This is a genomic window from Laspinema palackyanum D2c (assembly GCF_025370875.1).
Taxonomy (GTDB): Bacteria; Cyanobacteriota; Cyanobacteriia; order Cyanobacteriales; family Laspinemataceae; genus Laspinema; species Laspinema palackyanum.
Window position 1 is genome coordinate 1 of record NZ_JAMXFD010000027.1, and the last position, 92,437, is coordinate 92,437.

A 92,437-nucleotide genomic window follows, 5' to 3' on the forward strand; every position below is an offset into this window, starting at 1 on the left:
CGGCCTTTTTATCGAAGGGGCCTAAGAGCTATGTCCCTTATCCAGTCTAGTTTGTAGCCGGATTGTCACCCCTTCAGCACTCCCGGGTCATTATCCGTGACTACGACGTTAGACAGACCCACATTGCCGGTATTAGTGACGGTATAGATCCAGTCAATGGCACTACCCTCTTGAATTACCAGACCATCGGCTTGGAGGACACCATTATCAGTCACCTTATCGATCGCAATTCCAGGATCCGCACCAAAGTAATCGCTGGGGTCTTCAGCCGTTGGGGTCGCTTCGTTCCCTAAGTCATCGGTAAAGGAACCTTCGACTCGACCCATGTTGGTATATTCCCCGGCAACCGCTGTCCCTGTTGCTTCGTAGACCCAGGTTTCATTAGTATCCAAGCTACCATCTTCATCGATGTCACCACTCACGAGGTTTGCGATAGTTCCCTCTTTGTCATCCGTCACGCTGACATTAGATAGCGCTACGTTCCCTGTATTGGTCACTGTGTAGGTCCAATTGATCTCAGTACCTGCGAGAATCGTTTGACCATCTGCACCATTGGTTACCTTATCGATCGCAATTCCGGGATCTGCACCAAAGTAATCGCTGGAGTCTTCAGAAGTAACAGGGGTCGTATTGTAGGTTGTGGCCACCTTACCCATGTTACTGTATTCACCGATAATTGCTTGACCACCAAAGAAGTTCAGGCTCTGGGACTGCCCTGCCACAAGTTCAGCAATTGTACCCACAACAAAGTCGTCACTGGTCTGATCAGGAGTCCCGTTGTCATCGGTGACCTGAAGATTCGTCAGGGTGACATTGCCGGTGTTGGTGACCAGGTAAGTCCAAGTGATATCTTCTCCAGCCAAAATCGTTTGACCGTCTGCACCGTTGGTTACCTTGCTGATCGCCACCAATGGTGTTGGCGTCTCGGTGTCCGGTACCCCTTCGAGCTTACTGCTTCCGTCTCGTGTCCCATCATCAAGAACACTCTGTAAGCGCATCCCGATTTTACTGAAATTACTGGTACTCAGCCCTGCTGTGGAAAGATTGAAGGTTACTTCTTGGTAATCGTCCCCTCCTCCTAAACCTCCAGCCCCAATTTGTACCCCCAGAGCATAGTCTCGTTTAATTCCCTGTCCGTTGAGATTGACATTACTGTCTAGATCTCCTTCTCCGTCTATCGTCGAACCGGAATCATCCAGATAGAGGAGTCCTGACCCAGTTGTTGTACCCACTGTTAATAAAGGACCCGGCTTTGAATCAACTGCCGTAATCGTAAAGTTATTATTAACATCCAGGTCGTTAAAGTCTGCAAAAAATCCAACTGCATCCGCTAGGTAACCGGATACAACTTTTAAGCTAACTTGAACTACATCTTCTCCTATGTCGCTTAACGTGACCTCGACTTGAGCATCACTTCCGGTAAATTCATTTAGCACAAAAGAGGTGGTGGTATTCGACACTTGATTTATCTCCTGTAGGTTAGGACAAAGTTTTTTGTTTGAGAGGACTGGCTTACCCAGTCTTAGAAGTTTTAGCTAGATTTAACGCTGTATTGGCGATAATTATCTCGGTTTTTTACCTAAATTTACTTTAGGCTTGTTTCCCGGGAGTTATCCGCTAGTTCCCCATTTCTATCCCATTTCCTTGCTAGATGTCAATAGATATTTTGAAATTTATTTTAATTTTATTTGGGCTTATTTTTAAGCATGATAAAGTTGGAAAGGCTCCTAAAATTTAGGCAAATCAAGTGTTAGCTAGATTTCTTAAAAAAATCTAGCAGCCTAAATTTTAGTCACTTCTTCCCCTGTGACTAGATATTTATAGATATAGAAAATAGGAGGAGATACCTATATTTACTTGCCATCCTGAAGAGAGATGACGTTAGAAATCTATTCCCTAATGTAGCGGTTCAGAAATTTCTAAAAGAAATTGAACCGCTCGGGAACAGACTTTCTGAGACAAGCGTCACGTCTGCCACGTCGATGGAAAGTTGGGTAGGAATTCCTACTCTTTTCCTCGGATTTTAAAAAAGCCCTAAACTTTCGGTTCTGAGGAGTGCTCGAATGCATGAGTCCGTTAGACTCCTCGAAGACATTGCTGGTGTCCTGAACCTCGATCCTACCTTTCCCTGAACACCCTCTAGTGAATCCTACCTTTCCCTGAAAACCCTATAGGGAGTGGAAGGAGATCAACCCTCACTGAGGGACTGATTTGTCTTAAGTTTGATGGCTCAGTGGCGTGATCATCCCTAATGGTCACTGAGCATACCGACTCAAGTCAGTGTCCGGTATTTACTGTAGTGACAGTATTGTTAACCGTTCTGACCCACTTCACTTACGATCCCTTTATATCATTTAAACCATTCCCCTGATATATCTGTCAACCCTGAATCTGAGTTACTTTACCAGATCTTTAAAAATAGACCGTAAATTCACGGAGATTATAAAGATAGGAGAAAGCAGTGGGGTCTGGGGGAAAGGGAAAATAAGGGTTTGAGGGCGGGGGATAAGCAGAAATACTAAAAAAATGATAGCAAAATTGTCAAGATATCCAGATAGAGTATAAGACCCTGGAGGGAGGAACCCTGGACCCATTCCTGACCGATCGCCTGTTGGGGAGGCGGCAAATCCAGAGAATGCTAAGATTGTAGAACTGGGTCCTCGGGGAAGGGTGCGGGAGGAGAACCCGGGATAGCTGGTGCGGCCCCTCCCTCACCCGATGTACCAGGTTAGAGTCGCTCAAGGGAGTTTGTATTCCGTGAATCTACTGAGGGCTGCGTTGGGTGATGTCTGAAGTTCGGCGCGATCGCGGTTCGATCGTATGCGGATCGACTTGATATTGCGCTGCTGCTGCCGACATCGGCAGTTTTAGCAACTCTGGATGTTGCAGAGGCATGGGGACAGAGGGAGAAATCGTTGCTATTCCTAACACCCGGATAATCTCTGTAGCAACGGCTTCGGCTAAGAGTGGGGGAACAGAATTCCCAATTTGGCGGAATCCGTGCCATTTCGTGACATGGAAGCGAAACCAATCCGGGTAAGAGTGTAGACGCGCCGCCTCGCGAACAGTAATACAACGAGGTTCAAATGGATGAATGGGACGAGGGGAAGTATAAGCACCCCGATTGCTGGGAGTTCCTGCTCTTAATGTATTACATAATCCCTGGGGATCTAGCTTGTGGAAGCGACTGATGGGTTCGGATTTGCCGGGAGGGGTGGCTTTGAAGCGATCGATCGCCGGTTGGGTATGCTGGGTGCGATGGTTTCCGGTGAGAATGCTGCGATCGCAGTCCCGGGGATAGGCGTAATGGTGAGAAGGTGTACAGAGTGCCTGCATCTGAATTCCATAAGCACTTGCGGATGGGTATTCGTAGGAAATCCAGTCGCGATCGAGCAATTCTGCATACTGTTCTACCCTCGGCAAATCTTGAATCGCCTCCCAAACCGTTGGCGTTGCTGGTAGATCCGATAAATGGCGTAACTTTTTGCATCCCGGAGGATTGGTAATGGGGGTGGGATAGTTCGGTAAAGACAATCCCTCGCGACATCCGATTAAAAAGAGCCGTTCGCGATTTTGGGGAACGCCATAATAAGCCGAGTTAAGCACTTGATAGGGAGTCAGAACCTGATAACCGCAGTGGTGAAATTTATCGATAACTTCTTCTAAAAGCTGCTTATGGGGACCGATGGTTAATCCCCGAACATTTTCCATTACAAAATACTTCGGTTGGAGTTCAGTCACGATGCGGATGAAGTGAAACACCAGGGAATTGCGCGGGTCATCTAAAGCGCGTTTACCCATCAGGGAAAAGCCTTGACAGGGGGGACCTCCAAAAAGCACATCAATCTCGCGGCTGCCTATTTCCGACTGGGTTCTAATCTCTTCCCCAGTTGCCTCTACCACACTTCTGCACAAAACTTTCCATTTGGGGAAATTATATTCGTGGGTGGCACAATGGATCGGGTCAATTTCCACTGCTGCAAGCACGTCAAAACCCGCCTGTTCAAAACCCAGGGTCATTCCGCCTGCACCGGCAAATAAATCTACAGCGATCGGTCTAGTTTGGGGGTTCATAAATGAGACAGGTCCTGCGGAATCGTAGGCGAATGGGGTGTTATTGTACCATAATTTTGAGCGGTATTTAGGGTGCTTGGGGACCTAAAACCAAGTCGCCTCGGGTCTCTTTTTCCGCAAGTTCTCCATTCAATTGCAACAATTTCTCTAAAATATCATCAGTGGGTTGGAAGTGATAGGCTTCCATGACCTGTTTATCTAATTCTGCATGGAGTTTAGATAATTGACTGGTGGGTTCGTCAAAGAAGTGATTATACAGTTGAGTGATTCCCCATTGTTTTGATTCCATTTGTTGGGTGCGATAGTCATGGAGTTTTTGGGTGATTTCGCGAATGGAAGTTACCCGGTTGAGATCAGGAGTTTGGGGGAAAGGGAACGTTTCAAAGCAGGTGTTGTGAGTGTAACGGGTATCACCTTTCAACGTTGAACTTTGAGCCTTGACCCAGATCCGATGTATCTTGGAGGTTAAAATTCCCAGAATGTAGAAATCATCCGATGCCACAACAACATTGAGATCTCCGGGTAGCCAATTTAAAGTAGCTGGAATAAATATCGCCCATTTCGAGACTCTAGGAACGGTGAAGTAATGGGAGAGAGGGGCGATCGCATTTCTCATTTCAGGGCGATGGCGTAGGAATCTCCACCAGTACGTTCTTGATTTGGCATCTCTATTTTTATCCCGTTCTGGCTTAACAGTTGCTTGAATATGTTGAAACGGGAAAATATAATCGCTGGCATCTTCAACTGTCATATCATTAAAATCAACAATCCAACGGTCTGGTTTACCTTGGGGATTCTTAGCTAAATTTGCCCCCATTGAAAACAGTTTGAGAACATCTTGATTTTTTGGATCCGCTTGAATCCAAGTTTTGACTTGTTGTTCGGTTACAATAAAACCTTTTCCTACGGGAATTATACCTTGAAAGCAGCGATTTTTATTGGCATTTAGTCTGACCGCTTGAGATACATCAAGGGTAGATTTTAGGGAAGAATTAATGGAAGAAACAAGGCTATTATCTAAATAATATTGATTGGGTTCTTCTTTTGCCCAGTTAACCAGACTCACATGGACATTCGCCTCACCGGACCAAGGTTGAGAAGAAACCGCTTCATGAATGTAACCGCCATTTTGGGTAATATAGTCTAAAGTTGCCACTCGGCTTTTTCCCTGACTGACTGAGTTCGTGGCAACTAATCCAGCCCTTCCGTTAGTATCTATACAATCATGGGCTAACCGGAACCAGTAGGCACAAAAATCAACGGAATCTTTAACATTTGGAAAACGAGCAAAGACCCGATCAATATAATCATCACTTAAGTTAATTCTTAAATGTTTTCCTCCTAAAAAGGGTGGATTTCCAATAATGGCATTAACTTTCGGCCATTTGTTAAATAAAGCATCTTGGCAGACGATATTTTTATCTAAGGTATCCAGGGGTAAAGGGTTTTCGGTCAAGCCAAATTTATCGATCGCCACCTTGCGGGCGATCGCCAGGGTCACCCTTGCCAACTCCACCGCAAACGGATTGGTATCCATGCCATAAAACTGCAACGGTGTCACAAACCCGATTTCCAATTGTTCCCGAGGAGACTTGCGACGGCTGGCTATTTTTTCGAGTAATAGCTGTTCGATGCGCTTCAATTCTTGATAGGCAATATAGAGAAAATTTCCTGAACCACAAGCGGGGTCAAGAACGCGATAGCTTTGCAATTCCATCTGTAAGCCATTGAGTTCGGGAATGGTGGTAGCTGCTTCGATTCGTTCCTCCCAATACCGGCTAATCGTCGGGCGGACAATTTTCATAATATCCGCTTCTGAGGTGTAGTGAATTCCGTAAGTATGACGTTCTTTTTCATTCACTGAACCCTCGAAGATATTGCCAAAAATTGCGGGTCTGACTTGACTCCAATCTTCCCGCGCTGAAACATCCAAAAATTGCAACTCTTCCCGGGTTAATTCAATGGAATGAATCACCGAAAACAAGCCGCCATTAAAATAATCTACCCCTTTATATCGTCCGGCACTGGTGATTCCCGGTGCATTCATTTCTCGGAATAAGCCGCCGAGAACATCGTAAGAACTTGCACCATTCAAACAGTCTTGCACACAGGAAATAAATAAATCTCGCGGTAATAGTCCTCGGTCTTCTGCAAACATGGCTAACACACATTGCAGAATAAATCGTTGACCAACGGATTCAGTAAATCCCCGACGGGTTCCGGTTTTTTTGAGTTCTATAAATAACTCTCCTAAGCGTCGGGCGGCACGTTCGGTGACTTCAACTTGATTGTTATTAAAAACCGGGGTTCGGTTCTCCAATTCCATGAAGGTGAACGCCCCGGCCCGTTCCGGTAATTGTTGTAAACTAATGATATCGATGGGAGTATCGAGTTGGATATCAAAATCAAAAATCCAGAACTCATCAAAGTTGCAGAGGAGGACATACCGAGGGCGATCAGGAACTAAGCGAGTCCAATAATCAAACGCTTGGGAATAATGTTTTTGAAGCTTTTCCCCGCGTTTTTTCATTTCAATCAAAACCCGAGGTTTCCAGACCAAATCAGCAAAGCCGGTTTTGCCCGTTTTGCTACCTTTTTTAACTCGTTCCTCATAACTGGCACCGGCTTCTAATGCCCCTTCATGACCAAATGCCCGAAAGAAACGGTCTAAAAAGACTTGTGCCTCTCCCTTCTCATCGCCTTTGATATGTTGCTGACAGTAGGTGATAAAAGTCTGAAGTTTTTCCGGAGAAGTTGACATGATTTAAACCTGGGTGGACGTCAGATAGGGTTTCGGGCTACTCTGTGATAAATTATCTCATAAATTAGACCAAAATACTCGGTGCAGGAAGGCGATCGCCTTCCTGGTTTGACAAGATAAACTTACAAGGGAACAGCATCAGGGTCCAAGGGAGGATAAATCGTAGTATTGATTTTTTCCCGGGAGTCGGTAAGTTGAGAATAGCGGAGGGTTTCCACTTGCTTAATGCCTTCTGCTAGTTGGGTTACTTTAAAGTCTACGCTGAATTCTTCCAGGGGTTGAGGGGAACAGAGTTCCGCGATAATCCCTTCCTCCAGTAGGGTGAAGCGGAAACAGAGGGGAACGGATAAGGTATTTTGAAATCGGAAGTCTTTGTACCCATAAACTACTGTGGCATCGGAACCCAAGGGGGCGAAGCGGGTTTCTTCAGTGTAGATATCTTTAGAATGGGGATGGCGTTCTAGGGCATTTAAACCGGCTTTGAGGATTAAAAGATACAGGAGTCCGGGTAGCTGGCATAAACCGCCGCCAAAATCATATTTCAGTTGATTGTTGACGATCGCCCGACTTTCTAGGTATCCCTTTTGTTGGCTGGGTTCTCCGACTAAATGCCAAAATGAAAAAATTTGACCCGGGTGGATGGGAATATTTTCAATGCAGGCGATCGCTGTGGCTAAATTATGCTTTTTATTTTCTAAATAACTGTTGTTGGGTATAATTTGGCGGATAGTGATTTGAGATTCAAATAATTCTAAGTTTCTGCAAGATAAGGGGGGTAATTTGACCAACTTCCCTAAATTGCCCGTTAGCAAATCAGCCGTATATCGCTGAGTAAGTTTTCCTTTGCGCTTGACCGAAGGGGGAATATTTTCCTTGACATTTTTCAAAAGCCGTGCATTTACTAGGCTAGGGAAAAACTTGAGCAACTTTCCTTTCATTGTTTTATAAACCTAAAAAACATGAGAATAGATAGCGTTAGAAAAAAGAATTTACAACCCAAAAATCAGACTACATCTCTATCTGGGAAAATAACTCCTAAAATCTCCTGGAGAACCCGGATAAAAAAGAGGCAACGCCGAGATTAGGGAAATCTTGACGCCGCCGAATTCTCTGGGATATGCTACTGGATAGGCCAGGGGTCTAAACTCTTCAAGGCTTAATCAAGACTCCCAAAATCGCGAAATGGACTAACAAGTTTTCAGGTCCGGACTGTTGCATTCCCATCGCTTCACCAAGGAAACTCGCACCCGGGGGGTAGAATCGCGACGGAGAATTTTGATTTTAGCCCTGAGTTCTAATTCACTCAGGGCACATTTGACTTGAGTTAACGTTAATCCAGACAATTTAGCCAACTCTTGTGGGGCGATCGCATCTTGTTGCTTCAGGGCTTCAAGTACCGCCCGAATATGTTCAGGTCGGGGTTCTAGGCGAAAATATCCAAACGACGACATTTTCCAACTCCTCGGAATAATGCATTAACGTCGATTCGGGGCTTACCTTCCTCCCGCAATCCGTCCTGACTCAACCCGAAACGAGTGATCAACAGTACAATTTGTACAGCCTCAACGTAAAGAACCGGGAATCGGTAAGCCTCGCCCCTCACACCATCAATCTTTCTGCTTGCCAGCCAACCCCCTCCACCGAGGCGATCGGCAAAACTCCTCAATCTCTAGTTTAGCCTCCGAAAACCCAGTTCAGACCAAAAGTCAACTTCCGCAAGTCGTAGGGTGGGCATTGCCCACCCTACTGCTGGGGATTTAACAACGGTACGGGCGTCCCTGGATGGGGTGAGGGAAGGACAGACCTGGGGTTTTCCCAGCCCCCCGGCAGGAGAGTCTGGCGGACTGAGGTCAAAACCGCTACAGTGCTGACGCAAGATAGAATAAAGTCAGAAAGCAATATCCTGAGTATTGCAACTTAGGGTTAACTCTTATGTCGCCACTGGCTGTGGCGATCGCTTCTTGTAACAAGTTCCAACTAGCCAACCAACCCGAAATCAGTTTAATTGTTAATCCAAGCAGTAAAACACGAGAGGTGGAGACAACAGCATGGGCAAAGTAGTCGGCATTGACCTGGGGACAACAAACTCAGTGGTCGCAGTAATGGAGGGAGGCAAGCCGGTGGTGATTGCCAATGCAGAAGGAACGCGGACAACTCCCTCCGTAGTCGGTTTTAGCAAAGAAGGGGAACTGCTGGTGGGGCAAATGGCCCGTCGGCAAGCGGTGCTCAATCCCCAAAATACCTTTTATGCCATCAAGCGGTTTATGGGACGCCGCTATGCCGAACTTTCCCCGGACTCCAAGCGAGTTCCCTACACCATCCGGCGCGATGACGAGGACAACATCAAAATCAAATGTCCTCGGTTGAAAAAAGACTTCTCCGCCGAAGAAGTCTCGGCAATGATTTTGCGGAAACTGGTAGACGAAGCCAGCCGCTATTTGGGAGAACCTGTAACCGGCGCAGTGATTACGGTTCCGGCTTATTTTAACGATGCTCAAAGACAGGCCACGCGCAACGCGGGACGGATTGCTGGGTTGGATGTGAAGCGAATCATCAATGAACCGACAGCCGCCTCCTTAGCCTATGGCTTTGACCAGTTGGATTATAAAACCATTCTCGTCTTTGACTTGGGGGGTGGCACCTTTGACGTTTCCATCCTGGAAGTCGGGGATGGGGTGTTTGAGGTCAAGTCTACTGCTGGGGATACGCAGTTGGGGGGCAATGATTTTGATAAGAAAATTGTAGACTGGCTGGCGGAGCAATTCCTCGCCGCAGAAGATGTCGATTTGCGACGCGATCGCCAGAGTTTGCAGCGGTTGATTGAAGCAGCGGAAAAAGCCAAAATTGAACTGTCTGGCGTGCAAGTCACCGATGTCAACCTGCCCTTTATCACCGCCACGGCAGAAGGACCCAAACACCTCGAAACCAAACTAACGCGATCGCAATTTGAAGCCCTCTGCGGCGACCTAATTCGCCGACTTCGCATTCCCCTCAAGCGGGCATTCACCGATGCAGGAATGAGTCCCGCCCAAATCGATGAAGTCGTTCTCGTTGGTGGTTCCACCCGCATTCCCCTGGTCAAAGAACTGGTCCGCAGCTTAATCGATCGCGAACCCAATCAAAACGTCAACCCCGATGAAGTCGTTGCCGTCGGTGCAGCCATCCAAGCAGGAATTCTCGCCGGAGAAATCCGCGATGTCCTGCTATTAGACGTCACTCCCCTTTCCGTGGGACTAGAAACCATCGGTGGGGTGATGAAAAAATTAATTCCCCGCAACACCACCATTCCTGTCCGACGTTCTGATATCTTTTCCACATCAGAGAATAATCAGACCGTCGTAGAAATTCATATCGTCCAAGGGGAACGGGAAATGGTGGCCGATAATAAATCCTTGGGACGGTTTAAATTGACCGGAATTCCACCCGCACCTCGGGGAGTTCCCCAAATTCAAGTATCCTTTGATGTGGATGCCAATGGAATTTTGCAGGTGACGGCCTTAGACCGCATGACCGGGCGTGAGCAGAGTGTGGTCATTCAGGGGGCCTCTACCCTCAGCGAATCGGAAGTCGTGCGGATGATTCAGGAGGCCGATGAATATGCCCAAGTCGATCGCGAACGCCGGGAACGAGTCGAAAAACGCAACCGAGTCGAGGCATTAGCCTATCAAGCAGAACGGCAACTCCGAGAGGCGACCTTGGATTATGGCATCCAATTTGTAGCCCCCCATCGCGGACGGATTGAAACTGCCATCCGAGATCTGCGCCAGAGTTTAGAACGGGGGGATGAACGGGGAATCGACTTAGCCCAGTCTGACCTTCAAGATGCAGTCTACGAACTCAACCGGGAAATCTATCGGCGCACTCAAGAGACGGAAGAGGAAGAGAGTATCTTTGGATCAATTCGTCGTGCTTTTACCGACGATCGACCGGAACGAGACTCGGTGAAAGATGATTTCTTTGAGACAGCCTATCGGCAACCGCGAGAAATCTATCCCGGAGACAGTCGCGGACCCCAATCCCGAGACATCTATTCCGGAGACAGTCGCGGACCCCAATCCCGAGACATCTATTCCGGAGACAATCGCGGACCCCAATCCCGAGAAATCTATCCCGGAGACAGTCGCGCCTCCCAACCGCGAGATTTTTATCCCGGAGATAGTCGCGGACCCCGACGCCGGGGACGGTCCTCGGTCCCGGGGACGAGTAGCCCAAACCGTTACAATAATCCCTACCAGGATGAAGATTGGGATGACGATGATGAAGAGTGGTTGTAAAATCAAGCGTGCGCGAACGATTTTGGATTGCGATCGCGCTTTGGTGAGGGGAAGCGGGGTTCGGTAGGGTCCCCTCGCGCCGTGGCAGCGGCAACCCAACCGCAGTCCCCTCCATAACTCCAAGGTCGTCCGTCCATCTAATTGATAACAATCCAAAATCTAACGTCTAAAATCGCGGATATGCAGAACTGGCGCAATTATTACGAAATTCTCGGCTTGACGAAAGAATCCTCTACGGAGTCGATTAAAAAAGCCTACCGGCGACTGGCAAGGCAGTATCACCCAGACCTGAATCCGGGCAATAAAGCCGCCGAGGAAAAATTTAAGGACCTCTCGGAAGCATACGAGGTCCTCTCGGACCCGAACAAACGGGCGCAATATGATGAATTTAGTCGGTTTTTGGGCAAGAAAGGGTTTAAAGGTCGCGCTGCTGTGCGACCCCCAACTTGGAACAGTCGCAGCAACCCGTTTGCGGCAGGGTCGTCCCCGGAACCTCGCAGTTCGAGCAATTTCTCGGAATATGCCAATTTTGACAGTTTTGTAGATGAACTGCTGGGACGTCGGGAAACCCGGACCGCTGGGGTGGGGGTAGGGACCACGACCACCGCCAGCGATCGCGATGCCTTTCAACCCCGTAGTAGCAAAACGGCTTACACCATTCCGGCGCGTCCTAACCCCCGGGATGTGGAAGCGCGGCTGACTTTACCCCTGGAAAAAGCCTATACCGGAGGTCGGGAACGGATTCGCCTGGAAGATGGGCGATCGCTGGAAGTGACGATGCCAACTGGAATGGTGACGGGTCAACGGATTCGCCTACGCGGTCAAGGCATGAATGGGGGGGATTTGTATTTAAAAATCACCGTTGCCCCCCACGGGTTTTTTAAGGTTGAAGGTGCAGATATCTACTGTGTACTCCCGATTTCCCCCTGTGAGGCGGTCCTCGGTGGGCCGGTGGAAGTCCCGACCCTCGATGGGTTGGTGAAAATGACGCTTCCCCCAGGGGTTGGACCGGGTAAACGGTTGCGCCTTGCCAATAAGGGCTATCCCACCGGCGATGGCAAGCGCGGTGACCAACTCGTGGAAATTGTGATTTCGGTCCCGAAACAGGTCACGGACCAGGAACGAGAACTCTACGAAAAATTGCGTCAGATTGAAACGTTTAAGCCGCGTCAGGATTTGCTGATTTAGGGACAAGAGTGGGTGAGTGCGGAGGCATTTCGTTTGATTGCCTCCGCTGAAAATAGTAGCCTTAAATACAATATGAAACGGCCAGAATTTTTTATAGCATCCCTGTGAGATAATTTCCTTCAAATCTCTACAATCTTTTGGGTAAAATAGGATAAGCTAATTAATCAAGGGAAAATTTTAACCCATTAAAACGGCTTCAGTTGGAAAAATGCTAACTTCTACAATCCCCTGAGCTATCAGGACAGAAGAGGCAAATCCCTGGCTGAATTGAAGGGGCCTCAGATCCATCAGGTTTTGCTTTCGTAAAAATAGCTATCCCTGAGTTGTGGGTACTTGAATCAAGAATAAATATGAGAGTGTGATGCGATCGCGATTGTCACCTTACATTGCTGCTGTCTGTTCGGCTGGCCTGGTTATAGCCGGAGTTTGGGCCCTGGCTCAGTCGGAAATTGAACGCAACCGTCAGCAAATTCGCACGGACGTCTTGCTCCAACTCAGTACCAAGCGCGCTAGACTCGAAAGCGCCTTAAACTCCCGACTGTTTATTACTCGGGGTCTGCTTGCCTACGTTTCCAACCATCCCTATGTTACCCCTCAACAATTTGAGCGCCTTGCCCAAGTCATGATCTCCGAGCAAACGGGGATTTTGAATATTCAGTTGGCTAAAGATAATATTATTAGTCATCTTTATCCGTTAGAGGGTCATGAACGCGCCCTGGGCCTCAACCTCCTGGAATATTACACCTCTCAAGACATTGTCCGACAAAGTATCGAGAGTAAAAGTACCCTCGTTGCCGGTCCGACACCGTTAGTTCAGGGGGGTAGGGCATTAATTAGTCGCACTCCCATTTTTCTGAATTCCCCGAATAGTCCCGGTGAGGGTGATTACTGGGGTCTGGTGGCCATTATCATTGATCCGGAGGTCATTTTCACCGATGCTAAACTCCTGCCCATAAACAAGGCGATCGCCACGCCTCCCCGAGGCAAGCGCGGCCTGAGTCCATCTCCCTTCCATACTCCCATTCCCGTCGAGTACGCCATTCGCGGACAAGATGGGTTAGGGTCCGAAGGGGCGGTATTTTTCGGAAATCCAGACCTGTTTAATCACAACCCGGTTCTCCTGGATGTTTCCTTACCCAACGGGTCCTGGCAAATGGCCGCCATCCCCTTGGGCGGATGGCCCGTGAGTAGACCCCTGGGCTGGTTATACTCCCTCGGCGGCTTTTTAGCCTTCTCCTGTGGATTATCTACCTTTATCTGGGTCAGAAAACCTTGGGAAATGCAGTTAGCGGTGGAACGGGCCACCTTTGCCCTCCAGAAGAGTCAGGAACGGTATGCGATCGCCGTTGCCGGGGCTAATGATGGGATATGGGACTGGGATTTGAACACCCAAGAAATCTATTTTTCCCCCCGATGGAAGTCGGCGATCGGGGTTCATCCCGACGAAATCGGGTCCAATCCCGATGAATGGTTCAGTCGCATTCACCCCGATGACTTGGAACGAGTCGAAGCGGATATCAAGGCCCACTTAAAAGGACGGAGCCCTCACTTACAAACGGAATATCGCATCTTGCATAAAAATGGGTCCTACCTCTGGATGCTGGTGCGGGGAATGGCGGTTCGGGATGCTGATGGCAACCCCTATCGGTTTGCCGGGTCCCAAACCGATATTACCGATCGCCAACGGGCGCGAGAGGCCCTGCGCGTCTCTCAGGAAAAGTTTTCTAAAGCCTTTCGCGCCTCTCCCGATGCGATCGCCATTACCACCCTCGCAGAAGGCCGTTATATTGAAGTGAACGATCGCTTCCTAGAAATGTCCGGCTTTGAGTGGGCTGAAGTCATCGGCAAAAACTCGACGGACTTGAATATTTGGGTCTATGAATCCGAACAAAAAGCCTGTATTGATGAATTACAAACCTCCGGTCGAGTCATTGATCGCGAAATCCACTTTAGAATGAAATTCGGGTCCATTCGCATCGGCTTATTCTGTGCCGAATCTATTGTCTTAGAAGGAGTTCCCTGTATCGTTTCCATCACCCGGGATATCACGGAACGCAAAGAGTATGAAGAAAAATTATACCATACAACCTCGGAACTGCAAGCCATTTTTAAAGCCCTGCCCGATTTATACTTTAAACTCGATCACCAGGCCACAATTTTAGATTATCAAGCCGGAAAATTATCTGACCTTTACCGGCCTCCGGAACAATTTCTGGGGCGTACAATTCATGAAGTCCTCCCCTCAGATGTCAGTCAAACCTTTATAGAAGCCCTGGATGAAGTTAAAGCCAATCGCAATTTAGTCTATCGAGAATACGCCTTAACCGTCAACGATCGCCTCAAATACTTTGAAGCCCGACTTCTCCCCCTGCTGGAAAACCAAACCATCGTGATCGTCCGAGACATTACCAGTCGCAAACAAGCGGAACTCATGCTATACCAGGCCAAAGAAGCTGCCGAAGCTGCTAACGAAGCCAAAAGTATGTTTTTGGCCAACATGAGCCATGAACTACGAACCCCGCTCAATGCGATCGTCGGCTATAGTGAAATCCTCGAAGAAGAAGCCGAAGACGTCGGCATCCCCGATTTTATTCCCGACCTCAAAAAGATTCAGTTTGCCGGAAAGCATCTCTTGAGCTTGATTAATGATATTCTCGATCTCTCCAAAATTGAAGCCGGTAAAATGGATATTTACCTCGAAACCTTTGAGATCGCCCCAGTAATCGAGACAGCAGTGGCGACGATTCACCCCTTAGTCCAGAAAAATGGAAATCACCTCCAGGTTGACTATCCCCCGGATCTGGGCCAAATGTATTCCGATTTAAACAAAGTTCGGCAAGTGCTGTTGAATTTATTAAGCAACGCTGCTAAATTTACCGAAAATGGGACCATTACCTTGGAAGTGAGACGGATTCCCCACCGGGGATTTCCCCCCGAACCTCCCTTGGACTGGATTGAGTTTCGCGTGATTGATACTGGAATTGGGATGACATCAGACCAGATCAAGCAGATTTTTAATGCCTTTACTCAGGCTGACCCCAGTACGACCCGCAAGTATGGGGGAACCGGCTTGGGACTGGCGATCGGTCAGCGATTTTGTCAGATGATAGGAGGGGCGATCGCAGTTTCTAGCGAACTCGGTTCGGGCTCGACTTTTACGGTCCGTCTGCCTTACCGCTTTCACTTTCCCGCTAACCTAATGGAGTAACACAACCACCCCAAATCGCTCACGAGTTCAGGCATTGTTTTGAAAAGTATCCAGTGGAGGGAGCGCAGGATGATAGGGTTGAAAACCCAGTTCAGGTTACGAAAAGAAAGTAGGCGTATAGCACTTCCCCTTGCCAAGACGAGCAAGGGGCAGATTGAGGTGACCCGACTGATAATAAATCTGATTGTCAAACACCTACTTGATTTACTTTACACTTTAGCCCGCCTGCGCGGGCTAATTCCGTATAGACCCACCCTTGAGGGTGCGGCTGTTTGCTCTGTAGAACTCCTAGGCTGCAACCCGGTAACCCCAGGGTTCCACTACAGCCGAGTAGTTTCTGGGTCAGTATAGGGAGGACTGCGATCGTGCTTTACCCAGAACAGGACCGGCTTACCCTAGATTCAACCTTAGCAGATTTACCTTCCCATGATTTTCAAGTTCCCGCCTCTACCCTAGGACAGGTGGTCAGCCATGCTTTTCAAACTCACCCGGAGTTACCCGGCGTGATGATTATCTCCGATGAACAACCCCTCGGCATCATTTCCCGCCGAAAATTTTTTGAATGGCTCAGTCGTCCCTACGGATTAGAAATTTATCTCAAACGTCCCATCTCCGTCCTGTGGACCACCATCCAAGCGGTGGAAATCAAATCTGGCATCTATTCCCCGACCCTGCATCTCCCCGCCTCCTGTAAAATCCACCAAGCGGTTGATATTGCCCTAGCCCGTGACCCCCACCAAGCCTACGAACCGATCGCCCTGGTCCTTCCCAATGGACAAGTGCGATTTTTAGATTTGCATATTCTCTTAGTCGCTCACTCTCGCCTCTTCCAACTGGCGAATCAAACCATTGAAGAGAAAAAAGATGCGGCGATCGCCGCCAACCGCGCTAAAAGTCAATTTTTAGCCAACATGAGTCATGAACTGCGGACCCCGCTCAATGCCATCCTCGGTTACAGTGAAATGTTACAAGAAGATGCCGAAGATATGGGTCAAGAAGACTTAAGCTTGGACCTTCAAAAAATTCACGGCGCTGGAAAGCATTTACTCGGGATTATCAATGATATCCTCGACCTGTCTAAAATTGAGGCGGGTCGCATGGAACTGTACTTAGAACCCTTCGATATTGAATCCACTCTCCAGGAAGTGGTCAGTACCATCCAACCCCTAATCGAAAAAAATAGCAATCAGATGGCGGTCCGATTTGCGGCGAAACTTGGCTCAATGTGGGCTGACTTAACCAAAGTTAGACAAAATTTATTTAACCTGCTCTCCAATGCCGCCAAATTTACAGAAAATGGCACGATTTCCCTGGAAGTCACCCGCATCCCCAACCCCCAACCCCAAGATTCCCCCGAGGCGGTCCTCCGTGCAGTCCTCGCACAACCACAGGATTCGGCTTTTGTAACCCCGGGAGTTCCTCTCTCTGAATCCGATTGGATTTGCTTTAAAATCAAGGATACGGGAATTGGCATGACACCGGAGCAAATCAGTCGATTATTTGAGGCGTTTAATCAAGCGGATGCCTCCACCACCCGCAAGTATGGCGGGACGGGTCTCGGGTTGGCGATCGCCAAGCGCTTCTGTGAGATGATGGGGGGTGATGTTATGGTCACCAGTCGTGAGGGGGAAGGCTCTACCTTTACCATGCTCCTTCCGGCACAAGTTAAAACCCTCCCCAATGTAGAACAGGACTCGTCCTCCACTGACTTAGATGCACTCCCAGAGACGGCAAAAACTATTTTGGTGATTGATGATGACCCGACGGTTCATGACCTGATGCAGCGGTTTTTGACTAAAGAAGGCTGGAGGGTGGCAGTCGCCTCCTCGGGCGATCGGGGACTAGAACTCGCCAAGGAACTCCACCCCGATGCGATTACCCTAGATGTGATGATGCCTCATCAAGATGGCTGGTCTGTTCTGTGCGCCCTCAAAGCAGACTCAGAACTCGCGGATATCCCCACCATCGTTCTCACTATGATGGATAATAAGCCAATGGGGATGGCTCTAGGCGCTTCCGATTACATGACTAAACCCATCGATCGCCATCGCTTGATTGCATTATTGCATAAGTATCAGCAACGCCAAGAAGAATCCTCCCCAGACACTCCTCCTGTGGAATCGATACTAATTGTGGAGGATGATCCGGCGACTCGGGAACTCCTCAAGCGTGTCCTAGAACACCAAGGCTGGAAAACCTTTGTGGCAGAGAATGGTCGTCGCGGTTTAGAGGCGATCGCCGCTCATCCCCCGGATTTAATTTTACTCGATTTAATGATGCCAGAAATGGATGGATTTGAGTTTTTAAATGCGTTAAAACAATATCCGCACGGGCGATCGATCCCCGTCGTCGTCATGACCGCCAAAGATATTACTCCCCAAGAGTATCTACAACTCAAAGGCTCAGTCCAAACCATCCTCCAAAAACAAGGATTAAGTTTTGAGCGACTCTGCACCGAAATTCGCACCATGATCGCCGAAGCTTGTCGCCCTCAAAAGGTGGGATGAACCCCTCACTTTTTGGGGTCCGTTCCTCCCCCTAGGCGCGGCCAAAAAAGATAGGTGAGGGGTATTGCCTTTCTTGACTGGGTGCGATATTATATTCATAATGGGATGGTGACTCTAATAATATTTTGGCAAAGCCTCCCATTATAAATATAACTTTATCAAAGTCAATCCCGCTTGTCAACAGATTTCCCCCCTTTTTTAGCAAAAAATCTAAATCTCCGTGAAAATCAGTGAAATCAGTGGTTAAAAATCCAGAATAAATCTACATGACTTCAGAACCGATTGTTTTAAACCTAAAAACCGTCAACCTCAGCGACGACCAATTTTATCAACTCTGCCAAATCAATGAAAATTGGCGACTGGAAGAAACCGCCCAAGGAGAATTACTCATCATGCCACCAGTGGGAGGAATCAGCGGCATTCGAGAGTCTGATTTGAACGCCAATGTCGTAATTTGGAACCGTCAAAGTCAACTAGGAAAAGTCTTTAGTTCATCGACAATATTCATCTTACCCCAGGGAGGTAAAAGGTCCCCGGATGTTGCTTGGGTGGAGAATGCGCGCTGGGAATCTCTCACCCAGGAACAACAGGAAAAATTTGTCCCTATATGTCCCGATTTTGTCATAGAACTGAGGTCTCGTAGCGACTCATTAAAGCAACTGCAAGACAAAATGCAGGAATATCTTAACAGTGGGTTAAAATTAGGCTGGCTAATTAATCCACAAACCCAACAAGTCGAGATTTATCGCCCTACTCAACCCGTAGAAACCGTCCCACTTCCCACTCGCTTATCTGGCGAAAACGTCTTACCAGGATTCACCTTAGACTTGCCGCTATTTTAATGTAAAGGGGGGATTGACTTGCTTGACTTTGTGCAATATTATATTCATAATGGGATGTTGACTTTAATAATATTTTGGCAAAGCCTCCCATTATAAATATAAATTTATCAAAGTCAACCCCGCTTGTCAACAGATTTCCCCCCTTTTTTAGCAAAAAATCTGTGTCTCCGTGAAAATCAGTGAAATCAGTGGTTAAAACTCCATCGCCAATCCTCAAAAAAAAGATGCCTCCCACGAACAGGAGACATCTTTTTTCAACTCAACCCAACGGAAACCCGATTAGCTGGCAACATATTCATTCATATCCGCTTTGCGCTTGCGGAGTTTGGTGAGAGCTTCCCGTTCAATTTGGCGGACACGCTCACGACTAATATTGAGCCGATCGCCTATCTTAGAGAGAGTCATCGCTTGTCCATCTTCCAACCCAAACCGTAAAGCAATCACCTCACGCTGCTGAGTGGTTAACTCCGCCATCAATTTTTCTAAATCAGCTCGCATTGCCGAATGGGTGGCAAAATCTTCCGGAGAGGGTCCGGTATCTTCCAACAACTCACTCAGTTCTGTATCATGATTATCCCCCACCCGCAAATCTAGGGAGAGGGGATGTCTAGCGCGTTCCATATACTCGCGAATTTGCTTCGGAGTGAGTTCTAATTCTGCCGCTAACTCGCCAATCGTGGCAGTGCGTCCGAGTTGCTGAGATAATTCCCGAGATGCTTTCTTGATTTTGTTAAGTTTTTCAGTAATGTGAATGGGGAGGCGAATCGTGCGGCCCTTTTCCGCGATCGCCCGAGTAATGGCCTGACGGATCCACCAATAGGCATAAGTGGAAAAGCGATACCCTTTCGTGGGGTCAAATTTCTCCACCCCACGCTGCATTCCGATGGTTCCTTCCTGGATTAAGTCGAGTAAATCGACATTGCGTTTAATATATTTTTTGGCAACAGACACCACCAGGCGCAAATTCGCTTCCACCATCTTGCGCTTGGCGGTTTCACCTTGTTCGATCGCCTGTTGCAACTCAACTAAAGATAACCCTGCCGCTTGTGACCATTCTACATCCGTCGGTTCATGACCGAACTGTTCGGTGAGGGTCTCTTTCATCTCATGCAACAGGCTCAATTGCTGAACCTGCTTACCCAATATAATCTCCTGCTCGTGGGTCAGCAGGGGAACTCGGCCAATTTCTCGCAGGTAAGTGCGAACTAAGTCTGTAGAAGTTTGAGCAGTCTTCATGGCGCTTCTTCACTCAATGGGTAACGTTCGTTGTCGTGGCTTGTATCCTTGGCTCTCCATCTGAAGAGGGCCCGTTCCCGTAGCCTACCGGAGGCATCTCGCACCGGGGTAACCTCCGGGTGATCTGGATCGGGATAGCCACATCTGATGCAATCAGGGATGATTCGGCAATGCCGGTTTACCCCTGAATTGCTATTTGCTTACTTCTGACGGCTTGGAACCCGAACCGGAACCCGTTCTAGCTGGGATTGGCAAGACAAGGCGATCGCTGTTCTGTATGAATACAGGATTCCCAAAATCATGGCTGCAAGTACGAATGTCGGGGTTGTCATAAAATTTCTTAAATTTCTCAGGTCGTATGTGAATAATTGTAACATTTCTTAACGAAATGTCTAGTCCTGACGCGCAGATTCTGACATTTGGTCCCAGAAGGTCCATCCAGCCCTCAGTTATATAGAGATTACCCAGGAAATAATTTTCAGAATGCATCCTGGAAAACAAAATGAAGAAAATCTGGAGAAAAATCCTGATTTTTATACCCGGGTTTTCAGATAGGGTGTAGGTCAAGGCGTATCAGGTCCCTTCCCAGCCTCAAACCCCTGCCCGGGTCTCGCCCCTACAAAAAAAAGGGGCGATCGCTCCATCATTACCGAGCGTCCACCCCCATGAAACCATCCCGGAGACTGCACCGGAGATGACTGATCAACCCCAATGCAATCGCCGGTTGAATCCATTAATTGAGATAATCCTGAATCGCCTTGACCTCCAAAGGTTCATCCTTGAGGGCGCGAATTGCCGCCACCGTTGCCCTTGCACCGGCGATCGTGGTAATAATCGGCAGTTGATAATCCAAAGCCATGCGGCGAATCATCCGGGCATCAGTTTGGGACTCTTCTCCCGTCGGCGTGTTGATAATAAACTGGATCTGGTCATTCTTAATCCAGTCAATGACATGGGGACGACCTTCATGAACCTTGAACACCAGTTCCACATTCTCCAGACCCTGTTCTTGGAGGACCTTACGGGTGCCATCGGTGGCAATAATCTTAAAGCCCAAATCCATGAACTCTTTAATCACCGGCACCACCAGAGGTTTATCGCGATCGTTCATGGAGACAAACACCGTTCCCTGAAGCGCTAACCGCACCCCAGCCCCTAATTCCGCTTTCGCAAATGCCTTGCCAAAATCGGTGTCAATCCCCATCACTTCCCCAGTCGATCGCATTTCTGGACCTAAGAGGGTATCGCTACCGGGGAACTTGTTGAACGGCAGAACCACCTCTTTCACCGCAATATGTTCGGGAATCTTCTCTTCGGTATAGTTGAGAGATTCTAAGGTTTTGCCCGACATAATCAAGGAAGCCATTTTCGCTAAGGGAATCCCGATCGCCTTGGAAACAAAGGGAACCGTCCGAGAGGCGCGGGGATTGGCTTCTAAGATATAAACCTGTTCCCCTTGCACCGCATACTGAATATTCATCAACCCAATCACCTTGAGTTTTTGGGCCAATTTAACGGTCCATTCCCGAATGGTGGCTAAGGCTTCCGGTTTCAAGGAGATATAAGGAATCGAACAGGCAGAGTCACCGGAGTGAATCCCGGCTTGTTCGATATGTTCCATGATGCCCCCAATCACCACTTGTCCCGTGGCATCGGCAAGAGCATCTACGTCCACCTCGACTGCATTCTCTAGGAATTTATCAATCAAAATGGGGCGATCAGGTTCAACTTCTACGGCAAACTTCATATACCGTTCCAAGTCTGCATCGGAATAGACGATTTCCATCGCCCGTCCCCCGAGAACGTAGGAAGGACGCACCACCACGGGATATCCAACTTTCTGGGCGATCGCCAAGGCATCCTCATAACTCCGGGCAATCCCATTCGCAGGCTGTTTGATATCCAATTCCCAGAGAATCTTCTCAAACCGTTCCCGATCTTCGGCAATGTCGATGGAGTCGGGGGAGGTTCCCCAAATTTTGGTGGTTACTTCTGAGGAGATGATGCGATCGGACCCTTGCGCCATGAGTGCTTCATACAAGGGGATTGCCAATTTCAGCGGGGTTTGTCCGCCAAACTGAATAATCACCCCTTCCGGATTTTCCGCCTCGATGATATTGAGGACATCTTCTTTGGTGAGGGGTTCAAAATAGAGGCGATCGCTGGTGTCGTAATCGGTGGAAACGGTTTCCGGGTTGGAGTTGACCATAATGGTCTCGCATCCTTCTTCCCGCAATGCATAAGAGGCATGACAGCAGCAATAGTCAAATTCAATCCCCTGTCCAATCCGGTTCGGTCCACCCCCTAAAATCATCACCTTACGTTTATTGGAAACGGTCTGTTCTGATTCTTCTTCGTAGGTGGAATAGTAATAAGGGGTGAGCGCTTCAAATTCTGCGGCACAGGTATCGACTAATTTGTACACCGGCTTGACCCCTAAACCGACGCGGTAGGACCGTACTTGGTCCTCGTGGGTTTTGGTGGCAAAGGCAATTTGGCGATCGCTGAATCCTTGACGTTTAATTGCATACATTTTCTCTTTTGTCAAGTCTTCCAGCCGCGATCGCTTGAGGAATTTTTCTGTTTCCAGGAGTTCTTGGAATTTATCTAGGAACCAGACGTCAATGCAGGTGAGTTCGTAGATTTCCTCCACTGTCATCCCCATCAACATCGCATGACGAACGGTAAAAATGCGATCGGGATTGGGGGTGCGTAATCCGGCGCGAATTTGTTCTAAACTCGGGAGCATTTCTGGGCGATCGCATCCCCAACCAGAACGCCCGGTTTCCATTGAGCGCATGGCTTTTTGGAACGATTCGTTAAAGGTCCGCCCGATCGCCATTGCTTCACCCACAGACTTCATCTGAGTCGTCAGAGTCGGTTCCGATCCAGAGAATTTCTCAAAGGCAAAACGGGGAATCTTCGTTACCACATAGTCAATGGTGGGTTCAAAACTCGCCGGAGTCTTGCGGGTAATATCGTTGGGAATTTCATCCAGGGTATAACCCACCGCCAATTTAGCGGCAAACTTGGCGATCGCAAATCCCGTTGCTTTGGATGCCAACGCTGAGGACCGAGAGACCCGAGGGTTCATCTCAATCACAATCAAATCCCCATTCACCGGATTGATGGCAAACTGAATATTTGAGCCGCCGGTTTCCACCCCAATCTCGCGGATAATGGCGATCGAAGCATCCCGCAGGCGTTGATATTCTTTATCCGTCAGGGTTTGTGCCGGTGCGACAGTAATCGAGTCCCCGGTGTGAATCCCCATCGGGTCGATATTTTCAATCGAGCAGATAATCACCACGTTATCTGCTAAATCTCGCATCACTTCTAGTTCATACTCCTTCCAACCGAGCAGAGACTGCTCAATCAGAATTTGAGAGACAGGGGATGCATCAATCCCGCCTGCCGCCATCGTTTCAAATTCTTTTTGGTTGTAGGCGATGCCACCACCCGTTCCCCCGAGGGTATAGGCGGGTCGAATAATTAAGGGATAGCTGCCAATTTGGTGTCCGACAGCTTTGGCTTCGTCCAGGGTTGTAGCAATTCCCGAGGGACAGGTGGCGACCCCAATCCGGGCCATTGCTTCTTTAAACAGTAAGCGGTCTTCAGCTTTTTCGATCGCCTCTAGTTTTGCACCGATTAACTCGACGCCATACTTGTCTAAAACACCACTTTTGGCTAAAGTAACAGCCAAGTTCAGAGCGGTTTGTCCGCCCATAGTCGGTAACAGCGCATCGGGTCGCTCTTTCGCAATCACCTTTTCGAGCACTTCCGGAATCAGTGGCTCGATATAGGTGCGATCGGCGGTTTCGGGGTCGGTCATGATTGTGGCGGGGTTCGAGTTCACCAGCACCACTTCATATCCTTCTTCTCGGAGCGCTTTACAAGCTTGCGTCCCTGAATAGTCAAATTCGCAAGCTTGCCCGATCACAATAGGACCAGAGCCGATGATCAGGATTTTCTGGATGTCGTTGCGACGGGGCATAGGCTTAAACTTTCGACTTGTGGGTTCTGTGTTGTCATTGTCAAGGGTCTGTTGTCAATTGCCAGCTTTCAGTTACAACTGACCACTGACCTTTGACGACTGACCCCGGATCGCATTTTTGCTAAATCCAGTTTATTTTACGAGGTTTCACCCGATCCGTATCACTCGGTTCTGCTAATAACAAGATTTGATGACTTGCTCTACGGATCCTTGCCTGTGGTGACGCCCGCTTGAATCGAAAAACTCCCCGGGTCATTTTTTCAGGGGAACTTGGGTACAGTAAGGGTTAGAAACCGGGTTTCTTCACAACATTTTTGCTAATTAGCAACAAATTAGGCTCAGAAACCCGGTTCCTTGTCCTATTGCTCTTGCTCTAATCATGTTCTGCTCCAGTACCGCTCTTTTGGAGCGATTCTGATAGATTCACCGCCATCCCCGATTTCGGACAAATCCAATCTTCCGAGAGTAAATAGGGCCATCCTTGCTCAAATGCTTCTAGGCAAACTGCATGAAGGGTCAGTTGCGCGTCTAACATTTGAAATTGAGCCGAATCTGCTTGCTTGCTACAAATTTTAGCAATTGAATCACTGGTAAATTCAATCGTCTGATGACACTGAACGCAAACCAGATGATGGTGCGGTTGTGAGGGTTTGTTCAATTCGTAGTGTTTATGCCCTTCGGCTAACTCTAGTTCCCGCAGAATTCCGATCCGCGCCATCAAATTTAGGGTTCGATACACTGTAGATAGACTAATTTTCTCCCCCTGACGCTGCAACAAACTGTAGAGTTCTTCTGCACTTAAATGGTTGCCTTGAGGGATTGTTTGAAAGACGCCGAGGATGGCTTCCCGTTGGGGAGTCAGGCGACAGCCCAATTGTCGCAGTTCGCTTTTGAGTTGAGCCTGGGTATAAAATGGCATGACGACTTACCCAAATTTATGGTCAATGGTTGGTCAGAATTCGGCCCTTTGTCCGGTAGGGTCGCTATGGTGGGCGCGATCGCCTTTCTTAGCTTGGATACTTTTGGCATCCGGCGTCAGGCATCCAGGCGCAAGATTCCCTAACTCATCGAAACATGAGCAGTAAATCGAGTCCCTGTTTCTCCCTGGCTACAACTCCCCTCCATAACTTGACCGCCAAGGGTCTTGACAAAATTATATTTGTCCGGTATTTTATCCCTCTTATTGAAATTAATCCTCAATAACGGAATAAATCTAGTAAGACAGAATTTGGACTTTATTGCAAGTTTTTTCTAAGAAAATTTAACCCCCCATCCTCGTTAACTCCGCCTCCGGTTCCCTCCCCTGTGTCTTGGTCCGGGTTAGGGTGGGGTTCCCTCTTGGCGATCGCACCTCACGAGGCATGGGTGGGTGGAGGGTCCTCGTGGCGATTCCCTACGGGATAGCTCCGCTTACCGCCCTGTTACGAAGAAAGAGGTTTCTCCAGCCTCCATCCCGGCGCTTCAACCTCTCAGAGTGCGGGACGTGCCATCGCCACGTCCGGAGGACCCCACCCTAACCCGGACCTTGCCAAGGTCCGGGGACCGGAAAGGACAAAGGACAAATCACCAATGACAAATGACCCATCCCCCAAAAAAGATGCAGAGAGGGAAAACCCCCCTCTGCCTTAAGCGTTCTCTTCTGTTTAGAATCGATAGGTCGAGTCGGTCAGCTTGGAAAGCTGAACTTCCTTCTACAGTAACGCAGCTTTGAGAAAATCTCTTTATTATTTAGCGGGAAACGACTAAACTATCGTGGGCGAGGAAATGCACCAGATGATAAGCGCGTTCTTCTGTCGCCAGCAGGATTTTCTCGTACAGATAGCGGGTGGCGCGATCGCCCAAACTCTCCGCCTGAGCAGCCTGCCGTCGCAACAATTGAATCATCCCTTGTTCCCCCACTAAGTCATGCTCTACCATCTGACGGCAGCTATAGACCCCATCCGGTTCTGGGGTCCAGCAGCACAATTCAGCTAATTTACTAAAACTCGCGGCGGGAATTCCCCCCAACCCATTCAATCGTTCCCCTAAATCGTGAACGTGTTCTTCTACTGCTTCGTAACTTTCTTGGAAAAACTCATGCAGGGAGTAAAATTCAGCCCCCTCTACCACAAAATGATGTTTTTGATATTGCAAATAAAGCGCTTGAAAGCTTGCTAGGGCTACATTTAAGCCTTCGCAAACCGGCCCGGTCACTGAAGTTTCTAACCCAATCGGATTGTCCGCAATATGCCCAAAGGAACGGACTGCATTCTGCATTTCAGCCATAGTTAGTGTTCTCCTGTTTTTATTGGCAACTTCGATTGCTCAATAGAGGGATTTTAACACAGGCAAATCTAGGAGGTGAGTACATAGAATACACCCTAAATATTTTTAAACCGCCATAAATTATCAATTAGCCCTGTCTTTAACATATTGCAGATTACCAATTTTTATCCTGGGTTTGCGGATTATTCTGAACAAAACTTTAGGACCCTCCATTAGATGCCGTTGACGGTCTCTCCCAATACTTTAGCCGCTTACTACTATGGCTAGTGTGATATCTTCACTTGACCCTAAATATAGGGTTTAATTCGGCTGAATTGAGAAATTCTCTCAGGTTTAAAGGGAAAATCTTGATAAATTGTAAAGTTTTGTTAAAGTCTGTCGGAAAGTAGATGAGAATATTTGTCAGTTGGAGTAATCTAAGGGAAGAGGAAGGCGATCGCCGGGTTCAAAACCCGATCGCGCTTGCTCAGAGCGAGGGGAAAAATCAAGGGGTCCCTCTACCCAACTTACTGAGAATATTTAGCAAGTATTAGGACAATCCCATGGAATCATCGGAGTATAAGACCGATCTAGCACAGTTAGTAGAAGTGAATGGGACCGAACGATGGTCTGTATTTCAGCGGTTGCGCGAACTAGAGATTCCCTGTTGGTGTGAACCTAATCAACCATTGCGGGTGTACCTGAGGGATACCAGAGCCACGGTGCAGTTTTGGAGTGTATCCAGACAACTCCATGCCTCGCGTCAGGAGTTGGTGCTGTGGTTAGAACAGTGCTGGCAGATTCATTAATTCAGGCGATCGCCGGTGAGGGAGTCCCGGATCCTTGTTCTCACCAAAGGGATGGAAAACTGCGATCGCCAGAGTTTAAGCAAACTTTTGTACAAAAAACAACCACCAAAAATAAGACAATGGGTAAATCATATAAACAAACCTCTGAACTCAATCTCGAAGGTCGTTTCTTAGGGTTTGGCATCCCCGGGGGAACCAATCTCAAATACTTTCGATTGGCGACAGGGGAAGGGGAACGGTTCATTAAGCTAGATATGCCGAAAAAGCAGCGTGCTATTTTAGAAACTCAGTTGAGACCCGGAGACTGGGTGAGGGCGATCGGTGAGAAACAACTGAACCTGAAAACCGGATTGTGGAAGCTCAAAGCCTATCATATTCTCCCGGCCCTCAACTCGGTCTCTTCCGAACCTGCGCCGATCGCGACTCCAGTATCTGGTTGTGATCATTTTCGAGACTGTGCGATCGCCGAAACTTGCGCGAGTTCTCCACCTCCCATCCCCACCCTCGAAGCCATAGTTCCCGAAAAAAAGAAAGCAACGATTCTGATTTGTCAAAAGTCCGACTGCCGCAAGAAAGGGGGAGCAGCCGTCTGTAAAGCATTAGAAGAACAGTTACGTCAAAAAGGGTTAGAAGATAACGTCACCATCAAGGGAACCGGCTGTATGAGTCGCTGCAAAGCTGGCCCTAATGTCGTCGTCATGCCGGATAAAGCGCGTTATACCAAAATTCAGCCCGAAGAAATTCCCGAATTGATTGCCAATCATTTTTAGGACAATCCAAACCTTAAAAACTTCCTATTAATAAAAAGAATCGGTAAATTGTAGAATTTACCGATTCTTCCGATGTTCAGCAGAACCAATCGAGTGAATTTAGAAATTAAACTGAGTTCGCACGGTACCAACCCAGATGGTATTGTTGTCCGAATTATGATCAGGATTGGTAATCACGAAAAATCCCGGAGCAATGTTGATTCTATCGGTGATGGGATACTGGAATAAGGCTTCAAAATGCAAGGAAGTATCCGGGTCTTCCCGTCCGGAGACGTCATTACTGATCACTTTCGGCTGTTGTCCGACAATAAAACCGAGTAGGCTGCCTTCTTTGACTAAATCGGGAACCCCGACATTCAGCGCCCAGTTAAATAAGGTGGCAGTGTCGCCGCTGCTGACATCCCCATCACTGCCTTGGGCTTCGGCTAAGGACCAACCGGCCCAACCGGAAACCGTTACGGGAGCGAAGGCGAAGCTGGCTTGTACCCCCAGGTTATTGGAAGAGGTGGCAACATCATTGGTGAAGGGTCGCCTTGCATTGCCCGAACCCGTACTCCCGGAAACGTTGACCTCACCCCCTGGAAAATAGGAGTTCGAGTAAGCCAAGCTGACCTCTAAATTTTCAATGGGAGTGGCAGTGAGCTGGGCAGTTGCGCTATAGGTGCCGTCAAATAACCCATTTTTAGAGGTTGGGGTGCCCGCATTTCCCGCCATATAGGCAGCATACAGTCTAGCCACATTGCCAAATTTGTATTCAAAGCCTGCACCGGCACCACTGGGTTGGCGATAAACAGCAGGGTTGCGACGGCCAAATCGCGAGAGTGCACCGTCCCCACTCCCTTCAAACAGGGGATTGGTGACGGGGAAAATGTGATCGTAGTCCCATCCCGTAGCCCCCAGCCATACTCTCATGTTATCGGTGACGGGGAACCGATACTCTAGGCGTTCTAGGAGGACCTCGTTATCGCTTTCTCCGTCGAATCCCAACCGAGACATGACGGTGCCCGTGGTGTTATCTAAACGTGCCACGTTGACGGCCTGTAGTCGGGCTCGGAGGCGATCTGAGCCGGTCAAGCTAGAGTCAAAGACCATACGCAGTCGATAACCGAAAGAGAGTTCGGTGTCTTCCCCGCCGTTGGTAGTTTCGCCGCGATCGCCAAAGGCATGAATCGGAGCCATGAGAACTTCACCACCCAATTTGGTGGTGGGGGAGAACTGATTGGCTTCTAATTCGGCTGTGCGAACTTCTAAGGCATCCACACGACCGCGCAAGGTGGCGAGTTCGGCGGCAAATTCTTCTTGTAATCGGCGGATTGCGTTCAGTTCGTCTGCGGATAAGACGTTGAAACCTTCGTCGAGGCGCTGTTGAATCTGAATTAAACAGGCGTTTAAGCTCGCAGCAAATTCGTAGCGCGTCATGGCGCGGTTACCGCGATAGGTCCCGTCGCCATAGCCGAGGAGACATTGATGGCGATCGGCGAGGGCGCTGACTGCCTGAAAGGCCCAGTCTGTGGGGCGAACATCGCTGAGTTCCCGGACCGAGTTGACCTGTTCTAAGGGACCTGTTTCTAGGTCGGCCTGGGAGTAGAGATTGATTTGTTCGAGAATATCCAGAGGTTCTGGAGTTGCTGTATCTTGAGCGATCGCCTCCACGGACGGTCCCGGATCCGATTGGGCAATTTCCGCCCTAGGCATTGCCGCGATCCCTGTAGGAATCAATGCCTCGATCACCAAAAGAGCTGGCGATGCCAGCATGACCTTCATCCAATTATGACGCATTCCCTTCTTTCCGTTTTTCTCACACCTAAAAAGCACTTATCCAGCGTTTTTAATGCCAACTGTCTGGAACGGAGTGTTCATCTCAGGGACTTATTACTAATTTTTATGAATAAGTGCCTGAATTGAAATCACTCCATTGCTGAAATCGGTTCTTCAGCCTGTCTCACCTGTTGACCCTCACCGATGAGAGGATTAAGCCGGTTCACTACGGTGTGGTTTGCCAAAAAGCGCGGTTGTTGTCATCCTGAAGGTTTCACGATGCCAGGGGGTCTGTGATCATCCGTAACAGTCTTGACTTAAAATCGCTGAAAATGCATATCAACTTAAGAAATACTTGATTTTTTTGTCCCTGTCAAGTAAACCGGAATACATCGACCCGGGAAAAATATTGGGGAGTTGAAGCGGCTAGATTCCAGTCGGCGCAAGGATTAGAGGATTTTCTTCCTTCGGTTTTATTGGATTGCTGATCATTACTATTGATTTTATTGATGGGTGTGGGATGAGATCTCCCTCTCGGGAGAGGGTCTCCGGAGAATCTGGTCTAAATTCGGTGCGATCGGCCCTCATTCTCAATAATAATGGATCCTTAGTCCGGGGTCCTTTTCCAGAATCGGTTCCGTTCCCTGACTCCTAATCTGGCTCATTTCCAAAATGCTCCAAAACGGTTTAACCTTTAATTTTTGCTATAAATTAAGGTAATTTTTCGAGTGTAATGCCACCTTATTTTTGAACTAAAAAGATTAAATTTCCGGTAGGGTCAAACCTAGGATGCCGATTAGCTGTAAAATCTTAAGTGGCAGTATCGGATTATACCTACCCTCTCCTAATTCATTACTAATAAGTAGCCATTAATTAGGATATCCCCCCTGAACCGAGGATTGAGGCGAGTGAGTCCCGGAACAATCCGGGGTTCAGGCCAGCCCCCGATGAGTTGTAAAGTTTTTTAAGAACCTGTAACAAATTTACCTGAAATGGCGGAAATTTTCTGATTTTTCCCAGGAAAATGGCCTATTAGGCCTAAATCTAAATTGGGTTTACAGTAGGTAAGGGTTCAGAAAGGGGTAATAGGGGTGACAACGGTTATGGGTTTTGGCTTTAAGGCAGTTTGGCCTAGGGGTGGGTCCGCCCAAAATTAAAAATGAGAATTTATTTCATTAAGCTTGACGGAAGTCGTCGAATACCGTAAATTCAGATCTTAAGATTAAAAACACAGCTTCCGCTGGATTGCATTTCTATATTAATTGAGAGTGTTTCTTGATTGAGGGGAAACAATCCTGGAGGTACTTTGGGAGGTGCAAGGAGTGAAACGCAGAAAAATATTAAGCTTATTAGGGTTAGCCTTGGCAAGTGGGGGACTGGCAATTGCCTGTTCTAATGGAACGACACCCACGGCAACAACCCCAGCGGAACCGGCAGCAACAACAGCCACGACTCCCGCCACGGGAGAACAATTGGTTGTTTATTCCGGTCGCAACGAGAACCTAGTGGGTTCCTTGATGGAACAATTCAAGAGTGAAACCGGCATTGATATCCAAGTCCGCTACGGAGACACCGCAGAACTCGCCGCAGCCATTCTCGAAGAAGGCCAAAATACACCAGCAGACGTCTTTTTTGCCCAGGATGCCGGTGCTCTGGGTGCGCTGCAAAAAGCCGATCGCACCGCCAAACTGCCCGAAGATATTCTGAATAAAGTTGAGTCTCGGTATCGATCGCCCGAAGGTGAGTGGGTAGGGATTACAGGTCGGGTTCGCACTGTAGACTACAATACGAACCTAGTCTCACCGGAGGAAGTACCCCAGTCCATCATGGAATTGGCCGATCCGAAGTGGGAAGGAAAAATTGGCTGGGCACCGAGCAATGGGTCATTCCAAGCCTTTGTTACGGCCTTGCGACTCTCTCTTGGAGAGGAACAAACCAAACAATGGTTAGAAGGAGTGCAAGCCAACAATCCGAAAGTATATCCCAAGAATACGGCGATCGTGGAAGCACTTTCTCGGGGGGAAATTGCCGTCGGACTGGTCAATCACTACTATTTAGAAAAATTCAAAGCGGAAAATCCAGAGGCACCCGTTGCTCACAGTTTCCCTAACGATGTGGGATCATTGGTGAATGTAGCGGGTGTGAGTATTTTGGAGAATACAGACAAGCTGGCTGCATCGCAACAGTTTGTTAACTTTATGTTAAGTCCCAAAGCTCAGGAATACTTTACTCAAGAGACTTACGAGTATCCCTTGGTAACAGGTGTAGTGGCAACTAAAACTCTAACCCCCTTATCGGATATAAAGTATCCCGAAATTGATTTGAGTAACCTCAATGATTTAGAGGGAACGCTCAAGCTACTCCAGGAAACTGGCATTTTATAAAGGTAGCTGGAAAAACGGGCAGAGAAATTAAGGGTGATCGCAACAGTTGATGCTGGAGGGTATAGTATCAACTGTTACAACGACTCGCGAGCAACATCAACCGAAACATTAAGAGATTACAAACCATGAACTATCGGAAGAAACTGGCGATCGCGGCGATCGCCATCCTGTTAAGCCTGGGCGGAATTCGTGTGGTTACGGCCCAAGGAAAAACCCTGATTATCTATTCCGGGCGCAATGAAAACTTAATTGCACCCGTTATTGATAAAGCCCGTCAAGAACTCGGACTTGATATAGAAGTTAGATATGGCGATACCGCAGAATTGGCGATCGCCCTACTGGAAGAAGGCCGAAATAGCCGTGCCGACTTGTTTTTCGCCCAAGATGCCGGAGCATTAGGGGCAATGGCCCAAGCTCGCCGCACCATGCCAATTCCCCAACCCTTGCTCAACCAAGTAGACGCTCGCTTTCGGTCTCGCAACGGCCAATGGATGGGAATCAGCGGTCGTGCGCGCGTCCTGGATTACAATACCCGACTGGTGCAGCGCAACCAACTCCCCAAGAATGTCTGGGAATTGACCGACCCCAAATGGCGGGGTAAAATCGGCTGGGCACCCACGAACGGATCATTTCAGTCCTTTATCACCGCCATGCGTTCCACTGCCGGAGATGACCGCACCTTAGAATGGCTGCGCGCCATGAAAGACAATGGAACCGTGGTGTATCCGAACAATAGCACCATTCTCGAAGCGTTAGGTCGAGGAGAAGTTCACCTCGGGTTAACGAATAATTACTATCTCTCGCGGTTTACCAGTGAAAATCCGAATTTTCCTGTTGCCCATCATTATATGGCTGGAGATATCGGGTCCATGATTAATGTGGCCGGGGTTGCCATTATGGATACTACGGACCAAAAAGGGGATGCGGAAAAATTCATTGAGTATCTACTCAAACCCGAATCCCAAGAGTATTTTGCTCAACAAACAAGCGAGTATCCCTTAATCTCTGGGGTAGAACCCCCAGCGAAACAAATTCCCATCTCTCAAATCAATCCGCCCAATATTGACTTGAGCAACTTAGCTGATTTAGCGGGAACAATGTCTTTACTAGAGCAAGCGGGAGTTTTATAAAAAAGTTGAGCGACTTGAGTCAAGATAGAAAATAGGTCATAAGCAATCTAGGGTGGGAAAGGTGTCGAGTTAAGGATGAAATCAACAAAACAGGGAAAGGCGATCGCCCAGATTGGCAAGCGGTTAGAGCAGTGGGTTCGGGCTTCTAAACCCTTGGGACAAGGGTCTGGCCCTCCGGGGTTTTTGGTGGCAGCCGGAAGTATTACCGCTGTAGCGATCGCCCTGCCTTTAATCTATCTGCTCATCCGGGCGGCAGGTGCGGGATTTGAGGAAGTCTGGACCTTACTTTCCCGTCCACGCACCCTAGAAGTCTTAGTTCACAGTGCCGGGTTAGCGGCAGTGGTGACCCTAGTTTCCGCCTTGATTTGCTTACCCCTAGCCTTTTTGACCGAACGGACTGATTTGCCCGGACGACGGTTTTGGGCCGTCGCCACCACCCTGCCGTTAGCGGTTCCTAGCTATGTGGGAAGTTTTGCCTTAATTGCCGCCTTTGGACCCCGAGGCAGTTGGCTACAACTGTTGCTCGAACCGTTGGGAGTGGACAGCTTGCCTTCCATCTATGGCTGGTTCGGGGCAATTCTGGCCCTAACCCTGTTTACCTATCCCTATCTGCTGATTGCCCTGCGATCGGGCTTGCAAGGCATTGATCCGGCGATCGAAGAAGCTTCGCGCACCCTGGGAAACAATGCCTGGTCTACCTTCTGGCAAGTCACCCTCCCCCAGCTACGCCCCTCCTTAGTAGCCGGGGGCTTATTAGTTGCCCTCTATTCCTTGCGCGACTTTGGGACACCCAGCTTGATGCGGTTTGACTCCTTTACTCGGGTGATTTTCATTCAGTACCGGAGTAGCTTTAACCGCAACTCAGCAGCAGTGTTGTCCTTAGTTTTAGTCGCCCTGTTGTTGGTGATTTTGGCGATGGAATATCGAGTGAGAACTGGTGCAGCTTACTACAGCACCAGTTCTAGTGGGAGTCGCACCCCCACGCGCATCCCGTTGGGGGGGTGGAAATGGCCGGCGATCGCCTTTTGTACCATCATCACCACCTTGGGATTAGTCCTCCCCCTTGCCGTCACCCTCTTCTGGTTATGGCGCGGACTTAATGCCGGAAAAATCCCCCCAGATGTCCTCACCACCAGCTTTAATTCCATCCTCGCCTCGGGTCTTTCCGCGATCATTGCCACCCTGTTCGCCCTCCCCGTCGCCATCCTTTCCGTGCGCTTTCCCGGACGAATTACCACCGTCATTGAGCGCTTAACTTACATTGGCTTTGGTCTGCCCGGAATCGTAGTCGCCCTGTCTTTAGTCTTTATTGGTGCTAACTATCTCCCGGCTTTATATCAAACCCTGCCCATGTTAGTGTTTGCCTATTTAGTGTTATTTTTACCCCAATCGGTTGGTACCATTCGCAGTTCCCTCCTGCAAGTCAATCCCCAATTAGAAGAATCCGCTCGTACCTTGGGCCGCACCCCCTGGCAAACCCTGGGGGAAATTACTTTACCTTTAGTCAGTCCTGGAGTATTAGGCGGTGCAGTTCTGGTGTTTCTGACAGCGATTAAAGAACTGCCAGCTACGATGTTACTCGCACCGATTGGATTTAAAACTTTAGCCACCCAGATTTGGCAAGCCACAGAGGATGTGCAGTTTACCGATGCAGCCGCAGCTTCCCTGACCCTGTTGTTAGTTTCTGCCGGTTCTACGTTAGTTTTATTAGGGCGGAAATCCCGTTGAAACATTAATTTGAAGCCATGAGAAATTAAAAGAAAACTTTTACCCACTTTATGGAACAAAAATTTTATCAACAATTAAGAAATTAAATTCATTGTATCAACCCCAAGAGAAATCAACTCCCATGTCAACGCTCATGAATGAACCGGAAATTTTAAGATTAGAAGCCGTTACCAAAACATTCGATGCCACGGGAACACCCGCTGTTAATCGAGTCTCGGTAAATTTGCAGAAAGGGGAAATTCTCACCCTGCTGGGTCCTTCGGGTTGTGGGAAAACGACCCTCTTGCGGTTATTAGCGGGATTTGAAAAACCCGATGCGGGGGAAATTGAAATTGCCGGAAGACAGGTTGCTGGGGGTGGAGTCTGGATTCCGCCAGAACATCGGCAATTAGGGATGGTGTTTCAAGAATATGCGTTGTTTCCTCATTTGACAGTGGCGGAAAATGTAGCATTTGGGTTAAAAAGACAACAGAAACAACGGATCGCGCATCAGGTGACAGAGGCGATCGCCTTGGTGGGATTGGAAGGATTGGAAAAACGCTATCCCCATCAACTGTCGGGGGGTCAACGACAGCGAGTGGCATTAGCGCGGGCGATCGCACCAGCACCGGCGATCGTTTTACTGGATGAACCGTTAAGCAATTTAGATGTCCAGGTGCGGTTGTATTTAAGGGAAGAAATCCGCAAGATTCTCAAGAGTACGAATACCACGGCGATTTTTGTCACCCATGATCAGGAGGAGGCACTGGCGATTAGCGATCGCATTGCGGTGATGAAAAAAGGACGCATCGAACAATTTGGGACCCCGGAAGAGATTTATGAGGAACCTGCCTCGCGGTTTGTAGCGGGATTTGTCACCCAGGCAAATTTTCTGCCTGCGCGCCGGATCGGCAAACTCTGGGAAACGGAGTGCGGATCTTTTGCAGTAGAAGTGCCTGAAGCGGTGATACCAGAACCGAGCGATAATTCTAATGAAGGGGAGTTAATGATCCGAGAGGAAGATTTAATCCTGAAACCCGATGAGACGGGACAGGTGATAATTCGCGATCGGCAGTTTTTAGGACGAGAGCACCGATATTGTTTGATCACCCCCTCAGGACGAGAATTTCATGCGCGCAGTAGTGGGGGGTCTCTGTTGGCAGTCGGGACCCGAGTGCAAGTAGCAGCGATCGAGGAACGGTTGCGAGTTTTTGCCCTCAAGGGAGTGGGGTGAGGATTGGGAGAGAGAGGGGAGATGGGGAAGTTTGTAGTAACGACTTCAGTCGTTCCTCGTGACGACAGCGATCGCGACTCATACCAAATCCGGTTGTTAAAAGTATTAAAAATCGTAGGCCCTTCGACTCCCTTCGACCCTTCGGCAGGCTCAGAGCTCAGGACAGGCTTCGACGGGGCTCAGAGCTCAGAGCTCAGGAGGCAATGCCCACCTCCATTCGGTGGGCATTGCCTACAATTTGCTAATCCCCCTTAAAAACGCATTAAACCCCCCATTTATGAGAAAAAAACTGATTGAAGTTGCCCTTCCCCTGGAAGCGATTAATGCTGAATCTGCCCGAGAAAAGTCGATTCGGCATGGGCATCCTTCAACCCTGCATTTGTGGTGGGCGCGGCGACCTTTAGCGGCTTGTCGAGCAGTTTTGTGGTCTTCTTTGGTAGATGACCCCTCCAGTTGGCCGGATAAATTCCCCACAGAAGAAGACCAAAAGCGAGAACGGGAGCGCTTATTTGATATTTTGGGGCGAATCACCATTGAGACGGATAAAAAAGGGAATCACAAACAAGTTGTCCGGGGTTTAGTCTCGTGGGATGATATCAAAGAACCGGCAATCATTGACGAAGCACAAAAAGAAATTGCCCGATGTTTAGCTTGGGACCGGGGAGAGGAACCGCCCACTCAACCGGATGCGGTGCGGGATTATATTGCTCAATATGCACCTCCGGCTTATGACCCATTTGCCGGGGGTGGGTCGATTCCTTTAGAGGCTCAACGGTTAGGATTAGAAGCTCATGCCAGTGATTTGAATCCGGTTGCGGTATTAATTAATAAAGCCTTAATTGAAATTCCCCCGAAGTTTAAAGATTTGCCGCCGATTAATCCAGCGAATCGGCAGAAAAAGGGGATGAATTTCTGGAAAGCTGCTCAAGGATTAGCAGCAGATGTAGAGTTTTATGGGCAGTGGATGCGTGAGGAAGCATTCCAACGGATAGGGCATTTATATCCCAAGGTGGCATTACCGAAAGAATATGGGGATGATGCTGAGGCGACGGTGATTGCTTGGTTATGGGCGAGAACAGTGAAATGTCCTAACCCGGCTTGTGGTTGTCAGATGCCGTTGGTGAAAAGTTTTCAGCTTTCCACGAAGAAGGGTAAAGAGGCTTGGGTTCAGCCAATGGTGCAGCAGGGTAAGGGGGAAAGTGAGCTTAATGGGGAGATGATGGCAGAGACTGCCGTCCCTCGCATTCGCTTTCAAGTGCAGTCAGGAACGGGAGAAGTGCCAGATGGGACCGTGGGCCGCAAGGGGGCGGTTTGTCTAGCTTGTGGAACCCCTGTGGGGTTGGATTATGTGCGGAGTGAAGGTTGTGGGGGGCGTATGGGGGCGCAGTTGATGGCAATTGTGGCCGAAGGAAACAAGGGGCGGATTTATTTATCGCCGACCCATGAACAAGAACAAATTGCTAATTCTGCTCAACCCAAATGGCAGCCCGAGAGTGAGTTGATATGTAAATCGGGGGTCATTAATGCGCCTTTATATGGCATGACGAAACACGCTGATTTATTCACATCTCGTCAATTAGTTGCCCTAACTACTTTTAGTGATTTAGTGAGTGAAGCGAAAAAAAAGGCGTTTCAAGATGCAGTTTGTGCCCGGTTATCCGATGATGATGTGCCGTTGAATGCGGGCGGTACTGGGGCGAGGGCTTATGGGGAGGCGATCGCCACTTACTTAGCTTTTGCTGTGGATAAAAGCTCGGATTACTGGAGCAATCTATGTACATGGGGCATTAGTGGAGAAACCATGAGTCATGTATTTACAAGACAAGCTATTCCCATGACTTGGGATTTTTGCGAAGCCAATCCCCTCAGTGATTCCACCGGAAATTTTAATGGCGCGATTAATTGGGTTATACAAGTTCTGGAAAATCATGAAAATGGCAATTGTAAATCTCAAGTATTCCAACATGATGCAACTTGGATTCATGAAAATGACTCCCGACCCAAAATAGTATCAACAGACCCGCCCTATTATGATGCTGTACCTTACGCCGATTTATCGGATTTTTTCTATACATGGCTCCGTCCAAGTGTGGGTTCAATTTATCCAGACATTTGTAGTACCCTGTTAGCGCCAAAACATCAAGAAATGGTCGCGGATACCTTTCGCCATGGTAGCAAGCAAAAAGCCAAAGATTTTTTTGAATCCAGCCTAATTAAATTATTTCATCGCATCAATAATCTCAATCATCCTGATTATCCGGTCACGGTTTATTACGCACTTAAACAATCAGAAACCGATGATAATAATAACGTTGCTTCAACAGGTTGGAAAACAATTTTAGAAGGCTTAATGCAGGCTAATTTTAGCATTGGTGGAACCTGGCCATTAAGAACAGAAAGAAGTGCCAGAATGAGAAATCTTGACTCAAACGCCCTCGCTTCCTCTATCGTTCTTATCTGCCGCCCTCGTCCAGAAACCGCCTCCAAAATCACGCGCCGCCAATTCCTCAGCGAATTAAAAAAAGAACTCCCCAAATCCTTAAAAACCCTACAACAGGGTAATATCGCCCCCGTAGACCTTGCCCAAGCCAGTATCGGACCCGGGATGGCCGTCTACTCCCAATACGCTGCCGTCCTCGAAAATGATGGTTCCCCCATGCGAGTTCGCACTGCTTTACAACTGATTAATCAACTCCTCGATGAATACCTCACGGAACAAGAAGGAGAATTTGATAGCGATACCCGGTGGGCGCTGACCTGGTTTGAACAACATCAGTTCAATGAAGGACAATATGGCGATGCCGAAACCCTTTCCAAAGCTAAAAATACCAGTATTCAAGGCTTAGAACAAGCGGGAATTTTAAGTGCCAAAGCAGGAAAAGTCCGCCTCCTGAAACGGTCAGAACTGCAAGGGGATTGGAATCCAGAACAGGATAATCGCGTCCCTCATTGGGAAATCACCCAACACCTGATTCGCGCCCTCGACCAAACCGGAGAAATCGGGGCAGCAGAACTCCTCGCCAAACTCGGAAACCGAGGAGAAACTGCCCGAGATTTAGCCTATCGACTCTATAACCTCTGTGACAGAAAAGGGTGGGCAGCGGAGGGAATTGGCTATAACAGCCTAGTCATTTCTTGGCCCGAAATCAGCCGGTTAGCCAACGAATCAAAAGTTACTCAACCCATCCAAGGCAGTCTGTTTTAACCGATATCTTGCACCTGTTGCAACAAACGGCGGGGGATAAATCCCCCGCCTAACAGCTCAAGTCGTCTAAAGACGACTGAAAACACCAGGGGATATAGACTTGCAGTCGGTTTTTAACCGACTTTAGCTATTAGGCGGGGGATTTATCCCCCGCCGGATATAGACTTGCAGTCGGTTTTTAACCGACTTTAGCTATTAGGCGGGGGATTTATCCCCCGCCGGTTGTTGAGAATGGTGCCTGATGTCAGTTTTAACCGAATTGTTTCTGAGGAGATAATGAAAGGATGTCCATCTTTGCTAGTCCAGAAAACCCGAGTCCCCCTCTCCCCCGGCCCCTCTCCCACCGGGGAGAGGGGAGGATGAGGAGGACGCACCTAACCATAACCCAAAATCATGGTCACCTTACAACTCCAACAAATCGACATCCCCCTGGGTCAACGCTTGTTAATTCATCACTTAAATTGGGAACAATTTGAAGAAATCATCACTGAACTGGGAGAAAGCCGCACAGCTAGAATTGCCTATCATCAAGAAACCTTAGAAATCAGAATGCCCACCCCAGAACATGAAATTGACAAAGAAATTATTAGCGATATTGTCAAAATCTTACTAGAAGAACTAGAAATAGACTGCGAATGTTTTGGGTCAACCACCTTCAAACAAACTGCCATGAAAAGTGGCATTGAACCGGACCAATGCTTTTACATTCAAAACCAGACTCAAATGCGCGGGAAACGCCGCATTGATTTATCCATAGATCCACCCCCCGACCTAGCTATTGAAGTCGATGTCACCTCTAAAACCCAGATGGATGCTTACCTCAGCCTGGGAGTTCCGGAACTCTGGATTTATGCCCGGGGTGAACTCAAGATTTACACCCTAAACTCCGGAGAATATCAACAAGTTTCTACCAGTCCCACCTTCCCCGGTTTTCCCCTATTAGACCCGGTAACAGCAGTTCTGAATCAAACTCTGACCCAGGGCAGAAGTCCTGCCTTAAGAGCCTTCCGCCAGCAAATTCGTACCCTAAACTCTACCCTATAAAATCATTATGGCGATTAGCAATCATGAACGAGTCGGCAGAGCTTTAAACTTACTCCGAGATGGCCTCTATCCATTTATTGAACGAGAGATGAAGGCTATTCATGGAGAACGTTGGATAGTTGCTGCCTCAGCTTGTTTATCAGATAGTTACGTTCGCAATAAACAGCCCCAAGATGTTCTCCAGGAAGATGTTTCAGCCTTGCTGATTGTGATGTGGGAACAATGGAATAATATCTTTCGCAATACCCTGGGACGTTCTGAACGCAGCTTAGTCAGTGAATTGCGCGATATCCGCAACGATTGGGCGCATCGGACCACCTTTTCCACCGATGATGCTTACCGGGCCTTAGATAGTATCACCCGTTTATTATCGGCGATTTCAGCCCCAGAAGAAGCTGCTAAAGTGGAAAAGCAGAAACAAGAACTGTTACGCCTTCGCTTTGAAGACCAGGCCCGACGGGAAACGCGCCGGGTGGCGATCGCCCCGACAGAAGGACAACCCCAACCCGGATTAAAACCCTGGCGCGAAATTACCACCCCTCATCCCGATGTCGCTTCCGGTCGCTACCAACAAGCGGAATTTGCAGCAGACCTCTGGCAAGTTTATCTCGATGAAGGCTCCGATGAATATCGCCTCCCCACAGAATTCTTCCAACGCACCTATCTCACCGAGGGACTGAAACAACTCCTCATCGGGGCACTCCTGCGCTTAAGCGGAACCGGAGGAGATCCGGTTATCGAACTCCAAACCAACTTCGGTGGAGGAAAAACCCATGCGATGTTGGCCCTCTATCACCTGTTTTTTGGGGTTTCCGCTAAAGACTTACCGGGATTAGAACCCCTCTTCCAGGTGGCGGGAATCAATGAACCTCCCGCTAACGTGAATACTGTTGTCCTAGTCGGCAACAAAATTTCCCCGGGACAGATTCATTGCAAAAACGACGGGACTCAAGTGCGGACCTTGTGGGGTGAAATTGCATGGCAACTGGGGGGAAAAGAAGGGTATGACAGACTCCGAGAAGCAGATGAAACCTCTACCAATCCCGGTGATGCCCTCAAAGACTTATTTAATCATTATGCACCCGTGCTAATTTTGATTGATGAGTGGGTGGCCTATGGTCGTCAACTGCACCATAAAAATGACCTACCGGCGGGAGATTTTGATACTCACTTCACCTTTGCCCAAACCCTGAGCGAATCGGCGAAAAACGCCAAACAAACCCTGTTGGTGGTGAGTATTCCCTCTTCAGAGATTGAAATTGGGGGAGACCGGGGGAAAGAGGCCCTAGACCGTCTCAAGAATGCGATCGGGCGGGTAGAGTGTCCCTGGCGACCCGCAAGCGCTGACGAAAGTTTTGAAATTGTCCGGCGTCGGCTATTTCAACCCACCTCAGACCCCAGTCTGTTTGTCCAGCGAGATGCAGTGGTTCGCGCCTTTGCAGAACTCTACCGCACTCAGAGTCAGGAATTTCCGGCAGAATGTAAAGAAGGCGACTATGAACGCCGGATGAAAGAAGCTTATCCGATTCATCCAGAACTGTTTGCACGCCTCTACTCCGATTGGTCCAGTCTGGATAAATTCCAGCGCACTCGCGGGGTTCTGCGTTTGATGGCTAAAATCATTCACTCTCTGTGGGAACGCAATGACCAAAGTCTCCTGATTATGCCAGCTCATGTCCCAATGGACGATTCCCAAGTTCAGACGGAACTGAGTCACTACCTAGAAGATAACTGGATTCCCGTGATTGAAAAAGATGTGGACGGGCCTAATTCGTTGCCCCTGGCCCTGGACCGCCAGAATCCGAATCTAGGCCGCTACTCCGCCTGTCGTCGCGTCACCCGGACAATTTACATGGGTTCGGCCCCCACTCTGCGGGCGGCCAATCGGGGTTTAGAAGACCGGCGCATCAAATTAGGTTGTGTCCAACCCGGGGAAAGTGTGGCAACCTTCGGGGATGCCTTGCGGCGATTATCGGACCAAGGAACTTATTTGTATATTGATGGGAATCGGTACTGGATTTCCACTCAACCCAATGTGAATCGCACCGCCCAAGAACGGGGGAGTCAGTTCTTAGAGGACCGCTATCTCGTCACGGAAGAAATTATTAAACGGTTGAAAGGCGATCGCCAGCGTGGAGAATTCAGTGCCATCCATGTCGCCCCGGAATCTACCTCCGATATTCCTGATGACCCCAATTTAGGAGTCCGCCTGGTTGTTCTGTCTCCAGTCTCTCCCCATACTCGTCTAAGCACAGACAGTCCCGCCCGAAACTATGTAGAAGATGCCCTCAACCACAAAGGGAGCAGTCCTCGCTATTACCGGAACACCCTGCTATTCCTAGCGCCGGACCAATCTAAAATCGAAAATTTAGAGAAAAATGTTGCTCAATATTTGGCCTGGGAATCCATTCTAGCCGATGATAAAAAGAAGACGCTCAACTTAGATAATTTCCAACGTACTCAGGCTGAAACCAAGCGGGATGGGACAAACAAAGATGTTGATAATATTCTATGGGATACCTATCAATGGCTGCTGATTCCCACCCAACCGGATGCTAAAGGGGAGATTGAATGGAAGGAAACGCGATTGTCAGGGCCAGAGTCCCCCATTACGCGGGCCAGTAAAAAGGCAGTCTATGAAGGGGATTTGCTAGATGTTTACGCCGCCACCAACCTGCGCCTTGAAGCCCTGGACCGCTTTCTGTGGCGGGAAACGAACCACATTGACCTCAAACGCCTGTGGGAATATCTCGCCCAATATCTCTATCTGCCGCGATTAAAAAATCAGACGGTTCTTTTAGCTGGGATTAGTGGTGGCGTAACCTCAACGATTTGGGCGGATAGCTTTGCTTATGCTGAGGGATTTGACGAAGAATCGGGGAAATATCTGGGGTTGCGGGCGGGGACAGGGATTAATCCCAGTATTAGTCCTCAAAGTTTGCTAGTCAAACCGGAAATTGCTCAACAGCAGTTTGATTCAGAGGCGAGAGTGAGCCGGATGGAGGCAGAAAAAACCCAGGGTCTCCAGTCGCCAGCTTCTGCTTTGAAGTCTTCTGGAGCAGAATATAGGACATCTTCGATGAATGCGGGGGCGGGCAGTACCAGTGAAGGGTTGGGGGTGGAAGAGATTACGGCGACGGTTCTGCGGCGATTTTATGGAAATGTAGAGATTGACCCAATGCGGGTGAATCGGGATGTCCCGGCGATCGTCCAGGAAGTCATCCAGCATCTGATCTCCCTGAATAAGGCCAAAGTCAAAATCACCTTGGAAATCGAAGCTGAAATTCCAGACGGAGTTCCAGATGATATCGCTCGTACTGTCCTAGAAAACTGCCGGACCCTCAAATTTAACAGTCAATCGTTTGAGTCGGAATAAGCGGGTCATTGGTCATTGGTCATTGGTTGATGGGGAGGTGGGGGAGAGACGGGAAACCCCCAATCGAGAGACGGGAGATAGGGGAGAAAGTAGGGTCCTCGTGACTTGGCTCTGCCGAGTCATGCCTTTTGGAGGCTCTGCCTCCTGTCCCCTACTAGGCGCTTAAGCTCTTAAAAATGCGTGGCAAGGCTTCATTGTCACGATCACAGCAGATCCCTATGAGGCGGCAGAGCCGCGCAGAGTGCATGACTCGGCAGAAGCCCGCTCACGAGGAATCGGGTAAGGTTTAGTCGGATTTATCCGACTTTAGCTATTAGGCGGGGGATTGATCCCCCGCCGGTTGTCGCAACAAACCCCATCCGCCCCCAACCTGGATCCAGAAAATTTCCTATTTCAGATAAATTTATTATTTTTTAAGTTATGTTACCGTCGCGTGATATTATTCATTTTGGCCTGTTAGCGTCCAGGTGTAACGATCTGGGCATAAGTTAACTAAGAGTGAACTTGTCAGACCCTTCTGAAGAACCCACTTCCCAAGAGCGAGAACTCGAACCCAACGAGACTCGTGAACAGCAGGAGAATTCCTCAATGGATGAGTACCAACAGCTTAAACAAAAGCTGTTTGTCTTCACCCTTGTGATTACAGCCGTCGTGTTTGTCTCGGTTTGGTTCTATTATTCGCTCAATATTGCCCTGAATTATTTGATCGGGGCGTGCACGGGTGTGGTTTACTTGAGAATGTTGGCAAGAGATGTTGAGCGTCTCGGCAATCAAAAGCAAAGTCTGAGTAAAGGCAGACTGGCGATGTTCATTGGGTTGATTATAGTAGCAACTCAGTGGGATCAGCTACAGGTGATGCCCATATTTCTGGGTTTCCTGACATATAAAGCCGCGCTCCTCGTCTACGTCCTTCAAACGACCCTTTTGCCGGACTCCAAATAGGATAAGGCATTTTGCAAACCATCCAGTCCCTCTGGAACCCCGCTTAATGGATATGCTAGAGGTTTTAAACGCCTTTAATTCGCTCCCGATCGCCGAATTGGAAGTAGGCAAGCACTTCTATTGGCAAGTTGGCAGTCTCAAGCTTCACGGTCAGGTGGTCATGACTTCCTGGTTTGTGATGGGATTGCTGGTTGTCACCTCCTTGGCAGCTACCCGGAACATCCAACGGATCCCTGGTGGCCTTCAAAACTTTATGGAATATGCCCTGGAGTTTATTAGAGACTTAGCCAAAGGCCAAATCGGAGAGAAAGAATATCGGCCTTGGGTGCCCTTTGTTGGCACATTATTTCTGTTCATCTTTGTGAGCAACTGGTCTGGAGCGTTGGTGCCTTGGAAGCTGATTCACATTCCGGGCGGCGAATTAGCTGCACCGACCAGTGATATCAACACCACTGTCGCACTGGCCTTGCTGACATCTTTGGCTTATTTCTACGCCGGATTACGCAAGCGCGGGTTGGGGTATTTTTCTAAATACATTCAACCAACGCCGATCCTTTTGCCGATCAACATTCTGGAAGATTTTACCAAGCCTCTCTCCCTGAGTTTCCGTTTATTTGGAAACATCTTGGCAGATGAGTTAGTGGTGGGGGTTTTCGTATTGTTGGTTCCCCTATTTATCCCCCTTCCGGTGATGATTTTGGGACTATTCACCAGTGCGATCCAAGCCCTGATTTTCGCCACCTTAGCGGCGGTCTACATCGGTGAAGCGATGGAAGGCCACGGCGAAGAACATCACGACTAAAATTAGGATTTGATAGTTAGATTTTGAGCGCGATCGAACCGCCAAAATCTGAGTTCGTTCATTCTGTAAATCGTTCATTTTGTACTAAAGGAAACAACCAATCATGGATCCATTAATTGCTGCTGCTTCCGTTATCGCTGCTGCCCTTGCTGTTGGTTTGGCTGCGATCGGCCCTGGTATCGGTCAAGGTAATGCCGCAGGACAAGCAGTAGAAGGGATTGCCCGTCAACCAGAAGCAGAAGGAAAAATTCGGGGGACTTTACTGTTGAGCTTGGCATTCATGGAAGCACTCACGATTTACGGCTTGGTGGTCGCACTCGTGTTGCTGTTTGCTAACCCCTTCGCCTAAGAAGATTAAAGCGGTGCCAGGGGTAGAGGGGTGATTAAATTCAATCACCTCTCTACAACCGGGCGCTGTTGTTTCAATTTCCATTCCGTTCAACCCCCCAAAGCTATAGCGGCTCATTTAACTATGATTCAATGGACGATCTTACTAGCCGCTGAAACAGCGGTAAAGGAAGGTGGGCTATTTGATTTTGACGCCACCTTACCGATCATGGCGCTGCAATTCATAATTTTGGCGGTAGTTTTAAACGCGATCTTTTATAAGCCTCTCGGCAAGGCGATCGACGATCGCAACGAATTCGTTCGTTCTAGCGAACTAAGCGCTAAAGAACGCCTGTCGAAAGCAGAAACCTTGGCACGGCAGTACGAACAAGAACTAGCCCAAAGTCGGAAAAAAGCGCAAGAGATTATTGCTCAAGCGCAAGCAGAAGCCCAGAAAACCGCAGCGGACCAAATCGCCGAAGCCCAGCGAGAAAGTCAAGCTCAACGAGAGCAAGCTCAACGAGAAATCGAGCAGCAAAAGCAAGAAGCGATGAGCTCCTTAGAACAGCAAGTCGATGCCTTAAGTCGCCAGATTCTCGAAAAACTCGTCGGCACCAACTTAGTCAATAGTTAGAGTAATATTAGAGGCAAAGCATTATATCAAAACTTTTCCTCTAAACAGTAAAAACATTCTAACGAATCTAACGCACGACGGCATTAAGTAAAGGAAGTTATCCATCTTATGATTCTGGGAACTTTTTGGTTGCTCGCTTCTCATGCAGAAGGAGCAGCAGAAGGAGGTTTCGGTCTTAACTTAGACTTTTTTGAAACCAACGTTGTTAATTTGGCGATCGTCATTGGCGTGCTGTTCTACTTCGGTCGGAAAGTTTTAGGAAACATTCTCACCGAACGCCGCGCCAAAATCGAATCTGCCATTAAAGAAGCTGAAAAACGTCAGAAAGATGCAGCCGCAAAACTGTCGGACCAGCAGCAAAAACTAGCCCAAGCTCAAGCTGAAGCTGAAAACATCAAAGCCCAAGCCCAAGAACGCGCCACCGTTGAAAGACAACAAATTGCCGCCCAAGCTCAAAAAGATTTAGAACGTTTGAGAGCAGAAGCCGGACAAGACCTCAACGCCGCTAAAGAACGGGCAATGGCTGAATTACGCCAACGAGTGGCAACAATGGCATTAGAACGAGTTGAAAGTCAACTCAAAAGCCAACTCGACGAAGGCAAACAGCAACAACTCATTGATAACAGTATTGCGATGCTCGGAGGCAATCGATGAGTATCATCCAGTCAGAAGTTTTTGAACCTTACGCTCAAGCCTTGATGTCCTTGGCACAAGAGCATAACCTCACCGAACAAATTGGCGAGGATATGCGGGGCATCCTGAACTTACTGAAAGAATCTCCCGATTTGGCTCAATTTATTGGCAGTCCAATTATCAAAGAATCGGACAAAAAAAATGCCCTCGGCCAAATTTTAGGGGATTCCGTTCAACCCTATACGCGCAACTTTTTAATGTTGCTAATTGATCGCAGACGCATTCCCTTCATTGAAGGAATTGCCAGCTATTACCTAATGCTCCTGCGCAAGCTCAATCAAACTGTACTCGCCGAAGTCACCTCCGCAGTACCTTTGACCGAAGCACAACAGGAAGGCGTTCGGAATAAGGTCAAAGAAATTACCTCCGCGCAACAAGTCGAACTCGAAACGAAAATCGATGCTGACTTAATTGGTGGTGTCGTGATTAAAGTCGGTTCGCAAGTTCTTGATGCCAGCTTACGTGGACAACTGCGCCGGATTGGTGTGCGCTTAGGCAGCAACAGCTAACCCACAGAACATCATTTAGGGAACCGACCCTCCCTAAACTCTACAGAAAAAACTACCCAGCAACCCCTAACAAAAACTGAGATGATCAGCATCAGACCCGACGAAATCAGCAATATTATTCGCCAGCAAATCGAGTCCTACGACACCGATGTAAAAGTCTCTAACGTGGGTACTGTCCTCCAAGTTGGGGACGGAATTGCGCGGATTTATGGCCTAGAAAAAGCCATGTCCGGCGAACTTTTAGAATTCCAAGATGGCACCGTTGGTATCGCCCTTAACTTAGAAGAAGATAACGTGGGTGCGGTGTTAATGGGTGATGGTCACGATATCCAAGAAGGATCTTCCGTGACTTCCACCGGCAAAATCGCTCAGGTCCCCGTGGGAGAAGCGATGATTGGCCGCGTTGTGGATGCCTTGGGTCGTCCGATCGACGGCAAAGGAGACATCAACACCACCGAAAGCCGTTTGCTGGAATCTCAAGCCCCTGGTATCATTGAGCGTCGTTCCGTGTACGAACCGATGCAAACCGGGATTACGGCTATTGACTCCATGATTCCCATCGGACGGGGACAACGTGAGTTAATCATTGGTGACCGTCAAACCGGGAAGACCACGATCGCCGTTGACACGATCATCAACCAAAAGGGTGAGGACGTGATCTGCGTTTACGTGGCGATCGGTCAAAAAGCCTCCACGGTTTCTCAAGTCGTCGCCACCCTCCAAGAAAAAGGCGCGATGGACTACACCGTTGTCGTCACTTCTAACGCCAACGAACCAGCCACCCTCCAATACCTCGCCCCTTATACCGGCGCAAGCATTGCTGAATACTTCATGTATAAAGGCAAGCACACCCTGGTCATTTACGATGACTTGTCCAAACAAGCCCAAGCCTATCGTCAAATGTCCTTGCTGCTGCGTCGTCCCCCCGGACGTGAAGCCTATCCTGGGGATGTGTTTTACCTCCACTCTCGCTTATTGGAACGCGCCGCTAAACTCAGCAGCGAAATGGGCGAAGGCAGCATGACTGCGTTACCGATCATCGAAACCCAAGCCGGTGACGTTTCCGCCTACATTCCCACGAACGTAATTTCGATTACCGACGGTCAGATCTTCTTATCTTCTGACTTGTTCAACTCCGGTTTACGTCCGGCAGTGAACGCAGGTATTTCCGTGTCCCGGGTGGGTTCTGCCGCACAAACCAAAGCCATGAAGAAAGTGGCGGGTAAGGTGAAGCTAGAACTAGCCCAGTTTGCTGAATTGGAAGCATTTGCTCAGTTCGCCTCGGACTTGGATGCCTCCACCCAGCAACAATTGGCCCGGGGTCAGCGCCTACGGGAACTGTTAAAACAAAATCAATATTCGCCCTTGCCGGTGAGTGAGCAAGTTGCGATTATTTACGCTGGGATTAATGGCTATTTGGATGAAGTTCCGGTGGAAAAAATCACCGACTTCACCAAAGGTCTGCGTGAGTATATGCGGACTAGCAAGGCTAAATACGGCGAAATCGTTCAAAGCAGCAAGCAATTGACCGATGAAGCTGAGACCTTGTTGAAAGAGGCGATCGCTGAATTCACTCAGTCTTTCATGGCTACCCTGTAGGACCAGCAATTGAGAAGAATTGGGAATGAAGAATGCAAGATTTCTGATATTCTTCATTCTCAATTCTTCATGCATTAGGTTTAATTTTAAATTCTTGATTCTTGATTTGGGATTATGGCAAATCTAAAGGCGATTCGCGATCGCATCCAGTCAGTAAAAAACACGAAAAAAATCACCGAAGCCATGCGCCTCGTGGCCGCAGCTAAGGTGCGACGCGCTCAAGCACAGGTCCTCGGAACTCGCCCCTTTGCCGATCGCTTGGCCCAGGTTCTCTTCGGATTGCAAACTCGGATGCGGTTTGAAGATGTAGACCTGCCCTTGTTGAAACAGCGCGAAGTGAGTACCGTGGGATTGCTCGTTGTTACGGGCGATCGGGGTTTGTGTGGCGGCTACAATAACAACATCATCAAACGTGCCGAAGCTCGGATTAAAGAAATCCAAGCCGAAGGGTTCGATTATAAATTGGTGATTGTCGGACGGAAAGCCAATCAATACTTCAGCCGACGCAACGCCCCCATCGATGCCTCCTACATCGGCTTAGAACAGATTCCGACGGCAAAAGAAGCCTCAGAAATTGCAGACGAAGTGCTCTCGTTGTTCCTCTCGGAAAGCGTCGATCGCGTGGAATTGATTTACACCAAATTCGTGTCATTAATCAGTTCCAAACCCGTGGTCCAAACCCTGTTACCCCTCGATCGCCAAGGCTTAGAAGTCCCTGACGATGAAATCTTCCGCCTCACCAGTAAAGGCGGTTCCTTCGATGTCCAGCGCGAAAAAGTCGCTACTACTGCTGCGCCGGAAGCCTTCCCTCGGGACATGATTTTCGAGCAAGACCCGGCCCAAATCCTGGAAGCCTTGCTGCCGCTGTATCTGAATAACCAGTTATTGCGCGCCCTGCAAGAAGCTGCCGCCAGCGAACTCGCCGCCAGAATGACCGCCATGAACAACGCCAGCGAAAACGCCAGCGAACTCATGGAAACCTTAACCTTGACTTACAACAAAGCCCGTCAAGCCGCCATCACCCAGGAAATCCTGGAAGTGGTCGGTGGTGCAGCCGGAATGCAACGTTAAATTCCGCTTGACAATTTGTCTCCTTTATGCGTCTGAGTTCGCTCAGGCGTTTTTTTGTGGGGGTATGTCGGGGTGGGGCGATACTCCTTCCAAGACGCTTGGCGATCGCATATGGCAGGGATTAAACCCGATTGATTCGGAGGAACGCTTTCTAAGGGTGCTTTTCGGGGTGTGTCGGCTAGTTTCTGGCAAAATGGGATATCATTAAAAGCGGTTCAGCATCATGAGGCTTAGTTAATGATGAGATTTAATGATGTAGTTGATGTCATCAAGAGTCTTTCTACAGATGAAAAACGATAAATTTCCCTGTTGTTACAGCAGTATCTTCGTGAGGAGTCTCGGGACCAGATTTATGAGAATTTTCAAGTATCCAAGCAGGAAGAAAAGCAAGGGAAACTTATGTTTTCTAGCCAGATTAACCTATTAAAATTGGATTCAATAAAGTAGGGAATAGCCATGATAGCAAATCAGCAGTTTTCGCGAATGACTCCCCAAGAGTATTTGGAATGGGAAGAACAACAGCCGATTAAATACGAATATATCAACGGCGAAGTATTGGCGATGATGGGGGTAACTCTTGCTCACAATGCGATCGCTCTCAATTTAGCCTCTGCCTTGAAAAATCACCTCCGGGGTAAAGGCTGTAAAGTTTTCATGGCAGACGCTAAACTCGGAGTTTCTAAAAATGGTCCGTTTCACTATCCTGATGTAATGGTAACTTGCGATTCCCAGGACCTAAATGCTCGAAAAATTGTTTACTCTCCTTGCCTGTTAGTAGAAGTTCTTTCTCCAGGTACAGAAGCCTTTGACAGAGGGGATAAATTTAAACATTATCGCCGCATCCCCACTTTAAAAGAATATGTCCTGATTAGTGCTGAAAAAATCAGCGTTGATTATTACTGTCTCAATGAACGGGGAAAATGGGAACTCACGTCTTATTCATTGGATGAAGTGAATGCTGAACCCGCAGAAATAGAAATAAACTTGACCAGTGTTGACTTTCATTTTTCGATTTCTCTGCTTTATGAAGATGTGGAATTTCTTGATAATATTTAGCAATTCCGCGATGAATGAATAGGATTAATTGCCGGATTGGAATGGTAAGAATTAGGGGCGATCGCGAAGCGTCTCCGTAGGAGAATCCCCTCTGCAAAATCCCCCTCCCTTCCCTAAAAACTGCGTTATACTCAGACTAGGCACTGTTGCTCTAGGATAGTGTTTAGGGGTTTACCGTCTGAACTGGGGTTAATAGAGGTATTGAAGCAGCTACCATCCATGCAGAGGAGCTATTTTTCGGAAGGTTCAAGGATGGGGTGATGCTAGGCTCTAATTAATGATAAAACTCAATTACTGAATTAAGCACAAAAACGGGTTATGAACTTAACGAATGACTTGCTAAACCGAATTACTCAAACTCCGGGTCAATGTGGGGGCCGTCCCTGTATTAGAGGGATGCGAATTCGAGTGACCGATATTTTAGAAATGTTGGCGGAAAATGTTAGCGTTACTGAAGTTTTAGAAGACTTTCCTGATTTGGAACTCGCAGATATTCAAGCGTGTCTGCTGTTTGCTGCAAGACGCAAACTCCTAGCTTGAGAAACCTGGTTTTAATCTCTACTTCAAAACGTGAACTCCTAGAACTGGTTGGGTGAGAAATTAATATGGCCTAACTTTGGCTGTGTAACCTAAATCAACCAGCCCAACTTCTCCCCGGTTAGGACTACTCATAATCTATTTGTTGCTCATCTAATGCCAAAAATAGTTCTTCTGCATTGAGGACTAAATCTTCGTCTGTCAGGGGGGGAACGTCAAAATTGATAACGCGATTGAGTATTTCTACTGCGATCGCCTGTTGTTCTGTCTTCGGCAAATCATCAAAGTTTTTGAGAATTTCTTGAGCTAGGGTATTCATAACAGTTCAGTCCGCTCTCACACAGCTAAATCAGGTTTCAAGGTCAATTCCAATTTTATGCCAAGTTTCAGGGAGAACCCCATGTACAGTATCCCCTAACCAGGTTTCAATGGCGGATAACAGATTGGGTTAATTGCGGGAAAACTTTTTAACGGCGCTTCTAGGGGGTACTGGGGGAGGAAGGTAATTTTCGCTTAGATTTGAGTTCGGTTGATTTTTTCAGGTTTTAATAAGGTTTTGTTGGCCAAGTTCTAGGGAGATGCCACTAATGCGATCGTCTCCAGGGCGATAGGATAAGATTTCAATGCCAATGGGTTCATTGGTATCTCCATCTTTAAAAAAGATAATATCGTTCCCCAGTTGCGTAGCATTTTTGTTAGGGCGGGGCGATCGCACTTCAATATATAAATCAAAGTTATAGCATTAAAAATTTTTATTTATCTTTTTTATATTTATTCTATGAGTCATGCCAAACTTAATTAACTCGTGCTAAGATTATGTTGTATGTTAAAAAAACAACCAATGTCATTCAATCTTAAAGATTCGATTAAATCAATTAAAAATGCTTTGTTTCAGGCATTACAGTCAATTGATGAATTCTTAAACCTAGATTCGACAGATAAAGGTAAAGTTGTAGATGCCAACTTCAAATCTATGCTCAAAGATTTGATGGATCAGTTTGGAATGACCCCGGGTAAGGATTATGAAGACAATTTGCGCTCCAATGAGCCGGGCGCTGATTTTGTCATCTACAGCAAAGAAGCTAATGATTTAGTCAAAGATTTATTATCAGGTAATATAACAGTAGTCAAAGAGCATACAAGGGTTTACAAGTCTGGAAAAACAGTTCTTATTGATGCTCATTATAGAAGGCTGCGGCGTTAACCCAAGTTTTGTAGGGCTGATTTACGAAGTCAATGAAATATTTGTATGATGGAACTTCTTAGCAAACCGTAACAACTTTGTTTTATATCTGTTTACTATTTCAGAAATAGAAAAAATGTCATAGTAGGTAGAGTGGTGATCTTGTACTTATGAAATCTAGAGTTTTCAAAAATGGTAGTTATATTTGGGAGTGTAAGTCCTCTCACACAGATCCGGGAGGTGCAATTAATGTAGCTTATCTGAAAGGGGAGATTGAAGATATTGAGAACAGATGGTTAATTGACGGAAAACCAAGTGGTTATTACTATGTTTTCCCAGTCAACTTAGTGAGCAATGATGCCAGACGGGAACTGGATAGATTTATAAATTCCTATAGAGGAGAAGTAGATATAAATTATTATGATTGTGATGACATTCAAAAAATAATTAAAAAACTCGAAAAACTTAGTGATATGCAATCACTTGTAGACTATATAAAGCTAATTTGGATGGGCTAATGACTCAGAAGCTACAATTCAGAAAAAGTAAAATATTTGAAGAATCTGTCTTAGAAAGTTTTCCTCATGAGAGTATTCATCACTCTCTCCAAGAACTACTGAAAGGAACTGAATTAAATTCGGAAGAATACATTGACAAGTATTTTGAAAAAGTTGAAACAAAAGGATACTTACAAATCACAAATTCCAGCCTTGAAAAAGTCTTGGGAGAAAAATATAGAGATAGCCTGAAATATAAGCTTTTTGATCCTAAAAAAACGACATTTTTTATGATGGATCATAAGGTCTGGGAGGGTATTCAAGAGATTATCGATTTAAAAATTAAAGAGATGAGTGGCAACAGCGAAAAGGACAAAAACGCTTATTTTGAAAAAATGAGTGGAATTATGGGAGACCACGATATTCTCTCAGACCTTTTTAACAAGAAGATGTTGTTTGCAAACATTTTTTAGAGCCATCTATTACTCATCAAATATCTAACGACTATAGGGTCACGTTGGGAATATTGATGCGTCAGGCAATTGAACCCAAACGCCGAGCACCCGGTGTCGAGTGTTCCGGTGATGTCGGCTTGTTTGGGCTGTGCGTTAGGATGGTTGCTGCTGACGATGGTTTATTGTCTGTGTCTGTGGATGCGGGGACGGTGAGGGGGTTTGGGATGAAATCCCTCAAAATTTTGGTGTTAGAAATTGACATCACCAGCTACTCAGACGTGCAGGATTATCTGCCCTATCAAGTGCCAGAAGTCTGGCTATTTCGGAACCCGCAACTGATGATTTACCAACTTCAGGGCAATGAATACGGCATCACATCCCAAAGCCAATATTTCCCGGCGCTAAACCCAGCCGCTCTCATTGCTCAATGTTTACAAATTGCCGATCAGAGAAATACCAGTGCAGCCATTCGTGATCTGAAGCAGCAACTCGGAGGGTAGGGGATCCGAGAAAAGGTTGACATACTCTCCAGAAGATTCTCCAAACATCACTGTTGTTGAATAAAGGCTTGATGTTCTGGGGATGCCAATCCCCCTTGTAGGGTTTCCAAAACCGCAAGGAGATTATTTTGTAACAATTGCGTTCCGTTCAACCATAAACCGGGAAAGACTCGACTGCACAAAATCCCCTGTTCATTGGGAGAAAGAGACTGATAAACCCCCTCTTCCAGATAAAACCAATCCAGTTTCTGGTCGAAGATTTGCCACACTAGATATTCTTGTACCCCACTGCGCCGATAGACCCGTTTTTTATCCCCTAAATCGATCGCCGCGCTACTGGCTGCAATTTCCACCACCAGTTCCGGTGCCCCTTGGATGTAGCCTTCTGAGGTGAGTTGAGAACTTCCCCCTGGAATCAATAACACTCCATCGGGTTGAAATTCGTTGTCCGAGTCGAGGCGAAGGGTGGGTTCAATACCCATTGCGGTGGAGGGGGTAGCAGCTTTGTAAACCCCTAACCAGGTGATGAGAAAACCGTGGGGTTCTGCATGGGTGGTAAACCGCAGGGGTGATGCCATATAAACGACTCCTTCAATTAATTCGGCTTTCTGATCCGTAGGCATGGCGCTGTAACGTCGCTCAAATTCTCGGTAGCTGAGGCGATCGCCATTTTCCAAGGGCGGATAGATTTGAGGTTGAAGTTGCATAGTATCGACCAGAAACTAGGGGACGGTTTGATTATAGCGATTCGGTGATGGGATCCGGTCAAACTTTAATGTTTTTGATTGATTGTTGTTTTGCGCGATCGCACTAGCAATTGTAGGGTGGGCTTATCTTTAGCCTGCAAGGGCGGGGGTTTGGGCTTAGAAAGAACCCCACCCTAACCCTCCCCTTGGCAAGGGGAGGGGACCGGAGTAGTCTGCGGGGCGCTTTATCAACTCGAAGGAGTGAGTAAAATTAGTTGCCGTTTTTGCAGACTTCTGACTCCCTCTAAATCCAAGTTCACTCCTGCTAAAATCTCTCCTACGGTTTTCGTTCCCTCCCCTTCCTGGGAATTGGCATCACACCCTTTCATAAACTCAAACTCATCCTCAGATAAAGTCACGAGTTGATAATTGTAATCAAACAAATGTTGGGAGGGCCATCCTTGTAGGCAGATGCTCACTTCGGGAATGGCTGCTAACAAGGCTTCATCATTTCCCCAGTCCATTTTAACTAGGGGAGGACGGGCTAGGAAAAACTCATAATGGGTGATTTCTGGATCAAGGAGTTCAATGAGTCGATATCGGGCCCGATCGCCTAACTTTTGCGCCTCTCCCATCAACTCTGAATCCTTCCCTAACAACCGATCTACATTCCAATAGTCCGGATTGGAAAACCCTAAAAACTCTAACCCCGACGCATCAATCAACTCAAACAAAGTATCGATATTATAATCAATCTCTTGAGGATGCAGATACATATCGGCAAAATTGGCATCCCGATGATTTTCCATCGCCCACCGTTCTTTTTCCCGCTTCACCAAACGGTTATTTTCCGGTAAAGCTGCAAACACTTTCCGCCCGATTTTTACCCCTTCTTGATAGTCGCTGGATTTGTCCCCTTGCAGGAGGGCGATCGCCTGTTGCATCAGTTGAATTTCCCAGCGTCCTAACTCTGCATACACAAAAATATGCATAATTCCCCCAGGGGCCAACTTTTTCGCTAACGCCTGAATCCCGCGAATGGGATCCGGGAGGTGATGCAACACCCCGACACAATTAATGTGGTCAAATTCCCCTTCCAGTTGCGCCACGTCATAAATACTGAGATGATGGAACTCAACCCGAGAGGCCCCAGAACGCCGACAGCGATCGCGCGCCACCTCTAAGGCCCCCCCGCTTAAATCAATCCCCGTAATCTGCGCTTCCGGGTTCAGATGCACCAAATATTCGGTTCCCACACCCGTCCCGCATCCCGCATCCAAAATCCTTACCGCCTGAGTTGCTGGTTTGCGCCCGGTGCAGAAGGCATAGGCAGCAGGCCAAGTCCAGCGCCAATTGTACCCCGGAGGTGGTTCATCGAGGAGGGCTTCCGGGGGAAACGGATAAGTATCATACAGTTGTCTAACCGCAGCAGTAATCTGTTCAGAGTTCGGCATAATTGCAAGATGGTGGATGGATGATGGACAGAAACACAACCGGGACGAAGGCGATCGCAAACCCCCCTCACCCGATGCAAATAACAGGTTTGAAATTACAAATTTATAGTTTACAATCCAGAACGTAACAAAACTTATCTTTTTTCTCAGTTAGGTGCCGCAATCCAATATGATGGCACGATAGCCGCTGGGTCAAAGTTCTACATAATTCTTAACATAAGAGGGGGTGATACCGAATCGTTTTAAGCTAAAAACTATGTCAAAGTAAACCCCCGATAGTGGGTTAAAGGACATGGGAAAGCCGAAGGGAGGAATCCAAAATTAAGGATCCCCTGTATCGACATCAATCCTTCATCCTGACTCAGCGTGGCCGTTTAAAACGGCATCTAAACCCATTGATGCCACAAAATGATAATTCTATTGGGAGCTTTTGAAATCAGATGACTGTAAAGGCAAGTGGTGGAAGCTCAGTTGCGCGTCCGCAGCTCTATCAAACCGTACCCGTTGCGGCCATTTCCCAAGCGGAACAACAAGACCGCTTTCCGGGAAAAAGCGAACTGACCGAACTCCAGACATTTTTCCAATCCGGAACCAAACGGCTGGAGATTGCTGAAGTTCTGACCAAAAATTCAGAACTGATCGTCTCCCGTGCCGCCAACCGGATTTTCACGGGTGGATCGCCGATGGCGTTCCTGGAAAGACCGAAAGAACCGATGGTGATTAAAGCCCCCATCGGTGCTAATCAAGATGTCAAACAGGGCATGATGCTGGGAACCACCACCTATGTGGAAAGCAAAGGTGGGTTCTTAGAAGGCTTGCGGAACATTTTCAGTTCCTCCAGCGGCCCCACCCCCGCCGGATTCCAACCGATTAATATTGCCCGTTACGGTCCCGGAAACATGACCAAATCCCTGCGGGATTTGAGCTGGTTCCTCCGTTACCTGACCTACGCAATGGTTGCCGGAGACCCGAACATCATTTCGGTGAACGTGCGCGGTTTGCGGGAAATCATTGAAAGAGCCTGTTCTTCTTCGGCAACCCTGGTGGCGTTGCAAGAAATGAAGGCAGCATCTTTGGGCTACTTCAAACAGGATGAAGTCAGCCGGACCCTAATCAGCGAATATTTCGAGGTTTTGATTACCGAATTCAAAGCCCCGACGCCTTCTGATAAAGTCCGTCAAACCGGCAGCAGCGACAAACAAGGTTTGCAATTGCCGCAAATCTACTTCCTCGCTTCCGAACGTCGTCAGAAGTTCGTCATGAAGACGGGACTCTCGTCTTCGGAAAAAGAAGAGGTGATCAAAGCAGCCTATCGGCAAGTCTTTGAGCGGGATATTACTCGCGCCTACAGCTTGAGCGTCTCTTACCTGGAATCCCAGGTGAAAAACGGCACCATCACGACGAAAGAGTTTATCCGGCGCTTGGGTCTGTCGCCCCTGTATCGGCAGCAGTTTTATGAAAAGTTTGTGAACAGCCGCGTGGTGGAATTGGCGCACCGTCATTTCCTCGGACGTGCTCTGAGTTCTCGCGAGGAGTTTAACAAATACTTTGCGATCGTGTCCCAAGGCGGTTTACCTGCTTTGGTGAACGCCCTAGTCGATTCTCAGGAATATTCTGATTATTTCGGCGAGGAAACTGTACCTTACCTGCGCGGTTTGGGCCAAGAAGCCCAAGAGTGCCGGAACTGGGGACCTCAGTTTGACCTGTTTAATTACAGTGCACCGTTCCGCAAGGTTCCGCAATTTATCACCCTGTTTGCGGACTACAATCGGCCTCTGCCGGATCAGCACGCCTATGGTGTGGGGAATGACCCTCTGGAAATCCAGTTTGGGGCCATCTTCCCGAAAGAAACCCGCAATCCGAAAAACCGTCCGGCACCGTTTGGCAAAGATACTCGCCGGATCCTGATTCATCGCGGTCCTGGCATCAACAACCAACTAAGCAATCCAGCAGCGCGGGGTGTGTCTCCGGGTTCTCTGGGTGCGAAGGCGATCAAGCTGGATCAAATCCCCAGTGGACAGAAACGGTATGGTCAGCGCGGTGGGGTCAAACCCGTGCAAGGGGTGAGTGTTAAATACTCGGAGAGTTCGACTCAAGGGGTGATTAAGGCAGCCTATCGCCAAGTGTTTGGCCGGGATGTCTATGATGCTCAACGCCTGAAGCTGGACGAAATCAAGCTAGAAAACGGGGATATTACTCTGCGCGAGTTTATCCGGGCTCTGGCGAAGTCTGATGTGTTCCGGAATCTGTACTGGAGTTCGCTTTATGTTTGTAAGGCGATCGAATATATTCACCGTCGTTTGTTAGGTCGCCCGACCTACGGACGGCAGGAAATGAATGCTTACTTTGATATTTGCTCCAAGAAAGGCTTCTATGCTTTGATTGATGCGCTTATCGATAGTAAAGAGTACGAGGAAGCCTTTGGGGAAGATACGATTCCTTATGAGCGCTATCTGACTCCGGGTGGTCAAGCCCTGCGATCGCTCCGTGTTGGCACGATCGGCGACAAGAACCTCAAAGTCGAGAAAGACGAACCCTCGCGCTTTATCGAACTCGGCACCGTTCCCGAGCGATCGATACCGGAAATCGAAAACCGCGTCGGCCAAGGGGTTGGCAAACGCCGCGAACAAACCAAGGTGTTCAAGCTCACCAACCGCACTCCGGTGGAATCTCAAGCGGTCATTCAAGCTGCTTACCGTCAAATTTTCGAGCGCGACTTGAATCCTTATGTGATTAAGAATGAGTTCAGCCCGCTCGAAAGCAAACTGCGGAACGGCGAAATTACCGTGAAGGAGTTTATTGAAGGATTGGGGAATTCCAAGCTGTATGTCAAGGAGTTCTATACCCCCTATCCGAACACCAAGGTGATTGAACTGGGAACCAAGCACTTCTTAGGTCGTGCACCGTTGAATCAGCAGGAAATTCGCAAGTATAACCAAATTCTGGCGACCCAAGGGATCCGAGGATTTATCTCGGCAATGGTCACCAGTATGGAGTACCTGCAAGCGTTTAACGAGGATACGGTTCCTTATCGTCGCTTCCCAACCCTGCCTGCAGCAAACTTCCCGAATACGGAGAAGCTGTATAACCAGTTGACGAAGCAGAATAAAGACTTGGTAGTGCCAAGTTTTGATCCGGTGAACTCGACGATGGACCCGACCAAAGGACCGCTGATGGCGAGTGCAATGGCATCCCAAGCAGCGCATAAATTGGATGTGGTGCAAGTGGGACGGTCCGTGAGTGGTGTGATGCCGCAACGGTCTACAGCGAACAAAGTGGCGCGGATTTATCGCGTGACTGAGCAGATGGGTGCGGATGAGATGGAAAGTGCGATCGATGCGATCTATCGTCAGGTGATGGATATCTACAGTGAAGAAATTCCCGCAGAATTCCGCCTGAATCACGCCGAAGCACAACTGATTCGCGGGGAAATCTCAGTCCGTCAGTTTGTGGGTGAGTTGGCAAGTTCTGAAGCCTACGAAGCTCGGTTTGTCAAGCCTTATCCGAGTTTAAAAGCAGCGGAATTACTCTACCGTCACCTCTTGGGTCGCATTCCTGCAACCCCCGAAGTGGCTGAGTCTGAGCAACTGCTAACTGAAAGCGGTTTAGCCGCAGCAGTGACGGCATTGGTAGAAGGTGCGGAATATAATCGCTATTTTGGCGAGAATGTTGTGCCTTATCCTCGTGCCTAGTCTTTGAAAACGCAATTTTTGAGGGGAGATAGGTTGGATTAGATTTATCTCGTCTTGATCAGAGTTGGATAACCCAGTCTGGATGACAGACTGGGTTTTTTTGTGGGGAATAAGATAAATACCCCTCTTCTGTCAAACCCGGTTGAAAGCCTGATCCCTGTTTGGGGAGGACGTTGAAACTCTGTGCGTTGGCGTATCGGAAGTTTTGTCAAAACTATCGCCCCCAACGGAAACCGACGCAGAAGAATCACTGGGGAAGTTGCAAGTTTGCTCAACTCAAAGAGACGTTTTCTTTGTTTCCTGAATAGGTGGAGTGCCAGGTAACGAATTCTCGCCACACTAATTCTGTCGTCAATTCCCGTGTAGAGAGGGTTCCAAAATAGGAATTCGTTGCGGACTGAAGCCTTTATTTGCTAAAGTTTACAAGTCTCTAAGCGAGAGCAGAGAAGAGGGATATGCCACACCTCGGCATTACTATACCAAAACCATTCTCCCCCTTCGATATCCTCTGTCATGACCTTATCCTCGCTCGGGAGGGATCCCCTGTACCCCTGCTTAATAATATCCGAATACTTAATCCAACTCCCTCCCCTACACCAACCTACTCGATTGCAGAATCTTTCCCAGTCTTTATTATGCTTTGTTGGACTCCCACATTCCTCCCAAATTTTCTTCTGCACGCTGAAGCCAAACTTACCCTGGCTGTAGTGGACCCACAGCTTATCGATAATCTTCAAATCCTTGCAGGGAAACCTGTTAATATCTTCAGGTCTCAACCATTGCTCTTTTTCTTTTCCCATCACCTCATACATTCGCTTTCCCGTTTCCCCGTCAGCTTCCTCCCACTGCTTCGCCGCTAGTAAATCCCGCAGTTTATAATAGTTAATTCCCGGACGTTCTGAAGACAGGTCTAAATCGTCAATACTCAGTAAAGTATCTCCACGGTTTGATGAACTCGGTTGAACTGCATCAAGAACCTGTTGAGCCGTCCACCGTTGCCTTGGATTTTTCGCAAAACACCCTTTGAGAATGTCCACAACTTCACGACTCAACTCCTGGGGAAATTCAGGTTCCTGCGTCATTACTTTCATCATCAACTCCGGAATTGTTGTCGCCGCAAAGGGATGCGTCCCCGTCAACATCTCCTGAAGCAGAATTCCTAGGGACCACACATCCCACCCCGGATGAATTTCACCCTGATAAGACTCTGGGGGTTGATAGGCGAATGTCGCGATTTGCTGAATTGGACTGGTTTTGGTGTAAGTTCCTTGGGTCAACATCCGAGAAATGCCAAAATCTGCCACTTTCCACACCTGACCCACCTTTAAAATATTCTCAGGTTTGAGGTCACGATGGACAATATTTCGACTGTGGATAAACACCAAGGACGACGCGATTTGAGCGACGATATTCCGAACTTCTTCCAATGGTAACGTCTGGCGGTTTGCCAAATACTTTCTCAAGGAATCCTCTGCCAGTTCCATCGCTAACCCCAAATATTTCTCGTCTTCGTCGGCATCGTCTTCAAAACCGATTTCTGAACTATAACAATCTAATAAATGAGGATGTTTGAGGCTGGTGGCGAGGCGTAATTCGGCAATTTGCGAGTCGAGTTGAGAAGTATCAACCAGAAAAATTTTCAGTGCTACTTGTCGAATCAAACGGTCAGCAATCACTTCATTGGCGAGGAAAACGCCACCCAACGTTCCTGAATCGATGAATTTGACGAGGTGATATTTGTTATTGAATTGGTCTCCGACCATTTTTTTCCAAAAACGTTTGTCCATTAGCTTTCTGCGGGTAGTGTTGACGGTAGAACTCTCAAAATTTTAAACCAGAATCTGGATTTTCCGGTGTTTTTAGACCACGCTGGCGCGATAAGTTCACAACCTTTCTGACACTCTCAGCTTGCTGTTTTTGCAAATCAGCGAAAAGAGCTTTCAAGTCGTGGTTGAACGACCGTGAATACTCTTCGCGAATTCTGTGAATTTCTTCTACAATTGGGTCTTGATACATCATCGATACACCTTCATATAAAGTTCTTTGTGTCCATTTGTTTCTAATACTAAAAGTAGTCATCCCCCAACCCGGGCCAATTCTCGCGAATCACCTTTTATAACCGCGTCGATTCTTCAATCTGCTCCTCCAACTTTGCCGTCAATCCCTGTATTTCCTTACGGCTCCAACTCACTTACCAGCAAAATATTTAGCTCGGCTATGCGCTTTAGATGAGCATCATTCGTCAAAAATGCCTGACAGCCAGCATCGATCGCTGCGGCAATCTGCAATGCATCAGGAAGTTGTAGATTGTATTGAACTCTAACCCTTGCTGCCTGTCGAGCGATCGCCAGGGTATTCTCCACAAACAGTACATCATCCCGTGTAAAAATAGCCACATAGACTTGTTCTAAATCCGGTAAGCCCATCTGCAAAGCACCCACTAAGCACTCGGCAACCGTCACCGTTCCCACCACTGGCGTAATCCCCGACTCTAATCGCTCAAATATTGGATCAACCTGATCGACAAAGCTAGGATTGCGTTCTACAAAGTAAATGACAGGAGCCGTGTCTAAAAACAACCGAGATACCCCTGCTAGAGCGGCTTCAATTTTCATCATTCGCCTCGCAACACCTGGCTTCGATGCTCATCCCCTTCCCTCCGAGTGCGTGAAACCCACTCTTGAGCATCTTCTCCCATCATGGGATAGGGAGCCATTCCTTTTAAATCGCTCCATCGAGGCTTGGCTCTGACGACGACCTCGGACTGTTTTAGTCCCTGTGCAATCTGCCGAATCAACTCTAAGCGATCTTCAGGGGTGAGTTGCTCAACTTGTTGCAATAGGTGTTCTAGTAAAGGACTCATAAACCCAACCTCCGCAGATTTGCCTGCATTGCTGCCTCTAATTTAGCACTTTCGACTCACTCCTCCTCCAATTTTTTCGTCAACGGTTCCATCTTTTCCTCAAAGGGCTTATCGTCATCTTCCAGTTCTTCTGCATCAGTCAGTTCTCGGTGTGTCCGGTCAATCAACAGGCCCAATTTTCGCCTCGACTACAGCAGGGGTGATAGAGGGGGTTAATCCAGACCGCGATAGAGTCGTTCGCTGAGAAATTCAAGGTCGAGACTGGTGAGGGTGATGCGATCGCCCGCCTCATAAATCGTAGTTTCCCAAGTATCAGCAGCGATGCGGCGATGGCATTCGACTCGCTGGGTATCTTGGGAAATTAGAACATATTCTTCCAGACTGTCGAGGTTTTGGTAGTCGGTGAATTTGAGGTCACGGTCAAAAGCTTCGGTACTGCTTGAGAGGACTTCGGCGATGAATTTGGGATAGCGTTTAATGTAGCGGTCTTGGCGATCGCGCGGGTCACAGGTCACGAAAGCATCGGGGTAATAATAAAACTCATCTTTGTAGTTGACTTTGACAGTGCTGCCGTAGAAGCGACAGGGTGAGTCGCCAAGGTGTTGATCAATCTCACTCAGGAGGTTTATTGCAATCCGTGAATGGCGATCGCTACAGCCGTTCATGGCGTAAACGAGGCCACCTCGGTATTCGTGGCGGATGGGATTTTGGCGTTCTAAGGCGAGGTAGTCGTCAGGGTGGATGTAGTGGGGAATGGCAATTATGGGTGGGTTGTGACTATCGATTTGACTTATCTCCATTCTGCGAAGGAATTACCGGCCATGATTGATAAAAGTTTAACCGCTTGAATGGGGGAAAGGATTGGAATGCTGGCAAGTGGCGGACAAAATAGCTGAGGAGGCGATCGGCTTTACCTTACAGATATAATCTCAGAAATACATCCTCCAGAGCAGGCGATCGCATGACCACTATCAAGCAATTAGATGATTTTCTCACTTCAAGTAAAAATCATCAAGGATTCAAAACAGGTTTAGCTGATTCAATGATTGGGATAATAATATCAGATTATCTCTTCTCCTAAATCTGTCAGAATGCTGCAAAAATAATTCAGGAATTCCAAGTATTTTCAAGTTTTAATTTAACTCGTTTAATCAAAGATTTTTTCTGGTCAATATCCGAGCGCAGAGCCTGTTTATTAGTCATTAAAAGACTGGACAATAAACCAAAAGATGATCTTGAAGAAAATAGTAAATGGTCACACTCCGCCAGCAAATATAAATCAACTAGCGCCTCAATGCCATTTTGAATTAAATCCTCACATTCTTGAGGATTTTGATGCAGTCGTTTTCCAGAAGGAGAAAACCATTTATTTGTTGAAATAACATTAATAAATTTCTCTCCAAATAACGATAAAACCTCTTGAGAATCCGTTGCCAAAAATATCTTATAGTTGGGGTGTTTGAACTTCACACTCCTGACAATTGATTGCAGAGATGCTTCTATTTCTGACAAAGGAACCTTCATGTCCGAATAACGAATATGGACCCCAATCATATAATCTGAAAAGTATTCTTGTTTAAATTGCTCAACTTTTAACCGAATATCCTCTTTTAACGTGAGGTTAGACTGTAAAATCAACTTGAGAATTTCCGGATTCGTTAGCTTGGCGAAACGACTATATTCACCTGTAAATAAGGACCGCATCCTATGAATTTTATGGGTATAAGCTGATAACACAATAATAGTTTCGGGATAATCCAAACGGGATACATCACAAGATAGGTCTTGATCACAATTGAGACCTGTCTCATTGAGTAAAGACCCCAAGGAACGATGTAGTTGATTCTGCCAGGGGGTAGGATAAATCGAATCAGTCACGGGTAACACTTCCACGGACTGGGCCACCGGACAATCGAAGTAGCGAAAAAATAAATTATTTCCCGTATTAGAATAACTCCCATCCCGCCAATCAACCACCAACTGGCGACCACTAATCTGAGCATATAAAATCCCCGTTGCTACCGCAAAAACACGATTGCCAATACCGGAGGTTCCTTTAACAACTATATACTTTGCCATAGGGATAATGGATTAATTACCGCTATCTTACCACAAATATCTTACCACAAGGTTTGAGTTTCGTCAAGAGCGACCTAGACCCAAACCTATCCCTCTCCAAGGTGAAATCCTCCCCTCAACCCTTGTTGTTTTCTTGGGGTTAACCTGTTAGATTATGTGTGATCAAGAATAGATATTAGTGCAAAAATCCCCATTAATTATCTTGAGTGGATTGCCCCCAGGGTGCGGAGAGAAATTGGCAAAAAATATTATTTTTGACTTAATTTGCAAGAACATTTGATGCTATTGGTAATTCATTTAAGGCAATTAAGGGTTGATTTAAGTTTTTGGCTAATGGTCAAATATTTAATTGACCCAAATTTTACTACTATGGAGTTTTGTCAGAACTGCTGCAAGGATTGCTATATATCTAAAAGGCTTTGAGGAATCCTCTGGTTAAATTTCTGCACTGCACTCGCCGAAAATTTGTTGCCGAGTCAGTGAGCGAAAAATGCACTCATTGCTGTGACTATAAATTAATGGAAGGCGATCGCCGGAGGGAGGTCCCTGACCCGCCCCAGTCTATGCATCCCCATTTTTGCCAATTTTACCACCCAGTGGCCCCATCGGAACCTGTCTTAATGGCCCCCCTCGCTGAAAGATCCTTCTGGGGAAATTACAGATACGCAATTTTAGACGCCCAATTTACCTCATGGCTCAATTACCAATCATTAACTTGATAAAGTGGGCCTACCGGGCTGAAAATAGGGGTCTGGCCCCTGTTAACTGAGGAAAATTGTTACAAAATATTAAGTAAAGAGTGCGAATGTAAACGTGATGATGCAAAATATCCGTATTTGCAAAATCCAGTCGAAGTCAAAAGTTTTTTTGTGAACCACATTCCCCTAGAATACAGCTAGGGAAAAGTGGGGTAACTCAGGAGAAAGGGACTCAAACCCAAGCACTGAGTAAAAAAACCTAAAGACACAAAATTCCGAGAAAGGTCTTGCAAAACCCAGATTAATATTCTATATATCTGGATACACACTCTCATTGTTGGAGGAAGTAGTTAATGAGTATCGTCACGAAGTCCATCGTGAATGCAGATGCTGAGGCTCGCTACCTTAGCCCCGGCGAATTAGATCGGATCAAGTCTTTCGTCACCACTGGTGAGCGTCGCGTTCGCATCGCCCAAATCATGAGCGAATCCCGCGAGCGTATCGTCAAGCAAGCTGGCGATCAACTGTTCCAGAAGCGTCCTGATGTGGTTTCTCCCGGTGGCAACGCCTACGGTGAAGAAATGACCGCAACCTGCCTGCGCGACTTGGACTACTACCTGCGTCTGATCAGCTACGGAATCGTTGCTGGCGACGTCACCCCGATTGAAGAAATCGGAATTGTCGGTGTTCGTGAAATGTACAAATCTCTCGGCACCCCGATTGAAGGCGTTGCAGAAGGCATCCGTGCCATGAAGAACGTAGCTGCTTCCTTACTGTCTGCTGAAGATGCAGCCGAAGCTGGCTCCTACTTCGACTACGTTATCGGTGCGATGCAGTAGAGCTTTTCTCTACTCCATTCGTTTAAGGTAAATAATCACAGATCGCGCAGTTTAAGGAAACATAAAAGATGCAAGACGCAATTACTGCTGTTATTAACTCCTCTGACGTCCAAGGTAAGTACCTAGACAACTCTGCTCTTGACAAACTCAAGGGCTACTTCCAAACCGGCGAACTCCGCGTTCGTGCTGCAACCGCTATCAGCGCCAATGCAGCCACCATCGTTAAGGAAGCCGTTGCCAAGTCCCTGCTGTACTCGGATGTAACCCGTCCCGGTGGTAATATGTACACCACCCGTCGCTATGCAGCTTGCATTCGTGACCTCGACTACTACCTCCGTTATGCCACCTATGCGATGCTGGCGGCTGACCCCTCCATCCTCGACGAGCGCGTGCTCAATGGCTTGAAAGAAACCTACAACTCCTTGGGTGTGCCGATCGGTGCAACCGTGCAAGCAATCCAAGCCATGAAAGAAGTGACCGCCGGTTTGGTAGGTCCTGATGCCGGTAAAGAAATGGGCGTCTACTTCGACTACATCTGCTCTGGCTTGAGCTAAATGTGGAGTGTGGAGCCTGTAGAGCAGCGATTGAAAAATCATCGCTAACTCGGACAACGCTCTATTAACTCGACCTAGTTTTGAGGACAGGGAAGTCAAGAGTGAGTGCTAGCTCGTCAAAGGCTTGAGAAACAATTTCGATGAGTTTTAGCGAGCTAGTATTGACTCTGGACTCCCTGGCTTCAATTAAGATAGTTTTGTTCAGATACAAATTTTTTCCAACGAAACAGGAGCAAGAAGCCCATGAGAATGTTCAAAGTGACGGCTTGCGTGCCAAGCCAAAGCCGGATTCGCACCCAGCGGGAATTACAAAATACCTATTTCACCAAGCTCGTTCCTTACGACAACTGGTTTAAAGAGCAGCAACGGATTATGAAAATGGGTGGCAAAATCATCAAAGTGCAACTTGCCACTGGCAAACCCGGTATGAACACCGGCATATCTTAATTCTTACTGACATCACTACAGAAAGCACTCACAGCTTTAATGATTATAAAAAGAGGTCTTCAGGGCCTCTTTTTGCATTTCTGGAGAAGGGGATGGGGGGATGGGGGAGATGGGTAAAAGTTTGTAGTAACGACTTCAGTCGTTTCCGGCTTCCGCTTTCATTCGGGAAATCATAAAATATACTGAACTAAACTTAATCTAGTTATCGGACTTGCTTTGGATGCAACGCCTACTGATTCCCGTTTTCGATCCGGCTGTCAAAGAATGGGCCTTAGAAGCTCGATTGTTGCGATGGTTGACCTTCCTCTGGCTGTTTGTGGGGTTGGCGGTACTGTTTTCTGCCTCCTATCCCAGTGCCAATGCTGAGTTTGGGGATGGACTTTACTATTTTAAACGTCAACTAATCTGGGTTCTGGTTGGCTTAATCGGCTTTAATGTCCTGGTTTATACCCCCCTGCGATACATTCAAGGGATTTCAGATTGGGCGGTAATTATCCTGCTGGGGTTGATTTGGCTGACGGTGGTTCCGGGATTTGGGACCACGGTGAATGGGGCGACTCGGTGGTTAAAGTTGGGTCCGGCTTTGATTCAACCTTCGGAGTTAATTAAACCGTTTCTGATTTTGCAGGCGGCGCGAATTTTTGGCAACTGGAACCGCTTGACTTGGCAGGTGCGGATTAATTGGTTGGTGATTTTTGCGGCAGTCCTGTTGGGAATCTTGGTGCAACCGAACTTGAGTACCACGGCCCTCTGTGGGATGATGATTTGGTTGATTGCTTTGGGGTCGGGTTTACCGTTTTCTTACTTGGGGAGTACGGCATTTGGAGGGTTCCTCCTGGCGCTGTTGAGTATTAGCATTAAGGAATATCAACGACGAAGAGTGATGTCGTTTTTAAATCCTTGGGCCGATCGCTTTGGAGATGGATACCAGTTGATTCAAAGTTTGTTAGCGGTGGGGTCCGGGGGGGCTTTGGGGACGGGGTATGGTTTGTCCCAACAAAAGTTGCTGTATTTGCCGATTCAATATACGGATTTTATTTTTGCCGTGTATGCCGAGGAGTTTGGATTTGTCGGCAGTATGGTGCTGATGCTGCTGTTGGGGAGTTATGCCACGGTAGCGTTGTTGGTGGCGTACAAGACTCGGGAAATTGTGCAACAGTTGGTGGCGATCGGGGTGATGGTGGTGATGATTGGTCAGTCCCTGCTGAATATTGGGGTGGCGACGGGTGCGCTGCCGACGACGGGTTTACCCCTGCCGCTGTTTAGTTATGGGGGGAGTTCGATGATTGCCAGTTTGATGTGTGCGGGGATTTTGATTCGGGTGGCAAGGGAAAGTAGCACCGGAGAGGTGGTGTCGTTGGCGGATAAGCGGCGATCGCGCTTCGGCAGAGGACGGAGGAAGCGTTAGGGATGGGTGCAGTAAAGGTTAGAAACCGGGTTTCTTCACAAAATCTCTGGTACTTCGCAACAAATCTGGGCTAGAAACCCGGTTTCTTGTCCTCAGCACTTTCTGTACTGGTGTTTGAGTAAGGTTGAAAACAAAGGATAGAAAAAATAGGAGGGGCGATCGCTGATTCTTCACGCCCCTCCACTCCGTTAACTATCGGGATCTACACCCAACTCACGCAACCGTTGCGCTAGTTTTTCCGCCCGTTGGCGTTCAGTTTCAGCCCGTTGGCGTTCAGTTTCAGCCCGTTGGCGTTCAGTTTCGGCCCGTTGGCGTTCAGTTTCCTCCCGTTCTTCGGGCCATCGCAGGAGTTCTCCGTTGGCATTCCACCAGCGTAACCAATTGCCGGTGCGGTTGTCACGGGTTCCCTGCCAGATGCCTAAAAATAGCTCTAGTCCGGGAATCCAATATAGACCATTAGCATCGGGTGTCTGTATTTGATATCGGTTGGATTCTAAAGCGTACAGTTCTAAATCAGCCATTTGGGGATGAAATATCGCGTACATGGGTACTTTAATGATTTGTTCGTAAAAGTACCATTTGCCGATACGTTTTTGAAATTCCATTGAGTATTCTTCCCCGTAAGTATCCGATAGGAATTCCATGACAATGAGTGGAATGGGTCCTTCTGTATGGGGAGTGTAGCTGCGACGAGGTTCAGGACTGGACCAAGGTGCAACGGGACGAATGTACATCCAATCGGGGGCTTTGCAGATGGGGCGGTTATTAATACCCGCACACAATGCAAAGTTCGACGAAATTAAGGCATCTTGGCATAACTCCGGAGTCAAAGAGTGACGGAGGGCATTGGCTAATAAAGGGTGTTCTAAATTTTCCACGGGGTCGTCTGGGAGTACAAAGTCGTCTGGGAGTTTAGGCCAGGTAATTTTTATCTCAGAAACTGAGGTTTGAGGTAGAACAGACATTATGCAACCTCGTATGACTGTTGATAATGGATTTAGTTTTATTGTAGCGGATGGTAGGAGGCGATCGCATCCTGTCCCGACTCTACATGGGCATCATGAATTAGGAGTATTTTATTTGATAAATTTTTACTAAAATAATCGATATTAAATATTTTTCATATCATCATTTCATAAAAAACTTTTTTAAATTCATTAATCTGAATATTTGGAAACGACTGAAGTCGTTACTACGAACTGGGGGAATGTTTTTTAGGCTGAATATTCGGAAACGACTGAAGTCGTTACTACGAACTGGGGGAAGGGACCGATCGCCCGTTCATGGGTTTGAGTTGAAGTTGTGCGATCGCTGGGGTGTCCTCTACGTTACAATTGTTCATATTGGGCGTTTTCCCCGGTTAAAGCATGATTGATTCTGTCCAAACTTATCTCTACCACCTCCAACAACTCGCTGATGGTCTCGTTTCTAGCCAATTGACGCACCTCTCCTGGGTGAGTGTCTTGATTATTTTTTTGGCGGGGTTGCTGACTAGCTTGACCCCTTGTATGTTGTCCATGCTGCCGATTACGATTGGTTATATTGGCGGGTATGAGGCCCAAAGTCGGATTCAGGCTGCGGCGCAGTCTACTTGGTTTGCTTTGGGTTTGGCTACTACCCTCGCTGCATTGGGTATTGTCGCCGCTTATGTGGGTCAGGTTTATGGTCAGGTGGGGATTGGTTTGCCGATTCTGGTGAGTGTGATTGCGATTTTAATGGGTCTGAATCTTCTGGAGGCTTTACCGTTGCGTTTGCCTTCTTTAGATGGGATGGAGTTGATTCCGAAAGATGTGCCCGATGGGGTGCGTTCTTATTTGTTGGGACTGACCTTCGGGTTGGTAGCTTCTCCTTGTAGTACGCCGGTTTTGGCAACGTTATTAGCTTGGATTGCGACTACCCAAGATGTGATGTTAGGAGGGGCTTTATTATTGGCTTATACGGCGGGTTATGTGGCTCCTTTGATTTTGGCGGGTACGTTTACAGCTACGATTAAAAAGCTGTTGGAAGTGCGTCGCTGGTCCGGTTGGATTACGCCGGTTAGTGGGGCGCTTTTAGTAGGATTTGGAGTTTTTTCTCTATTATTTCGACTGCTTCCAGTGGTGTAGAAATTGGGGAGATTGGGAAAATTTTTATTGTATTTGATGACAAGGGTCACAGGGTAAATTAGAAATGACAAATGATACGCAGAAGTTAAGCAGTTTGTTTGCGGTTCCGAAACGGTTTTTTCGCCGGGAACTGTTGCCGTTTTTGGGGGATTTACGGTTGGCGATCGCCCTCTTATTAGCCATCGCTGTATTTAGTATCTCTGGGACGGTGATTGAGCAGGGTCAATCTCCGGCTTTTTATCAATCCAATTATCCCGAATCTCCGGCTCTTTTTGGCTTCTTGACTTGGAAGGTGATTCAAGTTGTGGGGTTGGATCATGTTTATCGGACTTGGTGGTTTTTAGCGTTATTGGTGTTGTTTGGGTCGAGTTTAACCGCTTGTACGTTTACCCATCAATTCCCGGCTTTAACAGCAGCACGGCGTTGGAAATTTTATAAGACTCCTCGGCAATTTGAAAAGCTGGCGTTGAGTGCTCAAGTGGATGAGGCGAATCTGAATCAATTAGAAGAACTGTTACAAAAACGGCGGTATTTAGTATTTCGGGAAGGCAATACTCTGTATGCCCGAAAAGGGTTAATGGGGAAAATTGGCCCGATTCTGGTTCATGCCAGTATGTTGATTATTCTGGCGGGTTCTATTTTGGGCGCGATGACGGGTTTTATGGCTCAGGAAATTATTCCGAGTGGGGAAACGTTCCGGGTTCAAAATATTATTGATGCCGGTCCGTTTTCCATGTCCCAAGTTCCCAAAGATTGGGCGGTTCATGTGAATCGGTTCTGGATTGATTACCAGCCGGATGGGACGATTGACCAGTTTTATTCTGATTTGTCCGTGATTGATAGCGAGGGTCAGGAACGCGATCGCCAAACCATTCATGTGAACAAACCCCTGCGGTATCGTGGGGTGACGATGTATCAAACCGATTGGGGTGTGGCAGCAGTTCAGGTTCAGTTGAATAATAGTCCGATTTTTCAACTGCCAATGGCGCTATTAAATACTGGAGGGGGTGCGCGGTTATGGGGCACTTGGATTCCAACTAAGCCGGATTTGAGTGAAGGGGTTTCGCTGTTGGCGAAGGATTTACAGGGAACGCTTTTACTCTACGATATGGAAGGGAAATTAATGACAAGTCTGCGTCCCGGGATGGAAACTCCGGTGAATGGGGTGACGCTGAAGATTAAGAAGGTGATTGGCAGTACGGGGTTACAAATTAAAGCGGACCCGGGTATTCCGGTTGTTTATTTGGGGTTTGGTTTGTTAATGTTGGGGGTGATGATGAGTTATGTTTCTCATTCCCAGGTTTGGGCGTTAGAAGAGAATGGGGAACTGTATGTGGGTGGAAAAACGAATCGCGCTCAAGTGACGTTTGAGCGAGAAGTGATTGAAATTTTGGATAATTTAGAGGAAAAACCGAGGACCGATGGGGTGGCGATCGCCTCCGGTTCTTTGGCGGGTCAAAATTAATCGATCTTGGCGGGTGGGATTATTCCCACCGGCCAAAATAGATTAAGTCTGAGGTTTGGTATGGCGAACTTCTATCACCGTGTGGACGTTGCCACGGGGATGAAAATCGCCTTTGATGGTGGCTTCTAGGGGGTCGCAGGCGGCTACGAAGTCATCGAGGATTTGATTGATGGATTCTTCGTGGGAAATGTAGCGATCGCGGTAACTGTTGATATAAAGTTTGATCGCTTTGAGTTCCACCACCCGTTCATTCGGAACGTAGGTCAGGTAAATGGTAGCAAAATCCGGATAGCCGGAAAAGGGACATTTACAGGTAAATTCGGGTAAGGTGATGTGAATGTCATAGCGTCTGCCGATTCGGGGATTGGGAAAGGTAATTAACTGTCCCTCTTCGATTTCCCGTTCCCCATACTTGATCTGTGGGGTGTCATCGGTAGGGGTGGCGGTTTGCGATATATCGGACTGCATGGAAGAATTGCTCATTTTGACTGAATAGGGACTGAATCTCTCGTGATTCATTCTATCGTGACAGAAATTGCTCCGAATCGGAGAGTCTTGGGGTCAGTGGACCTTGAAGGAAGGGACTCCAGGACTTAAGATGGAGAGTAAAGATTGGTTCAGGGTCAGAGCGATCGCCCTCTAATCTGGAGTTCATGCCATTCTGCCTAGATTGCCAAGGACCTCAATCGTAGAGATTTGTAGCAAATCCTTGACGAAGCTAGGTAATCGTTGTTGTAATCTGAGGCAGAGTTCTCTCGTCAAAAGACTCAGAACGGTTGCGATCGCCTCCCGTCCTCCTACTACCCGAAAAGCCCTTATGCGAAATGCTACTGCCTCCGGCAATCTGCCGACAACCCCGCCAACTCCTTCTAATCAACCTTATTCTCCTTCAGTTCCCATCTCTCTGTATCGAGAAGTCGTTGCTGAGTTACAAACCGCGCAGGAACGGTTGGAGTCCCTAACCACTCAAAATCATCAGTTAGTTCAACAAAATCGACAACTGCGCCAGGAAATTGAAACGGTGGTTCAATCTGCGGTGCATTTACAGCAGGTGGTGGATGCTTGGGAACCCCAGAGTCCCCCAGTGAACCGCAATGGCGATCGCACCCAACGGGGAGAATCGGCCTATTCCGCCACACCCCATCTGGAAAGTGGTCATCCGCAGTTAAGTGGGTTTCCCGGTTCTGCGGTAGGTTCTCCCTTCGCCATGACGGATCTCGGTGCAACTCCGGGTATGGGAGAACCTTTATTTACTGAACAACCGGAAACTCGTCCCCGTCGGACCACCCGTCCGGTAAAGCGATCGGACCTCGGGGGGTTTGGGTTGATCATTATGATCCTCCTGGTGGTGGTGACGGCATTTGGTGCCGGTTATTGGATTGTGCGTCCTTTGTTAATGAGACGTTAACAGTCCTGGGTCCGTTCTAGGGTCTATAGAACGCAAATTTTTTATCCTGAGTCAGGCGATCGCGATTTTCCTGACTCAGAATCATTTGATATTTTTGCCGAAAATCTCGCGTTTTGATGAAGTCGCCACCTCCGAGTGCCCAAACTTAATCCCGCGCAACTGAGGGGGAAATCTGTGTCTATCACCCCTAGCCACTGACTCATAAAAATAAAGAAATTATTCTAACATTGATAATTTGTTTCGGCTTCAGGGGTAATCCCCCCTATTTTACTCTTTAAACCCAGGAATTCGCTGATCTGTTGAAGCCAGTTGTTAGGGTTTCTTAACCTAAATGGACAGATCTGTTCAATCCGTTTTAAATCTCTCCAAACAATTGACAAATTTTTCGATATTTAGTAACCTAGGTAACAGAAATTTGAACCTACTCCGGAACGGAAAACGGGACTTGAATATGGTTGAAAACCCTCGAATCCGCTTCACCGCCAATTTTCCCCCCCACAAAACCAGTCAGGAAATACCCAAGCCATCCGGAACCGTGGAAACTGGACAATCTCAGGACAGGGATAAAGTTGCAGGAAATCGGCAATATCTCATCTGACCCCTCACTTAGAGACTGCAAAATTACCTAGGTTTTACGCATTAGGGAGAGAATTTCGGTTGAATGGCCGAACCTCCTCTGGGCCTGATTTTTCTAGCTATTCTCGATTGTTCGCGCCCCGTTAGACCGAATTCCGATTATCAAATTTTTCGGCATTTGAGCGGTCATCAAATGAAAGAAAGAGTCCAGATTAAACGGTTACTGAATGGGAGTTTCAACCTTGAGCGGGCTTAAAATAAACAGGTCAGGCAATGGATTTAAACCCAGTCAACCGGGATAAAAGTCTGGAAATTAAAAAACTATAAAATATTGTTGAAACCTCCAAGGATTCCGATAAAGTCAGAGAGACAAGGGTCAAAAAAATCAGCAGCAGGAGGGATAAGAAGGAGCGGAAACCAGAAGCGATCGCACCCAGGGATTAAGTAAGAGGACCCGGGGTGCGGGAGAGGACAGCGGGTTATTATTGAAGGAAAAAGGCCGATCGCCTGGTTTCGTCAAGTTTTGATAACAGAATCGGTCTATTCCCAAAAGGTCGCTTATAATAAAAAAATAAATAAAGTTTTATGAGAGGCAGATGAACAAACTTTCCATAAAAAAGGGATTTAGCTGTCAATTAATTCAACCTAAAAGCAACATAAAACTTGGCTCTATTCTTGAGCCTCGGCAGCAGCAAACAGGGCAGAAATTAAGCATTCAGGGAGACGATGGATGACCAGTGGGAATCTAGGGACCGAACCAATGATTGAAGGACTCAAAGCAATGGGGGTAAAGGCAGAGATAGTTCCAGAGGACATACAGGTGTTTTTTAACCTATCCAGTGAACTGTTGTGCATCACAGACCCGGAAGGAGATTTCCTGAAGCTCAACTCCAGTTGGCAAAGCGTTCTCGGATGGAGCCTAGAAGACCTGCGATCGCACTCCTGGCGTGACTTGATCCATCCCGATGATCTCCACTGGACGTTAATGAGCGAAAGCGCTTGCGAGATGGGCCAAGTTTGTCACATCACCAATCGATATCGTCACAAAACGGGTCAATACTGTTGGTTATCATGGCGGATTATCCATCAGAAATCTGGCTTAACTTATGCTGCTGCCCAAACCATTGAGAAGCCTGCCAAAGAGGAATTTTGGCATGGACTTCCTGAAACCTTAGAGAATAAATTAACGGGAATTTTTGGCCCAAATCTGGCCGATTTAGAGGCGGGTGCAGAACCGGGAATAACCGGGTTAAACCCGGGTTGTTCAGAACGATTAAAGCGGAACCAACCGGCATCCTGGGTTGAATCCGCTGCGGTAAAAAGAGTTGAAAATTCCCGGGTGTGCTTTCGGGGGGAACCGATCGCCCAGGAGGGAAAAGCACGGGAAAACCGCAATTCCCCCTCCCGGTTCTTATCCCCATTAAATGAGGGAATGGAGTCCCCCAGTCTCGATGAACAGTCCCCCTCTCCCCTGGCGATCGCTCAGTTAGAGGAACGATTTCTCAAAGTGAATGCCACCTTGTGCGAAATCCTCGGGGAGATCGACGACCCCTGCATACCCAGAGCAACCTGGGGTGAGCTTGAGGCGAGTGAGAGCGGGGACACATCCTGGCAGAAGCTACAACAGATTTGTGGGTCAACTTTGCCCTGGAGTGATGCAACATCGACCTCGGAAAATCAAACTATGAGACCGGAAGTGCAGAGTAAACCAAGCTGGGGTGCGATCGCCACCGCATCCCCTGAAGAACCCAGAATCGCCGATGATGATGCCACGGTTTTAGCACTCTTAAACGCGACCACGGAAGCATTATATCTGGTTGATACCCAGGGCATCATCTTAGCGGGTAACCGGATGGCGGCACAACGCCTGGGACTACAACTGCCGGAAGCCGTGGGACACTGTATTTATGACCGACTCCCGGACTGGTTGGCGAAAGTGCGTCGAACCTATATAGCACAAGTCATTCAAACTAAAAAGCCTGTCCGATTTAAAGAAGTTCGCAGCCAAGCTCACTTTGAGGTATCAATCTATCCGGCGATGGATTCCCGGGGGGAAGTGAGTCGGCTGGCCGTGTTTGACTGTGATATTAGCGATCGCTGTCACCGGAAAGAAGCGACGGGTCAGCTCAATGCTCAACTGGAACAACGAGTCAAAGAACGGACTGCTGATCTCCAATCAGCCAACCAAGAACTAGAAGCATTTTGTTACTCGGTTTCTCACGATTTGCGTGCTCCCTTGCGGGCGATCGGGGGATTTGCCAAAGCGGTCATCGAAGATTATCAAACAGTTTTAGATGAGACGGGGAAAGATTATCTGCACCGAGTCTGTGCCGCTACGGAACGCATGAATCAACTGATTGATGACCTGCTGAGTCTTTCCCGGGTGACCCGTACTCAGATGCAACGAAAGCCGGTGAATCTGAGTAAAATGACCCGTGAGATCGCGATGGAACTGCAAGGGACTCAAGGCGATCGCCTCGTCCGATTTAAATTAGCCGACTGCTTGATCGCCGATGGCGATCCGCACCTGCTGCAAGTGATGTTAGAGAATTTGCTCGGAAATGCCTGGAAATTTACCAGTAAAACAGCCAATGCCCGGATTGAATTTGGCATCAGCGATCGCCGGGTCCTGCCTCCGGGACCTCATTCTCCCGGCACTTCTAACAAACCTGTGTATTTTGTGCGCGATAACGGGGCGGGTTTTAATATGAGCTATGCCGATAAACTTTTCGTACCCTTTCAACGCCTCCATAAACCCAGCGATTTTGAAGGGACAGGGATTGGTTTAGCGACCGTCTCTCGGATTGTCAAACGTCATGGCGGCCAAGTTTGGGCGAGCTCAGAAGTGAATCAGGGTGCGACCTTTTATTTTACCCTGTAATGGGCCAAAGAGGGTTTCCCCGGGGTCTGTTGCACCGGCGATCACACCTGCCATCTCTGAAGGGGACTGTCACTTGTGGCATGGGCTGACCCCAAACTGTATCCGGGGTAACAGACAAAACAACAACCCTGTCTTTTTAATGATTCATATCAATATTTGTTTAATATCTAAAAATTACCTAGCTTAACTCAGGGGTTAGAAGGGATGACTCATTCAGTCCAGCAATTGGGTTAAGAAACCCTTACTAATAAGCGATTTATAAGCCCGAGCAAGAGCAGTTTTGTCATGGCTAGAAAGTTCAAACTTTTTGAAGGCGAGTATCAGGTTCGCGGGTGGATTACCATCATTTAGGATGACTCTAGTCCTAAAATTACCCAATATTTTACCAGGACAAAAACCACGAAGGAGGATGAAAATGGGGCAATCGTTGCGGGTGTTGATGGTAGAAGATTCTGAGGATGATGCCTTATTACTACTGCGCGAACTCAAACGGGGCGGTTATGATTTGACCGTAGAACGAGTAGACAATCCCGAGTCCATGAAAAACGCCCTTGAACGGGAAAATTGGGAACTGATTTTAGCCGATTATGCCTTACCCCAATTTAGCGCCCCCGAGGCCTTAGCGGTGATGCAGCAGATGGGATTGGATTTACCTTTTATTATCGTTTCCGGGCAAATTGGAGAAGATGCAGCGATCGCCGCGATGAAAGCCGGTGCACATGATTATGTGATGAAAGATTACCTCGCCCGCTTGATTCCAGCGATTGACAGGGAATTGCGGGAATTTGCCGGACGGCGATCGCGCTTGTTGGCCGAAAAAGCCATGCAAGCGAACGAACGACAACTGCGCGCCGTGTTCGAGTGTGCCCTGGATGCGATGGCCATCTTTAACGACCTCGGCCAATTTACCAACGTCAACCCTGCCGCTTGTACCCTCCTCGGACTCTCCAAAGAAGACTTAATCGGACAGCCGATTTATAAGTATATGGAATCCACCTGTGATTTCAAAACCGGCTTCACCAAATTCCGCACCGTGGGTCGAGATACCGGAGAACTCAAAATCATTCGGTCTGACGGAACCATTCGCCATGTGGAGTATTCTGCCAGCGCTAATTTTATTTCCGGGCTCCATTTAGCCGTCGTCCATGATGTGACCGATCGCAACAAAGACCGGGAACAACTGTTGTATAATGCCTTCTACGACCCCCTGACCGGACTGCCGAATGAGGCATGGTTCCTCAACGGATTAGGGCGATCGCTCCGTCAGTCAAAACGCCGTCCCCATTATGGTTTTGCCGTCCTCTTTATCGATTTAGATCGGTTTAGCATCATTAAATATAGTTTCGGACACTTAGTGGGAGACCTCCTCCTCAATGCCACAGCCCGCCGATTAGGAACCTGTATCCGACCTAAAGATACCCTAGCCCGGGTGGGAACCGATGAATTTGCCATTCTCGTTGATGAAATTGACGACCCCGCCACCTCCCTCGCCATTGCCGATCGCATTCATAAAGAACTCACCCTCCCCTTTCAAATCAACGGTCATGATATGTTCAGTACCGCCAGTATTGGCATTGCCATTAACTTTCCCCAGACTGCGGAGTATAGCCAAGCCCAGCCCACCTTAACCAATGGCAACGGCCCCGAATCCTCCTCGGGCAACAGTTTAGAACGGCCTGAAGACTTTTTACGCGCCGCCGACACCGCCATGTATCATGCCAAAACAATGGGAGGGGGACGGACCGCTGTATTTGAACGCCAAATGCATTCCGGGGCCCTGGCGATGTTACAACTGGAAACCGACCTCAGACTCGCCCTCAAACGGCAGGAGTTGCTCCTGTATTACCAGCCGATTATCGACTTAAAAACAGGGCAGATTGCCGGATTTGAAGCCTTGGTGCGCTGGCAACACCCTCGGCGTGGTTTTGTGCTACCTGGGGAGTTTATCCCCGTTGCTGAAGGAACCGGATCAATTGTGCCAATGGGGGCATGGGTTTTAGAGGAAGCCTGTCGTCAATTGCAACAGTGGCACGAACGATGGCAATCTTTGGGTTTAATCCCCCCGAATCGAGAACGAGGGGAAGGAGTCGGCGGGTCTGCTCCATTTTTGACCATGAGTGTTAATGTTGCTGGGGTACAATTTGGCAATCCGGGCCTGGTGGATTATATTGACCAGATCCTCCAGCAAACGGGTCTGACTGGTTCTTGCTTGAAGCTAGAAATTACGGAAACTGCCATTATGGCGGCAGCCGAGTCAGCCGCGAGTTTGCTCCATCAGCTCAAAAAACGGCAAATTCAGTTGTCTATTGATGATTTTGGGACGGGGTATTCTTCCCTGAGTCGGTTGCAACGGTTGCCGATTGATACGTTAAAAATCGATCGCTCTTTTGTGAGCCGGATGAGCAGTGAGGCGGAAAGTTTGGAAATTGTTCGCACTTGTATCGATTTGGCTCACAATTTAGATATGGATGTGGTGGCAGAAGGGGTGGAAACCTTGGAACAGTTGGCTCAACTGCGCGCGCTGCAATGTGAATCGGGCCAGGGATATTTGTTTTCCCGACCCGTGGATGCAACGACGGCAACAGCTTTGTGGATGTCAATGCCTCAGTGGTGATGCCCCGGCGATCGCAGTTTAGCACCGGGTTTTGGGTAACTTTTTTGGCATCCAGTCGCCCCTTCCTGGAAATTACCCATTCGGCAGTGATTCTACAGGTGGGGATATTTTTGAACCCTTCTGCACCGGGATGAGTTAACATCTCAATCCGCCCCATAGCAGATTGAGAATTTCTAATTTTACTCAGCCAGTTTCTAAAGAAAAGCTTAAGACCCGTCCAGGAGAGAACCTCATGGATAGCCAGAGGAATTATCCTTAAAGATAGGAATAATAGGGCAGAAGAAAAGAGGCCAATGAATCATGTTATACAGTAAACTTCCAACGGTCCAAAATCGAGCGGTGATGTCCCCAGAGGAAGCCAGCGCCCCTGAACATCCCCTGCAAGCTCATTTAAACTTACCCCTGCCATTATCGGAACCTGAGACGATCGCCGAGATTCGCCGGATTCAATTGCGCGATCGCATTCCCGGATTGGTTAAACGCCTCCTGCCCTTTGATGGCGAGTTGACTTGGGAATATTGGTGGGCGGTCCCGGGACGGATGTTATTACCGGAAGATGTGGAATTGTTAAAGCGCGATCGCCCACGGGTGGAAACCATCCTCACCAAACTGATTTGGCTGTTTGGCGGATATTACTTTGAACAAACCAGCCCCCGGGAAGGGGAGTTAAAACCTCTCCATGAATGGCAGCAAATCGTCCAACGGGCAAACCATCTGGGCTTTAAGAACTATCTGTTGGATATCGACTACCTCCCCATCGCCATCAAACCCTATAACAGCCTTCAGACATCCCTCAGCGATTTACCCTCCGAGGGTATTGTCCAATGTGTGGCTGTGGAACCCGCCCATTGGCATATCGAATTTTTCCAACTGGAACCCATCAATGGGGGCTATGACATTCAAGAACCCAAACCCCTGTGTAGCTGTCAAATTTGGACCGGCAAACCCTTCCTCCGGTCCTGCCAAACGGAAGACTCTGCCGTCCGATATGACCTTTTTATTAGCAAACCCCTGGATATCACCATTCCACCCTGGCGATATCGGCCGGAACCCCTGCTGGATGAATCTAACTCACTCACCTCTGAAGTTTTTCAATAGCCAATCCGGGGCAAAGTGTGATACAATCAGTCTAAAGTTCCGGCTAATCATACTCAGCCTCAGCATTTTTTTCTTATCAACCTCAGTGTCAGGAGTGGTATTCCATCATGAAATCCGATAGCAAACAGTCCGCCAATACCCTTGGAGATTGGGCTAAAATTGCCCTGGAAAAACATTTCCAAAAAACCATTCAATATGAAGAGGATGTTTTAAGCGATCGCGACCCGGAAGCCCTGCACCAGATGCGAGTCGGGATGCGACGATTGCGATCGGCTGCCAAAGGATTTGCACCCGCATTAGATTTACCCAAAGCCGCCCGCCACAGTCAAATTGGCAAAATATCCCGCAGTTTGGGCAGTTTGCGAGATTTAGATGTCCTCCTAGAAACCCTAGAAACTGATTATGATCAAGATGCCTTACCCGAGGTAGAAAAAGAGGCATTTAAACGCGCTATCATCCTCTTAAAATCTGAACGAAACCAAGCCTTTGATGCTGTAAAAGAGACCCTGAATAGCGAGATTTATTTTTCCTTTAAAAACAGTTTAGCCGACTGGTTGAACAACCCCACTTATGGAGAAATGGCACTTCTGCCCATTCAAGATATTCTTCCTGACTTATTATTACCGGAAGTCAGCGATCTATTTTTACATCCCGGGTGGTTACTGGGAATCAAAACTAAAAAAGGTAAGGTGAAAATCCAGAACCTCACCGAGACGGAGGTAGAGGAATTATTCGCCAACCAGGGAGAAACCCTCCATGATCTCCGCAAGCAAGTCAAGCGAGTGCGCTATCAAATGAGCTTGTTTAAGAAGTTTTATGGGGAAGCCTATTCCGAGTATGTCGAGGATCTCCAAGAGATTCAAGAGGTTTTGGGTAAAATGCAAGATAGCGTTGTCTTAGCTGAAACCCTTGCCCGAGTTTTGGGGTGTAATCTTCAGGAGACCCTTCCGACTTTAGCCGAAAAACTTCTAGAAAACCGCTATTTATCTTGGTTAGAGTGGCAACCCCTACATCAGAAATATTTAAAACCAGAAATCCGGGACCAATTCCGCTTAGAACTGCTCTATCCTTACTCCTCCTCTAAATCAAAAAAAGCCCCTAAAAAAAAGAAAAAGGACTAAAATAATTTGGCATAACCAAATGGGAACCGAATCTTAACCCAGATTTCCGCCAAGGATTACCTAATCTTTACCTTGAGCCGATAGAGTAAACCTAAAGTTTGTAACCTGTGTTATTTACGGGTAGGTTGTAGGTATGCTTCCAATACTTAAGGCTGTTCCAGAAACCGATCGGCATCGCACTAGAGAAGAACGCCGACTGCATTTTTACGCCAAAGGGGATAATATTCCGGTCTTATCTCAAGGGATTTGGCAAGTGGCTCAAGGGTTGGTGCAACTGGGTACGCTTTATCCCACCGGGGAAGAGGGACTATTAGGATGGGTGGGTCCGTCGATGTATTTTAGTTTGTCCTTTAGCTGTCTGCAAACCTATCACGCCAAAGCTCTATCGGATGTGTATTTGATGTGGTTTTCGCTTAGAGAAGTGGAAGCTTCGCCACATTTGGCGCAGGAAATGTTTCCTCAACTCATCCGGAGAATGCGTCAGGTGGAAGCAATTCTGGCGATTAGCAGTCAACGGAAGGTGGAAGATCGGTTAATTCAGTTATTGTTGCTGCTGAAACAAGATATGGGAGAACCTGTTCCCGAGGGAACTCGGTTACGGGTTAGACTGACTCATTATGACCTAGCAACGGCGATCGCCACCAGTCGCGTGACGATTACCCGAATGTTAGGCAAACTCCGCCGCGATGGCATGATTAGCCTGGATTCTAAGCGTCATATTATTATCAAACAGGGGGCTTTTTTCAGTATGACCCATTGTCCCGTCCTCGCGGAGTGGTAAGACGATGAGAATTTCCGGGAGTTTTGGGTTGAATCAATCGGGGGAACTCCCTCGATTGATTTCAAATTCGGTAATTTCTTCAAGATTAACCCCGTTTTGTGATTCCCGGGTTAAAACCGGAATCCATCTGAACAAAATCTGGGGATTTAGGGGAGTGGATCAGAACTTGATCCTGACGGGCGATCGCGCCAGGACCCACTCATGATTTTTGGACAACCTTGGATATGTGAGGCAAAGCCTTGATAAACTAACCGGGTTTGACCACTTAAACATTGCATCCAAAGCCGTTGATAATAGTGAGGATGATCTTCCAATCGGTCGAGATTGGGGATAATCGTTAAGGGAATGTGATAGCATTCACCATAGAGGGTTCCGGTTCCCGGGACGAACATCGGATAGGGGCCTAAATTAAATAAGTCGGCATCGGCGATCGCATCATCGGCGATGTATTCAGCATTTTCTAATAAATAATGATTGATTTCCCCGCACATTAAACTGCCATACACAAATAAATCCACAAACTCGGTGAGAAACAGGCGATCGGCAGCAGCTAAAACCGCTTGCAGTAATCCGATGGGGGTATCATCCTCCGGAAGGGTTTCCGCCATGAGGCGACTGGGAGGATTTTCACGAAGTGAGTCGGAAATCGAGGGTGAATCCAGATTTAACTCATGTTCCCAATGGAGGCGATCGCCAGCAGGAATCCCCTCGGGGTGGCGATTTTTGAGCGAGTCGAACTGATAACGCCACACCGCTTTGACTAAATACCGATAGACATACTCAAAGTCGAGAAGTTCAGTCAAAAAGGTTTGGGTTTTTAATTCCTGGAATAGCCAACTTAAAGCGCATCCATGCCGAGAGGCGACTGCCAGTTGACCCTCGGGAGGGGGTTGCCAATCCGAGGTAATCCTCACCTGCGCCTCATCCCACAATGGAGTTCCGGCAATCCGGGTTAAAAAGTCAGGTTCAGCGATGCGATCGGCCAGTGTAGCCAGGGGTAGATAATGGAGTGAGTGAGTCATTATTCTAAAGCAGCGATCGGTTGTACACAGTCCGGGGAGTCAGTTTTAGGCGTATTCATCATCCGACTCACGGGATAGGAGATCATTTTTTCTGAATCGTAAGGCGTCAGGAGTGGGTGCAATTTCTCCCCAGGGGTTGCCGGATCCAGCCAGGGTTCTCGACTCGTAGGAGGCAGAATCACCGGCATCCGCACATGAATCCGACTCATCAATTCGTTCGCTTCCGTCGTTAAAATCGTGCAAGACTCAATCACTTCCCCTTCCGGAGACTGCCAGCGTTCCCACAACCCAGCGAAGGCAAAGGGTTCTCCATCCTTGAGTTGAAAATAAAACGGTTGTTTTCCGGAATCCGTCGTTTCCCACTCATAGAACCCATCCGCCAGAATCCAACAGCGACGACGGCGAAAAGGCGATCGAAACGAAGGTTTTTCCGCCACCGTTTCCGAACGAGCATTAATCAACTTTGCGCCCATTTTCGCATCCTTAGCCCAAGAAGGAATCAATCCCCATCGCATCATCTGGAACTGACGTTCCTGGGTTTCCTCCCGGTGCAACACGGTAGGAACCGATTGAGTCGGCGCAATATTATATCGGGGTTTTATCTGGGGAATTCCTGCCAATTTAAACAACTCGGCCACCGTTTCAGGGGCTTGATAAAAGCTAAATCTTCCACACATAATTTTAGCACTTTTAGGGGGATTGAACGGACATTTTTTAAGGGTTGCAGAATGATAAAATTCCGAGGAAACCCGGAGTTACACCTCCCAGTTTAGCAAATTAACAGGGGTAAGGCCGATTGAATCCGACGGTTTTTTTAGAGAATTTAGCAGCCAGGGGGATGAGTTAAGTAATAATAACAACAGTTTTCTATCTTCCCTGGATTGATGGAGTCACCCCTCTACCCACTGCTGACCACCAGATGTCCGGAGCCCATCCCAATCCCCTAGGGGCCAAAACCCTCAATCAGCTATAGCGTTTTCCCGATTTATGCGGTACATTCTTTGGCAGTGGGGTGGCATACAATTTGTGGCGATCGCGGTACAGAGAAGCGATGCAAGTCAGCGCTTTATGCACCCCTTTAACTATCTGTACCTCATGAGTCCACGGAACCCCTATCTGCATTGCCTTTCCACAAATTCCGGGTATTTTTAATGCCTATAATCCCCATGATTTAGATGACCGGCATCGCACTGGGGAATGGCTTTGCAAAAATATTTGCAAGGAATTTGAACCCAAGTTATCCGATTGGGAAACTGATTTAGGATAATCGAGTCGCAGTGATCTGGAGTGCGAGGTCCGAGATAAACGGGTAAAAAGAGGCCGTCCTCTTACCCGTTGAGATATTACCCTTGGCGATGAAACCATCGCTACATTTGGACATATCCTCTCCCCACCCAAATGGGGCCTCAAAACCCGCAGTGGATTTGAATTTTATCTCGAACTCGTGGAAGGCGAACATAGACCGGCGATCGCTTGTCAATTGGAACAGTACATCGAACCCGATCCGGAGGTGAAACCGTAAAATTGCTATCTCAAGAAACATCCAAATTAAAAGAGTCAAGTTCTTTAGATTAAAAAGTTGTTAATGGACCCTCCGAAGAAATTTAGGGTCCTGACCGACGAACTTGATATCAATTATCGAATCTTGACAGCGCATTGGGAGAAAATTAGTCTCTCAAGGGCACAATAAATTTACTCCGAATTCATCTATCAACCCCGTAAAAAATCATGAATAGTCCGAATAACTCTATCAATATTTCCCTTGGCAACGAAGCACACCGCCTTGCCAAAAAATTTGCGACCGAAGCGAAGCAACTCGTTCCCGAATTAGAAAAAGAAGCAACCGGACAACGAGTTTATCTGAATACTCTAGCTGTTTATGCTGTGAATCACTATTTGACCCGGTTGGCCTATAAGACCGAACTAGAAGGAAGTGAAAGTTGGAATTTATGGGGGCGATCGCCATTAGATGTCGCTGCTTTAAAGGTGACTGGAATAGGTCAATTAGAGTGTTGTCCCGTTTGGGAAGCAGAAGCGGTGTTTGCCATTCCCTCAGCCGCAACCGAAGGCCGCATTGCCTATCTCCCTGTCCAATTTGGGGAACAGTTAGATCGGGCAGAACTCCTAGGATTTGCCCGAGGAATAGAAATTTTAGCCGATACCGACTTGTTTTTCATTTGTGACCTACACTCTCTGGAAGAACTCATCGACTATTTATATCGAATTGAATCGGCAACTGCTTTTTTTCAGGAAGGTAATGATCCATTAGCGATAGAATTTCGCCAAAAAATGGGTTGGGAATTATTGCTGAAACTGGTTTTAGAATTGGAAGTAATTTATCGAAATGAAAGTAAAAATGAACAAACCTATCGGGTCAAAAACTTGTTAAAGGGGAAATTAGTGGGAGGAGATCGGCTGACCGCCACAGAACCTGAAGATGATTCCAAATGGCTAGACCTAGCCGCTACCCTACTAGAGAAACTCCGTGAAATATGGGAAGCAACACCAGACGAGGATTAAAACCCCTATAGGTGTTGAGAAGGGTGCCTGATGTCAGATTAGCCCGATTTATGAGCCTAAGTCCGAGTGGGGCGATCGCCACTTAAATTGTAGCGCATTTAAACCCCTCCCTTTACTACTTGCCAGAGTTTAATACTGCCATCGGCGCTACCACTAATCATCACCCTTCCATTGGATGTAAATACCACCGAATTTACCGATGCCGAATGCGCTTGGACTACATTTAATTCTTCTCCGGTATAGGGATTCCAAAAGCCGATCGCCCCATTGCGAGTTCCCCCCACCACTAAGGGCAACTGCGGACTAAATGCCACAGTTTCAATCCAATCCGTATGGGTTAAACTTCCTAACAGTTCCCCGCTCGTCACTTGCCACAATTTTATGGTATGATCTCGACTGCCGGAGGCGAGAATTTTGCTGTCGGGACTGAAGGTAAGCGATCGCACCATATCCTCATGTCCCGTAAAGGTGGCTACTGCTTTTCCTGCGGGTAATTCCCAGAGTTTTACCGTGCGATCGCCACTGCCACTGGCTAATAATTTGCCATCGGGAGAAATCGCCACCGATTCTATCGTTCCTTGATGGTCCGTTAACGTTGCAAATTGTTTCCCTGTACTAATATTCCAGAGTTTAATCGTTGTATCTGTACTGCCACTGGCTAAAACTGTGCCAGGAGAATTGAGAGCGATCGCATTAATCCAGCCGTTATGAGGTGCAAACCAATCTCCCAGCGATCGCAGCAGTTTCCCCGTGCCTAAATCCCATACTTTCAGACTGCGATCGCAACTGCCACTGATTAACCATCTCCCATCAGGACTAAACATAACCGCCTGTACCCATCCCGAATGTCCCGATAGCCAATTCCCCAATTGTTCCCCAGACTTTCCCCTTCCCGGATACCATAATTGGATGCGATTCTCTTCACTCCCAGTGGCAATGAGTTGACTATCGGGACTGACTGCCACACAGCGGATGCGACTACCCGAGGCAAAGGTTTCAACACACTTCCATTCCCTCGGTTGCAAGGTTTCCAAGTCTTGTAATACTTCTTGGGCGGATTGATAGCGTTGACTGGGTTTATCTTGCAGCAATTTATCCAGAATCTTGCCTAAAGCCGCACTCACTGGACGGCTGAGATATTGTCGCCATTCCCATTGATTCCCATGACGAAGATTGAACGGACTGGTTTGGGTTAATAGTTCAATACAAGTTACCCCTAAACTATATAAATCACTGGCAAAAGTAGGATTTCCTGTCAACTGTTCCGATGCCGTATATTCGGGGCTGCCGATGATAGTAGCATTGCCGATTATGGGTTGATTGGAGAGGCTTTTTACGGCACTAAATCCCACAAGTAGCAAAGAATCCGAACGGGTTAGGGAAGAACTATCTCCTCCGGAAACCCGGGGACGGCGAATAATATTAGCCGGTTTGATATCCCGATGAATCACTTGATTGCTGTGAACGAAATGCAGCAGAGGTAAGATTTGTTTGAGAAACGTAAAAATTTGATGTTCCGAAAAAGCACCGGACTGTTTAAGTTCTTCCCCGAGGGTTTTACCCTCCATGAACTCTTGGATTAAATATTGATGTTTATCTTGTTCAAAATAGGCGAGGAGGCGAGGAATTTGGGGATGTTGTCCCAGGCGGTCTAATTGCACCGCTTCCCGTTGAAAAAGTTCCGCTGCTTTTTGGGCTTCGCTGACGGTTCGCGGCGGAAAAAATTGCTTTATTACACAGAAGGGTTTGGAGGGAATATCTTCATCAACGGCTAAAAATGTCCGGCTATAGGTGCTACTGCCAATGGGTTTCAAGGCTCGGTAATGGTCGCGCAGCAGCAGTTTTGACCCGCAGGTTTGACAAAATTTATTGCCCTCGGGGTTTTTCGGTTGTTGACAAACGGGATTTAAACAATGGTTCATCATATTAATTTTAAGGGGTTAAACTCTGCCAAATTTTGAGGGTTTTATCAAGACTGCCACTGATGATGGTTTGACCCTCAAAACTTAAAGCCAAACAGGTTATACTATCACTATGGCCCGTGAGGGTGTGGAGGAGGTTGCCAGATTCTTGATGCCAGATTTTCAGGGTTTTGTCTTCGCTGCCACTCACTAAAATATGACCATTTCCAGGATTGAGAGTGGGGAGTAAGGGGAGATAACCGATCGCCTGAAATCCGCTTAAATGTTCCTTGGGGGTGGCTAATCGGCTGCCCGTATCCAGTTGCCAGGTTTGGATGGTTTTATCCCGACTGCCCGAGGCGAGGGTTTGACTATCCGAGGCGATCACCACTGCCTCAACCCGTTCCTGATGTCCGGTGAGTGTTGCTTTCACCGTGCCATTCCGGAGGTTCCAAAGTTTAATCGTGCGATCGTCACTACCGGAAGCAATAGTTTTGCCATCAGGGGAACAGGTAACACAGGAAACCCCTTGAGTATGTCCCTCCCAGGTTTGCTGCAATTGTGCAGTCCGCAAATTCCAGAGTTTCAGAGTCTTGTCAGCGCTACCACTGACTAAAGTTTTGCCATCGGGAGTGATTGTGAGAGCCGTAATCGCCCCGGTATGTCCTGTCAGGGTGCGAAGTAAAAACCCTGTGGGTAATTGCCAGAATTTAATCGTTTTATCCGTACTCCCGGAAACCAACAGCTTGCCATCGGGGGAAATGACAACGGCAGTAACTGCGCCGGAATGTTGAGTGAGGGTATGGAGGACTTTCCCCGTATGACGGTCCCAAATCATGAGAGTTTTATCCTCACTCCCAGAAGTAATGATTTTACCATCCTTGGAGAGGGCAACGGTTTTGATGGCTGCGGTATGTCCCGTGAGAGTCGAGTCACAGTCCCAGATTTGCCCTTTAAACAGTTCCAGCAGGGGATTTGGGGGAACCGTTGGCGGGGTGGGAACTGCGGGAACAAAGGGGGTGACTGCCCCGGGGAAACTCCGACTGCCTGCGGGATTCAAATCCTGGAGAACCGCTGAAGCAGAGGGATAGCGGGCTTTCATGGAATCGTGGATCATCTTATTCAGAATGGCGGCAAGGCGATCGCTGACGGTGCGTCCAACTTGCTGTAAGTGTGACTGCCACAACCACCGCGACTCCACCGGATCATAGAGGCGATCGAGGGAAATCCCCGTTAACAACTGAATACAAGTCACCCCCAAACTATACAAATCACTCGCTGGAAATGCCCGACCCCCACGCAGTTGTTCCATCGGCGCATATCCTTCCGTACCCGCCCTCGTCCCCGTTTTCCCCCCGCCTGAATTCAGTTGTTTGGCAATACCAAAATCAATTAACACCAACTGACCCGAGGAAGACTCTCTCCCATCCTCCCGACGAATAATATTGGCGGGTTTGATATCCCGGTGAATCACCTGCCGTTCATGGACAAACTGTAATACCGGCAGCAAATCTAACAACAACTGGCGAATTTGTTCCTCTTTGAACGCCCCAAACCGTTGCAATTCTTGCCACAACGTTTGTCCTTCAATAAACTGCTGCACCAAATACAGGCGTTTATCTTGTTCAAAATAGCCTAACAGGGCCGGAATTTGGGAATGTTGTTCCCCCAGGAGTAACAACTGCCGCGCCTCCTGTTCAAATAACTCCGTCACCTTTGCCATTGCTTGCAAATCAGACTGGATTTCTGGTGCCGGTAATAATTGCTTAATCGCACAGGGGGCATTGAGGCGGTCCTGATCCAGGGCCAAAAAAGTGCGTCCCATCCCGCCTTCCCCGAGGGGGCGAATGGTACGATAGCGATTTTTAAGCCCTAACGGAGAACGACAACTCAGACAAAACTTGGCGTTATCTGGATTGTAAGGCTTCTTGCAATGGGGATTGAGGCAATAGCTCATAGAACAGAAGCGCAAGACAAGGGGACTTAGGATCTATTGTACCGACAGGTTCCCCTTGGCTTACGTTAGCCTGAAAAAAAAATGAATTAAAACTCTAGGGGAATATGCGTCAATTACAAATCAGAGTCCCGCAGGGTTGCGGAAAACAGGTGGTGCAGATTGCCCAGGGTTATGATGCCACTAATCTAATCCAGTTTGAGGCAAAGGACTCAGAAGGTCCCGTGGATGTCGTATTTCTGCACGTTTCCAATCGGGGAGTGGAAGGGTTGCTAGAGGAATTGGAATCCATCGAAAATCTGGCAGTAACGTTAATTCCTCGGGGAATGATGCCCCTGCATCCGCCAAGTTCCGAGGCCCCCGAACAGGTGACGGAGGTTCAGGAACGCAGTCCGATCGAGATTTTTCTCGGGGGATTGCAGAGTGTGGGGTCTTGGCGGGGATTTTTGGGATATGCGGCCCTGGCAGGGGTTGTCGTGTGGATTGGGTTATTTACCAATAGCAGCTTTTTACTCATTGCTGCCATGCTGATTGCACCGTTAGCGGGTCCGGCGATGAATGTGGCGATCGCCACTGCCCGAGGAGACAAAAAACTGCTCCAACGCAGTCTGGTCCGTTATTTTAGCGCCTTGGCAGTGTTAATTGCTGTGGCAGCCTTTCTGAGTCTGATCATGCAACAAGAGATTGCCACGCCGTTTATGGTGGAAAACTCTCAAATTTCCGCTGTAGCCATTTTGCTGCCTTTAGCTGCCGGGACTGCTGGGGCTTTAAATTTAGTGCAATCGGAACGCAGCAGTTTGGTAGCAGGGGCATCAGTCGGAATGTTGGTTGCTGCCTCCCTCTCTCCCCCTGCTGGAATTATCGGGATGTCGATTCCCCTGGGGCGCTGGGATATGATTGTCAATGGCTTATTTTTGCTGTTGTTGCAATTATTCGGGATTAATTTATCCGCCGCGATTATTTTTCGGGTATTTGGATTAAGACCCCGGGGTGCAAGGTACGATCGCGGGACGAAAAAGCTGTTTCCGATTTCGATGGGATTGACAACTGCTGGACTGGTGGCGTTGCTGATTTGGCAGTTTTCGGATTCTCCCAATTTTCAACGCCCGAGTCGGGCACAGCGGATTAATGCGGAAATCAAGGAAGTGGTGGAAAGTAGCGACTTGGCGGAGTTAGTGGAGGGGAATGTACGGTTTACTCGGCCCAATATTTCGGGACAGAATACCCTACTGGCGGTGGTTTATGTGCAGCGTCAAGGGGGGGTGGATGTGTCCACAGAAGAGATCCGGAGTCGTCTGACAAAGGAGATTCAGGCTCACATTTTACGGGAAGATTTTAATGTGACTCCCTTGGTTTCCGTGACGGTGTTGGAAACACCTGAGTTTTTGGGGGATTCGCGATAGTTTGTCAGGTTGGGGGAGTTCGCTTCTGGGTGGGTTGGGTGAGGATGAACAGTGGCAACAACCGGCGGGGGTTCAAACCCCCGCCTAACAGCTAAAGGCGGGGGTTCAAACCCCCGCCTAACAGCTAAAGTCGTCTAAAGACGACTGAAAACACCACTGTATCAGACTTGCAGTCGGTTTTTAACCGACTTGAGCTATGAGGCCGCCAATCGTTTAAACCCCCGCCGGTTGTCGCTACTAGGTTTAAACCCCCGCCGGTTGTCGCTACTAGGTTTAAACCCCCGCCGGTTGTCGCTACTAGGTTTAAACCCCCGCCGG

The 92,437-nt window shown here is 47.9% G+C and carries 75 protein-coding genes and 2 pseudogenes; 48 read left to right on the forward strand and 29 right to left on the reverse strand.

Going from position 1 to position 92,437, the window contains the following annotated elements:
• Positions 1-65: 65 nt before the first annotated feature.
• The 5 genes from NG795_RS22755 to NG795_RS22775 form a co-directional block, all read right to left on the reverse strand.
• Positions 66-1,460 (reverse strand): CLIPPER-2 domain-containing protein, encoded by a 1,395-nt coding sequence (locus NG795_RS22755; protein WP_367290922.1) that lies wholly within the window; start codon positions 1,458-1,460, stop codon positions 66-68.
• A gap of 1,303 nt (positions 1,461-2,763) precedes the next feature.
• Positions 2,764-4,074 carry a DNA cytosine methyltransferase gene (locus tag NG795_RS22760; protein ID WP_367290923.1) on the reverse strand — a complete coding sequence of 437 codons (1,311 nt, stop codon included), beginning with the start codon at positions 4,072-4,074 and terminating at the stop codon, positions 2,764-2,766.
• Positions 4,075-4,141: 67 nt separating this feature from the next.
• Complete coding sequence (locus tag NG795_RS22765; RefSeq protein ID WP_367290924.1) at positions 4,142-6,835, reverse strand: DNA methyltransferase; 2,694 nt, start codon at positions 6,833-6,835, stop codon at positions 4,142-4,144.
• Between the two features lie 122 nt (positions 6,836-6,957).
• On the reverse strand, positions 6,958-7,773 hold the full coding sequence (locus NG795_RS22770; RefSeq protein WP_367290925.1) for a VanW family protein: 816 nt from the start codon (positions 7,771-7,773) through the stop codon (positions 6,958-6,960).
• Between the two features lie 249 nt (positions 7,774-8,022).
• Entirely contained in the window at positions 8,023-8,286 is a 264-nt protein-coding gene (locus NG795_RS22775) for a DprA-like winged helix domain-containing protein (RefSeq protein WP_367290926.1), read from the reverse strand.
• 481 nt (positions 8,287-8,767) lie between these two features.
• Here NG795_RS22775 and NG795_RS22780 point away from each other — a divergent pair, with 481 nt between their 5' ends.
• The 6 genes from NG795_RS22780 (at position 8,768) to NG795_RS22805 (ending at position 18,854) form a co-directional block, all read left to right on the forward strand.
• A complete protein-coding gene (locus NG795_RS22780) occupies positions 8,768-8,896 on the forward strand; it encodes a hypothetical protein (protein ID WP_367290927.1) in 129 nt (42 codons plus the stop codon).
• Entirely contained in the window at positions 8,884-11,109 is a 2,226-nt protein-coding gene (gene dnaK / locus NG795_RS22785; RefSeq protein WP_367290928.1) for a molecular chaperone DnaK, read from the forward strand. Before NG795_RS22780 ends, dnaK begins: the two co-directional genes overlap by 13 nt.
• 180 nt (positions 11,110-11,289) lie before the next feature.
• Entirely contained in the window at positions 11,290-12,297 is a 1,008-nt protein-coding gene (locus tag NG795_RS22790; RefSeq protein ID WP_367290929.1) for a DnaJ C-terminal domain-containing protein, read from the forward strand.
• A gap of 361 nt (positions 12,298-12,658) precedes the next feature.
• Positions 12,659-15,505, forward strand: coding sequence for a PAS domain S-box protein (locus NG795_RS22795; RefSeq protein WP_367290930.1), 2,847 nt, complete (start codon positions 12,659-12,661; stop codon positions 15,503-15,505).
• Positions 15,506-15,870: 365 nt separating this feature from the next.
• On the forward strand, positions 15,871-18,012 hold the full coding sequence (locus NG795_RS22800; protein WP_367290931.1) for a response regulator: 2,142 nt from the start codon (positions 15,871-15,873) through the stop codon (positions 18,010-18,012).
• Between the two features lie 266 nt (positions 18,013-18,278).
• Positions 18,279-18,854, forward strand: coding sequence for a Uma2 family endonuclease (locus tag NG795_RS22805; RefSeq protein WP_367290932.1), 576 nt, complete (start codon positions 18,279-18,281; stop codon positions 18,852-18,854).
• Positions 18,855-19,133: 279 nt separating this feature from the next.
• Here the strand turns inward: NG795_RS22805 and NG795_RS22810 are convergent, their stop codons facing one another.
• The 5 genes from NG795_RS22810 to dpsA form a co-directional block, all read right to left on the reverse strand.
• Entirely contained in the window at positions 19,134-20,090 is a 957-nt protein-coding gene (locus NG795_RS22810; protein WP_367290933.1) for an RNA polymerase sigma factor, RpoD/SigA family, read from the reverse strand.
• A gap of 200 nt (positions 20,091-20,290) precedes the next feature.
• Positions 20,291-20,422, reverse strand: coding sequence for a hypothetical protein (locus tag NG795_RS22815; RefSeq protein WP_256556175.1), 132 nt, complete (start codon positions 20,420-20,422; stop codon positions 20,291-20,293).
• 401 nt (positions 20,423-20,823) lie between these two features.
• Positions 20,824-24,084, reverse strand: a complete 3,261-nt coding sequence (gene carB / locus NG795_RS22820) for a carbamoyl-phosphate synthase large subunit (protein WP_367290934.1) — start codon at positions 24,082-24,084, stop codon at positions 20,824-20,826.
• Between the two features lie 373 nt (positions 24,085-24,457).
• Positions 24,458-25,003: a Fur family transcriptional regulator gene (locus NG795_RS22825; protein ID WP_367290935.1), complete on the reverse strand. Its 546-nt coding sequence runs from the start codon at positions 25,001-25,003 to the stop codon at positions 24,458-24,460.
• Between the two features lie 809 nt (positions 25,004-25,812).
• Positions 25,813-26,349 (reverse strand): DNA starvation/stress protection protein DpsA, encoded by a 537-nt coding sequence (dpsA, locus tag NG795_RS22830; RefSeq protein WP_367290936.1) that lies wholly within the window; start codon positions 26,347-26,349, stop codon positions 25,813-25,815.
• A 542-nt stretch (positions 26,350-26,891) separates the two neighbouring features.
• On the opposite strand from dpsA, the gene NG795_RS22835 reads away from it, so the two are divergent.
• Positions 26,892-27,137, forward strand: a complete 246-nt coding sequence (locus NG795_RS22835; RefSeq protein ID WP_367290937.1) for an Asr1405/Asl0597 family protein — start codon at positions 26,892-26,894, stop codon at positions 27,135-27,137.
• Complete coding sequence (locus NG795_RS22840; RefSeq protein WP_367290938.1) at positions 27,107-27,907, forward strand: (2Fe-2S) ferredoxin domain-containing protein; 801 nt, start codon at positions 27,107-27,109, stop codon at positions 27,905-27,907. The genes NG795_RS22835 and NG795_RS22840 overlap by 31 nt, the downstream gene beginning before the upstream one ends.
• 99 nt (positions 27,908-28,006) lie before the next feature.
• On the opposite strand, the gene NG795_RS22845 is transcribed toward NG795_RS22840, so the two are convergent.
• Entirely contained in the window at positions 28,007-29,662 is a 1,656-nt protein-coding gene (locus NG795_RS22845; RefSeq protein ID WP_367290939.1) for an iron uptake porin, read from the reverse strand.
• Between the two features lie 1,325 nt (positions 29,663-30,987).
• On the opposite strand from NG795_RS22845, the gene NG795_RS22850 reads away from it, so the two are divergent.
• The 17 genes from NG795_RS22850 (at position 30,988) to NG795_RS22935 (ending at position 51,918) form a co-directional block, all read left to right on the forward strand.
• Positions 30,988-32,049, forward strand: a complete 1,062-nt coding sequence (locus NG795_RS22850; protein WP_367290940.1) for an iron ABC transporter substrate-binding protein — start codon at positions 30,988-30,990, stop codon at positions 32,047-32,049.
• A 125-nt stretch (positions 32,050-32,174) separates the two neighbouring features.
• Positions 32,175-33,179 (forward strand): iron ABC transporter substrate-binding protein, encoded by a 1,005-nt coding sequence (locus tag NG795_RS22855; protein WP_367290941.1) that lies wholly within the window; start codon positions 32,175-32,177, stop codon positions 33,177-33,179.
• Between the two features lie 75 nt (positions 33,180-33,254).
• Positions 33,255-34,907: an ABC transporter permease gene (locus NG795_RS22860; RefSeq protein WP_367290942.1), complete on the forward strand. Its 1,653-nt coding sequence runs from the start codon at positions 33,255-33,257 to the stop codon at positions 34,905-34,907.
• 133 nt (positions 34,908-35,040) lie between these two features.
• Positions 35,041-36,120, forward strand: a complete 1,080-nt coding sequence (locus NG795_RS22865) for an ABC transporter ATP-binding protein (protein ID WP_367290994.1) — start codon at positions 35,041-35,043, stop codon at positions 36,118-36,120.
• A gap of 277 nt (positions 36,121-36,397) precedes the next feature.
• Positions 36,398-39,325 (forward strand): DUF1156 domain-containing protein, encoded by a 2,928-nt coding sequence (locus NG795_RS22870; RefSeq protein WP_367290943.1) that lies wholly within the window; start codon positions 36,398-36,400, stop codon positions 39,323-39,325.
• A 393-nt stretch (positions 39,326-39,718) separates the two neighbouring features.
• Positions 39,719-40,369 carry a Uma2 family endonuclease gene (locus tag NG795_RS22875; protein WP_367290944.1) on the forward strand — a complete coding sequence of 217 codons (651 nt, stop codon included), beginning with the start codon at positions 39,719-39,721 and terminating at the stop codon, positions 40,367-40,369.
• A 7-nt stretch (positions 40,370-40,376) separates the two neighbouring features.
• Positions 40,377-43,745 (forward strand): Swt1 family HEPN domain-containing protein, encoded by a 3,369-nt coding sequence (locus tag NG795_RS22880; protein WP_367290945.1) that lies wholly within the window; start codon positions 40,377-40,379, stop codon positions 43,743-43,745.
• A gap of 504 nt (positions 43,746-44,249) precedes the next feature.
• A complete protein-coding gene (locus NG795_RS22885; RefSeq protein WP_367290946.1) occupies positions 44,250-44,687 on the forward strand; it encodes an ATP synthase subunit I in 438 nt (145 codons plus the stop codon).
• 46 nt (positions 44,688-44,733) lie between these two features.
• On the forward strand, positions 44,734-45,489 hold the full coding sequence (atpB, locus tag NG795_RS22890; RefSeq protein WP_367290947.1) for a F0F1 ATP synthase subunit A: 756 nt from the start codon (positions 44,734-44,736) through the stop codon (positions 45,487-45,489).
• Positions 45,490-45,592: 103 nt separating this feature from the next.
• Positions 45,593-45,838, forward strand: a complete 246-nt coding sequence (gene atpE, locus NG795_RS22895; RefSeq protein WP_015147562.1) for an ATP synthase F0 subunit C — start codon at positions 45,593-45,595, stop codon at positions 45,836-45,838.
• Between the two features lie 123 nt (positions 45,839-45,961).
• Positions 45,962-46,450 carry a F0F1 ATP synthase subunit B' gene (locus tag NG795_RS22900; RefSeq protein ID WP_367290948.1) on the forward strand — a complete coding sequence of 163 codons (489 nt, stop codon included), beginning with the start codon at positions 45,962-45,964 and terminating at the stop codon, positions 46,448-46,450.
• A gap of 108 nt (positions 46,451-46,558) precedes the next feature.
• Positions 46,559-47,104: a F0F1 ATP synthase subunit B gene (locus NG795_RS22905; RefSeq protein ID WP_015147560.1), complete on the forward strand. Its 546-nt coding sequence runs from the start codon at positions 46,559-46,561 to the stop codon at positions 47,102-47,104.
• Complete coding sequence (gene atpH / locus NG795_RS22910) at positions 47,101-47,652, forward strand: ATP synthase F1 subunit delta (protein WP_367290949.1); 552 nt, start codon at positions 47,101-47,103, stop codon at positions 47,650-47,652. The genes NG795_RS22905 and atpH overlap by 4 nt, the downstream gene beginning before the upstream one ends.
• 81 nt (positions 47,653-47,733) lie before the next feature.
• Complete coding sequence (atpA, locus tag NG795_RS22915) at positions 47,734-49,251, forward strand: F0F1 ATP synthase subunit alpha (protein ID WP_367290950.1); 1,518 nt, start codon at positions 47,734-47,736, stop codon at positions 49,249-49,251.
• A gap of 114 nt (positions 49,252-49,365) precedes the next feature.
• On the forward strand, positions 49,366-50,322 hold the full coding sequence (locus NG795_RS22920; protein WP_367290951.1) for a F0F1 ATP synthase subunit gamma: 957 nt from the start codon (positions 49,366-49,368) through the stop codon (positions 50,320-50,322).
• A gap of 456 nt (positions 50,323-50,778) precedes the next feature.
• Positions 50,779-51,378: a Uma2 family endonuclease gene (locus NG795_RS22930; protein ID WP_367290952.1), complete on the forward strand. Its 600-nt coding sequence runs from the start codon at positions 50,779-50,781 to the stop codon at positions 51,376-51,378.
• Between the two features lie 318 nt (positions 51,379-51,696).
• Positions 51,697-51,918 (forward strand): DUF433 domain-containing protein, encoded by a 222-nt coding sequence (locus tag NG795_RS22935; RefSeq protein WP_367290953.1) that lies wholly within the window; start codon positions 51,697-51,699, stop codon positions 51,916-51,918.
• 124 nt (positions 51,919-52,042) lie between these two features.
• Here NG795_RS22935 and NG795_RS22940 read toward each other — a convergent pair whose 3' ends face one another.
• Positions 52,043-52,234, reverse strand: a complete 192-nt coding sequence (locus tag NG795_RS22940; protein WP_367290954.1) for a hypothetical protein — start codon at positions 52,232-52,234, stop codon at positions 52,043-52,045.
• 219 nt (positions 52,235-52,453) lie between these two features.
• A complete protein-coding gene (locus NG795_RS22945) occupies positions 52,454-52,630 on the reverse strand; it encodes a hypothetical protein (RefSeq protein ID WP_367290955.1) in 177 nt (58 codons plus the stop codon).
• 108 nt (positions 52,631-52,738) lie between these two features.
• Between NG795_RS22945 and NG795_RS22950 the strand changes: the two genes are divergently transcribed.
• The 4 genes from NG795_RS22950 (at position 52,739) to NG795_RS22965 (ending at position 54,550) form a co-directional block, all read left to right on the forward strand.
• Positions 52,739-53,119, forward strand: coding sequence for a hypothetical protein (locus NG795_RS22950; RefSeq protein WP_367290956.1), 381 nt, complete (start codon positions 52,739-52,741; stop codon positions 53,117-53,119).
• A gap of 149 nt (positions 53,120-53,268) precedes the next feature.
• The gene (locus NG795_RS22955; RefSeq protein ID WP_367290957.1) at positions 53,269-53,616 is read left to right on the forward strand and encodes a hypothetical protein; all 348 of its coding nucleotides are present in this window, start codon (positions 53,269-53,271) and stop codon (positions 53,614-53,616) included.
• Entirely contained in the window at positions 53,616-54,068 is a 453-nt protein-coding gene (locus NG795_RS22960) for a hypothetical protein (protein WP_367290958.1), read from the forward strand. Before NG795_RS22955 ends, NG795_RS22960 begins: the two co-directional genes overlap by 1 nt.
• 56 nt (positions 54,069-54,124) lie before the next feature.
• Positions 54,125-54,550 (forward strand): PDDEXK family nuclease, encoded by a 426-nt coding sequence (locus NG795_RS22965; protein ID WP_367290959.1) that lies wholly within the window; start codon positions 54,125-54,127, stop codon positions 54,548-54,550.
• 47 nt (positions 54,551-54,597) lie between these two features.
• Here the strand turns inward: NG795_RS22965 and NG795_RS22970 are convergent, their stop codons facing one another.
• Both NG795_RS22970 and NG795_RS22975 read right to left on the reverse strand, forming a co-directional pair.
• The gene (locus NG795_RS22970; protein ID WP_367290960.1) at positions 54,598-55,257 is read right to left on the reverse strand and encodes a Uma2 family endonuclease; all 660 of its coding nucleotides are present in this window, start codon (positions 55,255-55,257) and stop codon (positions 54,598-54,600) included.
• A 227-nt stretch (positions 55,258-55,484) separates the two neighbouring features.
• A complete protein-coding gene (locus tag NG795_RS22975) occupies positions 55,485-56,690 on the reverse strand; it encodes a class I SAM-dependent methyltransferase (protein WP_367290961.1) in 1,206 nt (401 codons plus the stop codon).
• Between the two features lie 440 nt (positions 56,691-57,130).
• On the opposite strand from NG795_RS22975, the pseudogene NG795_RS22980 reads away from it, so the two are divergent.
• A pseudogene (locus tag NG795_RS22980) lies at positions 57,131-59,830 on the forward strand (phycobilisome rod-core linker polypeptide); the annotation flags it as partial.
• A 183-nt stretch (positions 59,831-60,013) separates the two neighbouring features.
• Positions 60,014-60,382: pseudogene (locus NG795_RS28515) on the forward strand (phycobilisome rod-core linker polypeptide); the annotation flags it as partial.
• 413 nt (positions 60,383-60,795) lie between these two features.
• On the opposite strand, the gene NG795_RS22985 reads toward NG795_RS28515, so the two are convergent.
• From NG795_RS22985 to NG795_RS23010, 6 genes are all read right to left on the reverse strand, one after another.
• Positions 60,796-62,169 (reverse strand): protein kinase domain-containing protein, encoded by a 1,374-nt coding sequence (locus NG795_RS22985; RefSeq protein ID WP_367290963.1) that lies wholly within the window; start codon positions 62,167-62,169, stop codon positions 60,796-60,798.
• 34 nt (positions 62,170-62,203) lie between these two features.
• Entirely contained in the window at positions 62,204-62,461 is a 258-nt protein-coding gene (locus NG795_RS22990; RefSeq protein WP_436836082.1) for a hypothetical protein, read from the reverse strand.
• A 95-nt stretch (positions 62,462-62,556) separates the two neighbouring features.
• Positions 62,557-63,000 (reverse strand): type II toxin-antitoxin system VapC family toxin, encoded by a 444-nt coding sequence (locus tag NG795_RS22995; protein ID WP_367290964.1) that lies wholly within the window; start codon positions 62,998-63,000, stop codon positions 62,557-62,559.
• Positions 62,997-63,245, reverse strand: a complete 249-nt coding sequence (locus NG795_RS23000) for a hypothetical protein (protein ID WP_367290965.1) — start codon at positions 63,243-63,245, stop codon at positions 62,997-62,999. The genes NG795_RS22995 and NG795_RS23000 overlap by 4 nt, the downstream gene beginning before the upstream one ends.
• Before the next feature lie 212 nt (positions 63,246-63,457).
• Entirely contained in the window at positions 63,458-64,045 is a 588-nt protein-coding gene (locus NG795_RS23005) for a Uma2 family endonuclease (protein ID WP_367290966.1), read from the reverse strand.
• Between the two features lie 307 nt (positions 64,046-64,352).
• The gene (locus NG795_RS23010) at positions 64,353-65,324 is read right to left on the reverse strand and encodes a nodulation protein NodZ (RefSeq protein WP_367290967.1); all 972 of its coding nucleotides are present in this window, start codon (positions 65,322-65,324) and stop codon (positions 64,353-64,355) included.
• Between the two features lie 1,051 nt (positions 65,325-66,375).
• Here NG795_RS23010 and apcA point away from each other — a divergent pair.
• From apcA to NG795_RS23030, 4 genes are all read left to right on the forward strand, one after another.
• Positions 66,376-66,861, forward strand: coding sequence for an allophycocyanin subunit alpha (gene apcA / locus NG795_RS23015; RefSeq protein WP_254568361.1), 486 nt, complete (start codon positions 66,376-66,378; stop codon positions 66,859-66,861).
• A 68-nt stretch (positions 66,862-66,929) separates the two neighbouring features.
• Positions 66,930-67,415: an allophycocyanin subunit beta gene (apcB, locus tag NG795_RS23020; protein WP_261206883.1), complete on the forward strand. Its 486-nt coding sequence runs from the start codon at positions 66,930-66,932 to the stop codon at positions 67,413-67,415.
• A 243-nt stretch (positions 67,416-67,658) separates the two neighbouring features.
• Positions 67,659-67,862: a phycobilisome linker polypeptide gene (locus NG795_RS23025; protein WP_015147227.1), complete on the forward strand. Its 204-nt coding sequence runs from the start codon at positions 67,659-67,661 to the stop codon at positions 67,860-67,862.
• 220 nt (positions 67,863-68,082) lie between these two features.
• On the forward strand, positions 68,083-69,270 hold the full coding sequence (locus tag NG795_RS23030) for an FtsW/RodA/SpoVE family cell cycle protein (protein ID WP_367290968.1): 1,188 nt from the start codon (positions 68,083-68,085) through the stop codon (positions 69,268-69,270).
• 188 nt (positions 69,271-69,458) lie between these two features.
• Here NG795_RS23030 and NG795_RS23035 read toward each other — a convergent pair whose 3' ends face one another.
• Positions 69,459-70,235 carry a Uma2 family endonuclease gene (locus NG795_RS23035; RefSeq protein ID WP_367290969.1) on the reverse strand — a complete coding sequence of 259 codons (777 nt, stop codon included), beginning with the start codon at positions 70,233-70,235 and terminating at the stop codon, positions 69,459-69,461.
• A gap of 1 nt (position 70,236) precedes the next feature.
• Between NG795_RS23035 and NG795_RS23040 the strand changes: the two genes are divergently transcribed.
• From NG795_RS23040 to NG795_RS23050, 3 genes are all read left to right on the forward strand, one after another.
• Positions 70,237-70,368 carry a hypothetical protein gene (locus tag NG795_RS23040; protein ID WP_367290970.1) on the forward strand — a complete coding sequence of 44 codons (132 nt, stop codon included), beginning with the start codon at positions 70,237-70,239 and terminating at the stop codon, positions 70,366-70,368.
• Positions 70,369-70,637: 269 nt separating this feature from the next.
• Positions 70,638-71,375 carry a cytochrome c biogenesis protein CcdA gene (locus tag NG795_RS23045; RefSeq protein WP_367290971.1) on the forward strand — a complete coding sequence of 246 codons (738 nt, stop codon included), beginning with the start codon at positions 70,638-70,640 and terminating at the stop codon, positions 71,373-71,375.
• Between the two features lie 64 nt (positions 71,376-71,439).
• Positions 71,440-72,840 carry a cytochrome c biogenesis protein gene (locus NG795_RS23050; RefSeq protein ID WP_367290972.1) on the forward strand — a complete coding sequence of 467 codons (1,401 nt, stop codon included), beginning with the start codon at positions 71,440-71,442 and terminating at the stop codon, positions 72,838-72,840.
• Between the two features lie 42 nt (positions 72,841-72,882).
• Here the strand turns inward: NG795_RS23050 and queF are convergent, their stop codons facing one another.
• The gene (gene queF / locus NG795_RS23055) at positions 72,883-73,308 is read right to left on the reverse strand and encodes a preQ(1) synthase (protein ID WP_436836083.1); all 426 of its coding nucleotides are present in this window, start codon (positions 73,306-73,308) and stop codon (positions 72,883-72,885) included.
• 349 nt (positions 73,309-73,657) lie between these two features.
• Between queF and NG795_RS23060 the strand changes: the two genes are divergently transcribed.
• From NG795_RS23060 to NG795_RS23095, 8 genes are all read left to right on the forward strand, one after another.
• Positions 73,658-74,248, forward strand: a complete 591-nt coding sequence (locus tag NG795_RS23060) for a bZIP transcription factor (RefSeq protein ID WP_367290974.1) — start codon at positions 73,658-73,660, stop codon at positions 74,246-74,248.
• Between the two features lie 451 nt (positions 74,249-74,699).
• The gene (locus NG795_RS23065; protein WP_367290975.1) at positions 74,700-74,846 is read left to right on the forward strand and encodes a hypothetical protein; all 147 of its coding nucleotides are present in this window, start codon (positions 74,700-74,702) and stop codon (positions 74,844-74,846) included.
• 708 nt (positions 74,847-75,554) lie between these two features.
• Positions 75,555-77,705, forward strand: a complete 2,151-nt coding sequence (locus NG795_RS23070) for a PAS domain-containing sensor histidine kinase (RefSeq protein ID WP_367290976.1) — start codon at positions 75,555-75,557, stop codon at positions 77,703-77,705.
• A 415-nt stretch (positions 77,706-78,120) separates the two neighbouring features.
• Positions 78,121-80,319, forward strand: a complete 2,199-nt coding sequence (locus NG795_RS23075) for an EAL domain-containing response regulator (RefSeq protein ID WP_367290977.1) — start codon at positions 78,121-78,123, stop codon at positions 80,317-80,319.
• A complete protein-coding gene (locus NG795_RS23080) occupies positions 80,295-80,453 on the forward strand; it encodes a hypothetical protein (RefSeq protein ID WP_367290978.1) in 159 nt (52 codons plus the stop codon). The genes NG795_RS23075 and NG795_RS23080 overlap by 25 nt, the downstream gene beginning before the upstream one ends.
• 166 nt (positions 80,454-80,619) lie before the next feature.
• Positions 80,620-81,417, forward strand: a complete 798-nt coding sequence (locus tag NG795_RS23085) for a hypothetical protein (protein WP_367290979.1) — start codon at positions 80,620-80,622, stop codon at positions 81,415-81,417.
• Positions 81,418-81,524: 107 nt separating this feature from the next.
• Positions 81,525-82,538: a CHAD domain-containing protein gene (locus NG795_RS23090; protein WP_367290980.1), complete on the forward strand. Its 1,014-nt coding sequence runs from the start codon at positions 81,525-81,527 to the stop codon at positions 82,536-82,538.
• A 133-nt stretch (positions 82,539-82,671) separates the two neighbouring features.
• On the forward strand, positions 82,672-83,319 hold the full coding sequence (locus NG795_RS23095; protein ID WP_367290981.1) for a Crp/Fnr family transcriptional regulator: 648 nt from the start codon (positions 82,672-82,674) through the stop codon (positions 83,317-83,319).
• Positions 83,320-83,465: 146 nt separating this feature from the next.
• On the opposite strand, the gene NG795_RS23100 is transcribed toward NG795_RS23095, so the two are convergent.
• The 3 genes from NG795_RS23100 to NG795_RS23110 form a co-directional block, all read right to left on the reverse strand.
• Complete coding sequence (locus tag NG795_RS23100; RefSeq protein WP_367290982.1) at positions 83,466-84,341, reverse strand: gamma-glutamylcyclotransferase family protein; 876 nt, start codon at positions 84,339-84,341, stop codon at positions 83,466-83,468.
• Positions 84,341-85,018, reverse strand: coding sequence for an SOS response-associated peptidase (locus NG795_RS23105; protein ID WP_367290983.1), 678 nt, complete (start codon positions 85,016-85,018; stop codon positions 84,341-84,343). Before NG795_RS23105 ends, NG795_RS23100 begins: the two co-directional genes overlap by 1 nt.
• 286 nt (positions 85,019-85,304) lie before the next feature.
• The gene (locus tag NG795_RS23110) at positions 85,305-85,463 is read right to left on the reverse strand and encodes a hypothetical protein (RefSeq protein ID WP_367290984.1); all 159 of its coding nucleotides are present in this window, start codon (positions 85,461-85,463) and stop codon (positions 85,305-85,307) included.
• Between the two features lie 606 nt (positions 85,464-86,069).
• Here NG795_RS23110 and NG795_RS23115 point away from each other — a divergent pair.
• Positions 86,070-86,861, forward strand: a complete 792-nt coding sequence (locus tag NG795_RS23115) for a DUF1822 family protein (protein WP_367290985.1) — start codon at positions 86,070-86,072, stop codon at positions 86,859-86,861.
• A gap of 98 nt (positions 86,862-86,959) precedes the next feature.
• On the opposite strand, the gene NG795_RS23120 is transcribed toward NG795_RS23115, so the two are convergent.
• Both NG795_RS23120 and NG795_RS23125 read right to left on the reverse strand, forming a co-directional pair.
• Positions 86,960-88,786: a protein kinase domain-containing protein gene (locus NG795_RS23120; RefSeq protein ID WP_367290986.1), complete on the reverse strand. Its 1,827-nt coding sequence runs from the start codon at positions 88,784-88,786 to the stop codon at positions 86,960-86,962.
• Positions 88,787-88,793: 7 nt separating this feature from the next.
• A complete protein-coding gene (locus tag NG795_RS23125; RefSeq protein ID WP_367290987.1) occupies positions 88,794-90,719 on the reverse strand; it encodes a protein kinase domain-containing protein in 1,926 nt (641 codons plus the stop codon).
• 104 nt (positions 90,720-90,823) lie between these two features.
• Here NG795_RS23125 and NG795_RS23130 point away from each other — a divergent pair, with 104 nt between their 5' ends.
• A complete protein-coding gene (locus NG795_RS23130) occupies positions 90,824-92,119 on the forward strand; it encodes a TIGR00341 family protein (RefSeq protein ID WP_367290988.1) in 1,296 nt (431 codons plus the stop codon).
• A 124-nt stretch (positions 92,120-92,243) separates the two neighbouring features.
• On the opposite strand, the gene NG795_RS23135 is transcribed toward NG795_RS23130, so the two are convergent.
• Positions 92,244-92,437: hypothetical protein (locus NG795_RS23135; protein WP_367290989.1), on the reverse strand; the 194-nt coding region annotated here is incomplete at its 5' end.

What these genes read in the sequence shown, in the direction of transcription:
- NG795_RS22870 (WP_367290943.1), top strand. Translation starts at nt 36,398, where the DNA reads ATGAGAAAAAAACTGATTGAAGTTGCCCTTCCCCTGGAAGCGATTAAT.
- NG795_RS22990 (WP_436836082.1), bottom strand. Translation starts at nt 62,461, where the DNA reads ATGACTACTTTTAGTATTAGAAACAAATGGACACAAAGAACTTTATAT.
- NG795_RS23025 (WP_015147227.1), top strand. Translation starts at nt 67,659, where the DNA reads ATGAGAATGTTCAAAGTGACGGCTTGCGTGCCAAGCCAAAGCCGGATT.
- NG795_RS22970 (WP_367290960.1), bottom strand. Translation starts at nt 55,257, where the DNA reads ATGCAACTTCAACCTCAAATCTATCCGCCCTTGGAAAATGGCGATCGC.
- NG795_RS23130 (WP_367290988.1), top strand. Translation starts at nt 90,824, where the DNA reads ATGCGTCAATTACAAATCAGAGTCCCGCAGGGTTGCGGAAAACAGGTG.
- NG795_RS22815 (WP_256556175.1), bottom strand. Translation starts at nt 20,422, where the DNA reads ATGACAACCCCGACATTCGTACTTGCAGCCATGATTTTGGGAATCCTG.
- dnaK (WP_367290928.1), top strand. Translation starts at nt 8,884, where the DNA reads ATGGGCAAAGTAGTCGGCATTGACCTGGGGACAACAAACTCAGTGGTC.
- apcA (WP_254568361.1), top strand. Translation starts at nt 66,376, where the DNA reads ATGAGTATCGTCACGAAGTCCATCGTGAATGCAGATGCTGAGGCTCGC.
- NG795_RS23105 (WP_367290983.1), bottom strand. Translation starts at nt 85,018, where the DNA reads ATGTGTGGAAGATTTAGCTTTTATCAAGCCCCTGAAACGGTGGCCGAG.
- NG795_RS23085 (WP_367290979.1), top strand. Translation starts at nt 80,620, where the DNA reads ATGTTATACAGTAAACTTCCAACGGTCCAAAATCGAGCGGTGATGTCC.
- NG795_RS23070 (WP_367290976.1), top strand. Translation starts at nt 75,555, where the DNA reads ATGACCAGTGGGAATCTAGGGACCGAACCAATGATTGAAGGACTCAAA.
- NG795_RS22865 (WP_367290994.1), top strand. Translation starts at nt 35,041, where the DNA reads ATGAATGAACCGGAAATTTTAAGATTAGAAGCCGTTACCAAAACATTC.
- NG795_RS22975 (WP_367290961.1), bottom strand. Translation starts at nt 56,690, where the DNA reads ATGCCGAACTCTGAACAGATTACTGCTGCGGTTAGACAACTGTATGAT.
- NG795_RS23050 (WP_367290972.1), top strand. Translation starts at nt 71,440, where the DNA reads ATGACAAATGATACGCAGAAGTTAAGCAGTTTGTTTGCGGTTCCGAAA.
- atpA (WP_367290950.1), top strand. Translation starts at nt 47,734, where the DNA reads ATGATCAGCATCAGACCCGACGAAATCAGCAATATTATTCGCCAGCAA.
- NG795_RS22845 (WP_367290939.1), bottom strand. Translation starts at nt 29,662, where the DNA reads ATGCTGGCATCGCCAGCTCTTTTGGTGATCGAGGCATTGATTCCTACA.
- NG795_RS22795 (WP_367290930.1), top strand. Translation starts at nt 12,659, where the DNA reads ATGCGATCGCGATTGTCACCTTACATTGCTGCTGTCTGTTCGGCTGGC.
- NG795_RS23115 (WP_367290985.1), top strand. Translation starts at nt 86,070, where the DNA reads ATGAATAGTCCGAATAACTCTATCAATATTTCCCTTGGCAACGAAGCA.
- NG795_RS23045 (WP_367290971.1), top strand. Translation starts at nt 70,638, where the DNA reads ATGATTGATTCTGTCCAAACTTATCTCTACCACCTCCAACAACTCGCT.
- NG795_RS23035 (WP_367290969.1), bottom strand. Translation starts at nt 70,235, where the DNA reads ATGTCTGTTCTACCTCAAACCTCAGTTTCTGAGATAAAAATTACCTGG.
- NG795_RS22855 (WP_367290941.1), top strand. Translation starts at nt 32,175, where the DNA reads ATGAACTATCGGAAGAAACTGGCGATCGCGGCGATCGCCATCCTGTTA.
- NG795_RS22930 (WP_367290952.1), top strand. Translation starts at nt 50,779, where the DNA reads ATGATAGCAAATCAGCAGTTTTCGCGAATGACTCCCCAAGAGTATTTG.
- NG795_RS22760 (WP_367290923.1), bottom strand. Translation starts at nt 4,074, where the DNA reads ATGAACCCCCAAACTAGACCGATCGCTGTAGATTTATTTGCCGGTGCA.
- NG795_RS22995 (WP_367290964.1), bottom strand. Translation starts at nt 63,000, where the DNA reads ATGATGAAAATTGAAGCCGCTCTAGCAGGGGTATCTCGGTTGTTTTTA.
- carB (WP_367290934.1), bottom strand. Translation starts at nt 24,084, where the DNA reads ATGCCCCGTCGCAACGACATCCAGAAAATCCTGATCATCGGCTCTGGT.
- NG795_RS23110 (WP_367290984.1), bottom strand. Translation starts at nt 85,463, where the DNA reads ATGCAGATAGGGGTTCCGTGGACTCATGAGGTACAGATAGTTAAAGGG.
- NG795_RS22775 (WP_367290926.1), bottom strand. Translation starts at nt 8,286, where the DNA reads ATGTCGTCGTTTGGATATTTTCGCCTAGAACCCCGACCTGAACATATT.
- NG795_RS22770 (WP_367290925.1), bottom strand. Translation starts at nt 7,773, where the DNA reads ATGAAAGGAAAGTTGCTCAAGTTTTTCCCTAGCCTAGTAAATGCACGG.
- NG795_RS23060 (WP_367290974.1), top strand. Translation starts at nt 73,658, where the DNA reads ATGCGAAATGCTACTGCCTCCGGCAATCTGCCGACAACCCCGCCAACT.
- NG795_RS23125 (WP_367290987.1), bottom strand. Translation starts at nt 90,719, where the DNA reads ATGAGCTATTGCCTCAATCCCCATTGCAAGAAGCCTTACAATCCAGAT.
- NG795_RS23065 (WP_367290975.1), top strand. Translation starts at nt 74,700, where the DNA reads ATGGTTGAAAACCCTCGAATCCGCTTCACCGCCAATTTTCCCCCCCAC.
- NG795_RS22880 (WP_367290945.1), top strand. Translation starts at nt 40,377, where the DNA reads ATGGCGATTAGCAATCATGAACGAGTCGGCAGAGCTTTAAACTTACTC.
- NG795_RS23095 (WP_367290981.1), top strand. Translation starts at nt 82,672, where the DNA reads ATGCTTCCAATACTTAAGGCTGTTCCAGAAACCGATCGGCATCGCACT.
- dpsA (WP_367290936.1), bottom strand. Translation starts at nt 26,349, where the DNA reads ATGGCTGAAATGCAGAATGCAGTCCGTTCCTTTGGGCATATTGCGGAC.
- NG795_RS22985 (WP_367290963.1), bottom strand. Translation starts at nt 62,169, where the DNA reads ATGGACAAACGTTTTTGGAAAAAAATGGTCGGAGACCAATTCAATAAC.
- atpH (WP_367290949.1), top strand. Translation starts at nt 47,101, where the DNA reads ATGAGTATCATCCAGTCAGAAGTTTTTGAACCTTACGCTCAAGCCTTG.
- NG795_RS22905 (WP_015147560.1), top strand. Translation starts at nt 46,559, where the DNA reads ATGATTCTGGGAACTTTTTGGTTGCTCGCTTCTCATGCAGAAGGAGCA.
- NG795_RS22780 (WP_367290927.1), top strand. Translation starts at nt 8,768, where the DNA reads ATGTCGCCACTGGCTGTGGCGATCGCTTCTTGTAACAAGTTCCAACTA.
- NG795_RS22960 (WP_367290958.1), top strand. Translation starts at nt 53,616, where the DNA reads ATGACTCAGAAGCTACAATTCAGAAAAAGTAAAATATTTGAAGAATCT.
- NG795_RS22935 (WP_367290953.1), top strand. Translation starts at nt 51,697, where the DNA reads ATGAACTTAACGAATGACTTGCTAAACCGAATTACTCAAACTCCGGGT.
- NG795_RS22920 (WP_367290951.1), top strand. Translation starts at nt 49,366, where the DNA reads ATGGCAAATCTAAAGGCGATTCGCGATCGCATCCAGTCAGTAAAAAAC.
- NG795_RS22790 (WP_367290929.1), top strand. Translation starts at nt 11,290, where the DNA reads ATGCAGAACTGGCGCAATTATTACGAAATTCTCGGCTTGACGAAAGAA.
- NG795_RS22875 (WP_367290944.1), top strand. Translation starts at nt 39,719, where the DNA reads ATGGTCACCTTACAACTCCAACAAATCGACATCCCCCTGGGTCAACGC.
- NG795_RS23005 (WP_367290966.1), bottom strand. Translation starts at nt 64,045, where the DNA reads ATGGAGATAAGTCAAATCGATAGTCACAACCCACCCATAATTGCCATT.
- NG795_RS22940 (WP_367290954.1), bottom strand. Translation starts at nt 52,234, where the DNA reads ATGAATACCCTAGCTCAAGAAATTCTCAAAAACTTTGATGATTTGCCG.
- NG795_RS22765 (WP_367290924.1), bottom strand. Translation starts at nt 6,835, where the DNA reads ATGTCAACTTCTCCGGAAAAACTTCAGACTTTTATCACCTACTGTCAG.
- NG795_RS22810 (WP_367290933.1), bottom strand. Translation starts at nt 20,090, where the DNA reads ATGAAGACTGCTCAAACTTCTACAGACTTAGTTCGCACTTACCTGCGA.
- NG795_RS22835 (WP_367290937.1), top strand. Translation starts at nt 26,892, where the DNA reads ATGGAATCATCGGAGTATAAGACCGATCTAGCACAGTTAGTAGAAGTG.
- atpE (WP_015147562.1), top strand. Translation starts at nt 45,593, where the DNA reads ATGGATCCATTAATTGCTGCTGCTTCCGTTATCGCTGCTGCCCTTGCT.
- atpB (WP_367290947.1), top strand. Translation starts at nt 44,734, where the DNA reads ATGGATATGCTAGAGGTTTTAAACGCCTTTAATTCGCTCCCGATCGCC.
- NG795_RS23100 (WP_367290982.1), bottom strand. Translation starts at nt 84,341, where the DNA reads ATGACTCACTCACTCCATTATCTACCCCTGGCTACACTGGCCGATCGC.
- NG795_RS22950 (WP_367290956.1), top strand. Translation starts at nt 52,739, where the DNA reads ATGTTAAAAAAACAACCAATGTCATTCAATCTTAAAGATTCGATTAAA.
- NG795_RS22900 (WP_367290948.1), top strand. Translation starts at nt 45,962, where the DNA reads ATGATTCAATGGACGATCTTACTAGCCGCTGAAACAGCGGTAAAGGAA.
- NG795_RS23075 (WP_367290977.1), top strand. Translation starts at nt 78,121, where the DNA reads ATGGGGCAATCGTTGCGGGTGTTGATGGTAGAAGATTCTGAGGATGAT.
- NG795_RS22805 (WP_367290932.1), top strand. Translation starts at nt 18,279, where the DNA reads ATGACTTCAGAACCGATTGTTTTAAACCTAAAAACCGTCAACCTCAGC.
- NG795_RS23090 (WP_367290980.1), top strand. Translation starts at nt 81,525, where the DNA reads ATGAAATCCGATAGCAAACAGTCCGCCAATACCCTTGGAGATTGGGCT.
- NG795_RS23120 (WP_367290986.1), bottom strand. Translation starts at nt 88,786, where the DNA reads ATGATGAACCATTGTTTAAATCCCGTTTGTCAACAACCGAAAAACCCC.
- apcB (WP_261206883.1), top strand. Translation starts at nt 66,930, where the DNA reads ATGCAAGACGCAATTACTGCTGTTATTAACTCCTCTGACGTCCAAGGT.
- NG795_RS22860 (WP_367290942.1), top strand. Translation starts at nt 33,255, where the DNA reads ATGAAATCAACAAAACAGGGAAAGGCGATCGCCCAGATTGGCAAGCGG.
- NG795_RS23000 (WP_367290965.1), bottom strand. Translation starts at nt 63,245, where the DNA reads ATGAGTCCTTTACTAGAACACCTATTGCAACAAGTTGAGCAACTCACC.
- NG795_RS23030 (WP_367290968.1), top strand. Translation starts at nt 68,083, where the DNA reads ATGCAACGCCTACTGATTCCCGTTTTCGATCCGGCTGTCAAAGAATGG.
- NG795_RS23040 (WP_367290970.1), top strand. Translation starts at nt 70,237, where the DNA reads ATGCAACCTCGTATGACTGTTGATAATGGATTTAGTTTTATTGTAGCG.
- NG795_RS22965 (WP_367290959.1), top strand. Translation starts at nt 54,125, where the DNA reads ATGCGTCAGGCAATTGAACCCAAACGCCGAGCACCCGGTGTCGAGTGT.
- NG795_RS22955 (WP_367290957.1), top strand. Translation starts at nt 53,269, where the DNA reads ATGAAATCTAGAGTTTTCAAAAATGGTAGTTATATTTGGGAGTGTAAG.
- queF (WP_436836083.1), bottom strand. Translation starts at nt 73,308, where the DNA reads ATGCAGTCCGATATATCGCAAACCGCCACCCCTACCGATGACACCCCA.
- NG795_RS22825 (WP_367290935.1), bottom strand. Translation starts at nt 25,003, where the DNA reads ATGCCATTTTATACCCAGGCTCAACTCAAAAGCGAACTGCGACAATTG.
- NG795_RS23010 (WP_367290967.1), bottom strand. Translation starts at nt 65,324, where the DNA reads ATGGCAAAGTATATAGTTGTTAAAGGAACCTCCGGTATTGGCAATCGT.